At 43.0% G+C, this 115,343-nt stretch carries 66 protein-coding genes and 3 tRNA genes (2 of these 69 only partly in view); 61 read left to right on the top strand and 8 right to left on the bottom strand.

Going from position 1 to position 115,343, the window contains the following annotated elements:
• A protein-coding gene (locus IM797_RS04755) for a hypothetical protein (RefSeq protein WP_194125929.1) crosses the window boundary here: on the bottom strand, positions 1–172 show its 5' portion. The gene continues 677 nt to the left of window position 1, outside the view; 172 of the gene's 849 nt are visible here — the first part of the coding sequence; the start codon lies at positions 170–172; the stop codon falls past the left edge of the window.
• A 125-nt stretch (positions 173–297) separates the two neighbouring features.
• Here IM797_RS04755 and IM797_RS04750 point away from each other — a divergent pair, with 125 nt between their 5' ends.
• The 14 genes from IM797_RS04750 to IM797_RS04685 all read left to right on the top strand — a co-directional run bounded on the left by IM797_RS04750 (position 298) and on the right by IM797_RS04685 (position 19,703).
• Entirely contained in the window at positions 298–861 is a 564-nt protein-coding gene (locus IM797_RS04750) for an RNA polymerase sigma factor (RefSeq protein WP_194125928.1), read from the top strand.
• A gap of 43 nt (positions 862–904) precedes the next feature.
• Positions 905–1,927, top strand: a complete 1,023-nt coding sequence (locus tag IM797_RS04745; protein ID WP_194125927.1) for a FecR family protein — start codon at positions 905–907, stop codon at positions 1,925–1,927.
• Positions 1,928–2,031: 104 nt separating this feature from the next.
• Positions 2,032–5,475: a SusC/RagA family TonB-linked outer membrane protein gene (locus IM797_RS04740; RefSeq protein WP_194125926.1), complete on the top strand. Its 3,444-nt coding sequence runs from the start codon at positions 2,032–2,034 to the stop codon at positions 5,473–5,475.
• A gap of 24 nt (positions 5,476–5,499) precedes the next feature.
• Complete coding sequence (locus tag IM797_RS04735; RefSeq protein ID WP_194125925.1) at positions 5,500–6,885, top strand: RagB/SusD family nutrient uptake outer membrane protein; 1,386 nt, start codon at positions 5,500–5,502, stop codon at positions 6,883–6,885.
• Positions 6,886–6,889: 4 nt separating this feature from the next.
• Positions 6,890–7,996 (top strand): TlpA disulfide reductase family protein, encoded by a 1,107-nt coding sequence (locus tag IM797_RS04730; protein WP_194125924.1) that lies wholly within the window; start codon positions 6,890–6,892, stop codon positions 7,994–7,996.
• 152 nt (positions 7,997–8,148) lie between these two features.
• On the top strand, positions 8,149–8,634 hold the full coding sequence (locus tag IM797_RS04725; protein WP_194125923.1) for a hypothetical protein: 486 nt from the start codon (positions 8,149–8,151) through the stop codon (positions 8,632–8,634).
• Between the two features lie 175 nt (positions 8,635–8,809).
• On the top strand, positions 8,810–9,445 hold the full coding sequence (locus IM797_RS04720) for an RNA polymerase sigma factor (protein ID WP_194125922.1): 636 nt from the start codon (positions 8,810–8,812) through the stop codon (positions 9,443–9,445).
• 37 nt (positions 9,446–9,482) lie between these two features.
• A complete protein-coding gene (locus IM797_RS04715; RefSeq protein WP_194125921.1) occupies positions 9,483–10,457 on the top strand; it encodes a FecR family protein in 975 nt (324 codons plus the stop codon).
• A 173-nt stretch (positions 10,458–10,630) separates the two neighbouring features.
• The gene (locus tag IM797_RS04710; RefSeq protein WP_228098712.1) at positions 10,631–13,765 is read left to right on the top strand and encodes a TonB-dependent receptor domain-containing protein; all 3,135 of its coding nucleotides are present in this window, start codon (positions 10,631–10,633) and stop codon (positions 13,763–13,765) included.
• A gap of 11 nt (positions 13,766–13,776) precedes the next feature.
• A complete protein-coding gene (locus IM797_RS04705; RefSeq protein WP_194125919.1) occupies positions 13,777–15,207 on the top strand; it encodes a tetratricopeptide repeat protein in 1,431 nt (476 codons plus the stop codon).
• Positions 15,208–15,227: 20 nt separating this feature from the next.
• Positions 15,228–16,577 carry an alkaline phosphatase family protein gene (locus tag IM797_RS04700; protein WP_194125918.1) on the top strand — a complete coding sequence of 450 codons (1,350 nt, stop codon included), beginning with the start codon at positions 15,228–15,230 and terminating at the stop codon, positions 16,575–16,577.
• A 138-nt stretch (positions 16,578–16,715) separates the two neighbouring features.
• Positions 16,716–17,237 carry a hypothetical protein gene (locus IM797_RS04695; protein WP_194125917.1) on the top strand — a complete coding sequence of 174 codons (522 nt, stop codon included), beginning with the start codon at positions 16,716–16,718 and terminating at the stop codon, positions 17,235–17,237.
• Positions 17,234–18,691, top strand: coding sequence for an ankyrin repeat domain-containing protein (locus IM797_RS04690; protein ID WP_194125916.1), 1,458 nt, complete (start codon positions 17,234–17,236; stop codon positions 18,689–18,691). The genes IM797_RS04695 and IM797_RS04690 overlap by 4 nt, the downstream gene beginning before the upstream one ends.
• Before the next feature lie 40 nt (positions 18,692–18,731).
• Complete coding sequence (locus tag IM797_RS04685; RefSeq protein WP_194125915.1) at positions 18,732–19,703, top strand: ankyrin repeat domain-containing protein; 972 nt, start codon at positions 18,732–18,734, stop codon at positions 19,701–19,703.
• Positions 19,704–19,715: 12 nt separating this feature from the next.
• On the opposite strand, the gene map is transcribed toward IM797_RS04685, so the two are convergent.
• Positions 19,716–20,474, bottom strand: coding sequence for a type I methionyl aminopeptidase (map, locus tag IM797_RS04680; RefSeq protein ID WP_194125914.1), 759 nt, complete (start codon positions 20,472–20,474; stop codon positions 19,716–19,718).
• Positions 20,475–20,729: 255 nt separating this feature from the next.
• Here map and IM797_RS04675 point away from each other — a divergent pair, with 255 nt between their 5' ends.
• The 13 genes from IM797_RS04675 to IM797_RS04615 all read left to right on the top strand — a co-directional run bounded on the left by IM797_RS04675 (position 20,730) and on the right by IM797_RS04615 (position 46,882).
• A complete protein-coding gene (locus tag IM797_RS04675; protein WP_194125913.1) occupies positions 20,730–22,811 on the top strand; it encodes an alpha-galactosidase in 2,082 nt (693 codons plus the stop codon).
• Positions 22,812–22,821: 10 nt separating this feature from the next.
• Positions 22,822–24,816, top strand: a complete 1,995-nt coding sequence (locus tag IM797_RS04670) for a glycoside hydrolase family 97 protein (RefSeq protein ID WP_194125912.1) — start codon at positions 22,822–22,824, stop codon at positions 24,814–24,816.
• 13 nt (positions 24,817–24,829) lie between these two features.
• Complete coding sequence (locus IM797_RS04665; RefSeq protein WP_194125911.1) at positions 24,830–26,620, top strand: glycoside hydrolase family 2 protein; 1,791 nt, start codon at positions 24,830–24,832, stop codon at positions 26,618–26,620.
• A gap of 7 nt (positions 26,621–26,627) precedes the next feature.
• Positions 26,628–27,809, top strand: coding sequence for a glycoside hydrolase family 88 protein (locus IM797_RS04660; protein WP_194125910.1), 1,182 nt, complete (start codon positions 26,628–26,630; stop codon positions 27,807–27,809).
• Positions 27,810–27,843: 34 nt separating this feature from the next.
• The gene (locus IM797_RS04655) at positions 27,844–30,573 is read left to right on the top strand and encodes a sugar-binding domain-containing protein (protein WP_228098711.1); all 2,730 of its coding nucleotides are present in this window, start codon (positions 27,844–27,846) and stop codon (positions 30,571–30,573) included.
• A 9-nt stretch (positions 30,574–30,582) separates the two neighbouring features.
• A complete protein-coding gene (locus IM797_RS04650; protein ID WP_228098710.1) occupies positions 30,583–31,377 on the top strand; it encodes a hypothetical protein in 795 nt (264 codons plus the stop codon).
• A 9-nt stretch (positions 31,378–31,386) separates the two neighbouring features.
• Positions 31,387–33,594, top strand: coding sequence for a glycoside hydrolase family 3 N-terminal domain-containing protein (locus IM797_RS04645; protein WP_194125909.1), 2,208 nt, complete (start codon positions 31,387–31,389; stop codon positions 33,592–33,594).
• Positions 33,595–33,920: 326 nt separating this feature from the next.
• Entirely contained in the window at positions 33,921–36,914 is a 2,994-nt protein-coding gene (locus IM797_RS04640; RefSeq protein WP_194125908.1) for a TonB-dependent receptor, read from the top strand.
• Positions 36,915–36,931: 17 nt separating this feature from the next.
• Positions 36,932–38,581: a RagB/SusD family nutrient uptake outer membrane protein gene (locus IM797_RS04635; RefSeq protein WP_194125907.1), complete on the top strand. Its 1,650-nt coding sequence runs from the start codon at positions 36,932–36,934 to the stop codon at positions 38,579–38,581.
• A gap of 71 nt (positions 38,582–38,652) precedes the next feature.
• Positions 38,653–39,873 carry a SusE domain-containing protein gene (locus IM797_RS04630; protein ID WP_194125906.1) on the top strand — a complete coding sequence of 407 codons (1,221 nt, stop codon included), beginning with the start codon at positions 38,653–38,655 and terminating at the stop codon, positions 39,871–39,873.
• A 26-nt stretch (positions 39,874–39,899) separates the two neighbouring features.
• A complete protein-coding gene (locus IM797_RS04625; protein WP_194125905.1) occupies positions 39,900–41,462 on the top strand; it encodes a DUF4832 domain-containing protein in 1,563 nt (520 codons plus the stop codon).
• Between the two features lie 9 nt (positions 41,463–41,471).
• Positions 41,472–42,692 carry a S9 family peptidase gene (locus IM797_RS04620; RefSeq protein ID WP_194125904.1) on the top strand — a complete coding sequence of 407 codons (1,221 nt, stop codon included), beginning with the start codon at positions 41,472–41,474 and terminating at the stop codon, positions 42,690–42,692.
• Positions 42,693–42,916: 224 nt separating this feature from the next.
• Positions 42,917–46,882, top strand: a complete 3,966-nt coding sequence (locus tag IM797_RS04615) for a hybrid sensor histidine kinase/response regulator transcription factor (RefSeq protein ID WP_194125903.1) — start codon at positions 42,917–42,919, stop codon at positions 46,880–46,882.
• 33 nt (positions 46,883–46,915) lie between these two features.
• Here IM797_RS04615 and IM797_RS04610 read toward each other — a convergent pair whose 3' ends face one another.
• Positions 46,916–48,694: a hypothetical protein gene (locus IM797_RS04610; protein ID WP_194125902.1), complete on the bottom strand. Its 1,779-nt coding sequence runs from the start codon at positions 48,692–48,694 to the stop codon at positions 46,916–46,918.
• 130 nt (positions 48,695–48,824) lie between these two features.
• Here IM797_RS04610 and IM797_RS04605 point away from each other — a divergent pair, with 130 nt between their 5' ends.
• The 27 genes from IM797_RS04605 (at position 48,825) to IM797_RS04475 (ending at position 99,798) form a co-directional block, all read left to right on the top strand.
• Entirely contained in the window at positions 48,825–49,256 is a 432-nt protein-coding gene (locus tag IM797_RS04605; RefSeq protein ID WP_194125901.1) for a secondary thiamine-phosphate synthase enzyme YjbQ, read from the top strand.
• Between the two features lie 87 nt (positions 49,257–49,343).
• Positions 49,344–49,937: an RNA polymerase sigma-70 factor gene (locus tag IM797_RS04600; protein ID WP_194125900.1), complete on the top strand. Its 594-nt coding sequence runs from the start codon at positions 49,344–49,346 to the stop codon at positions 49,935–49,937.
• Positions 49,938–50,057: 120 nt separating this feature from the next.
• The gene (locus IM797_RS04595) at positions 50,058–51,194 is read left to right on the top strand and encodes a FecR family protein (protein ID WP_194125899.1); all 1,137 of its coding nucleotides are present in this window, start codon (positions 50,058–50,060) and stop codon (positions 51,192–51,194) included.
• A 253-nt stretch (positions 51,195–51,447) separates the two neighbouring features.
• Positions 51,448–54,768 (top strand): SusC/RagA family TonB-linked outer membrane protein, encoded by a 3,321-nt coding sequence (locus IM797_RS04590; RefSeq protein WP_194125898.1) that lies wholly within the window; start codon positions 51,448–51,450, stop codon positions 54,766–54,768.
• Between the two features lie 11 nt (positions 54,769–54,779).
• Positions 54,780–56,252: a RagB/SusD family nutrient uptake outer membrane protein gene (locus IM797_RS04585; protein ID WP_194125897.1), complete on the top strand. Its 1,473-nt coding sequence runs from the start codon at positions 54,780–54,782 to the stop codon at positions 56,250–56,252.
• A 20-nt stretch (positions 56,253–56,272) separates the two neighbouring features.
• Entirely contained in the window at positions 56,273–57,031 is a 759-nt protein-coding gene (locus IM797_RS04580) for a DUF4397 domain-containing protein (protein ID WP_194125896.1), read from the top strand.
• A gap of 123 nt (positions 57,032–57,154) precedes the next feature.
• The gene (locus IM797_RS04575; protein WP_194125895.1) at positions 57,155–58,078 is read left to right on the top strand and encodes an ABC transporter ATP-binding protein; all 924 of its coding nucleotides are present in this window, start codon (positions 57,155–57,157) and stop codon (positions 58,076–58,078) included.
• Positions 58,079–58,090: 12 nt separating this feature from the next.
• Entirely contained in the window at positions 58,091–60,400 is a 2,310-nt protein-coding gene (locus IM797_RS04570) for a Gldg family protein (protein ID WP_194125894.1), read from the top strand.
• A complete protein-coding gene (locus IM797_RS28315; protein ID WP_228098709.1) occupies positions 60,400–63,054 on the top strand; it encodes a hypothetical protein in 2,655 nt (884 codons plus the stop codon). The genes IM797_RS04570 and IM797_RS28315 overlap by 1 nt, the downstream gene beginning before the upstream one ends.
• Positions 63,044–65,821, top strand: a complete 2,778-nt coding sequence (locus IM797_RS04560; protein WP_194125893.1) for a pitrilysin family protein — start codon at positions 63,044–63,046, stop codon at positions 65,819–65,821. The genes IM797_RS28315 and IM797_RS04560 overlap by 11 nt, the downstream gene beginning before the upstream one ends.
• 11 nt (positions 65,822–65,832) lie before the next feature.
• Complete coding sequence (locus IM797_RS04555; RefSeq protein WP_194125892.1) at positions 65,833–68,124, top strand: Gldg family protein; 2,292 nt, start codon at positions 65,833–65,835, stop codon at positions 68,122–68,124.
• Between the two features lie 296 nt (positions 68,125–68,420).
• On the top strand, positions 68,421–69,623 hold the full coding sequence (locus tag IM797_RS28585) for an exosporium glycoprotein BclB-related protein (RefSeq protein ID WP_194125891.1): 1,203 nt from the start codon (positions 68,421–68,423) through the stop codon (positions 69,621–69,623).
• Between the two features lie 31 nt (positions 69,624–69,654).
• Complete coding sequence (locus IM797_RS04545) at positions 69,655–78,471, top strand: Ig-like domain-containing protein (protein WP_194125890.1); 8,817 nt, start codon at positions 69,655–69,657, stop codon at positions 78,469–78,471.
• Between the two features lie 2 nt (positions 78,472–78,473).
• The gene (locus tag IM797_RS04540) at positions 78,474–79,364 is read left to right on the top strand and encodes a type IX secretion system membrane protein PorP/SprF (RefSeq protein ID WP_194125889.1); all 891 of its coding nucleotides are present in this window, start codon (positions 78,474–78,476) and stop codon (positions 79,362–79,364) included.
• 349 nt (positions 79,365–79,713) lie between these two features.
• A tRNA-Pro gene (locus tag IM797_RS04535) sits at positions 79,714–79,790 on the top strand.
• Between the two features lie 51 nt (positions 79,791–79,841).
• Positions 79,842–79,915: transfer RNA gene (locus tag IM797_RS04530), tRNA-Pro, on the top strand.
• A gap of 243 nt (positions 79,916–80,158) precedes the next feature.
• Positions 80,159–80,767 carry an RNA polymerase sigma factor gene (locus tag IM797_RS04525; RefSeq protein ID WP_228098708.1) on the top strand — a complete coding sequence of 203 codons (609 nt, stop codon included), beginning with the start codon at positions 80,159–80,161 and terminating at the stop codon, positions 80,765–80,767.
• Between the two features lie 107 nt (positions 80,768–80,874).
• A complete protein-coding gene (locus IM797_RS04520; RefSeq protein ID WP_194125888.1) occupies positions 80,875–82,050 on the top strand; it encodes a FecR family protein in 1,176 nt (391 codons plus the stop codon).
• A 403-nt stretch (positions 82,051–82,453) separates the two neighbouring features.
• A complete protein-coding gene (locus IM797_RS04515; RefSeq protein ID WP_194125887.1) occupies positions 82,454–85,828 on the top strand; it encodes a SusC/RagA family TonB-linked outer membrane protein in 3,375 nt (1,124 codons plus the stop codon).
• Positions 85,829–85,838: 10 nt separating this feature from the next.
• Complete coding sequence (locus tag IM797_RS04510; RefSeq protein WP_194125886.1) at positions 85,839–87,305, top strand: RagB/SusD family nutrient uptake outer membrane protein; 1,467 nt, start codon at positions 85,839–85,841, stop codon at positions 87,303–87,305.
• Positions 87,306–87,345: 40 nt separating this feature from the next.
• Positions 87,346–88,098, top strand: coding sequence for a DUF4397 domain-containing protein (locus tag IM797_RS04505; protein WP_194125885.1), 753 nt, complete (start codon positions 87,346–87,348; stop codon positions 88,096–88,098).
• A 53-nt stretch (positions 88,099–88,151) separates the two neighbouring features.
• On the top strand, positions 88,152–89,075 hold the full coding sequence (locus IM797_RS04500; RefSeq protein ID WP_194125884.1) for an ABC transporter ATP-binding protein: 924 nt from the start codon (positions 88,152–88,154) through the stop codon (positions 89,073–89,075).
• A 9-nt stretch (positions 89,076–89,084) separates the two neighbouring features.
• On the top strand, positions 89,085–91,388 hold the full coding sequence (locus IM797_RS04495) for a Gldg family protein (RefSeq protein WP_194125883.1): 2,304 nt from the start codon (positions 89,085–89,087) through the stop codon (positions 91,386–91,388).
• A 1-nt stretch (position 91,389) separates the two neighbouring features.
• Entirely contained in the window at positions 91,390–94,059 is a 2,670-nt protein-coding gene (locus IM797_RS28305; RefSeq protein WP_228098707.1) for a hypothetical protein, read from the top strand.
• A 1-nt stretch (position 94,060) separates the two neighbouring features.
• The gene (locus IM797_RS04485) at positions 94,061–96,850 is read left to right on the top strand and encodes a pitrilysin family protein (protein WP_194125882.1); all 2,790 of its coding nucleotides are present in this window, start codon (positions 94,061–94,063) and stop codon (positions 96,848–96,850) included.
• A 4-nt stretch (positions 96,851–96,854) separates the two neighbouring features.
• Positions 96,855–99,143, top strand: coding sequence for a Gldg family protein (locus IM797_RS04480; protein WP_194125881.1), 2,289 nt, complete (start codon positions 96,855–96,857; stop codon positions 99,141–99,143).
• 581 nt (positions 99,144–99,724) lie between these two features.
• A tRNA-Pro gene (locus IM797_RS04475) sits at positions 99,725–99,798 on the top strand.
• A gap of 144 nt (positions 99,799–99,942) precedes the next feature.
• Here IM797_RS04475 and IM797_RS04470 read toward each other — a convergent pair.
• Both IM797_RS04470 and IM797_RS04465 read right to left on the bottom strand, forming a co-directional pair.
• A complete protein-coding gene (locus IM797_RS04470; protein WP_194125880.1) occupies positions 99,943–100,611 on the bottom strand; it encodes a hypothetical protein in 669 nt (222 codons plus the stop codon).
• Between the two features lie 486 nt (positions 100,612–101,097).
• Positions 101,098–101,535 carry an HIT family protein gene (locus IM797_RS04465; RefSeq protein ID WP_194125879.1) on the bottom strand — a complete coding sequence of 146 codons (438 nt, stop codon included), beginning with the start codon at positions 101,533–101,535 and terminating at the stop codon, positions 101,098–101,100.
• Between the two features lie 240 nt (positions 101,536–101,775).
• Here IM797_RS04465 and IM797_RS04460 point away from each other — a divergent pair, with 240 nt between their 5' ends.
• Positions 101,776–102,351 carry a Crp/Fnr family transcriptional regulator gene (locus IM797_RS04460; protein WP_194125878.1) on the top strand — a complete coding sequence of 192 codons (576 nt, stop codon included), beginning with the start codon at positions 101,776–101,778 and terminating at the stop codon, positions 102,349–102,351.
• Positions 102,352–102,405: 54 nt separating this feature from the next.
• Positions 102,406–103,176, top strand: coding sequence for a hypothetical protein (locus tag IM797_RS04455; RefSeq protein ID WP_194125877.1), 771 nt, complete (start codon positions 102,406–102,408; stop codon positions 103,174–103,176).
• Position 103,177: 1 nt separating this feature from the next.
• Here IM797_RS04455 and IM797_RS04450 read toward each other — a convergent pair whose 3' ends face one another.
• The 3 genes from IM797_RS04450 to IM797_RS04440 all read right to left on the bottom strand — a co-directional run bounded on the left by IM797_RS04450 (position 103,178) and on the right by IM797_RS04440 (position 105,799).
• Entirely contained in the window at positions 103,178–103,975 is a 798-nt protein-coding gene (locus IM797_RS04450; RefSeq protein WP_194125876.1) for a DUF4846 domain-containing protein, read from the bottom strand.
• Between the two features lie 32 nt (positions 103,976–104,007).
• Positions 104,008–104,898 (bottom strand): AraC family transcriptional regulator, encoded by an 891-nt coding sequence (locus IM797_RS04445; protein WP_194125875.1) that lies wholly within the window; start codon positions 104,896–104,898, stop codon positions 104,008–104,010.
• Between the two features lie 82 nt (positions 104,899–104,980).
• Entirely contained in the window at positions 104,981–105,799 is an 819-nt protein-coding gene (locus tag IM797_RS04440) for an SDR family NAD(P)-dependent oxidoreductase (RefSeq protein WP_194125874.1), read from the bottom strand.
• 256 nt (positions 105,800–106,055) lie between these two features.
• Here IM797_RS04440 and IM797_RS04435 point away from each other — a divergent pair, with 256 nt between their 5' ends.
• From IM797_RS04435 to IM797_RS04415, 5 genes are all read left to right on the top strand, one after another.
• A complete protein-coding gene (locus IM797_RS04435) occupies positions 106,056–108,428 on the top strand; it encodes an ABC transporter permease (protein WP_194125873.1) in 2,373 nt (790 codons plus the stop codon).
• A 418-nt stretch (positions 108,429–108,846) separates the two neighbouring features.
• Entirely contained in the window at positions 108,847–109,416 is a 570-nt protein-coding gene (locus IM797_RS04430; protein WP_228098706.1) for an RNA polymerase sigma-70 factor, read from the top strand.
• Positions 109,417–109,524: 108 nt separating this feature from the next.
• Entirely contained in the window at positions 109,525–110,631 is a 1,107-nt protein-coding gene (locus IM797_RS04425) for a FecR family protein (RefSeq protein WP_194125872.1), read from the top strand.
• A gap of 293 nt (positions 110,632–110,924) precedes the next feature.
• Entirely contained in the window at positions 110,925–114,458 is a 3,534-nt protein-coding gene (locus tag IM797_RS04420) for a SusC/RagA family TonB-linked outer membrane protein (protein ID WP_194125871.1), read from the top strand.
• Between the two features lie 10 nt (positions 114,459–114,468).
• Positions 114,469–115,343, top strand: partial view of a RagB/SusD family nutrient uptake outer membrane protein gene (locus tag IM797_RS04415; protein ID WP_194125870.1) — the 5' portion only. The gene runs 496 nt beyond the window's last position; only the first 875 of its 1,371 coding nucleotides appear in the window; its start codon is at positions 114,469–114,471; the stop codon falls past the right edge of the window.

Here is a 115,343-nt window from a genome sequence, read left to right as displayed (position 1 = left end):
TTTCTCCCGAATAAACAAAAGTCACATCGCTGTCGGTAACTTTAATGACCTTTCCTTTCATTTCTTCGCCATTACTTTTTTGAATGATGTCCTGCTTTGAGGCATTTCCACTTTGAGCCATGACGTTAAAGGAAATCAGGCCCAGGATGAATAGGGTATAGATCTTTTTCATAGTTGATGATTAAATACTTAAATATAGGGAGTTCTTAGGATATCTCCGCATTTTTATATAAATCAGGAACGGATTAAAATGAATATTTATATTTGCATCATTCTTATCCGTTAATTTATGGGCAAATGAACATAAGCCATACAGATGCTGAACTTTGGAGATCATTTTGTGCGGGTAACGAACAATCGTTTGTCGATCTATACGAGCGATACTACAATACTTTTTTTGTCTGGGGTTGTAAATGGCTAGGCGGGGAACATGATTTTGTGAAAGATCAGCTCCATGATTTTTTTATCTACATCTGGGAACGGCGGGATAAGCTTGCGCTTGATGTCAATGTCAAAGCCTATTTGTTAACGTCTTTCCGCAGGCAACTTGTTTATCAATGGAAAAAATATAAAAAAATTGAATCGACTTCTGAATTTGCCGATTTTGCAGAAACAGATGATTCTGAACTCTTACAAGCCGAACTCATTACCGAGCAGTTTTCCAAACTTGAAAAAGCCTTAACCTTACTCAGCCCTGCGCAAAGAGAAGTGGTAGAGCTGCGTTTTTTGCAAAATAAGTCTTTACAGGAAATTGCCCATTTAAAAAACACCACCATTCGTACCACATATAATTTGCTCCATCGGGGAATGACTAAGCTCCGTTCGGAAATAAATGAAAAAAAGTTTCTTTGGCTGTGGTAAATTCAGTTGGGTTTGTTCTCTGTATTAAAAAGAGCAGACCACTATGGAGTTTACATCAAGTGACGATTTCATCAATAACGAATCTTTTGTCAATTATTGTCTTGAGATAAATCAGCAGGACGTTGATTTCTGGAAGGATTATGCGATCAAAAATCCAGATAAATTAACGGTGATGCAGGAAGCCGAAGGCCTGATTAAGGACCTGCATTTGTTACTACTCGCAGAACAGTTGAAGCCGGGCGCGGTTACGGCTTTGAAAAACCATTTAAGAAAAAACAGGAAAAAACGTACACTATCTTTGTGGAAATATGTGGCTGCAACTGCAGCGGTATTGTTCGTTTTCGCATCGATAACTTTTTTATATTACCAAGTTCAAAATCCACCATCCAGGCCGGAACTGGCCCGTTTTGCTACACATGAATACAGGTATGAAGCAGGAGCAACTGAAAGGAAAGCGATTAATTTGTGGGATGGTAGTTTTGTGATTCTGGAGAAGGGTGCAAAATTAGTGATCGACTCCACTTTCGGCCAGCTGGATCGGAAAATGTACCTGTCCGGTACAGCCTATTTTAAGGTAGCTAAAGATAAGCTCCATCCTTTTAAAGTTTATACTGGTAAATATGTAACCACGGCAGTAGGTACAGCATTTAAACTGGAAGCAAACAATACGCTGAAAAAACTAAAGGTAGAACTGGAAGAAGGCAAGGTTACCGTGGAGAAAAAAAACGGCAACTCATGGAGCCTGATTGCGACTTTAAATCCTAAAGAACGCATCAGTCTGGAGGATAACCAACACTTACCAACGCATCAAAAGTTTTCGGACAAAGACTTCAGCAGATGGAAAATCCAGGAGGTAATTTTCCAGGATGCACCGATGAAAGAGGTGCTTTTGCAGTTAGAGATTTATTACAATGTGAAAATTACCACTGAAGACGGCGCTGTAGCGAAAGAGACCTTTAATGGGAAATTCAGACAGGATTCTTTACAATCTGTGATGGAGATGGTCTGCTTCTCTTTAAATAAACAATTCAAATTTATCGACTCCAACCATATTATTATTTACTAAACAACCAACATTTTATGAACCTAACTAGATTAAAATGGATCACACAAATTCAAACACCTTTAAGTAGGATTCTACTGATGTGCTGTTTGTTTATGGTGTTTTTCATGAACACATTTGCACAGGAAAAAAAACAGATTCTGTTTAACCAGGAATCTGTAACTATAGCTTTTTCAAAACTGGAAAAAGCTTTTAATATCCGTTTTTATTACTCTTCCGAAATTGTCGATAAAAAGGAATTGATCAGCATGCCTTCAAAGCTGCGCGCTTTAAATGAAATTTTAGCTTACCTGACAAGCAATTATGAATTTGTCTTTAAATCTAACGGCAATATGATTGCGGTAAGTAAAAAGGAAAAGGAGCTGCCGGCTGGCAATACAACGCCTAAAGGATCTGCTGAGGTGCGGGGCCGGGCCGGTTTGCTTGAAGCTGGCGCGGTGGTTTACGTAGAAGGAATCACGATTCACGAGCAGGGATCAAATAATTCAGCCATCACAGATAGTAAAGGTAACTTTAGAATCAATACGAGTTCTGCAAACCCAAAATTATTGGTTAGTTACATTGGTTATCAGACCAGCGAAATTGAGGTTGCCGGTAACGCTTTGCTGAATGTCAATTTAAAGGAGGATGAGAACACTTTAAAAGAAGTTACGGTGGTTTCTAATGGTTATCAGACATTGGCCAAAAAGAATACGACCGGTAGTTATTCTACCATTTCAACAGCCGATATTGAGCGTAGAAGCAGCCAGACATTGGATCGCATTTTAGAAGGAGCAGTTCCGGGACTATCGGTTTACAATGGCTTCAGATCAGTTAATGGCGTTCGGACCCAGATCGGGTCAGACTTTCAGGTGAGGGGAGGAAGTGCGATTCAGAGTGAGCGGAATACACCTTTAATAATTGTAGATGGTTTTCCGGTTAATCAGTTGCCAGATAACTTTAATGACGTAGAGAAAATCGATGTCCTGAAGGATGCTTCTGCCTCAGCAATCTGGGGCGCAAGAGCTGCTAACGGCGTGTTTGTGATCACCACCAAAAGAGGAAAGCAAGGTGCGTTAAAGATTGATTTTTCTGCTAATCTTTACCTGACGCAAAAAAATGATTTTAGTAAACTCAAACGCGCGGGGTCGGCAGATATGATTGCGGTAGACAATGAGATCTATCAGAAGGGATATTTTAATGGATCCTTTTTTCAAGGTACATTAGGTGGTTTTTCTCCATCATTTGATTACATCATACAAAAAGAGCAAGGCTTAATTTCTGCTGCAGACCTAAGCAGAAAACAAGATTCGCTGTCGGGTTTATCCAATCTTCAGCAAAACAAAGAACTTTTAATGCGTACTGGCATACGCCAGAACTATTACCTGTCACTGGCAGGTGGAGCGAACAAATACCGTTTCATGTTTTCAGGGTCCTACGACAATGACAGGGCAAATTATATTGGAACTGAAGCACGTTCTATGCAAATGAACATGCGGAATGATTACGAGATTACACCATGGTTACACGCAGTAGCGGATTTGAATGCATCATTTATCAATCAGGATATCGGCGTAGATTTAAGATCACAACTATATGGCCTTGCACCATATCAGATGCAGCTAGATGCGGATGGGAATTATGTGTACAACTATAATGCTTTCAATAAAAACACCAATGCAACATTGATGGCGAAAGGCTATTATAACAATGGTAGAAACTTATTACAAGACGCCAGACTTGCAGATAACGAGAATAGCATTTTCGGTTTAAGGACTAAACTTGGGTTGGAGGCCACATTGGCTAAGGGTTTAACTTTTAATACCTATTTTTTGTATGACAAGATGAAAACTTCCGGTCGCAATCTGGTCAATGAAAACTCCTATACAGCCCGTTCATTGCTAAATCAATACGCCAGTTTGGACGGAAGTGGAAAAGCCGTATTTAACCTTCCGAAAGGAAATTATCTGGATTTATCTGAGACAACAAATGACAACACTTCACTGCGGTCGCAGTTTAATTACAGCAATTTATTTGGCAGCAGGCATTTTGTGAATTTTAGTGGAGGTGCAGAGGTTAAACAATATTTAACAAATGGGCTTACCAACCGCAAATACAATTATATTGATGACCTGCAATCCTGGTCGCCCATCAACCAGATTGTACTTTTAAATGGTGTAATTGGTCAGAGTGGCTCAAATACGATTTATGATGCGAGCGCATATGATAAATTCAGTTATAGCAACAGAAGAGAACTCTCTTATTATGCTACAGGTACCTATACTTATAATGATAAATATACTTTAACGGGAAGTTTACGTTTTGATGAATCCAATTTATTTGGTGTAGACCCGAAATACAGGCGTACGCCATTATGGTCAGTTGGTGCTTCATGGGACATTTCGCAGGAAAAGTTTTTCCATGTTGATTTTATCAATTTGTTAAAGCTGAGGGCTACTGTAGGTTTAACTGGAAATTACGACCCTTCAACCACGCCATTGCTGGTTGCAACCAGGGCTTTTCAGTCAGCAACCAATGATTACCGGGCCAGGATTGATGTCAACAATCCTTATAATCCAAAGTTGAGATGGGAGCGGACAAAAAGCTATAATCTGGGGACTGACATCGCCTTTTTGAAAAACAGGTTCCAGCTGAGTGTAGATTTATACAAAAAATATGGCTATGATTTATTAGGTACGCAATTACTTGATCCAACCATCGGGTTTACATCAACAAAGTTAAATGGTGCAAAGATGACCAATACCGGATTGGAAATTGCCTTAACCGGAAGGGTTTTACAAGTTGGGGATTTCTCCTGGACAAGTACATTCAATTTTGCGTATAATACCAATAAGATCACCGAAAATAAAATTGCCGAAAGCAGTCCTGTGATCGGACGTGTTACCGGAACAGTACCCTATTACGTAGAAGGCTATACGCGTGAAGCATTGTGGAGTTATAAATGGGCCGGACTGAGTAATATTGGCGATCCGCAGGTTTATGACGGTAATGGGAATAAAGTGTTGGTGCCTGTTGTAGGCTCGCTGGAATATAGTGGTTCTTACAGGCCTAAATATACAGGCGGATTTACCAATGTATTTAATTACAAAGGTGTTTTCGCGAGCGCGGTTCTCATCTATAATTTTGGTGGTGTTTTCCGACGTGAAATGCCATCCATGAATGGTTATAACTGGAGTCCTGTGATTAACTACCAGGTTGCTGACAGGTGGAAAAGTCCAGGTGATGAGGCGCGTACGGATATTGCAGCTTTCCAATCTTCTCCAAACTTATTGTATGATGGCCGTGATCGCGCAGCGATGTATTCCAATAACAGCGTAGAAAGCAGCAGTTTCATACGCCTGAGGGAAGTTCAGGTTGGATATAAAATCCCTGGCTCGGCATTAAAGAAAACTCCAATCAAGAATTTATCTGTTTCTGCCCAAATGAACAACATTGCCATCTGGACAAAGAATAAATATGGCATAGATCCTGAAGCTGTTGATCCACAAACCGGGGCGTATTACTTGCCTCTGGCCAAAGTGACAACGATTAGCCTGCGCGCAGGTTTTTAACTGATAAAATTAAATGATATTCCCATGAAATTGAAACTGATTATAATCGCGGCCCTTATCCTGACTGGTTTTGGTTCCTGCAAAAAATACCTGGACGCGACTCCGATAAAAGGAAAGATCGTTCCAAAAACTCTTGCCGATTTTGAAGAGTTTATGAACGACATCATACTTAGCCAATCGGGTTATGTTTATCCGGAATTCATGACTGATGACATGCTGAACAGCAGGGTCACTGCGGCTACTGCTAGCCGTGAATCCAGGGCATACACCTGGCAAAAAGAGCTGTTGTTGTCTACAGACGACGACAGTGAATGGAACGCGCCTTACAATTACATTTATATCTGTAACCTGGTGCTTGATAACCTGCAAAGTGCAACCCAGGGAACCGACGAAGATCGAAGCCGATTAAGAGGTGAGTGTTTAACACAAAGAGCTTATTATCTGTTTACATTGGCTAATTTGTATGGAAAAGATTATGTAGCTGCAACTGCAGCAACTGATTTGTCTGTACCCATTATGCTTCGTGCGGATTTAGAAGCCAAGGCCAAAAGGGCAACGGTACAGGAGGTTTACGATCAGGTGATTAACGATTTGCAAACTGCCATTTCGATCGCAGGTTTTCCTGATGCAGGTAAGAACTATATTCATCCTGGTAAATTGGCATCCATGGCATTGCTGGCCAGGGTTTACCTTTTTAAGGGTGACTATGTAAATGCGCAAAAATATGCTAACGATGTCCTGGTTAAAAAAAGTACTTTGTTTGACTGGAATTTATTGAGCTTTAGTAACCCGCTAAAGCCGACAGCTGCTACCATCTCAAATTACCCTTTGCCTCAAAATAATATAGAAAATGTTTATTGCAAAACAGCTGCAAATCCCAGTGTGCTTAGCCGTTTTATGGCCAGTTCGGATTTGTTAAATGTTTTAGATGCCAAAGATCTGCGATATGTGTTTAATTTCACACGTTTAACCTCGACAGGAGCGGCAAGTACCAGTGTTAATCCCGACTTTTTGGGTAACACCCCAAATTTTAGTATCGGAGTACCTGAAATGATGTTGATTAAAGCAGAATGTCTGGCCAGGGCAAATGATAAAGACGGAGCCGTTGCAATCCTAAATACATTGCGAACAAAACGATTCAAACCTGCAGACTATGTTGCTTTAACAGCCTCTTCTGCCGATGATGCGTTGGCTAAAGTATTAGCAGAGCGTAGAAGGGAATTACTTTATAAAGGAATAAGATGGTTTGATCTGAAAAGATTAAACCGTGATGACCGTTTTAAGAAAACGATTAGCCGTGAAGTTGCCGGGCAGACTTATACGCTGGAGCCTAACAGCGACAGGTATTTGCTGCAAATCGCTCCGAAAATTATCGACGTCAATCCATTAATCCTTCAGAATCCAAGGTAGCAATATGAATTATTATTTAAAAAGAACAGTGCTTGTGATGATCATCATCACAAGTGCCATATGTCATATTTCGGCTGTGAAAGCACAATCAGTGAAAATGAACATTGAGTTTAGTTCGGCATTGCATCCGGCAGGAACCAAATTGAAGCTGTATAGGGAATGGCCTAAAAGGGTCCTTTTAGACACTGGAAGTTTGAATAATGAACGTAAATGCGTGTTGCACCTTACAGATTCTCTACCAGCTGTTTTTACCCTGGAAGCCAGAAAACCATTTTTCAATCAAACCATCATATTGGAGAAGGGTGTTTGTTCCATCGCATTAAAAGCCGATTCGCAGGTAGTTGTTCAGGGTGGTGTTTTGCAAAACAAATTAGAACAATACTTGAAAGTGATGAGTCCTTTGGAAAAGGAATGGGCCGCGACAGGTAGCAAATATACAAAAGCAAAAAATCTGGATGAAAAGCTAATCGCAGAACGAGAAAATAAGGAGATCGCGGAAAAGGTTCAGTCAGCCAGAATGGCCTTTATCAAAAATAACATAACCAATTCGCTAAGCCAGTGGATTACCTACCGGAATATCAATCTGTGGCAGCAAAAAGATTTGAAAACACTGAGTGCCTGGTTTCTCGCCACAAAATCAACCAACCATGTGTCTAAGGAAATTGAGCGCAAACTTCTGGTATACGAACGTCGTTCCTTGCTTGGGAAAAAAGCCCCATCATTTATTTTACCTTCCATTAAGGGAGACTCCATCTCACTTGATCAGTTGTTGAAAAACAACAAATACGTTTTAATTGATTTTTGGGCATCCTGGTGTACACCATGCCGGGCAACCAATAGAAATATTGCACCATTATATGCCGATTTAAAAAGTAAGGGTATAGCCGTGGTTTCGATTTCTGTGGATGAAAATAAAGAACTATGGAAAAAAGCTGTGGCATCTGACCAGATTCCATGGCTGCAATTGATTTCAGCATCTATGCAATCTAAAGCAGTTTTAGATTATCAGGTACAAACATTACCCTCAACCTTCCTGATTGATCAAAATGGGTTAGTTGTAAAACAAGGTGTTGAAGTTGAAGAACTAAAGAAAATGCTTTTAAATAATTGATTTCTAAAGTATAGTGCAATGAAAATGAGCGTGTCCGTTTCATTTAATCGGGTGATAACGGATGCGCTCTGAAACCTAATGCTGACAAAAATAAAATTTCCTAAGCGTGGTTTTGGAACGTATATTGTTCAACAAAAAGGTCAATAGATGTGATGAATACAATCGTGAAATTTTCTCTATCCATTATAAACCAGGTCAAGCTGAGGAGGCTGATTCTAGGGTTATCTGCAAGTCAGTTATCTTTATTACTGGAGCACGCTGAGGCTTATGTAAGTCATGTTGAAAGTACACTTTCTCAGGGTCAATATCCGCCGCATGAATATCCAAAACTTGCGGAGGCATTAAAATGTACGGTTCATGACCTACTTCCCAGGGATGACATGGAGCAACAAAGCCCGGGAGAATTGGTAGATAAGGTGGTCTTGAGCCTAAGTAACCAGGTTGATCTTAAAAAAGTAATTGATGGGCTGATCGCTTATGGCTTTTTTGATCGTCCAAAAACTATGGATGATGTAGTTGAGCATCTTTTTATAAAGAAAAAGGAGCAGGTAGAATTGCTGTTTGAGGTTCTGGAGGGCGTTGTTAAGGAGGGCAGTCTGAAGCGCCGTTTGTTAGATTATTACAGGGATATTGTGTAGGGCTACACTACTTGCCTGTTTGATACGACATCTTCTTTAAAATTCGGGAAATATCAGAACCCTAATGAAGATGCATAAAAGCATAGATCATACATGCCTGGCCTTGATTGTGCATTACTTCGCATAGAAACTTAATATGTAGTTTATAGTGCAGCCGTAATTTTGCATCGGGGTTATGAAAAAACTAGCTGATAACGATTTATTGGAACTTGTCAAAAAAGACAACCATATCGCATTTGCTGAATTGGTGAACAGATATTGGGAAGGTCTGTATAGGCACGTTTGTAAGAAAATTAGAAATAGGGAAGAGGCACAGGATATCATCCAGGATATTTTTTTAGGATTATGGAAAAACAGACTTACCGTAACTTGTGATGCACAAAATAGCCTCTCTTCTTATGTCTATAAGTCGGCAAAATATGCTTCGATTAACTATTTCAGTCGCCCGGGAATTACCATCACCGGCGCGCATCTTCTGGAACAGGTACTTTCTTTTCCTTCTGCACAAAAAACGGATGATGATGTTTTGTACAAGGAACTGAATCATGTGGTGGATGCGGAATTAAATGGGCTTCCCGATCGCTTGCTGTTGCCTTATAAATTGAGTCGTGATCAGCACATGAGTATCAAAGAGATTGCAGCCAGTCTTTCTGTTTCAGAGCAGACCGTGAAAAATAACATCTCGGCCGTGCTTTACAGGATCAGGTTTCGATTAGGGAAATACAATTCTGACACAACCATCTTATTTATCATAGCAGCGATTACCTATGTCAAACAACCATTAATTGATGTTTTAGTAACACTAAATTAAAGTACTAGAGCCCCCTTGCTGTGATAAGTAGTGTAGGATGTCAATAGATAAAAAAGAAGCGGAACTTAAGAAATTCCTTAAAATGTATGTAAATCATCAGACCAGTTTGTCTGAATCGGAGGCGATAGATTACTGGTACGATGCCCTGGATCTGGAAGAAACGAATTCCGGGCTGGAACCGATTACAGATTCCCAGCTTGAGCATCACATAAAGGAATACCTGTTTAAGCATATTGGAAAAAAAAGGCCGCAGCGGAAATACCTGAGTTATGCCGCAGCCTGTTTGATTTTATTGACTACGGCACTGGTATGGTCTTCTAACCAAATGCCAAAGGCCACAATGAAAGCACATGAAATGCGCATTGCTGCGGGCATCGGAGCGCGCAAAGAGATTACTTTAACCGACGGTTCTGTCGTGATGCTAAATGCCGGTAGTCAGCTTTTGATTGCTGCCGACTTTGGAGAAAAAGATAGAAAGGTATCATTAAGCGGTGAAGCCTACTTTAAAATAGCAAAAGATAAAACCAGGCCTTTTTTGGTGCAGTCCGGATTACTTAGGACAAGTGTTTTGGGCACTTCCTTTAACATCAACGCTTACCCGGAAAGGGATAGGATTAAAGTCGCAGTACTTACAGGTAGGGTAATGGTGAGCCAGCTTGAGGGAAAACAGTTCAGACCAATTGCCAAAAACATGACGGTGAATAAAACAGTAAGCTTTTATAAAAGTACAGGGAAATATGAAATCAATACGGAAGATGCTTTGGCCATTACATCCTGGAAGGATGCTAAGTTATTCATCGATAACGCTTCGATAAAGGATATCTCAGAACAATTAAAAAGACATTACAATTTGAAAGTGAATGACTTGAGCAAATCGAATGCTGTTGATCGGTATACCATTCGTTTCAATCATGAATCGATAAACAGCGTGCTCCGGATTTTAACCAGACTAACAGACCGACAGTTTATTTATCAGTACAATCAGATCACCATTAAAAATAAAAACATGTAAAAAACACGCATAAAAAAAACCGGAAATGCGACAACATTTCCGGTCTTAAACGAAGTGCTGAAGCAGCACAGCCGTATTTCCAATGAATTTCGTAAAACATCAAAAACATATCAAATATGCAAAAAATTTACCCGGGTTGCAAATACCCGCTATGGTCCTTAATTAATCTAAAAATGAAGTTAACGATAGCCCTTCTCTTTTTTTCTAATGTGCTCATCTATGCCGGCCCAATATCAGGACAGTCTATGCATGAGGTAAAGATCAACCTGTTTGCCCGGGAAATGCCAGTTAAGGAAGTCATTGGCATGATTGAAAAGCAAAGTAATTTTGTGATCGGCTACAAAAATATGGAAGCCATGCAAAGCAGGAAAATTACCATTAATGCGAAGGAAAAATCCATTGCTGCAATCTTAAATGAGATCATGGCTCCGGCAAGTATTGAGGTGCAACAAATCAGTGATAAGTACATCATCATCAACCCCGTCAAAAATCTGATACCCACTGTGGTTTCGGGTATCATCAAAGATAAAAGAACCGGAGAGACCATTCCTGGTGTGAGCATCAGGGTAAAAGGTACAGTGATTGGTACACAAACTGATATTGATGGTTCTTACAGCCTTTCTGTTAAAGAAGATAGAGCTAGTTTCACACTTGTGGTTTCCTATATTGGTTATAAATCCCAGGAGTTTAGTATTGAACGTTCCAATACTTCGATCAGACAAAATGTACAACTGGAGGAAGATCGTCTCGGCCTGGATGAAGTTGTGGTGACTGGCCAGGGTATTGATGTGAGTAAGCGCCGTTTGTCTACCAACGTGGTCAGCATTAGTGGTGCAGATATAGAGAAAACACCTGGTAGTCGTATTGATCAGTTGCTGCAGTCTAAGCTGCCTAATGCGCAGATCAGGTTAACCGGCGGACAAGCGGGTTCTACCTCAATCATTCGTGCACGTGGGGTGGTTTCGGCATTTATGAACTCGACCCCCGTGGTGTATGTAGATGGTGTACGTATGGACAACCTCAATACACCCGCTACCCTGGGTGGCGGCTCTGCTTCAGGAGCGGGCGTAAGCGCTTTGGCGGATATCCCGATGGATAATATTGAAAAAATTGAGTACATCAATGGCGGGGCAGCCACAACTTTATACGGTTCGGATGCTGCCAATGGTGTCATCCAGATCATCACAAAAAAGGGTGGTTCTGAACGTACAGCCATTACGTTAAACGTGGAAGTCGGACCTGAAGCCTCAACAAATGATTTTTTACATTTCAAGAGAACAAAAGATATGCTTTTCGAAAGGGGAACTTTCCAGAAATACAATGTCGGCATCAATGGTAGTAAAGGTGGACTTGGCTATAGCTTTACCGGTGGTTACATGAACAGCTCTGGTGTGCAGATCATGAAACAAAATGCCAATGAGCGGATCGACATGCGCTCTGGGTTTAGAGCCAATATTGGCGATCAGGTCACTTACGAAAGCAGTTTTACGTTCGTGAACAACAGTTTCAAAAGAAGCAGAAATGGTAATCAAGGTGGCTACACAGGTCTTTGGTTTCTGGAAAGTGGCGCTTCTAAAAATAGCGGACCAGTCAAAAATCCTTTAATCGATGACCTGAACGACGAAGACTATCAGAAGTTGAAAGATTATGTAAGAGAAGCAGAACGCTTACAGGACAACGAGATCGTGGTCAACCGTTTTCAGACCTCTCAGACCTTCAATTACCGTCCGATGGAAAGCCTGGTCATCAAAGCAGTAGGCGGGATTGATTACCGCACCACCAGAAATAAAGTGATTACAACCAACCAGTACATCACACATACTACCGGCAATATCAGTACTGCGGGTGGAAGCATCAGCAATGCGGATAGAAAATACTGGGGCCTAACGATGGAATTGAATGGTCAGCACAAAGCTGAATTGGGGAATTTCTCTTTCATCACAACTTTCGGTGGGCAACTTTTTCGCAATGAGGACCGTCAGGTAGCTTACAATGGTACCAATGTAAGAGATGGTATGCGAGACATCAGTAAGGTTGGCGCAACAACTTCTAATGAGGTGCTGACTGAAGTTGTCAATTACGGACTTTATATTCAGGAGAATTTGGGTTTTAAAAACAAGTTCTTTATTGACCTTGGTTTAAGGGGTGATGGAAACACGGCTTTCGGAAAGGAAGTAGGCGTGCAGTACTACCCTAAAGCTGGTTTCGCTTACATTCCTACTGCCGAGCCTGGTTTTAAGGATGCACTTCCCTTCATTTCATCAGCGAAGCTGAGAGGCAGTTATGGTTTGGCCGGAAATTTCCCTCCTCCGTTCAGAAATGAGAGACTGATAGATTTTGCAAGTTACCTGGGGGCATTGGGTGCTTCTTTTGGTACACCTAAAGTGGATTTAAAACCAGAGAAAACGGCTACGCTGGAGCTTGGTCTGGACCTCGGTTTATTACAGGACCGACTGATATTGACTGCAGGAATTTACCATAGCATCACCAAAGATGCCTTGTTCACGGTGCCTGCCACACCTTCTACAGGTGAGATTGCTACCATCAGAAATGTGGGTAAAATACTAAACAGAGGTGTAGAGCTAAGCATGAACGCTACCCCTATAAAGACCAAAGACCTCTCTCTGTCTATAAATGTATCGGCAAATACCGCTTATAACAAGGTCTTGAGTGCCATGGGGAGCGCACCCTTTAACCTGAACGGTTTTAGTGAGCGTACCATCCAGACGGTAGTTCAGGAAGGCTATCCTGTAGGATTTATTCGTGCTGGTACCGGTACGTTTGGTGCAGATGGCGTGATGGATTCTACTACACCATTGCAATTTTTAGGTAGTACCATTCCCGATCTATACGGTAGTATGGGCCTTAACCTGCAATTTAAAGATTTCAATCTCTTTGCCAATGCCGATTATCAATCGGGTGCGTATGCGAGCAACTGGGATAAACAGTTTCGATTTAATTATGCTGCGGGTAATGAAGGAATCCCTCAGGGTGAAATCGATAAAAATGGAAGAACCAACTGGCTCAATTTTACCAATATGTTTGTAGAGAAAACAGATTTTATCAAAGTGCGGACCATCGGTGCCAGCTATCTTTTTCGCGGTCCTAAATTGGGTAAAACGATCAAAAACCTAACGCTGGGTTTCAGTATCACCAATCCGCTAAACTTTGCTTCTTCTGCTTTCGATCCGGAGAATACCACCAGTGGCAGTGCACAAGGACAAGGTAGAGCAACTACAGGTGGGGTCTCTTATGCAACTTATTCTGCTCCACGTCAATTTTTAGGTTCTGTTAAAGTTAATTTCTAATGTTCATTAAGATGAAAAAATATATGTTTTATCCCGCATTGGTCATGGTGCTGATGCTGGGCAGTTGCGAGTTGGTAGAAGTTGAAAATCCAAATGTTAAGGAAGACCGCTTCATCGGTTCAGGAAACTCAGCCGTTGAATGGACAGATGGCATGCGTCGCCAAATGAGCTTAATGGTGGCCTCAAATACCGAATTTACAGAGCTGGTATCTGACAATTATTTCAACAACTACACGGCAAGCAGCAAGGTATTTGACATTCCTCAAATCAATTTCTTTGATCAGGATGTCGCCAATATCCAGGCTGGGATTCACCGTACCATGGAGATGTGTGATTATGGACTAACCAAAGTATTGCCTGCTGATGCTGGATCTAAACCCATACAGCGCGCTGAACTGCTGATGTATAAGGCTTATGCACACCTGCTGGCTGCGGAGCTTTTTGTGGGAATGCCTGCAACAGCCTTGGGCGAAGTACTTTCACCGGAAGCACACTTCAACGCAGCGATAGCCCTGTTAAATGATGCACAGCCTTTATTTACAGAAAGCAATGACCGGCTGGTTTGTGCACTGCTGCGCGCACGTGCTTATTATGGGTTGGGAAATGCAACTCAGGCCCGTACTGAGGCAAATACGGCCATACAGAATCCGCTTTTACTCAGACAAGTATTGTATGGTACAACGAATGGGCCCGGTAACGGTTTCCAGGCGAATATCTTTACCACAAGTGGTGCCAACCCTTTTGCACCGCTACCGAGACTCGATTTTCTGGATCCTAAATACTTTAATACCAATCCCACTGCAGCGCTGGACCAAAAGCCCATCGCAATCGCGAAAGCGGAAGAGGCTTACCTGATCATCGCTGAGGCTATGGTCTCTTCAAATGATTTGAGCGGTGCCAGGACTACCTTGAAAAATATGCTGACGGAGTGTGTTTCTAAAAGGGCAACCACCAGTCTGAGCGATAAAGCGGAGACCCGAAATGGAGGTAATAAGGTGTATCCTGTAACTGCTATGAAAGTGAAATTTGATGCTGCATCCGCGGAGAAAGATGGGTATATATTGAACAGGCAGACTGGCAATATCACGGCATACCAGGTTTCCGGCACTAAAGTCACAGCTGCAGAAATCGATGCTGCAAATACACAGGACGGTCTTTTATACCTGGTATACCTGCTGAGACAAGAAATTTTTATGGCCGAGGGTCGCCGTATGACTGATCTCGGTATCCGGTTCCCGGTATCAGAACGTGAACAACTGGGCAATAAGAATGTGACTGGTGCACATACCCAGGCCATCATTCCGTCGTTCATTCCCAGAAATCGTGAAATGGATGATTTTGAAATCAATACCGCTTCAGGCGTAGTAACCATGAAGCATGACATGAATAAAATACTTGTTCAAAACAAAACCGCCCCTGAGGTGGTGCCTTTTATCAAATAACAATTTTAAAAAATTAGCAAATGAAAACTATTCAATCTATAAAACATCTGGTTGTACTTGCCATTTTATGCCTTCCAACCATTTTATTTTCCCAGTCTTCGAAACATGTAATCCTGATCAGTATTGACGGCTTTAGGCCGGACTTCTATTTAGATAAAAGCTGGCCAACGCCTAATTTACAGCAGTTGATGCGTGAGGGGGCTTATGCCAAAGGTGTGCGCTGTATTTTTCCAAGTGTAACCTATCCTTCGCATACTACGCTGATTACCGGAGCATTTCCTGCCAAACATGGCATTACCTACAACACCATGCCCAATGATAAAGGTGTGTATGAATGGACTACGGACAGTAAAAAAATAAAAGCCGAAACACTATGGCAGGCAGTTAAAAAAGCAGGAAAAAAATCTGCTTCCATTTCCTGGCCGATTTCTGTCGGTGCAGCAATAGATTATAACCTTCCCGAAATCTGGTCGGCTACCAATATGTCAGATCGCAAAAGTGCCATCGCTGAATTTGCTACACCTAAGGGCTTGTTTGAGGAGATGGAGACCTATGCGATAGGTAAGGCAGAAATTAACGATTTGAACCTGGAATACCTGACCATGGACGAGAACAATAGCCGAATGGCAGCCTATATCATTCGTAAATATAAACCTGAATTTCTAAGTATCCACATTGTTGGGGTAGATGGTGCACAGCATAAAGAAGGACGTTCGGGACCAGGTGTCCTGAAAGCGCTGGCCTCTGCCGATCATGCCGTGTCCAACATTCTTGATGCACTTGTTAAAGCAGGTATCGAAGACAGTACTACTGTAATCGTTACTGGCGACCATGGTTTTGTTGATCTTGATCGGGTACTTTCACCTAACGTGTGGTTAAAAGAAATAGGAATTGACAGTAAAGTAGGTAAGGAAGAACCTGTGGCTAAATTTCAAGCTGCCGGAGGAGCGGCATTTTTTCATCTTAAAGATCCGAAAGATGTAAAGACCTTAGCGAACGTTCGTAAAAAACTGAATGAAATTCCGGAAGCATACAAAAAGCTTTTCAGGATTGTTGAGCGGGCAGAATTGGATAAAATCGGGGCCGATCCACATGCAAGTTTTGCTTTGGCTCCGGTTAAAGGCGTCTATATCCAGGATAAAGATTCCGGCGATATTTTAGGTCCAAAAAAAGGTGGTGCCCACGGGTACTTCCCTGATATTCCTGAAATTCAAACTGGTTTTATCATTAGCGGTGCAGGTGTGCGCAAAGGAGTGGCTTTAGATGTCATTGGTTTGGAAGATGTAGCACCTACTGCTGCGAGATTTTTAGGTGTAAAACTCAATGCTGCTGATGGAAAGGCGGTCACTGCATTTATGAAGGATAAATAGCATTTTTTTAATCACAATTGAATGGGTTAATCTCATTCAATTGTGATTTATTTTTCCAATAAAAAAACAATATGGACGTTAGAAATGTATTTTACCTGGTAATTACCAACCAAATTAAACCAGGATTTATACATAGCAATGCTCATAAACGATAAAACAGTACCAGCACTTCATCCCGATCAATTGTTCGCCGATGGGTTAGTTTACCTCAATACGGCGCAATGGGCACTGGCTTATGCTGCTTTTACGCAGCTCCGTAACGATAAAAAGAATCAATCTCCTTCCTTATTATACAATATGGCCCTTTGTCATGTATTTGCCAAAGAACATCAGAAAGCCATCGCCGTATTGGAGGAAGCACTAATGCTCCTCGCTGCACCTTCCTGGTCATCGCAGTCGGCCGGCCATTTGCCAGAGCCCTTATTGACACAGGAGTATCAAAGTAATCATCATTACCTGGCACTAAACGAAACAGCAGTTGCATTGCATTCGACAATTGTAAAATTGCGCATCCGCAGATTGTTGGTCGACCTGCATCTGGAACTTCAAAACTGGCAGGAAGTGCTGCGGTTATCATCATTACCTGGAATGGAAAAATGCAAGAATGTAATTGAAGCATGTACAATTGCTAAGACTAAGATAAATACCTCAACAGAATGATAAATTTATTTGACATAGAACGCGCTTATTTGCAGGGCGAAGAACTTCCGGAGATCAACGGTATGTACAATGAAGTGGCAGAAGATGCTAACGAAGAGCAGCAGCTGGAAATTTGGAAACAAGTATGTGGTTTTGCCAATGTAGCGATGCTTGATCAGCTCATTGCTAAAGGCTGGGTAGCGGCAAGGGTAGAAGATCGGTATGGAAACACATTGCTACACCTTATGGCACAGGCTCCAAACGCGCGAAACTATGTGATACCTGAACAAAGGGTTTATGAAACCACGAAGCAATTGCTGGCCGCCAAGGTTAGCCCCTTAAGAAAAAACAATGAGGGGGATACCGCCTTGATGCTGGGCGCAAGGGCAGGGTACTCCGAAATGCTTCAGGCCTATCAGGAAATTGGGGCAAAAATAGATTTTACCGATAGAAATGGAAACACTCTGTTGCATATTGCAGCACAATATGCTTCAGAGGAACGCTTAAGTCAGTTTATTACTTTTGCTTTGTTGGCCATGGAATTTGGAGCAGATCCTTATCAAAAGAACAATATCGGAGAAACAGCCATTGATGTGGCCATTCGTTACAAATCGAAAGCAATCGGCGCGTTGTTGAATGGCGCGGATTTATCTGACGAAAACACTGGCCAGCTCTATCTTCAGGCAGGCGGTATGGATGTTTTTCAGGCCTGTATCTATGGCGATGCCGGAGCTTTAAAGGCATTGATCCAGCTTGGGGAAAACCTAAATGAAGCCTATGACAAAGCTGGAGATAATCACCATGGAATGACCGCGCTGGCAATTACCATGGTGAAACATGATTTCGATTGTACCGATTTACTCCTTAAAAATGGAGCCGATCCAATGCTGCGCGACAGTAAGTCCTGGCATCCTTTCAGATATCTTTTTACGCCCAGCTCCAGTGTAAACACTGGCTTTGGAGATTTTGAACGTAAAACTTTTGAACGAATCCTGAAGTCATATCTGGAAGCAGGTTTTGACATCAATTCACTTTTGGATGATGATGAAAATACGCTGTTGACGCTGGCAGCTAAACATGCTGACAGGTTGCCGCTATACAATGGCAATACCATTGCAACCGTCCTTATAGCTGAAGCTATTTATGCAAATGCAGATGTAAACAAAACGAACCGCGAAGGGATTTCGCCACTGATGTATTTGGGCTTGGGGGATGCCTCAAGGGCAGAGAAAAACTTTTTAACGCTGCTGGAACAAGGTGCTTCTACGGAGCTCCGTGATAAAAATGGAAAAACGGCATTGATGTATGCGGTGAACAACTCGGATCGATCGGTTGCTAAAACCTATTGTGAATTACTGGCGGAATTTGGAAAGCCATTGCTGGATGCAAAAGACAACGCAGAAAAATCTGCGCTGGATTATGCCGTAGCACAGAATAATGAACCTTTGGTCGCCTGGATCCTGGAAAAACAATAAGCTTACAGGCCATTCAATTACAAATTAAAACATACTTACTATGGAAAATATTTTTTTAAACGCATGTAAAAACAACCAGAAAGGAATTGTTCAGACCTTTATGAAGCGGGGCGGCATCAACCTCGATAAACGGGATGCCATGGGCAATACGGCTTTGTTTTACGCTTGCCAGAAGGGTGCAAGAGATGTGGTTAAAATTCTGGTTGAAGGTGGCGCTGATGTCAATCTGGCAAACAATCAAAGCATGACGCCTTTACATATGGTCTCGCAAAGTGGCAATAAAGAAATTGTGGCCGTTTTGCTGGATAGCGGAGCTGACATCAATGTAACGGATAAAGAAGGGAAAACCCCTTTGATTTATTCCATAAAAGATGGAAGAACAGAGTTTACCAAATTCCTGCTTGCTAAAGGAGCAGACAAAAGCATCAAGGATAATGAAGGATACAGTGCGCTGGATTATGCAACCAGCAGGGGATTGCGGGATACCATCGCCTTTTTGGCTGGCGATACGACAGAAAAAGACAGCCAGGGAAATACACCACTCCATCAGGCTGTATGGAACAATGAGGCTGAAGTGGTTAAAGAACTGTTAAAAATAGCCTCAATTGACCTCAACGGACACAATGACCAGGGAGATACGGCTCTGGTATTGGCTTGTATACAAAACAACCTCAGGGTGGCCGGGATTTTACTTGATGCCGGTGCTGATATGCTGCTGAGACGTTTAGACGGCAATACCGCTTTGCATTACAGTAGCGGCAGGGGCAACAAAGAAATCGTTAAATTGCTCCTGGAAAAGGGAATGGACATCAACAGTAAAAACAACGAAGGTGAAACGCCACTCATTGTTGCTGCCATTTGCGGCTTTAATGACGTGACAGCCCTGCTTATTGAACGCGGTGCTAACCTTGACGAAAAAGACAATAACGAATATTCAGCACTACATTATGCTTCAGTAAAAGGCTATAATGAAATTGTTGAACAATTGCTTATGGGCGGAGCTACTTCTTAATGCTTTGTGGTTCTAAATACCGTTTGCCTTTGTCAAAATGATTGGCTTACCGGAAGTGATCAATATGGTATGTTCATGCTGGGCTACAAATCCGCCTTGATTGCCTGTGAATGCCCAGCCATCTTTGGCCGTTCTAATGGAAGTCGACTGTGTGGAGATGAAGGTTTCAATGGCAACAACGGAATCCTTTCGGAACCGCCTTTTGTCGTAACGGTCAAAGTAATTTACAATGGCATCCGGTTCTTCATGTAAACTTCGGCCAACACCGTGACCAGCTAAATCGCGGATCACGGTGTATCCGGCTTTTTTTGCTTTGTTTTCTATCAATTTTCCAATGTCAGAAATTTTGATGCCACCGCTAATCTGGGAAATGGCTTCCAGTAGTATTTCTTTTGAGGTGTCGATCAGGGGTTGCAGACCCTGTAGGTCTTCTCCGACAATAAAGGAACAGCCATTGTCAGACCAAAAGCCATCCAGTTCTGCAGATACATCAATGTTGATGATGTCGCCGTTTTTCAGAATGACCTGATCTGAAGGAATGCCATGTGCAAATTCATTATTGACACTGATGCAGCTGTAACCAGGAAAAGCATAAGTTTCGAATGGCGCAGATTTTGCCCCAAGCTTTTCCAGTAACTCCCTTCCGTATTCGTCGATGTCTTTGGTCGTGCAACCTATCTGTGCATACTCAGTCATTTTTTTCAGCGTAAGGGCTACGGCCTCACTTACGCGGCTGATGCCCTGTAACTCTTCTTCGGTTTTGATCACCATAACACTATATCATTCAGTTTGACGCAAAACTAGGCCCATTTAAACTATTCTCATAGTAAATATTAGACATTGCCTTGTGTTCCAGTGAATAAGAGCGCATTTGTGTGCCCGGTATGCTGATGCACTGGGCAACCCTGCACAACACAAACCTGCTCTCCTGTACAAAAATGAACCATTTCCGTACAAAAATGAACCCTCCTAAAGGGATCTGGTATTTAGTTTTGTAAAACACCAGATATAATAGCCGAACCAGATATGAGCAGCAATCCAGTGACTAATTTAAAATCAGTACTTTTATTTATCCTGTCCGTAAACCTATTCCCCACTGCGTACGCCCAGGATCAGTACTATAGTCACCTGGCTAAAGATACTTTAACCATTGGCAACAGTCTGATTGAGCGTAAATTTATATGGAACAAAGGTAATCTGATTACGCATAGTCTGACCGATAAATCGTCTGGGCAATCCTGGATCAATAAAAATAAAGCTCCGGATTTCCTGATCTCCAAAAGTATATCCGATGCTTCAAACGCGGTTTACCATAGTAGAGAAGTCGCGGAAACATCCATCCAGCCGGTACATTGGGAAACAACAGTCACCTACACCTTGGGGCCGCTTGAGGTTCAAAGGGTATTTCGTATTTTTAAGCATAGTCCGGCTATTGCATGTGATACTTACCTGAAAGGACGGCTTAGCGATGTCGTTACAGAGCGTGCCGGTAATCTGGCCGATCGAAAGAATATAGAATTTACGGAAGACATGAATTCCGGGCAAGCCATACCAGTTTTAGACCAGGTTAAACTGGAAGGATTCCATTGGCAATGCAAAACAGTAGAATTTTTTGACGTAACCGATTGGAACAACAACCTGGTGGCCGAAAAACGGTTTATTCCCTATCGGAAAAATGGGCATCGCGGGAATTTGCTTTTTGCGCATAACCAGGAGAAAGAAGCTGGTTTCTTCTTTTTGAAAGAAGCACCAGGTTCTAGTGTACAATTGGCCTATAGCGGCCAGGATTTTACCACAGAGTTTGGACATTTTGCCGTAAACGGGCTGGGACTTCGTCCGGCTGACATCAATGAAAAAGAATGGCGTAAAGCTTACACTTGTGTAGTTGGTGTATATACAGGAACCGAACTGGATCAGTTGAAAGCCTTGCGCAGCTACCAGAAAAATATCCGTAAATCACTTCCCGGGCGTGATGAAATGGTGATGATGAATACCTGGGGCGACCGGAGTCAGGATTCAAAAATAAATGAAAAGTTTACGCTGCTGGAGTTAGAAAATGCTGCAAAGTTGGGCATCACCCATTTCCAGATAGATGACGGATGGCAACTTGGGAAAAGTCCCAATTCGGCTCTGGCAAAAGGTTCCTTTAAAAACATCTGGGACAACCCGGACTATTGGAAACCCGATCCGATTAAATATCCAAATGGGCTTTATCCCATCATAAAGCGTGGTAAAGAACTTGGTATTGAAATTTGCCTTTGGTTTAACCCCAGCGTACAGCATGATTATGCGGATTGGGAAAAAGATGCTTTAGCCATAGTTAAACTGTATGAAACCTATGGCATTCGGACTTTCAAGATTGATGGCCTGGCCATTCCCAATAAAGCCTCAGAAACCAATCTCATCAAACTGTTCAACCGGGTATTGGTACTGACAAAAAATGAGGTTGTTTTCAATCTGGATGCAACAGCCGGCCGTCGAGGTGGCTACCATATGCTTACCGAATACGGTAACATTTTTCTGGAAAACAGGTATACCGACTGGCAGAATTATTATCCCCATTGGACATTACGCAATCTATGGCAATTGTCTAAATATGTTCCGGCTGAAAAGCTTCAGGTAGAATTTTTAAATAAATGGAGAAATGTAGATAAGTATGGCAATGACTTGTTTGCGCCCGCTAATTACTCTTTTGAGTACCTTTTTGCAAGTACCATGGCCGGACAGCCCCTGGCCTGGTTTGAAGCCAGTGCACTACCAGCAGAGGCCATGAAGGTTAAAGGACTGATAGCAGCCTATAAAAAGGTTCAGCATGACTTTCACTCAGGTATCATTTTACCGATAGGCGAGGAGCCCTCGGGCAAATCCTGGAGCGGCTTCCAATCCCTGAAAGGCCAGGAAGGATATTTTATTTTTTTCAGGGCTTATCATCCGGATAAGATCGGTGTCCTGGAAACCTGGTTACCGGAGCACACCAAGGTCAAATGTACACCTGTACTGGGAAGTGCTAAAGCCATGATCCAGACTACCGGATATAAAGGCACTTTAAAAATTGAACTGCCCCAAACCAGGGACTTTGCCATGTATAAATATGAAATCCTCAAATAAATACCAAATCATGAAACGATACACTTTGCTTCTGTTTTTCCTGTTGCTTATTCAGACATCCGCATTTGCACAACAACCTTATCAGCTCAGTTCGCCGGACGGGAAGTTGCAGGTGAACGTGCTTATTGGCGATAGCATTACTTACAGCGTATCACATGAGGGAAGTCCGGTGCTTAGTCCTTCGGCCATTTGCATGCAGCTCGGGGACGGTAAAAATTTCGGGATCCGATCTAAAGTTAAACAGGCTAGGCTGCAATCGGTAAATCAGGAAATAGCGGCACACTTTTATAAAAGAAGCCGGATCAAAGATGAATACAAAGAGCTGACATTAGAATTTAGCTCGGATTTCAGATTGGTTTTCCGGGCCTACAATGAGGGACTTGCTTACCGCTTCATTTCAACCGGAAAAAAAGATTTTGTAGTCAAGGATGAACTGGCGACATTCCATTTTCCGAAAGATTATGATGCGTATATTCCTTATGTAAAGTCTAAAGCTAAAGACCTGGACGGTCAATATTTCAATTCTTTTGAAAATACCTATACGTATACGCCACTCAGTAAAATGAACAAGGACCAGCTGGCTTTTTCACCACTTGTTGTCGCCCTGGAGGGCGGAAAAAAGGTGTGTCTGGCCGAAGCAGATCTGGAAAGTTATCCCGGCATGTACCTCATTAATGCTACTGGAATGGCTACGCTGCAATCCAATTTTGCGCCGCGTCCGGCTTCAACCGAACAGGGCGGCCACAATCGGCTGCAGCAATTGGTTACTAAAAGAATGCCCTATATCGCAAAGGCGAAAGCTGGGATGAAATTTCCCTGGCGCATCGTGATTGTAACTGCGTCAGACAAAGCGCTTGCTGATAACGACATGGTTTACAAGCTTGCTGCACCTTCAAAGCTGCAGGACCTTTCCTGGATAAAACCGGGTAAAGTGGCCTGGGAATGGTGGAACAATTGGGGACTTTCCCATGTAGATTTTACGGCCGGTGTAAACAATGAAACCTATATGGCTTACATCGATTTTGCAGCCAAAAACGGTATTGAATATGTGATTTTGGATGAAGGCTGGGCTGTTAACCTCAAAGCAGATTTGTTCCAGGTGGTTCCGGAGATCGATTTAAAGAAACTGATTGCCTATGGCAAATCTAAAAAGGTAGACCTGATTCTTTGGGCTGGATATTACGCTTTTGAGCGCGATATGGAGGAGGTTTGCAGGCACTATGCTGCAATGGGGATTAAAGGTTTTAAAATAGATTTTATGGACAGGGACGATCAGGTTATGGTTGATTTCCATTACCGTGCTGCGGAAACTGCTGCGAGGCATAAAATGCTTGTTGATTTTCATGGGACTTATAAACCGACAGGTTTAAACCGGACTTACCCGAATGTGATCAATTATGAGGCTGTAAATGGTCTGGAACAAATGAAATGGACAGGGCCGGAAATGGATATGGTAACCTACGATGTGACTATGCCTTTTATCCGCATGGTGGCAGGGCCTGTAGACTATACCCAGGGCGCAATGCGAAATGCCACAAAGCGCACACACCGAGGGATCAATGACGAACCCATGAGTCAGGGCACGCGTTGCAGGCAGCTGGCTGAGTATGTGATCTTTGAATCTCCATTGAATATGCTTTGTGACAGCCCGGTCAATTATGAGAAAGAACAGGAGTGTACCGACTTCATTACTGCCATCCCCACAGTCTGGGACAATACAGTAGCATTGAATGGTGAGATTGGAAAATACATTACCATAGCCCGGCAAAAAGGAGATACCTGGTACCTGGGGGCTTTAACCAATTGGGATGCGCGAAAACTGGAACTGGATCTTTCTTTCCTTAATGCGGGTAATTATATCGCCGAAATATACAAAGACGGTTCCAATGCCAATAAAATCGCCTCCGACTATCAAAAAGAAACCATTGACATTCCGGCAAATAAAAAATTGACGATCGCTATGGCCCAGGGGGGCGGCTTCGCCATGAAAATTTTAAAAAAATAATAACCTGTCTCATATGATTTTAACCAAAGCCTTTTTTACTTCACTGATACTGTTTAGCTTGTTTGGCGCGCAGGTATTTGCACAAGATGTGCTGACAAATGTGTATGGACGAAACATACAATCCTTAAATGGTAAATGGGATGCCATTATTGACCAATATGATCAGGGCCGAAAAAACAAAATATTCCTCAATAAAAAGCCGGAGGGCAAAACTGATTTTTACGAATATTCCTTTTCGAATGGACTGCGCTTAAATGTACCTTCGGATTGGAACAGCCAATTGCCGGAATTGAAATATTATGAAGGAACCATATGGTATGCACGCCATTTTGATGTACCAAAAGAAAGTGGGAAACGATTGTTCCTGTATTTTGCTGCTGTAAGTTACCGCTGTAAAATATATTTAAATGGTCAGGAAATTGGCCAGCATGAAGGTGGTTTTACACCTTTTCAAATAGAAGTAACTGATGTTGTGAAACAGGCCGGGAATTTTCTTGCCCTGGAAGTGAACAATACGCGCACAGCAGATGCCATACCGGCCAAGTCGTTTGACTGGTGGAATTATGGGGGGATTACCCGCGATGTGATGCTCGTATCTACACCTAAAACCTTTATTAAGGATTATTTTATACAGTTGGAAAAGCACAAGGCCGATCAGATCAACGTTCAGGTAAAACTGTCGGACCCGCTTGTGAATGCTGAAATCCTGGTTGAAATTCCGGAGTTGAAGATCAGACAGAAATTACTTACAGATCAAAATGGCCAAGCCAGAATGTCGATTAAAAACATTAAAAACTTGCAACGCTGGTCGCCGGATTTACCTAAGCGCTACCAGGTTGTGCTTGCGGCTAAAGAAGATCGCGTGACTGAACTTATCGGCTTCCGTAACCTGGCAGTTAAAGGTACTGCGGTTTATCTGAATGACAAGCCCATATTTCTGAAGTCAGTGAGTTTTCATGAGGAGATACCCCAACGGAAAGGCCGTGCATTTTCAGAACCTGATGCCGTAATGCTTTTATCTGAAGCCAAAGCTTTAGGTTGTAACATGATCCGGCTGGCCCATTATCCACAAAATGAACATACCGTACGCATGGCTGAGCAAATGGGCTTCCTGCTTTGGGAAGAGATCCCGATCTGGCAAGGTATTGATTTTGAAAACACGGATACGCGGTTAAAGGCAGGTGCTATGATGAAAGAAATGGTGATGCGCGATAAAAATCGTTGCGCCTTAACTTTCTGGGGAATGGCCAATGAAACACAGCCTTCCGGGCCCAGGAACGAATTCCTGAAATACCTGATCAAATGCTGTAAGGACATCGACAGTACCCGGTTAATTACCGCGGCTTTCGACCTGGTTAAGTTTGATCGCAACAGACAGCTGTTTGTAATGGATGACCCATTTATCAATGAATTGGATGTGGTGGCCGTTAATAAATATCTGGGTTGGTATCATCCCTGGCCGGTTAGTCCGGACAAAGCCATATGGGATGTGGCTAAGGGTAAACCCCTGATCGTTTCAGAGTTTGGTGCTGAAGCTTTATATGGCAAAACCGGGGATGCCGACGTAGCAAGCTCCTGGAGCGAAGATTATCAGGCCGGTTTGTATCGCGATAACATCGAAATGTTTAAGCACATCCCTAATCTGGCTGGCGTTTCTCCCTGGGTATTGTTCGACTTCCGCTCACCGTTCCGTTTTCATCCGACTAACCAGGATGGCTGGAACAGAAAAGGACTTGTTTCTGATCAGGGATATAGAAAGAAAGCCTGGTACATCATGAGAGCCTATTTTCAAAACATTAAATAAAGACAAGATGAGACGATATTTTTCATTCCTATTTTTTACCATTTTGCTCAGCACAGGTCAGGTCAAAGCCCAGCCACTCCGGGCAGTTGTAGATCATGCGCTTGAATTTGCCACACAGCAAAGCCTGCTGATGGCAAAAAAGTACGAAGATCAGCCAGGCAGACTACCCAGGTCATTTGAACAGGGCAAAGATACTTCTTCTGATTCCAGGTGGTGGTGCAGTGGCTTTTTTCCTGGCTCACTATGGTATATTTTCGAAAATAGCCAAAATCAGGAAGTACTAAAGTATGCGAAAATGTATACCGACAGGGTGGAACGGGAAAAGTATACCACCGATAACCATGATGTGGGTTTTATGCTGTATTGTAGTTTTGGCAATGGCTTACGGCTGACGGGAGCGGAGCATTATAAGGAAGTGCTGCTGACTGGCGCCAGGTCGCTAGCTACGCGCTATGACCCAAAAGTTGGACTCATACGCTCCTGGGACCATAACAAAGAAGTCTGGCAATATCCGGTTATCATTGACAACATCATGAACCTGGAACTGCTGTTGTGGGCGGCATCTTATTCCAAAGACGAAAGTTTTAGTAAAATCGCCAGGTCACATGCCGATAAAACGATGAAATATCATTTTCGTCCCGATTACAGCTCCTACCATGTCGTTTCATACGACCGGCAAACCGGGGTTCCACATCGTAAGCAGACCCACCAGGGATATGCCGACGATTCTTCATGGAGTCGTGGTCAGGCCTGGGGACTTTACGGCTACACTTATCTCTACAGGGAAACAAAGGATAAACGTTACCTGGACCAGGCCCGGCACATTGCAGATTATCTGATCAACCATCCGAAAATGCCTGCAGATTTTATTCCTTACTGGGATTACAATACACCGGATATACCGAATACACCGCGTGATGCATCTGCAGCATGTATCATGGCTTCGGCTTTAGTTGAACTTAGCGATTTTGTTGATGCGAAGTCAAAAGAGAAGTATATGCAGGTTCTGGATCGGCAGATCCGGACCCTGGCATCTGATGCCTATACCGCAAAATTGGGAGAAAACGGAGATTTCATTCTCAAGCACAGCACAGGGGCATATCCCTTTAAATCGGAGGTTGATGCACCCCTTACTTATGCAGACTACTATTACCTGGAGGCCCTCAGCAGGTTAAAGAAAAAATTATAAGCATTTCATTTCAGCACACAAAAAAACATAAAACATGAATAACATCAAACATTGCTATACTTTTCTATTGGCCATGTTGGTACTGATGCCCTTTCTTTCGGCAAGATCACAGACCCATGAAATAGATCTATCGGGTCAGTGGGGTTTTCAAACCGACGTCATGGATTTCAGGCGGGGCTCGCTCTCGCCAAGATACAACCATAAACTGCAGGAAACGATCCAGTTGCCCGGCATTACCGACGATTATCAGATCGGTTATAAGGTTCCTTACAGATACATAGACCGCCTTACCCGTAAATACGAGTATATGGGGCCGGCCTGGTATCAGCGTGACATAGAAATTCCTGCAGCATGGAAGGGGAAACAGATCTTTATTTATTTTGAGCGCACACATTGGCTAAGTTCCATTTATGTAGATACCAAGGAAGTCAGCAAAATTGATTACATCAGTGTTCCCCATAACCATGATCTCAGCGCTTTTGTAAAACCGGGAAAAACGCATCGGATCACAGTATGCATAGACAACCGCTTTCAGTACAATACCCATAAATGGGACCATGCCCATACCGAGTTTACCCAAATTAACTGGAACGGCATTTTAGGCGAAATGAAGCTGGTCGCCGTTGATCCGGTTTATATTGAAGATCTGCAGGTGTATCCCAACATCAATGAGAAATCCATCCGGGTGAAAATGGAAATCATCAACCGGACCGGAAAACAGATATCCGGAGATGCCGGTTTCAAGGTGGCAGGCAAAAATTACAACCTCAGCAAGGTGCTGCGGGTTAGCGGTAAAGATTCTGTGATCCACTTTGAAGGTACCATACCACTCGGAAAGCAAATCAAGTTGTGGGATGAATTTAATCCCAATGTGTACGATATCACCTGTCAGCTGAATACGAGTACGGATCAGGCTAAATATCAGCATGAAAAATCGGTGAGCTTCGGAATGCGTGAAGTGAAACAAGGTAAAAACCATGTGATGATCAACAATCGTCCGGTGCATTTAAGGGGGAATGTAGAGAATGCCGTATTCCCTAAAACGGGACACGCCCCTGTTGATGATGCGGAATGGGAACGGATCATGTTGCTGATGAAAGCTTATGGATTGAATCACCTGCGTTTTCATTCCTGGTGCCCACCTGATGCAGCCTTCAGGATGGCAGATAGATATGGGATTTATTTTGAAGTGGAGATGCCAATGTGGGGGAGGGATGCGGAGCCAGATGAAGCACGGTACAATTTCTTTAGACGTGAAATGAGCGCCATACTCAAAGCTTATGGCAATCATCCTTCATTTGTACTGTATTGTAATGGAAATGAAATTACGGGCAATTTTGATTTTATTGAACAGCTGACTGCCAGTGGTAGGGCAATGGACGAAAGACATCTTTTTTGCGGTTCCACAGCCCGTACCCGCGTAAAATCGGACCAGTTTTATGTATCCCAGCAAACCAATAAAGGACCGGTTAAGGTGTATGAAGGTTTACCATATACCAATTGGGATGTCAGTAAACAATCTGATGTGGATGTTCCGGTGATTTCACATGAGTCGGGCCAACGCGCCATTTACCCAAATTTTGAAGAGATTAAGAAATACAGTAAAAGTCCTGTAGAACCACGAAATTTTGAGGTGTTCCGTGAACAGCTGGAAAAGAACGGCATGCTGGACCAGGCCAATGATTTTTTCTGGGCTTCGGGCGCGCTGACTGTAGTAGAATACAAGGCGGTGATTGAGGCTTTGTTACGCTCCTCCAAATCTGCCGGTTTTCAGTTGTTGTCTTTGAATGACTTCCCCGGACAAGGATATGCATCTGTAGGGATTTTAGATCCTTTCTGGGATTCGAAAGGCTTGGTTACTCCGGCAAAATGGCGGGAATTCTGCGCACCTACGGTGGCTTTACTGCGGTACGAAAAAAGCGCTTATTTTAACGATGAGACCTTCTCTGCAGATGCAGAATTGTATAATTTCAGCGCCTCGGGCTTAAAGAATGCCAAAATAAAATGGTGGCTGAGCGATGCATCCGGTAAAGTTTTGAAAAGGGGCAACCTGCCAGCACAGTCGCTGGGTACCGGTGACGTTTTTCCTTTGGGCAAATTCTCCTTCGATTTAAAAGGCCATCATCAAGCTGAAAAGCTGAGTGTCCATGTAGCTGTAAATGATAGCATTCAAAACAGCTGGAACATCTGGGTGTATCCGAGAAACCAGCAAATCATGGAATCCACAAATGAGGTTTGGTACACGAGGGTATATGATGAGCAGACGAAACAAAAGCTTGCTGCAGGTGCCAGGGTTGTATTTTGCCCGATACCTGATCAGGTAAAAGGCCGCAAATCTATATTTCATAACCATTTCTGGAATCCAATCATGTTTGCATGGCCACCGATGACCATCGGATGCCTGATCCATGACAAAGAACCGGTATTCAACAACTTTGTGACTGCCAACCATACCGATTGGCAGTGGTGGGATATCCTCAATTATGCAAAAGTAATTGAACTGAAAGATGCGCCTGGAGATTTACGGCCTTTTATACAAGTCATAGATGCGAACGACAACAATGAGAAGCTGGGCATAGGCTTCGAGGCGAAGGTGGGGAAAGGGAAACTGTTGGTGCTGGCTGTAGATACGCAGAAAGATATCGATAAACGACCTGCCACCAGGCAATTGTTGAAAAGCATAGATGCTTATGTAAAGGGCAATCAGTTTGATCCGAAAATTGAAGTGGATCCGGACTTTATCAATTCTTTTATAAACAGATAAACGCTTAAGATGCTGAAACAATTTTTTAAAAATATATTAAAGATCAGTTGGTTGATCACAGCTTTGGTTAGCCTTTCAGGCTTTGTTCTGGCTCAGGAAATTGTTTTGGACAAGCAGGCCGACCTGGAACAGGTATACCTGAAAAGTAACGAATCTGTAGGGCTGTTACCGATGAATGACCTGGATATGGAGTTTGGATATGTACTTTACGAATCAGAAATCCAGGTAGATCAGGCCAACAGTGTGCTGGAGTTGGAGCACGTGCGGGACTATGCGGTAGTTTTTGTGGATGAGCAGTTACAGGGTACGCTAACAGATGGCAGGAAGAAAGTCTCGCTGAAGGTCACACCTGGAAAATACAAGCTAAAGCTTTATGTAGAAAACATCGGACGGATTACCTATGGCCCGGAAATTTTAGACAATTCCAGGGGCTTGTTTGGCAGCGTTTCCTTAAATGCGGGGGAAATTGAAAACTGGACGATCACACCGCTCCACATTAAGGGGCTTGATGTTGCCGGTCTGAAGTTCAATGCGCGGAGGGAAAGCTCAGTTCCGGGCTTTCTGCATGGAAATTTCCATATCGACCATCCGAAAGATGGTTACCTCGATATTTCGGGATGGGGAATGGGTGAGGTATGGATTAATGGAAAATATATCGGTGCATTCTGGGAGGAAGAGAAACAACAGTCCATCCAGGTTTCTGCAGATCTGCTTCAAAAAGGGCAGAACGAAATCACTGTTTTTGAACTGAAAAATTCGGGACAAAAAACGATGAAAATAACGGATCAACCAGTGTTTAAATAATCAGAATAAATGAAAACAACAATAACCAGCCTGCTCGCGCTGGTATTCCTGACTAAGGGCTTATTGGCACAGCCTAAAAAACAAGGTTTCTTATACCAGGATGCCGGTAAACCAATTGAAGAACGCATCAGCGATTTGCTGGGCCGGATGACGCTGGAAGAAAAGGTCATGCAATTGAACCAATACACTTTGGGCAGAAATGACAATGCCAATAATATGGCCGATCCTGTGAATGATATTCCGGCGGAGATTGGGTCTTTGATTTATTTTAGCAGCAATCCCGACTTGCGTAACCGTGTGCAGCATAAAGCGATGGAAAAAAGCCGGTTGGGCATACCCATCCTGTTTGGATATGATGTGATACACGGTTTCCGCACCATTTACCCCATATCACTCGCGCAGGCTTGCTCCTGGAACCCTGAATTGGTGCGTCAGGCTACTGCTGTGGCCGCGCAGGAGTCTAGAATGTCGGGTGTAGACTGGACTTTTTCGCCCATGATCGATGTGGCACGCGATGGACGCTGGGGGCGCGTTGCTGAAGGATATGGCGAAGATCCATACACGAACGCTGTATTTGCTGTAGCCTCTGTAAAGGGATATCAGGGAGATAATTTAGCCAGTCCGACAAACGTAGCCGCTTGCCTTAAACATTATGTCGGTTATGGTGCATCAGAAGGCGGACGTGATTACGTTTATACAGAAATTTCAAATCAAACGCTTTGGGATACCTATATGCTTCCTTACGAAGAAGGTGTAAAAGCCGGAGCTGCAACCTTGATGAGTTCTTTTAACGACATCAGTGGTACCCCGAGTTCTGCCAATGAATACCTGTTACGCGATATTTTAAAAAAACGTTGGCAGCACGATGGTTTTGTGGTTTCAGATTGGGGTGCTATCGTACAGCTTACGGCTCAGGGCGTGGCCAAAGACAGGAAAGAGGCAACATTAAAATCATTTAATGCCGGTGTGGAAATGGATATGATGAACCAGTGTTATGATCGCCACCTGGCTGATCTGGTTAAGGAGGGTAAGGTGAAGGCAGATTTGCTTGACGATGCCGTGAAACGGGTACTTCGCGTGAAATTTCGTCTGGGTCTCTTTGAACGGCCTTTTACACCGGTAAGTACAGAAAAGGAACGATTTCTTTTACCTAAAAGCCTGAAAATCGCAACGCGCCTGGCAGAAGAATCTATTGTGTTGCTTAAGAATGAGCGTAAAACGCTGCCTTTGTCTGCTGCCTTAAAAAAAATCGCTGTGATCGGACCGATGTCGAATAGCAAATGGAATTTACTGGGCTCCTGGAGGGCTCAGGGGAATGCAGACGATGCAACTACCGTATATGAAGGTCTGAAACGCGAACTTGAAGGCAAAACCCAGGTGGTCCAGGCCCCAGGTTGCGATTTTGATGGAAATGATCAATCGGGTTTCGCAGAAGCCGTAAATATGGCTGCTGGCGCCGATGCGATTGTTGTTTGTTTAGGAGAGAAAAGTCAGTGGAGCGGAGAAAACGCTTCCCGGTCCACCATAGCCTTGCCACAGCTGCAGGAAGAACTGCTGTTTGCACTTAAAAAGACAGGAAAACCGCTTATTCTTGTCCTTTCAAGTGGCCGTCCTTTGGAATTGAACCGCTTAGAGCCCCTGTGCGATGCGATTGTGACGATGTGGCAGCCGGGAACACCGGGTGGAAGTCCAATAGCTGCTGTAATTTCCGGCAAGGTAAACCCCTCAGGAAAACTGGCGATGACTTTTCCTTATGCTACTGGTCAGATTCCAATTTATTACAACCACCGGCAGAGCGCCAGACCTCATCAGGGCAAATATCAGGACATCCAGGCTAAGCCGTTATACGATTTTGGTTACGGCTTGAGTTATACCACTTTTGAATACGGCGACTTGAAAGCTTCGGCCCGGAAAGTTAAATCCGATGGAACTTTAACCCTTGAAGTGGCAGTGAAAAATACGGGTGATGCAGATGGTCTAGAAACCGTTCACTGGTATCTATCGGATCCGGTAAGCAGTATTTCCCGCCCGCTGAAAGCACTTAAGTATTTTCAGAAGCAATTGGTGAAAAAAGGCGAGACCCGGATTTTCAGTTTCCAGGTCAATGTGAAAAAAGACTTTGGATTTGTTGACGGAAAAGGTGAAAAGTTTATTGAAGCAGGCGACTATGAAGTGATGGTGAAAGACAAAAAAATAAAAATAGAGGTTACACCATAAAATAGACAGATAACCATGAAAATATGCCTGTTTGTACAAAAGCAAACCATTTCCGTACAAAAACGAACCCTCCTAAGCAGGGTTTGTATTTAGTTTTGTGCATACCAAAATATAAAACCGAACCAAATATGAAAATGTAATCATTGCAGTCATTCAACTTTTGTCGTGTCTTGATAAAAGTCTGCCAATCACAAGAAATGATGTTTAACGATCAAATAGCAATGCCTATAGGAAAAATCAGACCAATAGAATTACCTTCATTTCTGATATGAAAATGGAGACAAAAAATGTAAAATATTTTAAATACTAACCATATATAAATCTAAATGATAAAAGAAATACACATCAAGCTAAAAGGCTGCATTTTGGTTTTTGCCCTGCTCTTGCTATCGGCAGCCCATAGCTATGCACAACAGGATCTTATTAAAATTAAGGGGAAGGTTACTGATGAAAATGGATTGGGGCTGATTGGGGTTTCCGTTCGTGTAAAAGCCAGCAATACCGGAACCACTACGGATAAAGATGGGAACTATGCTTTACAGGCTGCTTCATCTGCTATAGTTGTTTTTTCATATGTGGGCTTTGATAGCCAGGAAGTTAAAGTGAACCCTTCCGGCACCATGAACATTACCCTATCTGGGGATAAACTGCTGGACCAGGTGGTGGTAGTGGGTTACGGTACGGCAAAGAAAAAGGATCTAACCGGAGGATTGGCCATAGTAGGTAAAGAACAGTTGAGCATGGTTTCTACACCCAATTTGATGGACCGTTTAGTAGGGCAGGTTGCTGGTTTCAGCATCACTACAGGCAACGCAGCACCCGGTGCTGCCCAAACTTTGTTGATTCGTGGAGAAAATTCCATATCTGCCAATAACTCGCCGCTGATCATTTTAGACGGAATTCCGTACAGTGGTTCACTGGCAGACATTGATCCCAACAACGTTGAAAATCTAAGTATTTTGAAAGATGCTTCTGCAGTAGCAATTTATGGATCACGCGCCTCTAATGGAGTAATCCTGATACAAACAAAACGAGGTGCACTGGGTAAGGCTCAGGTTACGTATCGCGGACAGTTGGGCGTCGCTGAGCCGATGCAGCAAATCGACGTCATGGGCCCCAATGAATACATTCGTTTTCAGCAGGACATTGGCAGATTAAGGCAAGGATATACCGGCGCTTTATTAGATCCGGTAGCCGGAGACATCATTAGCGTTACGGAACGCGGAAATTATGTGAATGGGATTACCAACGACTGGCAAGATTATATTTTTAGGAAAGCCCTTACCATGGATCACCAGTTGAGCATTTCAGGAGGGACGGAAAACACCAAATACATGGCTTCCCTTGCGGCGCTGGATCAGGATGGTGTGGTGTACAATTCGCGTTTGTCACGTTTGAACATGACGACCAATATTGATCAGACTTTTAACAAGTGGTTAACTATTGGTGTTGGTTTGCAGTATACGCAAAGAAGCGATGGCGGGATTACACCAAATATAGAACACGCCATTAAACAAAGCCCTTATGGCAGTTATAAGGATGCGTCCGGTAAATATGTTCCGGAACCTATGGAGTATTCTCTGATTGCCAATCCGATGCGTAATGTCAACGCCATTCAGGACAGAATTAACCGCAACTTTTTCCTGTCCGGTTATGCCGATATCCTATTGCCTGTTAAAGGCTTGTCTGTACGGTCTAATTTCGGATACAATTATAGAAACGGTTTTACCGGAACCTATTATGGACGCAATACTTTCGATGGCAGAGAGCAGGCTGGTCTGGTAGGTGGTAGTGCTTCTATCAGCAACTCAAACTACAACGATTATACCTGGGAAAACCTGTTGAAATACGAACGTACATTTGGTGATCACCGCTTAGATGCCACAGGTTTATTCAGTATGCAGCGCACTAAAAGTGTAAATTCCTCGCAAAGCGGACAGGGTTTTGTAACGGATGATACCCAATATTTCATGATGAATACTGCAGCACGTAACATTGTGAACGACTCCGGATTATCGGAAACTGCCTTGCTTTCTTATATGGGTAGACTGAACTACAGCTACAAGGGAAAATATATGGTTACCTTAACCGGACGGTCTGATGGTGCTTCGGTTTTTGGCATCAACAATAAATATGCATTTTTCCCAGTCGCAGCCCTGGCCTGGCACATTGGCGAAGAACGCTTTTTAAAAGATAACGCGAAATGGATAGACATGTTGAAATTAAGGCTTTCTTATGGTGCCAACGGTAACCAGGCCATCACGCCATACAGAACCTTAGACCGTTTATATTCCAATGTAAAATACGTTTGGGGAGATGACGGTGTTGCGGTAAATACGGCTTACCTGGCTGGTGATGGTATTGGTAACCCCAACCTGAAATGGGAAACCACCTATTCCACCAACATCGGTTTGGATTTTCAGCTTTTTAAAAACCGACTTAGTGGAACCATCGACGCCTATAATTCCAGGACAAAAGACTTGCTGATGACGCGTACGGTTCCCATCATGAACGGGTACAGCAGAATTTGGGACAATATTGGAGAAACACAAAACAGGGGTATCGAGGTTACTTTAAATACACTTAACCTGGATGGCAAAGATTTCAAATGGAACTCTACTGCCGTATTTTCACTGAACCGCGATAAGATTGTGGAGCTGAGGGGTGATGGATTGGACGACATCAGCAACAACTGGTTTATAGGAAAACCATTGCGGGTATTTTTCGATTACAACATGATTGGTGTATGGCAAAATGGAGAACAGATCACCATTCAGGGTGCTGTTCCTGGTGGAGCAAAACTGATGGATTTAGATGGAAACGGAATGATCGATGCTAAAGACAGGATGGTGATTGGTTCTAAAAATCCACGTTACACGGCTTCTTTTGCCAATAGACTAAGCTATAAGAATTTTTATGCATCGGCATTGGTAACTGGTGTATTTGGGGTATGGCGAGATGATCACATGGCCAATATGGGCGCATGGACCTTCGGGATCACCAATTACGTCCATGGCGCCAATTACTGGACGCCGGAAAATCCAAATGCGACCATCGTTTCTCCGGGCTATCTCAATCCTGTAGGGCATGGCTATTACAAAGAAGTGAATTATGTACAGGTTAAAAATATAACTTTCGGATACCGGGTTCCACAAAATATAGCCAAAAAGGTAGGCCTGAGTGGTATAGATGTCAATGCAAGTGTAAACAACCTGCATACTTTTTCTAACATCAGGCAAGTGCTGAATTACGACAATACCTGGATGGCTTCTTTTCCAACTGCACGTTCCTATATGTTCGGTCTAAACGTCAATTTCTAATTTAATACAACAAGAAAATGAAGAATATTATAACCACAAGTATTGCGCTGATCCTGTTGATCTCCTTAGGCGGCTGTAAGAAGTTTTTGGAAGAAGAATTGAAAACAGAGTTGGCACCAACCAATACTTATACCAGTACTTACGGATTTGAAGTAGGAAGTGCCGGACTTTACGCACTGACGCGTTCAGAATACAATACCTATGGCGAAGGCGGAGCCTATATCCACAATGGTGCCGCTCCCTATGAAGCCTTACAGGCAGCCACGGATATTGCAGATGTGATCAACAGTGACGCCTCTTTAATGGCCTTTGCTAACCTTACCCTTACGCCTGCAGAAAGGTTTGTCGGCACCTACTGGAACTGGGCTTACAGTGTCATTTCCTCAGCCAATCTGATGCTGGTTTATTCAGAGAAAAATACCAATTGGGATTCACCGACAGATAAAGAACGTTTCCAGGCAGAAGCCCGTTTCTTCCGTGCCTATGCCTACCGTACACTGGTTTATTTGTATGGAGATGTGCCTTATGTAGAAACGATATTATACGATTTTAAACTTAATTTTACCCGTACGCCTAAAGCAGAGGTCATTGCCCACATGGTGGATGATTTGAAATTTGCTGCAGCGCATTTGCCAACAAATCCGGATCAGTCTGGATTTAAGCAAGGTAAGGTGACCAAATGGGCAGCAAGTCATTTGTTAAGCGAAATTTATTTATTGCAAGGCGATTATCCGGCAGCAGAACAAGCTGCACTGGCGGTGATCAACAGCGGATATTACAGTTTAATGAAAACCAGGTTTGGGGTAAATAAAGACAAACCAGGTGATGTTTTCAGCGATTTATTTTTGGAGAACAATCAAAACAGATCGGCAAGTGGCAATAAGGAAAGTATCTGGGTACTGCAATTTCAGTTCAATGTAGTAGGTGGAGGAACCAACTCCGACGATTGGACACGCAGGGCCTGGATTCCCAACTATGCTTCGATCAGTGGATTTGTTTTAGCGGATACTTTAGGTGGTCGCGGTATTGCACAATTGGTGCCTATGAAATGGTGGACAGGGACAACACGTACCAATGCCACAGGAAATGTGGCCGGTATTTTTACTGCTACTGATATCCGGAATTCAAATTATAACATCAAACGTGACTGGTATTATAACAATGCAAGCGATGCTGCGTTGTATGGAAAAAAAGCTCCAATTACAGAACAGACCTGGTTTACGACCAAGACTTTGTTTCCTGCCATTACCAAGTTCTTTTACGGGCGTGCTGAAAACTTAAGTTTAACAGGTAGCTATAAAGATCGTATGAAGTTCCGTTTGGCCGAGACTTACCTGCTTTTAGCAGAGGCTTATCTGGGGCAGGGCAATCCACAAAAAGCAGCTGATGCCGTAAACGAAGTCCGTAGACGGGCCGGTGCCGGCGATGTAAGCGCAGCTCAAATGGATATGGATTTCCTGCTGGATGAACGGATCAGGGAGCTGGTAGGTGAAGAGAGCAGACGGTTTACGCTGGTACGTACCAAGAAACTGGTAGATCGTGTCAAGTTATACAACAATGCCATTAAAGATAAAGTGAACGACAACCACATTTTGTGGCCAATTCCTCAGTCCATCAGAGATGCGAACAGAGATGCACCATTCCCTCAAAATCCAGGTTACAACTAATCGCAGGATGACATCTGTCTCATTAATAATCATGAATTAAAATAGCATAATGATTTTGGTTTAATAACATCATGAAAAGAACAAACTATTTATATAAAACCTTATTGTCTCTGAGCTTTTTGCTTTGTGTTTCGGCCTGCAAAAAGGAGATTAAAGACATCCCAAAAGTTCAGGAGAAAATGGAGCTTAAGGTTTCGTCGGCGAACATCGCTTTAGACGAGAATAACCCGGCTAAAGACATCCTCACATTTAACTGGGCACCGGCCCGGGCACAATCTGACGATCATATGGTTTCGTACACCACCAAACTGGATGTAGTTGGCAATAACTTTGGATCATCAACCGCAATCATGACCTATGAGGATGATGGTGTATTCAGCAAAAGCTTTACATCAGAGCAATTGCAAAACTGGGCGAACCAAAAATGGGGTATCCCGGCCAATAAGGCCTTTACACTGGAGTTTCGCATAGTGGCCGAATGGGCAGGCGGTGCTACTTTTGAAGCACCGGAGGTCCGCACCATCCGGGTAACTGTACAGCCGATCAAAACAGTTGTTTTTGAGGCCGATAAGGTCTTTGTTGACGGCACTGCCGTACCTGGGCCGAACGGGATTGAAATGCCCAAAACATTGGAAAATTTAAACCAATATGCCTTTGTGCTTGACCTGGAACCTGGTGAACTGCAGATTCCGGTTGAATTTAACGGTAAGAAAAATTACATCGCGGCAGCTGATGCCAATACCTTGCTTAAAGATGGTACAGCCGTTGATGTTAAAATGCGGGAAACACCTTTTTCCTGGAAAATAGAGACCGCCGGAAAATACAGGGTGGTCGTCAATATGCAAAAAGCAACCGCCACCATTTATTCGGCTGCGCAGGACCTGACACCAAAAAGTGTGGTCTGGACCAATAATGGCCTGGTTACCACAACTGAAGTTACAGATTTGTGGTTACACGGCGTAATTAACGGTTATGGCGCACCGGTTAAAATGAACTGTACGGTGAGTTTAGCCGATCCACAAGTACTGGTATACACCGGGGCCAGGGTAGGTAAAACTAAATTTATACTTTTTGGAGGGCCGATTACCAACAAAGATCTTGCTTATGCCTTTAGTTGTCCGCTTACCGCTACAGGTGCACTGCAGGAACTGACCCTGGTACTCGGTAAAGTAGCAGAGCTATCGGGGGGTACGACAAGTGCACAGCGCAACTCGTACTATACAATTCCGGCAGGGACCAATGTGCTGGTGTTGGATTTGCGCAATATGACTATACTGGCTGAAAAACGGTAACAATAGAAAAAATAAATGATATTCTAATGAAAAGATTTAAATATAGAATCATGATTTCACGAGTGTTGACTGCATTATTATGTGTCCTGCTTTTTGCCTGTAAAAAAAGTGCTGGCGACGATGCGAAAAAAGCGCAGGGCACCCTGGTTAAACCGAATTACAATAGAAGTTCCACCTTTCGAAACCCATTAAACGGATGGGTGATGTATGGCTCTGGTTCTGGCATTGAATCGTATTGGGATACGGAATATTATGTGCCAGATTTGGGGAAAAAAGTAAAAGCTATAGATTATGCTTCAGCTTGTTACATTCGAACCAACTGGGCAACATTTAACCCTTCCAATGGCGTATATGCCTGGAGGGACCCAGGATCTGCCCTTTATAAAATGATCAAGGGAGCTGAGAGCCGGGGCTTGCCCATTGCTTTTCGTATTGTGGTAGACGGACGCGATCAGGGCTTGAATACCCCGCAGTTTGTGTTCGATGCCGGAGCGAAATACTTTGTGGAGAATGCTTCGTTCCCGAACAGGAGAACGCCTTATCCACAAGATCCGGTTTTCAGGCAGTATTATGCTAAATTTATCGAAGAGCTTGCGAAAGATTTTAATGATCCAAAGAAAGCCGCATTTATTGATGCCTATGGCCTGGGTAAATGGGGAGAGGCACACAACGTAATTTATTTTGATCCGAATGCATCTTCCGGCCAGAATGTGGAGCAAGCCAAAGAAGAGGTGATGGATTGGATCTCTGATCTGTACGTGAAAACATTTACCAATGTACCTTTAATCATCAACTACCACCGGGTGATTGGAGATCCTGTAAGCTGGGGTTCTGCAAATCCCAATTCAGATCGGTTGTTAACTAAATTGATCAATAAGGGATATAGCCTCAGACAGGATGCTTTTGGAATGACCGATTACTACCAAACCTGGGAAAAGAATTTTGCTAAGGCCTGGAATTTTAAGCGCCCAATTCTGATGGAGGGTGGTTGGATCACCAGTGGTACACACCGCTATTGGACCGATCCGAGTGGTAAATACAGAGAGGGGCATCCCGAGGATGTCAGGAAAGGTGAATTCGATTCCTCATTGGAAGCTGCTGTAAATACGATGGATTTTCGCATGGGTGATATCGAAAGCTGGTTTACCAAATCCTTTTCATTGGTGCAACGTTTTGTATCCGAAGGTGGATACCGTTTATATCCCGATCAGGTCTATCTGCCGGAGAAAATCAGTGGTGGTGCTGAGACGACCATTACACACCGCTGGAGAAATATGGGCTGGGGATATTTTCCCAACAATATCCCGCAATGGAATTACAAATATAAGGTTGCTTTTGCCTTACTGGACGCGTCAAATCAGGTGAAGAAAGTTTTTGTAGATAACGATAGTGAACCTTCCGGCTGGTTAAAAAATACGCCGGTAGCTTATGAATTCAAAACCAAAGTAGACTTACCGGCCGGAACTTATACATGGGCGGTAGCAATTGTAGATACCAAAAAAGAAAACCAACCAGGAATCAAGCTTGCTGTGAATGGTGATGTCACGGCCGAAGGTTGGCTGAAACTTCTTAATCTGCAGGTGCAATAACAATTGGCTATGATCAACCGGGGTAAAATGTTCATCGTGCTTGTATGGTTTATGGTGGTTAACCAGGCTCATGCCCAAAAAACGGACGTGTTTATGGGTGAAGTGGTCAACTATGATGAAGCAAAGGTACCCCGGTATCAGCTGCCGGATTTGCTGCGGACAACTACCGGACAGAAAGTTAAAAATACAGCGCTTTGGGAAAAAAAGCGAAGACCTGAAATTGTTGCTTTATTTAAAACACATGTTTACGGCCAAAGACCTGAAGGATTTGACAGCATCAAATTTAACCTGATCAGTAAAATACCCGATGCAATGGATGGACGTGCTTGCCTGAAAGAAGTAAACATCAGCATCTGGAACAAAGGGAAACACATAGACATCCCGATTGTACTATTTATACCAAACAGGCGCGACGGGCCCGCGCCTGTTTTTTTACTGATCAATAACCGCAGTAAAAAAAATACCGATCCCAGCCGCAGCCTGAAAAGCACATTCTGGCCCGCAGAGCTGATGATTGAAAAGGGATATGCCATTGCTGCGTTCCATGTGGCAGATGCAGCACCCGACAAAAAAGACGCTTATCAACACGGTGTAATCGACCAGCTTTATCCAGAACAGCTGGATCGCGAAGATGGCATGAAAGCGATTGGTGCCTGGGCCTGGGCGGCCAGCAGGGTTATGGACTATTTTGAAACCGATAAAGATCTTGATGCCCGTAAAGTTGCCTTGGTTGGCCATTCCCGTGGTGGTAAAACATCCTTATGGGCTGGTGCACTTGATCAGCGTTTTGCCATGGTATTCAGTAGCTGTTCCGGGAGCACAGGGGCAGCTCTGGCCCGCCGCCAGTATGGTGAGACGGTCAGTCTGATCAATAAACAGTTTGGCTACTGGTTTGCTGATCGTTATAAAACATATAGCGGTCAGGTTGACAAACTTCCTGTTGATCAGCATATGCTGATTGCCCTGATGGCTCCAAGGCCGGTATATACCACAAATGCTGTGGAAGACCGTTGGGCAGATCCCCTTGGTTCGTACCTTTCGTTGTGGAATGCACGTGCGGTGTACAGTCTGTATGACAGAAAAACGATGCTGACACCAGAACCACCTCCCCTCAATTCCCCAATCATCAACTCCTTTATCGGCTATCATTTCCGTACAGGCATCCACGATCTGAATGTTTACGATTGGGAGAACTTTGTCCGATTTGCAGATTATCATTACAGGCTTTAAATGGGTATTCGTCCTTTTCATTACAAATGTGCCGGCAGCTGAGCCAGTTGCAGATAAAATTATAGAAAACGAATAATTATAGTAAATTCAAAAAGCTAAGCTTTGTACCTTCTTCGATTCAGTTTATGGGAATACGCAAATTCATTTTTTTGTTCTTTTGCTTTTGTAGTTTGCTCTTTAAGAGTGCTTTTGCTATAGATATATCCCGGTATCGCTTTCACCTCATGCCCGAAACTTCCTATTATGGAGGCATACAAAGTATCACTAAAGATAGCTTAGGCCGAATCTGGTACACCGGTCCCGATGCTGTTTTTATGTATGATGGAAATAAATTCTATCAATTGAATGATTTGGTCTCTGCCAGTAATCCCAAGGTGAAATGGGCGTTCGGAACCTTAATTACTGATAAAAAAGGCAGGTTGTTCCTGGCCACAAACCACGGTCTGCTCAAATTCAATTACGCACATTTTGCTTTCGATTTAATCTTACCGGGGAAAATCCGGTCGATCTCTTTGCATGACAGCGGTAAATTGTATATGCTATCTGAAGATCGTGTGTTGTCCTACGATCCGAAAAACCGGACTTCAGGCAGTTTTCCCTTACCTGAACATAAGTATTTTAGTCATCTCATTATTTTGAAGGGTAATATCTTCGTTTCCCAGGAAGGTCTGCTGTACAAAGTAGCGCCCGGGAAAGGCAGTTTTGTATTGTTTGCAAATTTCGGTACCACTGCGGCAAACCTGGTCAATGACGGACTTGAGTACCATGGTGCTTACTATTTTCTTACCCAGCGCGGTGGGATTTACGTGACTGATACTCAGGGTATGATCCAGAAACATGTTCCGGTTGCGGTTGCAGGAAGTCAGCCCATTATGTCTAAAAAACTATTTCGTGACCAGGCTGGAATGATATGGGTAGCAACACAAGTTGGTCTTTTTCTTTATGACCCGTTTAAAGATCAGCATAGCTTATTGAAAATGAATTTAAACGATGCCTTCTCGTTACCCAACAATTCCATCTGGACCATATACCAGGATCCGGATCAGGGGGCCTGGATTGGAACTTATGGGGGAAAGATAGCTTATTGCTCTTTGTACGATGCCTATGTGCGTTATTTTAACCCCAGTCCCGGCGGACTTAACCATCCGGTTGTCAGTTGCTTTCAGGAAGATGACCGCGGCAATATCTGGATTGGAACCGAAGGTGGCGGACTCAATTACTGGAATAGGGAAAACGATACCTTCCAGCATTTCATGAAATCCAATAAGAATTCACTTAACTCCAATATGATCAAACGCCTGCGTTTTGATTCGGAGCGGAAAAATTTGCTGATTTCTACATTCAATGGAGGCATCTCATCTTATGACCTGAACCAAAAAACATTCAGCGATCTGAATTTTCTTTCTCCAATCAGTAAGCAACCTTTAACGGTCTATGATTTTGTGCGCGATAAGGAAGGTACCTGGTGGATGACGGAGCCTGATAAAAACTTTTTTTATAGAAGAAACAATCTTGGTGCGACTGAGCAGGTCAGGGTTGTGGACTTAAATGGCAAGCAATTAGATTTAGAAGTAGAGGCGCTATATCTCGATCAGCAAAGTAACCTTAGGCTGATTACCCATCAGGGATTATTTATTGTGGATCGTAAGACGCTGAGGGTCCTGAAACATTATTTCATCAAGGACAGTCCATATTCCGTTAACCAATTGTGTTGTTATCATGAGACTTCAAATGGGGATTTATGGCTGGGAACTTTGGGAAGGGGAATCAATGTTTTAAAGAAAGATGGCAGTTACCTGAATTTTAACCATCAAAATGGTTTTCTGCCAAAAATGGTGTTCGGTATCCTGGAAGATGAGGTATCCAAAAATGTCTGGCTGAGTACAAGTGAAGGACTTTATTATTACGATCAAAAACTGCAGAAGTTTCATAAAGCCAGATTTTACAAGGAGAATAGCTGTGGATCTTTTTACATCAGGTCAGCTTATAAAACAAAAAAAGGAGAGCTGATTTTTGGCGGTACCAATGGCTTTATACTTTTTGACCCTGGATATCTGAACAAAAACCCACAAAAACCGCGTGTATTTTTTACTGGATTTTTGATCAACAACACCCGTGTTACGGCCAGTACCGCGGGCTCTCCTTTGTTGAAAGACATCTCCATGTTATCCGATCAAAAGCACGATCAAATTGAGCTTTCCAGTCGGCAGTCTAATATTGAGATCAGGTTTTCATCGAATAGTTATTTGTCGGCGGATAAGAACCAATTTGCGTATCGCATGCTGGGACTTGGCGACAAATGGTTGCGGATCAATTCCAATCAGCGGTCGGTACATTTCTTTAACCTTCCGAGTGGGGATTATACTTTTGAAATCAAGGCTTCCAATAACGACGGACTTTGGGCTGATGAAATATCACGGCTTTATATACATGTAGATCCTCCATTTTTTCTTTCCTGGTGGGCTTATCTGACTTATTGCCTGATCGGATTGGGCTTGTTGTTTTTCATCATGCGATACTACACCAGTAAAAAAGTGTTTAAAGAAAGACTGGCGCTTCAAGCATTAAAAGAACAAAATATGAGGGATTTGAACCAGGCCAGAACAGATTTCTTTACCAATATCTCGCACGATTTAAAAACACCGCTTACACTGGTGTTGGAACCGCTTAAACAATTGCGTGAAACCCTGGTTCCCGGTGATCAGACTGTTGGTTACATGCAGCTTATCGAAAAAAATGTGTCGCGGATACAGCGGACAATCAGCCAGTTGCTTCGCTTCAGGGAAATAGAGAGCCAGAAGGTGACTTTAAATCCGCAGACAGGTGATTTAATCAGCTTTGTCCGCGATTTGTTTGGGCTGTTTGAATTGTATGCCAACAAGAAAGAAATTGAAACCAATATTACGGCGCACAAAGACCAATTGTCCGTAGCTTTTGATTATGATATCATTGAGAAAATCCTGACCAACTTATTCTCCAACGCTTTGAAATATACCAACAGTAAGGGCTATGTGGGGGTGAGAATTTACGAATCTACGGATGAGGAAAAAGCGCGGTTATCTGACAGGCCGGACCTGCAGCAAAATACATACATTTCCATAGAAGTATTGAATACTGGCGCTGGATTTTCGGAACAACAAATTGCTTCTCTTTTCACCTCTTTTAATCGCCTGTCTGCTTTCCGGCCAACTTTCGAAGAAAGTTCCGGACTTGGCCTTGCCATTGTGAAGGAATTGGTAGAGGTCATCGATGGAAAAATCTGGATGGTCAATAAAACAAACAAAATTTCCTTTACGGTGATGCTGCCTTTTAAAAAGGAAGCCAGTGCAGGGGACATGCAGTGGAATGTTTATGATTATACCATTTCGGAAATTGATGACATCATGCTGGAGTCGGTCGAACCAGATGCGGCCATTAAGAATGCACGGAAAGCAAATAGCCTTTTACTTGTAGAAGACGATCCGGCTATGCGGAGTTATTTAGAAAGGAGATTGTCGGAAAAATACAATGTGTATACCGCAAGTGACGGGCTGGAAGGCATCATCAAGGCGGAGAAGATCTATCCGCAATTGGTCATTACAGATCTGATGATGCCCAATAGCAATGGATTTGAAGTCTGCAAGCGCTTACGTGAGAATTTTAAAACCAGTCATATCCCGATTGTGATGATTTCCGGGATGGGGGACGATCATCAAAATAAGATTAAGGCGCTTGAATTCGGTGCCACTGTGTTTATTGATAAACCATTTGAAGTGGAGTACCTGTTGCAACAGATTGATACCATTTTAAAGAACCGGCAGGAATTGAGAGAGATGTACAGTAAACGCCTGGTAGTTGATCCAGCAAAGGTTACCATCACCTCCATGGATGAAGAGCTTTTGATCAAGGCCATGAAGTTCATTGAGTTGAATATGGCAAATCCCAATTATTCGGTTGAGGATTTTGTTTCTGATATGAATACCGGGAGAACCATTCTATATCAGAAAATTCACGATATCGTAGGCATGTCGATCAAAGAATTCATTTTAAATATCAGGTTAAAAAGAAGTGCGGATTTACTGGAGCATTCCGATTTAACTGTAGCAGAGGTGGCTTATCAAACTGGCTTTAACAATGCAAAATACTTCAGTGTATGTTTCAAAAAACAGTTTGAACTGAGTCCCTCAGAATTTAAACGGAGGTTTACGTAAAATTTTATCCTGGTTAGATCAGCTGATGCGGATCTATAAATACGCATCAGCTACTTTTAGTGAAAATAAACTGAATGTTTTAATCCCGGGAAGTGGATTGAGTTTTAAAATACCCTCTTTTTTAAAGGATTTGTTTTTATTTTCTTCCTCGTTGTAATTCTTGTACTCATGGATATATTTCCCGGTGCTCAGGTTGTAATCAATGGTTGAAGTATAGGACGCATCCCCATCTGTTCGGCTGGCACCTATCAAATAAAACCCTCCGTTTTGATAGCGGTATTTATGGGTACAGCCACCACGAAGGAATTCGTTATCGACGATTAAAATACCCTTACTGATTTCCACTCCCGTAAAAAAAACATTGTTCATGCTTTCGTCAGCTACTACGCCTTTGCTTTCTACTGCAAGGCGGTAATCGCCATTCGGCTGGCCAAAAAGAATACGCAGTGTGCGCTCTGTATTTTGTGCGTTTTTCAGCAATTTTTCGGGTTGGTAAACAATCACCATATCGGTCAGCCCGTCTTTATTGAGGTCGCCGCTTGCGGAGGTATCCAACACTTGCCTTTTGGGTATAAAATCCCGCCAGCGGGAAGTTGAAAGGCCCTGGTCATTTGATTTAGGTACCGGATTACGTTCCTGATTTTGTTTTGCCTGAAGATAGGCATTGTACTGTGCTGTTACAGGTGCTTTATTTTGCTGTAGCAATTGTAAGGCTGCGGTATAATGTGTTGGCCCGATTGAATTTTTTAAGCTGGCTTCGCCGGGTTGATAATAGCTGAAAGTACGTTTAATCGTGCTACCTGATCCATCTTTAAACAAAGATTTGCAACTGGTCCAATTGTTCCTGTTGTCGTAAGTATACGTATAGTTGATTACATAGGGAGCCGGATTTTTCGCATCCGCATCTACTTCTGTTCTTTTCAGCAGATCTCCTTTAGCATTGTACTGATAAGTTGTCCTTTGCATGAAACCTGATGGCATTTTTTGGTAATAACCATAAGTATCACTCAGTAACCTGCCTTGCGGATCATAGGTATAACGATGTCCGAAATCTGATATGTCCTTCGCATTGTAAATGTATCGCTCCTCAATTTTTTTATCGTTTTTGTACCAGTACCAATATCCTTTTCCTGCATCATAAGCATCTGCAGCCTGGTAACTGTAGGTGACTTTGTTTTTTGGATTTCCTTTTTCGACCAGTTCGAAAAATAATTTATGCTCGTAATTTTTAGGGGCATAGCCAAAGCTTTTTTCGTCCCAGGCCCTGGATAGGTTTTTGTCCCAATCAAAGGGTACAAATCCATTCGGAATGGTAAATGACGACAAATCTATGGACTGTGTGGTTTTGCGGTTGTAGATTTCGTTCCTGCTGAACATCTTTTCTTCCGTTACTTTTGGCGCATGGTCATAAATGTAGAAGTATTGCCAGCTACCATTACTGAACTCACCACTCAACAATTTCTTTCCTGCGGCATTGTAGGCCTGAACATTAAAACTTTGTTCTTTTCCATCAGCTTTGTTGAAGGACTTTTGCAAGGCAGCGATTTGAGTTTTTGCATTTGTATAATAAAATTCGCTGCTGGTATTGTAGGGCGAAATTTCTTTAATTTTTCGTCCCTGTTTATCGTATTCAAAAATTGTGATCAGTTCTTTAGGCGCTTTGCCATGGTCCGTTTTGATTAAACGCATTGTTTTTACCGGACCGTTAAAGCGATATTCGGGTTCTGAAATTTGTGCAGTGGCCGAATGATGCATACAGAGCATAACTAAAGTCGCAATCAACAGGTAATGGTGCTTTTTAAACTTGATCATTTTGTAACAGGGGTTCTTGTCCAGGATTTCATCTAAACAAAACGAATGCCGTAATGTGCATGCAGCGGAATTGAGGCCATGAAAACAATTAAAATGCTTTTTTGTATTAGATTTGTTAGTATTGTATCCCATGAAAATTTTTCAAGAATTATTGACACTCCGCGCCAGGAAAAGAGGATTTCATTTAATTACAGCAGAGATCATTGCTGCAATGCCAGAAATCAGCAGGTTAAAAACAGGTATTTGTCAGGTATTTATTCAGCATACCTCTGCCTCATTGACGATTAACGAAAATGCCGATCCGACTGTGCGTAAAGATTTTGAAATGTTTTTTAACAAAGCTATCCCGGAAAATGACCCGGATTATGCGCACGATTACGAATGTTCAGACGATATGCCGGCGCATTTAAAATCCTCAGTTTTGGGCTGTTCGGTGTCAATCCCAATTCGTCATGGACAATTTGCCCTGGGTACATGGCAGGGGATTTATCTTTGTGAGCACCGGAATTACGGAGGGGAACGAAGGCTCGTGATTACGGCCTGGGGTGAAGATGGGCTGTGATTGTAAATAATATTTATGTAGGTTTGTTCTGCAAGGGGTACTTAATTTTACTGCTTCATAAATAACTGGAGCTTTCAATAACGGTTAATGAAAACGTATGCTGATTTTACTGATGCTGAACTGATCGTGCTTTTAAAGGAGCGGGATCATACTGCGTTTACTGAAATTTACAACCGGTATTCAGTTTTGATGTTTTATAAGGTCAACCAAATGCTCAGAGACGAAGAAGTCTCCAAAGATCTGGTGCAGGACCTTTTTGTTGGCCTTTGGGATAAGTCTGCATTGATCCAGGAAAACAACAATTTATCTGGTTATCTGTATGTCGGTGCCAGAAACAGTGTATTGAAATTTATCCAGCGCAGTAAACTGAAAAATGATTATGTATCCTCTCTGGCCGCTTATGCCTCAGAAGTGAGTATGGAAACCATTCAAGACATTGATGAAAGGGAACTGCGGGGCATTGTACAAAGGGAAATTGACAACCTGCCCGCTAAAATGAAACTGATTTTTGAAATGAGCCGTAAAGAAAACCTTTCTCATGCCGAAATCGCAGGTCGACTGGGCTTATCGGATCAAACCGTCAAAAAGCAAGTCAATAATGCCTTGAAAATATTGCGGACTAAACTATCTGTATACGCACCTCTCGGCTTGGTCATTCTGGAACTTTCCAAAAGAAATTAAAAATAAATCAGTTGACAGTCAGGTGTTTGTGATAATTTTGGTTTTTTATTCATTTTCATCTACGCCTTAAACACATTTCATGGCTATTACTTATAAATCAGGGTAAACTGAGGATGCGTAATGAATAAGGAACAGGCAATAGCATTGATTGATAAGTATAACGAAGGTAAAGCATCGGTAGAAGAGGTACGCCTTGTCGAGAACTGGTTTGCTCAGCAATCAGAAATTACACAGCAAATACCTCAGGACTTAGATTACCTGAACATCAAACAAGAGATGTGGTTAAAGATTGATCCGCAGATTAATCATCTGGTGAAGCTGAACCCCAACAAAAGAAAGCTTGGCTTTGGTATCGCTGCAGCTGCGGCCGTATTGCTCATCGCTATGACTGCGGTGTTCTTTTATGTAAGCCAAAAAGATAATGTTGCTGTTTCCCTGGCTAAAAACGACGTCAATCCTGGTAAAAATAAAGCCTTGCTTACCCTGGCCGATGGGCGGAAGATCAGTTTAACTGATGCCATGAATGGCGAGGTGGCCAAACAGGCAGGCGTACTGATCAGCAAGAATGAAAAGGGACAATTGATCTATCAGGCAACCGGCGGTGTAGCGGGTAACGGACAAAATGAATTCAATACCATTGAAGCTCCTAAAGGTGGACAGTGGCAGGTCATCTTACCGGATGGTTCGAAGGTTTTTTTAAATGCTTTATCGAGTTTAAAATACCCGGTTAGTTTTTCTAAAAGAGAAAGAAGGGTAGAATTAAATGGAGAAGCGTATTTTGAGATTAGCCACAATAAAAATCTTCCTTTTAGGGTAATTGCCAAAGGACAGACCGTGGAAGTGCTGGGCACGCATTTTAACATCATGGCTTATCCGGATGAAGCGGTCATTAAAACAACCTTATTTACGGGAAGTGTGCGGGTGGCCAGTGCCAGTGAGTCAATGATTCTGAAACCTGGTGAACAGTCCCAGTTATCAGGGGATAAATTGAAAGTGGTACCGGATGTAGATCTGGAAGATGTCATGGCCTGGAAGAATGGCTATTTTAAATTTGATGAAAACTTAGCCGACGTGATGGCTAAAGTTTCCCGTTGGTATGACGTAGAGGTAAACTACCAGCTACAGCCAGACCCGGTATTTAAATACAAAGGTGAAATATCACGGAACAAGAACCTCTCTGAAATTCTAAATATGCTCGAATACACAGGTAACGTACATTTTAAAATTGAAGGAAGGAGGGTGATCGTAACGAAATAGAAATATGAAGCTGCGTATCCTGGAAAAAGGAAGCCAGAAGTGCTGGAAACACTCCTGGCCGATGCCGGAATATGTCAATAAAAATTTGAGGTCCTATCAACTAAACCAGACAAACAAACTTAGGGAATATTGTGCGTTAAAGCAATATTACGGTTTTCATCGACCGCTAAGACTTTGTCGCAAACATGATGAAATGTGTAAAAACTATACTAAACAATTCATACCCAACAGGTATGTGAAAAAACTATTGCTAATGATACGATTAACCACCGTTATTTTAATAGCTACTTTTATGCAGGTAAGCGCCAGCAGTTTTGGCCAGCGCATCACCTTAAATGCTAAGAATGTTCCTTTAGAAAAGGTATTGAAAGACATCCGCATGCAAAGCGGTTATGACTTTCTCTTTAGCGAGGCTTTGATTAATTCCAGCAAGCCCATTTCTATTGCAGTTAAAAATGCTTCGATAGAAGAAGTGCTGGAAAAGTGCTTTGACGATCAGCCGATTGTTTACAAGGTTGAAAATAAAACAGTTTTGCTAAGGGCAAAAACCCCATCCATTCTGGATAAAGTGGTGGCAGCCTTTGCAGGCATCGATATCTATGGGGTAGTTGTTGACATACAAAATAATCCTTTAGCTGGCGCAACGGTAAGCATTAAAGATGGAAAGCGAAGCACAACCACCGGTGGCGGTGGGCAATTTAGCTTGAAAGGCGTTCCGGAAGATGCGATTTTGCAGATCTCATTCATGGGCTATGTCACCAAAGAAGTGAAGGCCAATAGCAACCTGTTGGGGATCAAGCTGGAATTGAGTACTTCGAAACTGGATGAAGTTCAGGTGATGGCCTATGGAAAAATAAGCCGCCGCTTATCCACCGGAAACATTGCTACCGTTACCGCGAAGGAATTGGAGCAGCAACCTGTTCAAAATCCTTTACTGGCTTTACAGGGCAGGGTTGCAGGTATGATAGTAACGCCCACAAATGGTTACGCCAGCAGTCCCGTTAAAGTAGAAATCAGAGGCCGAAAAACCATCAGTGGAGATTTCGTATCTGATCCTTTATACATTGTAGATGGCGTTCCGATAAATAATTTAGAAGTGGGACCCTATGTGAACTATGATTCTGGTCCAAGGGGGGTGATTCAAAATGGTGCACTGATCACTGGAGGACAAAGTCCGCTTTATAACATGAATAGCAGAGATATTGAAAGTATCGAGGTACTTAAGGATGGAGATGCTACTGCCATTTATGGTTCAAGGGCAGCCAATGGCGTGATTTTGATCACCACAAAAAAAGGCAAGCCGGGAGAGACAAAATTTAACACCTCGCTGGAACAAGGATTTAGTGTGCTTACGCAACATTATGATATGCTCAATACCCAGCAATACCTGGAAATAAGGAGAGAAGCATTTAAAAATGACAACATCGTTCCCAATGAAGTAAATGCACCAGATCTGGTGAATTTTGATCCAAATAAGTATACCGACTGGCAAAAGAAAATTTGGGGAAATATTGGCAGACAAACCGCTGCTTTCATGTCTTTGTCAGGTGGAGATGCACTCACGCAATTTCGTGTCAGTGGTAATTACAACAGACAAACGGAAATTTTGACCACAAAGGGGAGCAATCAACGCGCTGGTTTGTCTTTAAATTTAGGCCATGCTACTCAAAATAGGAAATTTAGAATAGATGTAAACATGATGTATGGCTATTCTTCAGTCAACACGACTTCTTCGCCAGGCTTGAGTACTTTACCGCCCAATGCACCAGATATTTATGATGCGGTAGGAAACCTTAATTTCGAGCAATGGAGGGGAGCACCTGGGTCGAATCTGATTTTTCCTTTTAGTGATCTGGAAGTTCCGTACACCTCCAATACATTTGATCTGAAAAGTAGTTTAAATCTACGCTATCAAGTGTTGAAGAATCTGTCTATAGCTACCAATATTGGATACAACAGTATTGCCAATAAGAATAAGGGATTTGTACCAATACGTTCGCAAGATCCCATATCTAACCCTGAAGGAAGCAACTTTTTCGGTACCAATGACAATTACAATTTGACGGTTGAGCCGCAAATAGATTATAAGGTTAATATCGGTGAGGGAAGTCTGACCGCATTGCTTGGTGGTAATCTTCAGCAAAATTCAACAAGTGGTACCGCAACATCGGGAATTGGTTATAAGGACGACGATTTACTGGAGTCAATTACGCTGGCGCCATTTAGTGTAACTACTTCCAATTTAGGTTATTATAAGTATGCTGCGGTGTTTGCACGACTCAATTACAATTGGAAAGATAAATATATCATTAACCTGAATGGGCGTAGAGATGGTTCTTCCCGTTTTGGTTCCGGCAATCAATTTGGTAATTTCGGCTCTATAGGTGCAGCCTGGATTCTATCTAAGGAGGATTGGATTAGAAATGCTTTGCCAGAGTTTATTAGCTTTGTAAAGCTTCGGGGAAGCTACGGATTAACGGGTAGTGATGCAGTTGGTGATTATCAATACCTTACCAGGTGGTCAAAAAAACCTAATTTAAGTGATCCTTTGCCTGATTATGATGGCTCCGGGGCTTTAATCAGTACACAGGCTGTAAATCCAAATTATCAATGGCAGGTAAATAAGAAACTGGAAGCAGCGCTTAGCCTTGGCTTTTTAGAAGACCGGATTAACTTTGAATTGGCCTTTTATCGTGATCGTTGTGGCAACCAGCTCACCAAATATCCTACACCCATTTTTACCGGGTTTAAAGAGGTTACCGCCAACTGGCCTGCAACTTTAGAGAATAGTGGCTGGGAACTTACCATGAATGCTTCCCTGGTTCATACCGACAATTTTAGCTGGAACATGACTTTAAATGGTTCCATTAATTCAAATAAGCTGATAGATTATCCGGATCTGATGCGTTCACCTTATGCCACGAAATATAAAATAGGTAAATCGATTAATACGCAATATGTATTGCACTATCTGGGCGTTGACCCACTTTCTGGCCGATATACTTTTGAAGATTACGACAAAGACGGTATGTTAGGCTCGAGCTCTTCTGTTCCATCAGGGACTGGTGGGGATGACCGCTACGTAGCATTGGATCTGGCGCCCAAATTTAGCGGCGGATTTGGTAATACATTTACCTATAGGAATTTCAGTTTGACTTGTTTTTTTGATTTTAGAAAACAATATTTTACAGACCCGGATTATAATGTACTGTCTCCAATAGGCAGCCAGTTTAACCAGTCTGTTGCTATTCTTGGTAATTATTGGAAAGCCCCTGGCGATCATGCAAAATATGCAAAGCCAACAACGCTGCAAGATTTGAACAACAACTATTACACGGTTTCAGACGAAGCTTATAAACTTGCGACTTATGCCAGGCTTAACAATTTATCTTTGTCTTATTCCTTTAATCAGAAGCTTGCCAGAAAGCTTGGTGCATCTTCATTAAAAGCCAATATGAATGCACAAAATGTATTTGTGCTGACCAATCAAAAAGGAATAAACCCAGACATACAACAGTTTGGTTCACTTCCAATGGCAAAGATTTTCTTATTTGGTCTATCCTTAACTTTTTAACCGCTATACAGATGATCACGAAAAGAAATTTAAATATATATGTGTGTGTCGCAGGTTTAATCCTCACGGTATGCAGTTCCTGCAAAAAGCTAATTGCTATTCCTGAACCTGTTGATACGCAAACGACAAACAAGGTATTTGCAACTGATATGCAGGCCAATTCGGCAATGGTAGGTGTTTATTCAGTATTGATCAATGACGTTTCCGGAAATTCTACCGGATACAGTGGTTTTGCAACGGGTTTAAGTACAATACTTGGTAGCTTATCTTCTGATGAATTGTCAATCGATTTGTTTGCAGGTACGAGTTTTAATCCCTACAATACCAATAAAATATTGGTGAATAACACTTATACACCTACCTTATGGAGTTCTGCTTACCAAAGTATTTATGGTTCAAATGCAGTTATTGAAGGTATCGAAGCTTCCACTTCTCCTAAATTGAATACAGCTACAAAGATTCAGCTTACCGCAGAGGCGAAATTTATGCGTGCCTTTAGTTACCTGTATCTGGTCAACTTTTTTGGCGATGTTCCTTTGGTATTGACCATTGATTTTAACCAAACGGCTAACATGACCAGAACGCCGGCCCAGGAAGTTAAAGCCCAGATCATTAAGGATCTGTTGGATGCCAAAGCTGGCCTGCCTGCAGATTTTTCTGGTTCGAAAACCAACGAACGCATTCGACCAAATAAATGGGCCGCTGCAGCCTTGCTTGCCAGAGCATACTTATACAATGGCGATTATGCCAATGCATTGGCGCAAGCTAACGAAGTCATTGGTCAAAGCCAGCTATTTCAATTGAATGACGATTTAAATCATGTTTTTTTAAAGAACAACAACGAGGCAATCTGGCAATTACAGCAAAGTAATGTGGCTTCTATCCGTGGAAATGCTACTCCTGAAGGCTATTCTTTTTCTGTTTACCGTTCAACAACAGATAGCAAATACTATGGTTTCGTAATTTCCGATGTTTTGGAGCAGACATTTGAAGCTGGTGACCAAAGAAAAGAAGATTGGTTGTTTCCACTGCTTAAGGATGGAAAGACCATTTACTACCTCAATAAATATAAAATTGGGCTTAGCAATTCTTCAGTTAATGCACCCATTACCGAATATGCGACCGTAATGAGATTGGCAGAACAATACCTCATCAGAGCGGAAGCAAGGGTATTGGCTGGCAATCAGCTGGAATTGGCGATCGGAGATTTGAATGTACTTCGTCATCGGGCTGGATTGGGTGATTTGCCCTTAACTTTATCGCACGATCAAGTCCTTGCTGCAATTGCGAAGGAACGGAGAACAGAGTTCTTTGGGGAGTGGGGGCACCGTTGGTTTGACTTGATCAGAACTGGTAAAGCGCATGATGTATTGTCTGCCATGCCGGGTAAACAGCCGTGGTGGGGGGATTACCAGTTTCTTTATCCAATTCCGCCAGATGAGATTATGACAGACCATAAGTTGATACAGAACCCAGGCTATTAACCATTTAATTTAACAACAACATGAGAAGATTTAATTTAGTTAACTGGCTGTTGGGTATCGTAATTTCTGGTGCTTTTGTTTCCTGTAAAAAAGAAGCATCACCGCCATTAGTTTCTTCGCTTACCTTAGTCAATACCGTTGCTGGCAGTGAGCCTCTGATTACCGATTTTTCCGAGGATGGGAATTTGATCAATTACGCTGGTGCATTAAGAGTTCCGTATGGCAGTTACAATGATGCATTTCTTCTGCCTGTAGCAAAAGAACTGCAACCTTTAAGGCTTTTTCAATATCCTGACACCACGTCTGGCAGCAAGCCCTTGTTTGATTTAAAGCTTCAATTGGGTAAAGGGACTATCAATACCTTGTTCCTTACAGGAACAGTGGCCCATCCTGAATATTTGATCTCTACAGCAATACCACCATTGCATCAAGCGGCGGATAGTACGTTTGGAGTTCGGTTTATCAATCTGTCTTATCAAAGCAGACCTGTTGATGTTTATGTAACAACAGGAACTGGAGAAAAAGCGGCAGATGGACTGGCTTATAAATCCATTACAGATTATAAGCGTTTTAAAGCTGTTGCTGCTTCAGGAAATTACACGTTTGAATTTCGCGACCAGCAAACGCAAAATGTTTTGGCTACTTATGTATTTGATGAAGTGGGTAAAGCCAGTGGTAATCTATGGCTTTTCAGGAATTTTACCCTCGCATTTACCGGTTTGCCAGGCGTTACGCAAGGTGATCAAAAACAAGATGCATTACTGGTGCTGAACTACTAATAAATAAGATTGTACTAAACTTTTTGAGGTGTTTCGTTATCCCGGCCTGGCCGGGATAACTGACGCTTTAGCTACAGCTACGTGCAATCGCGATTAAATAAACTTATACAATTCAAAAAAAATATGGAACCAATCGTTCGTATTGTCGGACTATCGCATCGTTATAGCACCAGTTGGGCTATACGTGACATCAATATAGAAATTCCTAAAATCGGAATTTTAGGCTTGCTAGGCTCTAATGGCGCTGGTAAATCCACAACCATGAACATTCTCTGTGGCGTGTTAACACCAACCTCAGGGGAGGTCATTATTAATGGAATTAACCTGGCTAAGCAGCCGGAACTTGCTAAGCAGGAGATTGGTTTTTTACCGCAAACCCCACCCTTGTATATGGATTTAACGGTAGATGAATACCTGGTTCATACCGCAATTCTCCGCTCAGTGGAAAGCGCAAAGGTAAAATCAGCGGTGGAAGAAGTGAAAGAGCGTTGCGGCCTCACCCATATCAGTAAAAGATTAATTAAAAACTTATCAGGTGGGTATAAACAACGGGTTGGAATTGCACAGGCCATTATTCACCACCCGAAACTCGTGGTGTTTGATGAACCGACCAATGGTCTTGATCCGAACCAGATTATTGAAGTACGCTCCCTGATCAAAGACATTGCAACGGATCGCGCTGTCATCCTTTCTACGCATATCCTAACCGAAGTACAATACCTATGCAAGGATATTGTGATGATTGAAAGTGGAAGGATTGTTTTTGCAGATACCATGGAGGCTTTTGACAATTACATTGCACCGCACAGTATGGTGGCGATCATGGAAAATGCACCTCCAGCTGAGACTTTACTGGCCATTGAAGGCATTATAAGGATTGAAATGCTTACTGAGAAGCAATTGCGGATCTATTTTAATGGTGACCGCAACATTTCTGAAATTGTGGTGCTGGAAAGTGCAAAACAAGGCTGGCGCTTACGTGAGCTCAATATGGAAAAGAATTCGTTAGATGAAACTTTTGCGCAACTGTCCAGAATCTCCAACTAAAGAAATACACAAATGAAGAAAATAATACAAATAGCTAAACTGGAACTCAGTCTGCTGTTTTATTCTCCGATTGCCTGGCTCCTCATTATGGTATTGCTGGTCCAGATGGCGCATGCCCTGATACCAGGTGTAGCTGAATTACAGCACATGCAGCAATTTATTCCTGACTTTGGTTTTTTAACAGATCGGTTGTTTACTTCCAGCATGTCATCTCCGCTTGTTGCTCAGGGAATCTTTTATACCATTCTGGCAAGCTTATATTTGTACACACCGCTGATGACCATGGGAATCATCAGTAGGGAAACAAGTAGTGGGACCATCAAATTATTATATTCATCGCCGGTAAAGCTGAGCCAGATTGTTTATGGGAAGTTTATCGCCATGTTGGTTTATAACCTGGTGATTGTAGTCGTAATGAGCCTGTTTTTTATCCTTGGGGCACTGTGCGTAGATCATTTTGATTATCCGCATGTGCTGGTTGCCATGCTGGCCTCTTTTTTATTGCTAAGTACTTATGCCGCCATTGGTATTTTTATGTCGAGCCTGACGACGTACCAGGTGGTGGCAGCAATCTGCACTTTTGCAGTATTGGCCTTTATGAACTACATCGGGAGTTTTGGACAGGGACTTGACTTTGTGCGTGACCTGACCAATAGCCTTTCCATGCCAAGCCGTGCAGAACGCATGGTGATGGGCTTGCTGACTACCCGTGAGGTGTTTTACTACATCGTAATTTCAGGTATTTTTCTTTCATTGACGATTGCGAAACTTGAATTGGCAAGAACATCCAGATCATTTTTTCGCCAGTCTTACCGGTATATTGGAATTGTAGTTCTGGGATTGGCCTTAGCTTATATCAGTTCGCGCCAGGCTTTAATTGCCTATTATGATGCCACCGATACCAAAGTCAATACCATTGTTAAACCTACCCAGGAAATACTCCAAAAAATGGGCGATGGGCCTCTGGAAATGACAGCCTATATCAATGGTCTGAATTATAGTTATGCGGAAGGTTCGCCTGTAAAACGTTTAAAGGCCATTAGTGTCTGGGAGCCCTACTTGCGCTTTAAATCGGATATCAACCTGCATTGGGTTTATTATTATGATAGTTTCGATCCGCAGTTATATGCTGCGAATCCGGGGAAAAGTCTGAAGACAATATTTAAAGCATACGCAAAATCACAAGATATCGATACCTCTGGCTTTTTAGGTCCAGAAGCCATCCGTAAACAGATCGACCTGCGGGAAGAAGGTGGACGCCTGGTGATCCAGTTGAAATATAAAAATAAAACTACCTTCCTGCGCACTTTCGATGACGGAGATTTTTGGCCGAAGGAGGCCGAAATTGCTGCGGCGCTAAAGCGCTTGATTGTGACCCCACCTAAAATTGTTTTTTCAACAGATGGTTACCAACGTAGTGTGGACAAGATTGGCGATAGAGATTATAAGTTGTTTTTCAACAATAAATTGTCAAGGAATTCACTGATCAATTCTGGATTTGATATGGACAGTATCGCCATTGAAAAGGGGCAGATTCCTGATGGCATCGCTGCATTGGTCATAGGCGATCCAAAAGTGGCTTTTAGTTCCTTTGCCTTAGCCAAGCTCCGGAAATATGTTCGGGATGGTGGGAACCTGATGATCGCCACGGAACCAGGGAAACAAGATGTAGCCAATCCCTTACTCGATTCATTGGGTGTCCGATTGCTAACCGGTACGCTTGTTCAACGCAGCAGGGATTATTCTTATGGCCTGGTTACCCCAACATTGGCTAAAGGGGCAGTATTAATGACCCCGGCATTGAAGAAGTCATTTGACGACAAAGCAGTGGTATCCATGCCTGGTGCTGCCGCTTTAACTTTTGACAGCGCTGCGGCGTTTCATGTTGAACCACTCTTAATGACTGATGCCAGAACGAGCTGGATTAAAAAAGGAGCCTTTGTGCTGGATTCAGCAGCTTTGATCTTTGATGCGAAAAATGGTGACCAGCAGGGCGCTTTCCCTGCAGCATTGGTGCTGACCAGGAAATTAAATCATAAAGAACAACGGATTGTCGTATCTGGAGATGCCGATTTCTTTAGCAATAAGGAACTGGGCCGGAGCAATATCGAAACCATCAATGGCTCATTGGTTTTTAGCATTTTCAAGTGGTTCTCGAATGAACAATTTCCCGTAGACATGACTCGTCCAGAACCTAAAGACAGCAGCCTGAAATTGAGTAAAGCCGGGGTTAACATATTAGAAATATTGTATTATGGGGCGATTCCAGGTGCCATCCTATTGCTAGGAACGGTGCTGTTGGTCCGTCGAAAACGTAAATAATGATGAGCTTTATAACCGATAAACAAACGATCGATGATTTGAACATCTTCTCTAAATCGGGAAGTGATTCGATCTACCATATTTTTAACAAAACCTTCACGCAGGGCGGTGCGGCCCTGCTGGAGGAGCTGTTCCGAAACCCGCTTGCCGATGAGCGGGCGATCAACGACCGGGTGGCTATATTACGGTATTTCCTGGAAAGCAATACTGCTTTCCCTTTGCAGGGGAATCGTTTTGAAGAGGCGGAACGCTATTTAAGTAATACCGATCCGCGCAGCCGCTTATCAAACCAGGGCTTTAGCATGGCAGATTTCAATGCGGCCGCACAAAGTGTAACGGCGCTGATGGAGATTTTGCAGGGGCTTAAAAAGTTTATGCAGGAGATTCAGCCTAAAGTTGCCGGCAACCCGTATGCCCTGGAGCTGGAAAAAGTATTGGCTTTATTGAATGCAAAAGAATTAGAAATCCTTTTTACCGACCATGGTAAGGGCAAAATATCTTCCGGGAAGATTGTCGAGTATGACAATATTTTACGGTTCCAGCAGCGGGGACTGCTGGAAAAAATATTACAACATATCTATCACCTGGACGTATACATTTCCATCGCCGGGGTAGCCCGGGAGCGGGGTTACAGTTTTGCAAAGGCGCTGGAAAGAAACGCCAACCGTTTAGAATTGCAGGGCGCTTTTCATCCCTTGCTACATAAACCGGTGGCCAATTCCCTGACCATGACCCCCGATAGTAATATTGTGTTCCTGACCGGTGCCAATATGGGTGGTAAATCGACTTTCATGAAGTCGCTGAGCATTGCCATGTACCTGGCACACCTGGGGTTTCCGATTGCGGCAAAAAGTATGGAATTCTCCGTATGTGATGGGATGTACACCACCATCAATTTACCAGATAACCTGGCCATGGGAGCCAGTCATTTCTATGCCGAGGTATTGCGGGTAAAAAAAGTAGCACAGGCACTCGGTGCAGGCAAGAACTTATTTGTAGTCTTTGATGAGCTGTTCAGGGGGACCAATGTGAAGGATGCTTATGAAGGTACGATAGCCATCATGGAAGCCTTTGCCAGCAAACCGCACTCACTTTTTGTGATCTCCACCCACATCATGGAAGCTGGAGCTGTGCTGCAAAAGAAATGTAAAAACATGATTTTCCGTTACCTGCCTACGCGCATGGAAAACGGCAAACCGATTTATACTTATACGCTGACTGAAGGGATTACCGATGACCGGCATGGTATGATCATCATCAATAACGAGGGGGTTGTTGAGCTGATCAAAGATAAAAAGCAAACGAGAAAGCAGCATCCGGAATTTCTGGCAGACAGACAGACCATCGAAGATCTGAACCTGCAAGGGAAGTTTAAACAACAATCCATTTATAGTCTTTTCAACCACCTGCAAACCCGTGGTGGGGAAAAGGTACTGGAAGGAATGTTCGCCAGGCCATTGAATACCCCGGATGAAATCAATAAACGGAGTGCGATCTTTGCCTTCTTTCAACAGCACCGGGTGATCTTCCCGGTGATTCGTTCGCAGGTTGAATCTATGGAAGATTACCTTTCCGGCGGAGCAGGTGCAGCCTTGCCAAGGGTAGCCTGGGGCATTTTTACTAAGAAGTTCAAACAGGTGCTTTTTCATGATGCCCAGTTGCTGCAATTGCAGGCCGGTCAGTCGGTTACCATTGAGGTGCTACAGGCTTTTAGAGATTTCTTTCAGGAATTGACCGCAAAAGCAGGTGTTTCTGAGTATCAAAAGGAACTAGATGCTGCGTCGAAAGTATTACAGGATTCCAGACTTCAGGATTTATTGAATGCACCTGAGGGCCAACTTTCGCTGACACAACTGATCAAGAACGACTATATAATCCGCCATGCGATGATCAATCAAATGGAAGCATTGTTGAAACTGATCTATGAGCTGGACGTATTTGTGAGTGTAGCTGCGGTAGCAGCTGAGCAGGATTTTGTTTATGCCAGGGCTTTGCCAGCTGATCAAATGCTGCTGGATCTGGAAGGTTTCCGTCACCCGGGATTAAGAAAAGGCGTAAGCAATAACCTGCATCTGACTAAAGAACGGAACATGTTGTTCCTGACAGGGGCCAATATGGCGGGTAAATCGACCTTCATGAAATCGATGGGTATTGCGGTTTACCTGGCACACATGGGCTTCCCAATCGCAGCAAAACGTATGGTATTCTCGGTTAAAGATGGTTTGTTCTCTTCGATTAACGTATCGGATAACCTGGATATGGGTTACAGTCATTTTTACGCCGAAGTATTGCGTACCAAAACGGTAGCCCAGGCGGTGAGTGAATCACAGGATTTGTACGTTTTGTTTGATGAACTTTTTAAAGGTACCAATGTGAAAGATGCTTACGATGCAACCCTTGCGGTCACTAAAGCTTTCTCAGAAAACAGGAACAGTTTCTTTGTAGTCTCTACCCACATTATCGAAGTGGGTGAAGCACTGGGTGAAATATCAGATAATGTACAGTTCTCTTATCTACCTACGGTGATGAAAGATGGGGTGCCAACTTATCCGTATACGCTGACTAGTGGAATTACGACCGACAGGCAGGGGATGATCATTATTGAGAATGAAAAGATTGTAGATATTATTAAAGCGGGACAATATGCTAACTAAATATAAATGCTTGGGACTTTTGTCCATTGCTGCGCTTTGCTTGCCTTTGGCCTGCAAAACGCAAATGGATAAACAGCCCTTGTTACTTGATCCGGAAGTACGAACAGGGAAACTGGCCAATGGTTTTACCTATTACATCCGTAAAAATAAAACGCCGGAAAAACGGGTAACGATGTACCTGGCCATCAAAGCGGGCTCTATTCTGGAAACTGATCAGCAAAGGGGGGTAGCTCATTTTGTAGAGCACATGAGTTTCAATGGAACCAAACATTTTCCCAAAAAGGAACTCTCCAACTATTTGGAAAAAGCGGGTGTACGATTCGGGGCAGATCTCAATGCCAATACCGGCCTGGATGAAACTGTGTATCAACTGCCATTGCCTTCCGATCAGCCTGAACTGTTGGCAAATGGTTTACAGATCATGCGCGACTGGGCACAGGATGCCGATATGAATGCGGAAGATGTAGAAAGGGAGCGTCATGTCATTCTGGAAGAAAAGCGTTACCATCAGGGGCTATCCCAGCGTTATCAGGAGCAGGCCATTCCTTTTTACACCAATAAATCACGCTTCGGGTCCCGTTTACCTATCGGTACAGAAGAAGTACTGTTAAAAGTGACCCCTGAAGAAATTCGTAGTTTTTACAAAGACTGGTATCGGCCAAATTTGGAAGCCATACTCGTGGTCGGAGATATTGACGTAGATCAAATGGAGCGCGACATTAAAACTAAGTTTTCTGACCTCAAAAATCCTGAAAAAGAAAAGGTACGGACAGTTTACCACAGTACACTAAGTGGTAAAAATCAATACCTGCAATATATCGATCCGGAGTTAGGTGGCGTATCTCTGGAAATATTGATGAAAGAGCCGGCCGATACTGTAATTACAAATGTAGATTATCGGAAAAGCCTCCTGAAAAATCTATTCGGGCAAATGGTGAGTGCACGGTTCAGAGGTTTGCCACTGGCTGGATTCACAGCGTTAACAGGTGGTTTAAGTGCTTTCTCGGTGAATGTAACCACCAAGCCTGCTGAAACGGAGCAGGGACTGAAAAGTATCTGGCTGGAGCTACGGCGGATGCAGGAGCAGGGCTTTACGCAAGCCGAACTGGAACGGGTAAAAAAAGTACAGCAGCAAAAAATGGCAGATGCCTTAAAGGAAAAGGACAAAACAGCTTCAGAAACTTTGATCAGACCTTATTTACAACATTTTTTAACTGGAAGCGCGGCGCCTGGCATCGCCGAAGAATATAAACTGAATACTGAACTGCTTTCAGATATCAAGCTGGATGAGATCAATGCCTTAATGGATTCCTACCTGAAAAGTAAGAACCGGGACATTATTGCAAAATCCTCAGCGCACAACAAAACTTTTCTGCCAGACGAGGCTACCATTCAAGGCTGGATTGAAAGTGTTTATACACAGCCGCTGCCACCCTTTGTAGATGATGTACAGGATCTTCCAATGCTTAAAAATGAACCAGTACCAGGTAAAATCACCAATGTGGAAGATGTCAAAGTACTGGGCCTGCAAAAAATTACCTTGAGTAACGGGCTGACTGTTTTGCTGAAGAAAACAAATTTTCAGAATGATCAAATCGTATTTAAGGGACTTGCTGAGGGGGGCGCATCTTTGTCTTCTGATGCAGATTATGAAAGCGCCATAAATGCAGCAAATCTCATTTCTGCTGCAGGGGCAGGTAATTATAACGCACAGCAGCTGGGTAAATTGCTGGGTGGTAAAAAAGTACAGGTAAGTCCTTTTATTCTGGATAACTACCAGGGCTTTAATGGCAATACAACGCCTGAAGATTTACCTGTAACGCTGGAACTGCTGCATGCTTATTTTACAGAGCCACGTAAAGATGAAGATTCTTTCGTTACGCTCGTTGAAAGATCTAAAGAGCAGCTGACGACCAGTGGAAATAACAGGTTTACTGTATTTATGGATACTGCAAACCTGGTGTTGGGGAATAACCATGTACGTAAACGGGCTCAGAGCATGGATAGGCTAAATGCAATTAAACTGGACAGGGCATTCCAGATCTACAAAGATCGATTTGCAGATGCCTCCGGTTTTACTTTTATGTTTGTAGGTAATCTGGATCTGGACAAGATCAAACCTTTGCTGGAGAAATACCTGGGTTCTTTACCTGGCAAGGGCTTGAGGGAAACGATTCGCGATCTTGGTATCAATATTCCACCAGGCCGGATTTCTAAAACGATTTATAAGGGTGATGAACAGAAATCAAGTGTCATTCTGGCTTATTCTGGTCCTTTTGATTACAATTTTGAACATACCATTCAGATGAATGCGATTGCTGATGTGCTGAAGATTACGCTGACGGAGCGGCTTCGTGACCAGGAAGGAGGGACGTATGTTCCAAATGCCCAGGTGACACTTTCCAAGTATCCAAAAAGCCGGTTTAGCCTGGTGCTTACGTTTGACTGTGCACCGCAAAACGTAGAAAAACTGATCAGATCTGCACAAGACGAACTGGATAAAATTAGAACGAAAGGACCGTCTGCTGAAAATCTGCAGAAATTCAAGGCAGCACGTCAGGTGGGCTTGCAAACGGGATCAACAAATAATGTGTTCTGGCTGGATTATCTGGTTTCACAAGTGATGAACAAAGAACCTTTAACGCAGTTTTTCGACTATAATACCGCACTGAATGGCCTTACTGTAAAATCGGTTCAGCAGGCTGCCTCAACTTTTATTCAGGATAAGAATTATGTCAGGCTGGTATTGATGCCGGAAAAAAAATAACCTTATATTATATGAAGAAAATCATACAAATAGCCAGGCTGGAACTCAGCCTGCTATTTTATTCCCCAATTGCCTGGTTACTCCTCCTCGTGCTTTTTGTACAGATGAGTCTTGGCTTTACAGCTGCTTTACCCAATATACAACGTGCTTCGGCTTTGTCTTTTTTAACCTCATACTTATTCACTGATCCAAATCAGGTTGGAATATTGAGTCGAATCTTAAACGATCTGTATTTGTATATCCCGTTAATCACGATGGGAATTATCAGTCGCGAGACCAGTAGCGGAAGCATCAAGCTACTTTATTCTTCACCGGTAAAACTAACAGAAGTGGTATATGGTAAATTTGCGGCCATGCTGGCTTATAATCTGGTGATTATAGGCGTAATCAGTCTCTTTGTAATCACTGGAGCCTGGTTTATTCCACATTTTGACTATCCTCATATCCTGGTTGCATTGTTTGCCGCTTTTTTGCTTTTAAATGCCTATGCTGCGATTGGCATTTTTGTGTCCAGTTTAACCACCTACCAGGCGGTAGCCGCAATTAGCACTTTTGTGGTGCTGGCCTTTATGAATTACATTGGAACGGTAGGACAGGGCATTGATTTTGTACGTGATCTGACACATAGCCTTTCTATGCCGAGTCGGGCAGAGCGTATGATCGCCGGATTGCTGAATACCCGTGATGTCATTTATTACCTCGTCATTTCAGGAATGTTTCTTGCCTTTACCATGACCAAACTGGAAATGGAAAGACGCGCTAAGTCGGCAATCCAGCAGGCCAGCCGATATACGCTGATTGCCCTGGTCGGCTTAAGTATCGCCTATATTACTTCCCGTCAGCCCATGATCGCTTATTATGACGCTACCGAAACCAAGGTAAACACATTGACCAAAGCCAGTCAGGACTTGTTGAAAAAAATGGGCGACGGACCTATTGAGGTGACCGAATACATCAACGGTATGGAAGATTCTTACAATAAGGCGAAACCAAATCAGCGTATCGAGGATATTGCGCGTTGGGAACCATACCTCCGTTTCAAACCAAATATCAACCTGAAGTGGGTTTATTACTACGATAGTATTCCGGGCCTGACCGAACAGCTGATCAAGGGCAAGTCAACCTTTAACAATTTTGTATTGTTCATGACGAATATTCAGAAACTGGAACTACGCAACTTTTTAAGCCCCGAGGAGATTCATAAACAGATCAACCTGCAGGTTGAGGGGGCACGTGTGGTGATGCAGTTAAAATACCAGGGTAAAAATACATTTTTGCGTACTTTTCCAGCACCAGATAACGAATTCTGGCCAAAAGAAGCTGAAACTGGTGCAGCCATGAAGCGCATGATCATGAATCCACCTAGAATTGTTTTTGCAACAGACGGCTATCAGCGTAGCATGGATAAAGTTGGGGATAGAGATTATAAATCTTTACTCAATACTAAAACGCTACGAGGTTCATTGATCAATCAGGGATTTGATGTGGACAGTGTATCCCTGGAAAATGCAGAGATTCCGACAGGTATTTCAGCATTGATTATTGCCGATCCAAGGAAAGCTTTTAGCCCGGTTGCGCTTTCTAAATTACGTAAGTATTTGGCAGAAGGTGGTAATGCCTTAATTGCCGGCGAACCTGGAAAACAAACTGTTATCAACCCTTTATTGGATTCCCTGGGAGTTAAAATGCTGGATGGAACACTTGTTCAACGCAGTAAGGATTACTCATACGGATTGGTTGCGCCAGTACTTGCTGCAGGGGCGGTAGCTATGGCTCCAGGTTTGCAGCCATTTTATGCTGCACGCTGGCCGGTGTCTATGCCAGATGCAGCTGCCTTGAGCTATGATGAGAAAGGGGCATTTGATATTCATCCGTTGCTTATAACCGATGGACAGACCAGTTGGTTAAAGAAGGGAAAGTTTACGCTGGACTCAGCCGCGCTTACGTTGGACCCTCGAAATGGCGATGAGCAAGGTGCATTTCCTACCGCATTGATGTTGACGCGTCCTGTGAAAAATAAGGAACAACGAATTATCGTTTCTGGTGATGCTGACTTTTTTAGTAATGCAGAACTGACAAGAAACAATATGCAGACCTTAAATTCCGGATTTGCGCTAAGCATATTTCGTTGGTTCTCTTATGGGGAGTTTCCGATCGATGCGAGTCGTCCTGCTCCAAAAGACAACATCAGTACTTTGACAAAAACCAGTGTGAAAACGCTGCAAATACTCTTTTATGGTGTCATTCCTGGCGCGCTCTTTCTACTCGGCCTAATCATACTGATCCGTAGAAAACGTAAATAATACGCCGCGTAAAAAAGTATTTAATACGTTTGTTCATTTGTCCGGAAAAAGAGCCTGCAATTACTTGCAGGCTCTTTTTCGTTCAGTTTGTTCAGTTTATTTGTTTTTTTGTTTGACAACTATTTTTTTCTTCATTTTTACACATATAAATTAACATACGCAGCAAAAATAATATTCAGTTCCGCACTGAATTACCGATAACGTTCAAGTCAGGTGCCTTTTTATCCCCGGTTCTTTTAGCAAATTAATAACAACAATATATTTTTTACTCTCTACTGTTAACTAAATTAACGAATATGAAAAAATTAATTACGCTAATGGCTTTATGCCTCCTTGTGTTGAACGTTTTTGCACAAACTCCTCAAAAAATCAATTATCAGTCGGTGATCCGCAATGCAGGCGGACAACCCCTGCCGAACCAGGCGGTGGGCTTACGACTTACTGTGCAACAGGGTGTGGCAGGGGCTGCGATTTATACAGAAACGCAATCGGCTACTACGAATGCATACGGATTGGTTAACTTGCAAATTGGTACAGGAACTGTAGTGACGGGTACATTTGTCAATATTCCATGGTCTACCGGCAACAAATTTCTTAAAATTGAAGCAGATATTACGGGAGGTACTGCATACGCAACCGTTGGTACTGTAGAACTTGTTAGCGTTCCATATGCGCTTAATGCACAAACCAGTAGCGATAACCATTGGAATCTTTCAGGTACAAATATCCTGAACAACAATACGGGAAGTGTTGGTATTGGTACCGGGACCGGTACTTTTCCTGCTGCGGATGCGGTGCTGGATATCTCCTCCAGCTCTAAAGGCGTTCTGATTCCAAGAGTGACTTCAGCGGCAGCAATAACTTCGCCGAGTGACGGGTTATTGGTATACCAGACCAACGCACCCAAAGGTTTCTATTATTCGAAAACAGGAGCTTGGGTAAGATTAACTGATGCCAATGATGCATCTGGCAGCTCTAATGGTGGTGCGATTATACCTTTTGCTTCTGGTTTACCTGTAGTGCTAACTACAATTGTGGGTGGGCTTGCCGGAACAACAAGTCTGGTAGGTTTTGGAAGCAGCGCTACGGGCGTTAGTTTAATTGGGGGAACTATTGATTTGACTGGGGCAGCGGGTACGCTCTTAAACTTTGCCTTTTCTGTGCCAAGAAGTGGTACGATAAAAAGCATGTCTGCTTTTTTTAGCAACACGGCAGCCTTAAGCCTTGTAGGTAGTACGGTGACCATTACTGCTCAGCTTTATTCCAGCACTACGCCAAATAATACTTTTACAGCTGTACCGGGTGCCTCTGTTACTTTAGCTCCGCAATTGTCGGGGCTGATTAGTCTTGGAACTATATCTAATGGCTTAACTACAGGTTTGAACATCCCGGTAACCGCTCAGACACGCTATTTACTGGTGTTTTCTGCCAGTGCGACGGGACTCACTCTCATCAATACTGTAGCTGGTTATGCCAGCGCAGGCTTAAGCATTGAGTAAATAAGTACAGCTGATCATTAAACTTATCATCATGAGATACCTCAAAACAATCATATTGTTATGGGTCGCGATTTTGGCTGGCTTAACGGCAAACGCTCAAAGTGCGAATAGCCATACCATAAGTGCCAGTGGTGGCTCCCTGGCACTGCCCGGTGGGAATACCATGGGCTTTACTATTGGCGAGCCCGTAATATCAACCATAGGTTCCAACCCTGTTTTTACCCAGGGATTGCACCAGACCTTATTGTCCTTTAATGTAACCGATGTCAGCTCTCCCAATACTGTTCTTCTGTATAAAGCAGGAGGGGTGATTGTGGTTACTGTAACCTTTAACCAACCTGTACTGGTAACGGGTGTTCCTGAACTTGCCTTAAATAGTGGCGGAAAAGCCTTTTATACTTCTGGTTCAGGAACTGCCACCCTAAGCTTCACGTACACGGTAGCTGCGGGAGAAAACGCTGCAGATCTGGATTATGCTGCGGTAGGATCGCTCACCCTGGCGGGTGGAACCATTCAGAATTCACTGGGTGCAAATGCACCACTAACACTTCCGGCACCTGGAAGTCCAGGTTCCCTGGGAGCAAATCAAGGTTTTGTGATCGATACAACAGCACCCATTGCACCCGCAATACCGGTGTTGGCCACGGCAAGTGACAGTGGTGTCCCTACGGATCAAATCACCAATGTCACCCTTCCTACCTTTACAGGCACTGCCGAAGCAGGTTCAACGGTTACGCTGTATGATACCGATGGCACGACTGTACTTGGAACAGGAGTAGCTACAGGTGGCAACTGGTCTATTACTTCGACAGTTACACTTACAGAAGGCCTACATACCATCACTGCAAAAGCGACAGACCCGGCAGGAAATACCGGGGTAGCTTCTACCGGACTGGCGATTACCATTGATACGACTTCACCAACGCTCGCGATTACCAGCAGTGTTTCACAATTGAAAGCTGGCGAAACGGCAACCATTACCTTTACCTTTTCTGAAGATCCGGGTACTACATTTACCTGGGATGGAACTACAGGCGACGTGGTGATAACTGGTGGAACGCTAGGTGCCCTTTCAGGTTCAGGTCTGACCCGCACAGCAACCTTCACACCTACAGCTGCTACCAATGCTGGCACCGCAAGTATTACTGTGGCAGCAAACACCTATACGGATCTGGCTGGCAATAACGGCGGTGCAGGTACTACGCCAACATTGACCTTCGATACTTCAGCTCCAAATGCGCCCGCTACACCAGTTTTGGCTACAGCGAGCGATAGCGGAACCTTAAATTCTGATGGCGTTACCAATGTAACCACACCTGTATTTACCGGAACTGCCGAAGCAGGTTCAACAGTTACTTTATACGATACCGATGGTACCACCGTTCTCGGAACAGGAGTGGCTACAGGTGGCAACTGGTCTATTACCTCGACAGTCACACTTACTGAAGGTGCACATACCATCACTGCAAAGGCCAAAGATGTGGCCGGCAATGAGAGTGTTGCTTCTGCCGTATTGGCGATCACCATTGATACCACTTCACCAACGCTTGCGATTACCAGCAATGTTTCACAATTGAAAGCCGGTGAAACGGCAACCATCACCTTTACCTTCTCTGAAGATCCGGGTACCACATTTAGCTGGAACGGAACTACAGGCGACGTGGTGGTAACCGGTGGAACGCTAGGTGCCATTTCAGGTTCAGGCCTGACCCGCACAGCCACCTTTACGCCGACAGCTGCTACCAATGCCGGTACTGCAAGCATTACTGTGGCAGCAAGTACATACACAGATCTGGCTGGCAATAACGGCGGTGCAGGCACTACGCCGACCCTAAACTTTGATACCTCTGCGCCAAATGCGCCTGCTACACCAGTTCTGGCTACAGCCAGCGATAGCGGAACGCAAAATTCTGATGGCGTTACCAATGTAACCACACCTGCATTTACCGGAACTGCAGAAGCAGGTTCAACAGTTACTTTATACGATACCGATGGTACCACCGTGCTTGGAACAGGCCTGGCTACAGGTGGAAACTGGTCTATCACCTCGACAGTTACACTTACAGAAGGTGCACATACCATCACGGCAAAAGCCAAAGATTTGGCCGGTAATGAGAGTGTGGCTTCTGCCGGACTGGCGATCACCATTGATACGACTTCACCAACACTTGCGATTACCAGCAGTGTTTCACAATTGAAAGCCGGTGAAACGGCAAGCATTACCTTTACCTTCTCTGAAGACCCGGGTGCTACATTTACCTGGAACGGGACTACAGGCGATGTGGTGGTTACCGGTGGAACGCTAGGTGCCCTTTCAGGCTCAGGCCTGACCCGCACAGCAACCTTTACACCAACAGCCAGTACCAATGCCGGTACTGCAAGCATTACTGTGGCAGCGGCCACTTACACAGATGTGGCTGGTAACAATGGAGGTGCGGGCACTACGCCGACCCTAAACTTTGATACCTCTGCGCCAAATGCACCCGCTACGCCAGTTCTGGCTGCAGCCAGCGATAATGGCTTTTCGAATGCAGATCAAATCACCAATGTGACCTTACCTGTATTTACCGGAACTGCCGAAGCAGGTTCAACAGTTACCTTATACGATACCGATGGTACCACCGTGCTTGGAACAGGCGTGGCTACGGGCGGCAACTGGTCTATTACCTCTACAGTTACACTTGCCGAAGGAGCGCATACCATCACAGCAAAAGCCAAAGATGTGGCCGGTAATGAGAGTGTGGCTTCCACAGGATTGGCGATCACGATTGATACCACTTCACCAACCCTGGCAATCACCAGTAATGTTTCACAATTGAAAGCCGGTGAAACGGCAACCATTACCTTTACCTTCTCTGAAGATCCGGGTACCACATTTAGCTGGAACGGAACTACAGGCGACGTGGTAGTAACCGGTGGAACGCTAGGTGCCATTTCAGGTTCAGGCCTGACCCGCACAGCCACCTTTACGCCGACAACCGGTACCAATGCCGGTACTGCAAGCATTACAGTGGCAGCAAGTACCTACACAGATCTGGCTGGCAATAACGGCGGTGCAGGTACTACGCCGACCCTGAACTTTGATACTTCTGCGCCAAATGCGCCATCTACACCAGTTCTGGCTACAGCGAGTGACAGCGGAACGCTAAATTCTGATGGCGTTACCAATGTAACCACACCTGTATTTACCGGAACTGCCGAAGCAGGTTCAACAGTTACCTTATACGATACCGATGGCACCACCGTTCTTGGAACAGGCCTGGCTACAGGTGGCAACTGGTCTATTACCTCGACAGTTACACTTACTGAAGGGGCACATACCATCACTGCAAAAGCAACAGATCTGGCAGGAAATAACGGTGCAGTTTCTACCGGACTGTCAATCACCATTGATACGACTTCACCAACACTTGCGATTACCAGCAGTGTTTCACAATTGAAAGCTGGTGAAACGGCAACCATCACCTTTACCTTTTCTGAAGATCCGGGTACCACATTTACCTGGAACGGAACTACGGGCGACGTGGTGGTAACCGGTGGAACGCTAGGTGCCATTTCAGGTTCAGGCCTGACCCGCACGGCCACCTTTACGCCGACAGCTTCTACCAATGGTGGCACTGTAAGCATTACGGTTGCAGCGGCCACTTATACGGACCTGGCAGGAAATAACGGCGGTGCAGGAACTACACCGGTACTGACTTTTGATACCGCCAATCCGAATGCACCATCTACACCAGTTCTGGCGACAGCAAGTGATAGCGGAACTTCAAATTCAGATGGAATTACTAAAGTAACTACCCCAGTAATTACAGGAACTGCAGAAGCAGGTTCAACGGTTACCTTATACGATACCGATGGTACTACTGTGCTTGGAACGGGTGTAGCTACGGGTGGAAACTGGTCTATCACCACAACGCTGTTGACACCAGGTGCACATTCATTCACGGCAACCGCGACAGATCCAGCAGGCAATGTGAGCGTAGCTTCTACGCCTTTGAATATTACCATAGACACCAGCTTACCTGTGTTGAACAGTATTGTGCTGGCAGATCCAAACCCTTCCAATGCAACAACAGTTCACTACACACTGACTTTCTCTGAACAGGTGGCCCAGGTAGACGCAACTGATTTCAGTCTGGTCAGTACTTCAACAGCAGCCGGCACCATATCTGGGGTCAGCACCACGGATAATATCGTGTATACGGTGACTGTGAACAGCATAACAGGTGACGGAACACTGGTGCTTAATTTAAATGCCAGCGGAACGGGTATTACTGATGTTGCAGGTAATGCAATAAATGGTGGTTTCACAACAGGTCCTGCTTATACTTTTGACCATACCGGGCCAACGTTGAGCGCTGTTAACATTTTGTCAGATAATGCTTTGCCTACTTATGCCAAGGTTGGAAATACAGCTACGCTGACCTTTACTGCGAGTGAGAGCATCCAGACACCGGTAGTCACCATTGCCGGGCATGCCGTAACCCCAACCGCTGCAGGTAACAACTGGACAGCAACATATACCTTTATTTCTTCAGATACAGAAGGGCTTGTTGCTTACAACATCAGCTTTAGCGATTTGACGGGCAATGCAGGAACTCCTGTGACTACCGGTACAGGTTCGGTAACTTTTGACAAAACGCCGCCAAGTCTGACTGCAGTGGAAATCAACTCAGACAATGCTTTACCTATGCTGGCAAAAGTAGGCGACAAAGCGATACTTACTTTTACTTCGAGCGAAAGCGTTCAGACACCGGTAGTCACTATTGCCGGGCATACTGTAATACCAACAGCTTCAGGAAACAACTGGACTGCAACCTACACTTTTACGGCTTCAGATACGGAAGGTCCTGTTGCTTATAACATCAATTTTAGCGACCTGGCAGGGAATCCTGGAGTTATGGTGACAACCGGTGCTGGTTCTGTTACCTTTGATAAAACAGCTCCAACTCTAACAGCGGTAAATATTGTTTCTAATAATGCCATACCTACGTTAGCCAAAACAGGTAATACCGCTACGCTGACATTTACCGCAAGCAAGGTGTTACAGACACCAGTGGTGACCATCGCTGGTCATACCGTTGTACCAACGGCTGTAGGAAACAACTGGACCGCCTCGTATACTTTTACTTCATCTGATCCCGACGGTCTGGTTGCCTATAACATCAGTTTCAGTGACCAGGTTGGTAATGCAGGAACATCAGTTTCTACAGGTACAGGTTCTGTAACCCTGGACAATAGCATACCAATCTTAACTGCGGTGAACATTGTTTCTGACAATGCAGTACCGACCCTGGCGAAAGTTGGCAATACAGCCACATTGACCTTCACTTCCAGCGAAAGTTTACAAACGCCTGTGGTAAGCATAGCGGGACATGTGGTAAGCCCAACAGCTGCTGGTAACAACTGGACAGCAAGCTATACCTTTGTAACTGGTGACACTGAAGGACTGGTAGCTTATAACATTGCTTTTACCGATCTGGTTGGCAATGCAGGAACTCCTGTTACAACTGGTACAGGTTCAGTAACGTTTGACAAAACTGCACCGGTTTTAAGTGCAGTAACCATTGTTTCTGACAATGCAACGCCCACATTAGCCAAAGCAGGAAATAAAGCGATATTGACTTTTACTTCCAGCGAAAGTTTACAAACGCCTGTGGTGAGCATTGCCGGACATGCTGTGACGCCAACCGCTACAGGTAACAACTGGACAGCTAGTTACACCTTTACTTCAGCTGATGCCGGAGGTTTGGTCGCTTATCAAATCGCTTTCAGTGATCTTGCCGGAAATGCAGGTACGCCTGTCACTACCGGTACAGGTTCCGTAACTTTAGATCAAACCTTGCCAACCTTAGCAGGCGTAAATATTGTGTCCAATAATGCCATACCTACTTTAGCTAAAACCGGCAATACTGCTACGCTGACCTTTACCGCCAGCGAGGCCTTGCAAACTCCGGTAGTAACGATTGCAGGGCATGTCGTAACGGCAACTGCAGCAGGTAACAACTGGACTGCAAATTATACTTTTACCTCATCGGATCCGAATGGTCTGGTAGCTTACAACATCGTTTTCAGCGATCAGGCCGGAAATGCGGGTACACCGGTTTCTACAGGTACAGGTTCAGTAACCCTGGATAATGCTGCGCCAACTTTGGCATCGGTTAATATCGTTTCCAACAACGCAGTGCCTACACTGGCTACAACTGGCAATACGGTTACTTTGACATTTGCCTCTAGCGAAGCTTTGCAAACACCAGTGGTAACCATAGCAGGTCATGCAGTGATGCCAACGGCTGTAGGTAACAACTGGACAGCGACCTATACTTTCGTCGCAGCCGATACCGAGGGCCCGGTGACTTACAATATAGCCTTTAGTGACCTGACTGGAAATGCCGGTACGCCAGTTACTACAGGTACAGGTTCTGTTACTTTTGACAAGACGCCACCGGCTGTACCGTTAGGTTTAGCTGCGGCTTCGGGGAATACGCAAAATGTGCTGAGCTGGACTGCCAATACAGAAACGGACCTGGCAAAATACCGCATTTTTTATGGTACAAGTCCTGCACCTACCACTTTACTGGCAGATGTAGCAGCAGGTACAACCACTTATACCCAAACTGGTTTAACCAATGGTACGCTGTATTATTACCGGATCCTGGCCATCGACAATGCTGGTAACCTGAGTGCGTCAAGTTCGGATGTTTCGGCTACGCCTAAGGCAAATCAAACCATTACCTTTAATGCCATTACAGCTAAAACTTATGGCGATGCTGCATTTGCGCTGGGTAGTGTGAACTCTTCGGCAGGTTTGCCAATAACGTATGTTGCTGCCGATCCGACTATCGTATCGGTTACTGGTAATATAGCTACCATATTGAAAGCCGGAACAACGGCCATCACGGCAAGTCAGCCTGGAAATGCCAGCTTCAATGCGGCAGCCAATGTGCAACAAAGCCTGGTGGTGAATACCGCAAGTCTGACCATTGTAAACAACAGCCGCGCTAAGGTTTATGGCGATGTGTTGAGCAATACAGATTTTACTGGAACAATCAATGGCCTGCAAAATGCTGATAACATTACCGTAAGCAGAAATAGCACAGGAGCCGGAGCTTCCGCAACTGCGGGTACCTATCCAATTGTGGCTACGCTTGCAGATCCTGATGGTAAACTGGCCAATTACACGGTAAGTAATCCAAATGGTACATTGACGATAACCCAAAAAGCCTTAACCATCACGGCTTCGGCAAGGACTAAAACTTATGGCGATGCAGTGGTTTTCGCGGGCACAGAGTTTAGCACAACGGGACTGATCAATGGCAATACCGTTACTGGTGTTACTTTAACCAGTACAGGTGCCGCTTCGACAGCTACAGTTGCCGGTGGACCTTATCCAATTGTGGCTACTGCTGCAACTGGTACAGGGTTGACCAATTATACCATCGCTTACGTCAATGGTAGTTTAACTGTAAACAGGAAAGCGTTAACCATTGTAGCAGACGATAAAACTAAATTCCTGGGCACTGTGAACCCGGCACTGACTGCAAGTTATAACGGTCTGGTCAATGGTGAAAGCAATACAGTACTCTCAACCCAACCTGTATTGTCTACTACAGCAACTACCGCTAGCCCGGTAGGTACATATGACATCCTGGTCAGCGGAGCAGCAGCAGCCAATTATACCATTACCTTCCAGAAAGGTACATTGACCATTAAAAATGATGTGCCAACCAATATCAGCCTGGCGGCAGTTACTTTATTGGAAAATGCCCCTGCAGGTAGCAATGTAGGTACACTGAGCAGTACTTCTGATGATCCTGCTGCTACCTTTACGTATACGCTTGTTTCAGGTACAGGTGCTACAGACAATGCTTCTTTTGCCATCAGTGGTAACAAGATCAATACCGTAGCGACCCTGGATTATGAAACCAAAGCGGTTTACAGCATCAGGGTTCGGTCTACTACAGCAAACAATTCTTTCCTGGAAAAGGTACTGACCATTAACCTGACCGATGTAAATGAAGTGCCTACGCTTGCAGCTATTGCTAACCAAACCATTTGCTATACCAGAACTTCGCAAAGTGTGGCGTTAACAGGTATCAGTGCCGGGCCGGAAACCGGACAAACAACCAGTTTGTCGGTGAGCAGCAGTAATGCCGGTTTGTTTGACGCATTAACAGTGTCTGGCAGCGGTGCAGCAGGGACATTGAACTACCAGGTTAAATCTGGTGCTTCGGGAACCGCTACTGTAACGGTAACAGTGAAGGACAATGGCGGTACTGCAAATGGGGGTGTAGACAGCTATAGCCGCACATTTGTGATTACTGTCAACGCATTGCCTGCATTGAGCATCAACAGCGACAAGGGAACGCAAATCAGCAAAGGCGAGATTGTGTTTTTAAATGCTACCGGAGCTGCATCTTATGCCTGGAGTTCGGATAACAGTGTGATTGGTGGATTAAGTTCTGCAACGTTGCAGGTTAGGCCACGGCAAACCACTACGTATACGGTTACCGGAACCAATGCCAGTGGATGTACAGTAACGCAAACCTTTACCATTACGGTGCTGGACGATCTGGCCAAGATTAAAGCAACCAATATTCTGACGCCAAATGGTGACGGGTATAATGACAAATGGATCATCGACAATATTGATTTTTATCCGAACAATGAAGTGAAAGTGTTTGATAAAGCCGGGCGGCTGTTGTATGGCAAAAAAGGCTATGACAACAGTTGGGATGGTACTGTGAACGGTAGTCCACTGGCAGAAAACACCTATTATTACATCATTGATTTTGGTGCCGGCAGACAAGTCTTTAGAGGTTTTATCACTGTTGTTAGAGAAAAGTAGTTATGAAAACAAGATATCAAATAGGCTTACTGATTGTTTTAGCGGCATTGTGCAGCAAGTCAGTAAACGCGCAGCTCAATCCGCTGTCGTCTCAATACTATACCAACCAATATTTAATTAACCCGGCCTTTGCAGGTGATGCTCAGGGCCTGAAGGTGAATGGCGCTTACCGGAAACTCTGGAGTAATGTACCCGGATCGCCTTTGACACAGAACGTGACCGTAGATTATGGCTTCGGTCGGGTTGGTTTAGGTTTAACTGTTAACAATGAAAGTGCGGGTCTGCAAAGGCAGACCCGTGTAGTAGGTAGTTATGCTTATCATTTACCTTTGAGCGGGGATGGGCAGCATCTGAATTTCGGGGTATCGGTTGGTTTTATGAGCCAGCGCCTGGAGAATGCGGATATTTATGGTAATCCAAGTGATCCGATGGTGGGGCAGTATAACGACCGTAAGACTTACCTGGACGGTGATTTCGGAATATCCTATACGTCTGATCACCTGAACATTCAGGCTTCGGTTCCGAACTTGAAAAGTGTACTGAAAAAAGATGTCATCAAACTGGCCGATGTCGCCACGTTTTATACCGCGATAAGCTATCGGCTTGCACTTAGCGAAGGTGCTAACGGAGTTGATGCTGAACCTAAATTTGTGTTTAGGGGAGTCAAAGGATTTGATAACATCTGGGACGCAGGCGCACAGGTAAGCCTTGTCGATAAGCAGGCATTTTTACTGGGCATGTACCACAGTAGCAAAAACGCAACCTTTGGTTTAGGAATGGACTACAAGCACCGGTACCTGATCAGCGGGACGTATACCACGCAAACTTCTGCCCTGAGTAATTATACGAATGGCAGTTTTGAGCTAAATCTACGGCTGAGTCTGGGCAAGTGATTTGAGTCCCTGCATGAAAGCCCCTGAAGAAATTCGGGGGCTTTACTTTGCAATTTGCTTCCGGAATTTTGATGGATTTCATTTACCTGGATTTTAATGAATTTTTTGTGGTTGTATAAGCGGTTGATTTAGTGATAGAAAGCCGTTTTTTTATGCTTGTGGATAGTTTTTTTCTTAAAAAAATGCAATATTTAATTTGTAGCAAAGTGTTTTTTTCTATCTTTGCGGCCGTAGTAATTGACACTGCAGCACGGTAAATTTATTTGAATAATATTAGTAGGATATATCATTTAAAAATTGTTACTTTGCAATCCCTTCGAAAAAGGGAATAAAAAAGGAGATACCAGTTCGGGGTGTAGCGTAGCCCGGTATCGCGCCTGCTTTGGGAGCAGGAGGTCGTAGGTTCGAATCCTGCCACCCCGACCAAATTACTTGGAAAAGTAGTTTAATATTGACCAGTAAAAACAGATACCAGTTCGGGGTGTAGCGTAGCCCGGTATCGCGCCTGCTTTGGGAGCAGGAGGTCGTAGGTTCGAATCCTGCCACCCCGACAAACGAGGTTCAGACCGAGTTATAACCCTCTAAATACTTCCTATTTAGAGGGTTTTTTGTTTTATTTCATATCAATCGAGGGCATAGGATCAAGCGGAATTCGGATCAATCCTAAATGTTGTGGAGCAGTAATGTTTGTGTTGGATTGCATAAGTTTTTGACCTCGATCTAATCGATTTGGGAAATATTTCATATTATTGGAGGCGGTTATATATTTTAGGACCATTATTCATATTTCTTTGATGACTTTAAAAGTAGAGGGGCAAGATGATCATTATTGGCTGGAGGAATTCCGAAAGGGGAATGAAAAGGCGCTGGCTCATTTTTATCAGTTGCATGGTAAGGGGCTTACTTTTTTCAGCAGTCGTCTGTTGCAGGATGTGGATGAGGCCAGGGATGTAGTTTCAGATTGTATTGTGAGACTTTGGAGTAAACATGCTGATTTTTCGGATCCGCAGAGTATTAAGGCTTTTTTGTACATCTCCTGCCGCAATGCTTGTTTGAATCATTTGGCGCATTTGAAGGTGAAGTCTGCTGCGCAAGAGACTTTGCTTAGGGAACTCGAGCGGGGGGAAGAGACAATTCTTCTGGATATCATTAAGTCGGAGATGCTGCATATTCTGGACCGTGAGATTGAGGCGTTGCCGGATACTTTGAAAGAGGTGTTTAAACGGATTTATATTGAGGGTAAAAAGACCGATGAAATTGCAGTGGAATTGGGGCTTTCGGTTAAAACAGTCCGTAATTATAAGGCCAATGCGGTTGAGTACTTGAAGACGGCGATGTTAAAGCGTGGGATTTCTGGTGCGGCCTATCTGGCGTTTTTGATGATGATTAACGCAAAGCCTTAAGATATGAATCAATCAATTTCTAAGACTTTTGGGCTTTAATTTTTGTGCCGCAAAAATAATTCAAATATTTTCGGGCGTTTTCTAATGTCTCCCTGTTTCTATATTATATGCCAGAAACTGAATTCCATATTGCTGAATTGATGACCGGATATCTTAGAGGGTCTTTGGATGCCGTTGCTCAGGCGGAACTGGAGGCCTGGGTTAATGCTTCTGATCGCAATAAAGCTTTCTTCGAAGCTTGCCAGGATGAGGGTTTACTACGTGAAGATTTCATTCACTACCATACTACTGATTTAGGGCTCACATGGGCAATGGTCATGCGTAAGATACATGCTAAATCTGTTACGACTGTACCGGTTCGGGTGCGGAAGATGGCTTTTGTCCACTATGTCAGCACTGCAGCGGTTCTCCTGGTAACTTTAAGTATTGGACTGTATTTTTTTATTGCTTCCCGTCAATTGGAGCGGAGTCAGGAACTTGCTTTTAGCAGGGTTAAGCCGGGTGGTAATAAAGCGTACTTGGTGTTGTCGGATGGAAAAAAAATTGCCTTGAATGATGTAACTACCGGTCGTTTAGCTATGGAAGCCGGGGTGGAGATCCGTAAGAATTCAGAAGGTAAACTGATTTATGTAGTAAAGGATAAGTCGGGTGTTGCTGATCAGTTTAATACCGTGGAGACACCAAGAGGCGGACAGTATGAGCTGATTTTACTTGATGGTACTAAGGTCTGGTTGAATGCTTCTTCTAAATTGGTTTATCCGGTTTCCTTTTCTGGTACTGGCGCCAGGAGAGTGGAGCTGACTGGTGAAGCATATTTTGAAGTAGCGAAAGATAAGACACATCCTTTTAAAGTGATCAGCGCGGGGCAGGAAGTGGAAGTTCTGGGTACTCATTTTGATATCAATAGTTATGCCGATGAGCCTGTGGTTCGGACTACATTATTGGAAGGTTCGGTTCGGGTGAATGGGAATACGGTGTTAAAACCTGGTGAGCAGTCTGTGCTATCGGATGGAAAGCTAAATGTGCGTTCGGTGAATACCGATCATGTGATGGATTGGAAGAACGGGGAGTTTGTGTTTGATAACGAATCTTTACCAAGTATACTGCGAAAGGTATCCAGATGGTATAATGTAGAGGTGGAATTTGTAAATCCTGACTTGAGAGCGATCACGTTTACGGGGTCTGTATCCAGGTTTGAGACTGTATCTGGTGTCCTTAAGGCACTACAACGAACCAGTAAAGTGCATTTTGTGATTGAGGGGAATGTCATCAAAGTGAAGTAAGTGTTTAATTTTTATAGAATCATCAATGAGGTTCAACCAACCTCTTAACCGCGAAGCTCTCATGAGCAATGAAATGAGAGTTAGCAAATAATTAATAGATCAACTAACCAATAAAAAGGTTTGTTCCTGACTTAATCAACAGGAGTAACCTTTTTAAAACCTAAACAAAATGAACAGAATCAGGGCAAAGGCGAGTTAATACTGCAGGATGGTTTTGAGGAGAAAAAGCCATGAAAGTGTTGAAGCACTTCCACGGCCATGAGTATCTGAGTTAACCCTTAAAAACTAATTGCGACATCGGTTTTATGTATTAACCCAAATCTTATTCGAAAGTATGAAATTATATGCTTTTAACCTAGGCGTGCCACGTTTTTGGTGGCTGCCGCCCAAATTTGTATTAATTATGAAGATGATCATAATTATCATGACGACCTTTTTACTGCAGCTGAGTGCTTCTGGCCTGGCTCAGCGGATAACTTATGTAAAACAGGGAACTACCTTAGATCAGGTATTTCAAGAAATCAAAAAACAGACTGGCTTTAAGGTATTATATTCTAACCAGATGGTGAATGGATCTTTAAGGGTCAATGCAGACTTTAAGAATTTGGATGTAAAGATGGTGATGGATGTGTTGTTGAAAGACCAGCCTTTAAGTTATGAAATTGAGGATAAACTGATTATGATCCGGGAGCGGAATAAAGGTGTTCTGGACCGAGTGGCTGCTATTTTTGCTGAGGATATGGAGCTGAATGGCCAGGTGGTTAACAAGAAAACCAATGAACCGCTAAGCGGGGTATCCATTAAGATCAGGAACAAGAGAGTGGGGACGGGGACGAATAATAAAGGTGAGTTTAAACTCTCGAAACTGGATCGGAATGCGGTTATTACCTTCAGCTTTGTGGGTTTTGATTCGGTGCAGGTCAGACTCAGTGAAATTCAGGAAATGGAGAACGGAGAGAGTTTTTCCACTAAAGGTGTTAACATCAGGAAAATCGCCGGGAGTTATTTTCTTACTGTAGCACTGGAACCTTCAGTATCTTATCTGGATGAAACCATTGTTCAGGGTTATGGTAAAACAGACCGGAGGATGGCAACAGGTAATATTTCTAAAGTTACTGCAGAAGATATAGAGAAACAGCCGGTGATGAACCCCTTATTGGCTTTACAAGGAAGGGTACCAGGTATGGTGGTTTCGCCGACCAGTGGTTATGCCAGTGGCGTAGTCAAAGTGGAAATTCGCGGACGTAGTACCATCAATTCTAAATTTACTTCTGATCCATTATACATCATTGACGGTGTACCTTTAACCTATTTGGAAATTGGTGGATTTTCTAGTTACGAAGGAGGGTCTACTGGTGTCATACAGAACGGTATTCCCAGTGTGACAGGCGGGCAAAGTCCGCTGTATAACATCAACCCGGGAGACATTGAGAGCATTGAGGTGTTAAAAGATGCAGATGCTACGGCAATTTATGGCTCACGTGGTGCCAATGGCGTAATTTTGATCACAACAAAAAAAGGAAAAATAGGAGCTACATCCGTTACAGCAAATGTTTCTCAGGGAGTCAGTAAAGTAAGCCGTTATTGGGACATGCTTAACACACAGCAATACCTGCAAATGAGGAGAGAAGCCTTTAAAAATGATGGTATTGTACCTACTGCCCTTAATGCACCAGATTTGACGGTTTGGGACACGACCAGGTATACCAATTGGCAAAAGGAATTGTGGGGAGGCACAGGGCAAATGACTAATGCGTCGATTGGCATGTCAGGAGGAACTGAAAATACGCAGTTTCGTATCAGTGGAAATTATACCCGTCAAACGGAAATCCTGACTACAACCGGAGCGAACAAACAGGCTGGATTAAAATTTGGCCTGACGAATTATTCTTTAAACCGGAAATTTAAAACAGATTTAGGCATTAACTATACTTATACAGATGTCAATAGTGTTGCTACGCCTAGTGCCGTTTTGTTGCCGCCCAATGCACCTCCTATTTACAACAGTGATGGCGGACTGAATTACCAGGAATGGAATGACGCAGGGCTTCCCTTTTCTTATCCGTTCGGCGGATTAAAAAGCATACAAAATTCGGAGACTTATCTCACTATGGTCAATCTAAACCTGGCATACGAACTGCTTAGGGGGGTTGAAGTCAGCACCAGTTTGGGCTTTAACAACAGCCAGAATGCGCTCGGCTCGGTTTCAACTATTGCCTCACAAAACCCCGTATTTGATCCGGTAGGGAGTGCAAGCAATGCTGTCAATAACAATCGAAACTGGATTGTGGAGCCACAAGTCAATTACAAAACAGAAATTGGAAAAGGCAAATTTACGGCATTGCTTGGGGCTACATTACAATCTACTGTTTCTAATTCCAACTATATTTTTGGTTACGGTTATACGGATGACAATTTGTTAGGTGCTATCGGACTTGCCCCCATCACTCAGATTAAAGATAAATCCGGGAAATACAAATATGCAGCCCTGTTTGGCCGCCTTAACTACAGCTGGGAGGATAAATATATTGTGAACATCAGTGGTAGGCGGGATGGCTCATCCCGTTTTGGCCCGGGAAAACAATATGGTAATTTCGGAGCCGTAGGTGTAGCATGGATTGTATCACAGGAAGCCTGGATCAAAAGCATACTTCCTGCTTTTGTGAGTTTTGTAAAATTAAGAGGAAGTTATGGAATTACAGGAAGTGATGGTGTTGGTGATTACCAATACCTTACCCAGTGGTCTAGTGCAATAGAGGGCTCAGCCATACTTTCTTACAACGGTGTCACGCCATTGGTCAGTTTACATGCGGTAAATCCAGATTACCGCTGGCAAGTGAATAAAAAACTGGAAGGAGGGCTGAGCCTTAGTTTTTTAAATGATAAAATTAATTTTGAAGCTGCCTATTACCGCAATAGCTGTAACAATCAACTCACAGACTACGATACACCCATCTTTAGTGGATTTCCCTCAGTTACAGCCAACTGGCCCGCTAATATTCAAAATAGCGGTTGGGAATTTAGTCTAAGTGCTAAACTGATCACCAGGAAAGATTTTAGCTGGTCTCTAAATATGAGTGGTTCAGTCAATAAAAATATTTTAGTGGATTATCCTGATATTGAACATTCTCCCTATGCACTTCAATATTTTATAGGTAAGCCGCTTAATGCTAAGTATTTGCTGCATTATACGGGTATCAATCCGCTGAATGGCCAATATTCCTATGAAGATTACAATCACGATGGAACTATAACTGGAACTGGTGATCAAAAACCAGGTACGGGATCAGATGATCGGTATATTACCATCAATATGGATCCTAAATTTTCTGGAGGCTTAGGGAATAACTTCAAGTACAAAAATTGGGGACTCAGTATGTTTTTTGAATATCGGAACCAAATGGGACTGAACAGCTCTTATGGTAGTATTGTTGGTTCCATGAGCAATATTCCTTTAGAGATTTATAATAACCATTGGTCGCAACCAGGCCAACAGGCTAAATACGCGCTTTTTACCACTCGTTATTTGGCCAGCAATTCAAATATTGGGAATTCTGATCTGGCCTATACTGATGCTTCTTATCTGCGATTGAATAATGTCTCCTTAGATTATACTTTACCAGAAAAGCTACTGAAGAATAAGCGAATTAATATTTATATACGTGCACAAAATGTATGGACCTGGACCAGGTATGAAGGTTTGGATCCCACTACGCAAAGCTTTGGTACCATTCCGACAGCTAAAGTATTTGTTGCAGGTTTTTCACTGACACTTTAAATATTCGACTATGTGTAATCTATATTTTTATACCACGAGGAGTTTGCTGCTGCTATCAGTCCTCTTCCTATTTTCCTGTAATAAGCTGGTAGAAATCCCGGAGCCAAAAGATACCTTAACTACAGTTAAAGTATTTACCAACGATGCTCAGGCGCAAAGTGCCATGGCGGGTGTATTGTCTGCGATGATCAACGGCTTAGATAAGGCTAATGCGAAATTGGGAGCTAATGGTTTTAGCAATGGACAAGTTACCATATTTAATGCCAGTTCTGCGGATGAAATAACCTTCTTTGGTATAGGTGAAGACCCTTATGGTTCCAATTCCCTGACTGCGGGTGTCCAGGATGGCATATGGGCATCTGCTTATCAGGCAATTTATGGTGCCAATGCGATCATAGAAGGAATAGCTGCTTCAACATCGCCGGACTTACGCACAAAAACAAGAGTAGAACTTGCAGCAGAAGCCAAATTTATCCGTGCATTTAGTTACTTCTATTTAATCAATAATTATGGCGATGTTCCATTATCTCTCACTATTGATTTTAATCAAACCGTAAATCTACCCAGGGCGGCTGTTGCAGTTGTTTATCAGCAAATTATCAATGACCTGCTCGACGCAATCAAGGGCTTACCTGCAGATTATGCTACTGCCGCAGGGGAGCGTATCCGGGTCAATAAATGGGGGGCTAAAGCGATGCTGGCCAGGGTTTACCTCTTTACAGGCAACAATACTGAGGCCGTTAATGCGGCTACAGAGGTTATTGGGCAAACGGCACTTTACCAGTTGGAAACGACCGATTTGAATCGAGTGTTTTTAAAAAACAGCTTGGAGGCCATCTGGCAGTTACAGCAAAATAGTGCAACCCCAGATCTTGGAACTGCAACACGGGAAGGGTATAATTCCTTACCAAATGCTACTTCAGGAGTTAATTCCGGGCTTTCAACCAATTTGCTGAACGCTTTTGAACCTGGAGATTTGCGAAGATCTGCCTGGGTAAATCGTGTTGAATTTCCTAAAGGTAGCGGCACCTACTATATGTATGCCTCTAAATATAAAACAGGTGCTGATAACCGCGTAATTGGGACTAAGCCCCAGGTTGAGCCAACTGAGTATTACATGGTGCTGCGGCTTGCCGAACAATACTTGATTCGTGCTGAAGCTGCGGCAATTGGCGGACAAACAGGATCAGCCATTGATGATCTCAATGTGATCAGAAGACGTGCAGGCTTAGGAGAACTGTCTAAAACACTAACTAAAGAACAGGTGCTTGCAGCGGTTGCTAAAGAAAGACAGACAGAGCTTTTTATGGAATGGGGACACCGTTGGATGGACCTGAAAAGGACAGGTAAAGCTGAGGAAGTGCTTTCAGCTATTCCGCAAAAGCAACCCTGGAAAGGAAGTTACCAATTACTGTATCCCATTCCTATTGAGGAGATTCGGAAAGATCATTTCCTGACCCAAAACCCAAATTATTAATAACAACTACATCATTAGCAATTTGAATGTTATGAAAAAAATGAGCTTACTCTTTATATCGGCCTGTTTATGTTTATCCGTAGCTGTTTCTTGTAAAAAGGAATTGAGTCCGGAAAATGTGACTTCCCTAACGATCATCAATGCCTTACCGGGCAACCGGTTTATGCTAGCTGATTTAAGCGGAAAATCAACGGACGAATCCATTACTGGAGGATTAGCGCTGTATTACGGCGTATATGATCCGAATACCCGTTTATCTGTTACTGCTGGAGAACAGCCAATGGCATTTTATAAATCTCCTGTTTTAACAGGAGATAAGCCCTTGTATCAGCTTAGCCTGAATCCAAAAGGTGGGGAAATTACCACCTTGTTTTTAACCGGGACTCAAAGCCATCCAGAACACTTTGTGGTTAATGACAAGCCACCTTTTTATTCGGTGAAAGATAGCCTGGTTGGTTTGAGATTGATCAACTTATCAGCTGGAAGTGGCCCTTTACAGGTGAAAATTTCGGGTCAGGGTTTGAACACGGTGGTCATGAGCAATAATCTAGCTTATAAAAGCTTTACTACATATCTTCCGGTAGCTGCTACTTCAAAGGTAGGTGATTTGCTGGTTGAATTTTTTGACCAGGCCACAGGTGATCTTGTGGCCAGTTATCCTTTGCCCGGTGTGGGAGCTGTTCTTACGGATAATCCCTGGCGGTACCACAATTATACACTTGCCTTAATAGGACTCCCAAATGCTGCTGGCACTGCTGATGCCCAGGGGGTATTGAAGATCTATGATTTTTAACAAATAAGGCTTTACAGACTTTCTTCTCGAATACACCATTTAAACCAATAAATATGGAACCAATCGTTCGTATTAGCGGGCTGTCGCACCGTTATAGTACCAGCTGGGCTATACGCGACATTAATTTAGAGATTCCACGCAGTGGAATTCTAGGATTGCTGGGCTCTAATGGAGCTGGTAAATCAACTACCATGAACATTCTTTGCGGGGTACTGACACCAACTACCGGAGAGGTGGTCATCAATGGTATTAACCTGGCCAAACAACCTGAACTGGCCAAACAGGAAATTGGCTTTTTACCACAAACCCCACCGCTATATATGGACTTAACGGTGGATGAATATCTGGTACACACAGCAATTCTGCGTTCTGTAGAAAAAAGCCAGCTGAAAAAAGCGCTGGAAGAAGTGAAAGCGCGTTGCGGATTGACGCACATCAACAAAAGATTAATCAAGAACTTATCCGGCGGATACAAACAAAGGGTAGGGATTGCACAAGCCATCATTCACCACCCCAAACTGGTGGTGTTTGATGAGCCGACCAATGGCCTTGATCCAAACCAGATCCTGGAAGTGCGTGCATTGATCAAGGACATCGCTACAGAACGTGCCGTGATCCTTTCTACCCATATCCTGACCGAAGTGCAGTACCTGTGCCGGGATATTGTGATGATTGAAAGTGGCAGAATTGTCTTTGCAGACACCATGGAAGCTTTCGACAATTATATTGCTCCGCATAGCATGCTGGTGATCATGGAAAATGCGCCTCCCGCCGAGGCCTTGATGGCCATTGAAGGCATTGTAAGGATAGAAATGCTGACGGAGAAACAGTTGCGGATTTACTTTAATGGCGACCGGAATATTGCTGAAAAGGTGGTGCTGGAAAGTGCAAAACAAGGCTGGCGCTTGCGTGAGCTGAATATGGAGAAGAACTCTTTAGATGAAACTTTCGCTCAATTGTCCAGGATCTCTAATTAAAAAGTACTGATGAAAAAAATAATACAGATAGCCAGGCTGGAACTCAGCCTGCTATTTTATTCTCCGATTGCCTGGTTACTCATCATGGTCTTCTTTGTGCAAATGATACTTACTTTTATTCCTAATTTGCGCAGTCTGTTGCACTTGCAGGAACTTGGTTTTGGCATTTCCTTCGTTACCGATCGTTTATTTACGACCACAGCTGTGGGGCCCGGGGGTATTTATGCCTTAATTCTTAAAAGCCTGTTTTTATATACTCCCCTGGTGACCATGGGCATCATCAGCAGGGAAACCAGTAGCGGAACGATTAAATTATTGTATTCTTCACCGGTAAAGCTGACTGAAATCGTTCTTGGAAAGTTTCTTTCTATGATGATGTACAACCTGGTGATTATAGGTATAATGGGACTTTTTCTTGTATTTGGTACCTTATATATTGAACATGTGGATTATCCACATCCACTGGTAGCTCTGTTGGGCTGTTATCTGTTACTTTGTGCCTACGCTGCAGCCGGCATTTTCATGTCCAGCTTAACCACTTACCAGGTGGTAGCCGGGATCAGTACTTTCATGGTGCTTACTTTTTTAACCTATATCGGTGGTTATGGGCAACGGATAGACTTTGTGCGTGACCTGACCCATAGTCTGGATATCGGAAGGCGTACGGAAGTGATGGTGGCAGGTTTGCTGACCAGTCGTGATGTCATTTATTACCTCGTCATTTCTGGAATTTTCCTGGCTTTTACCATAGCCAGGCTTGAACTGGCCAGAACTTCGAGGCCATTTTTATACCAGGCTAGCCGTTATGTGTGGATTGTGGCTATTGGGCTTGCTGTGGCCTATACCAGTTCGCGACTACCCTTGATTGCTTATTACGATGCCACAGCTACTGATGTAAACACCATCGTTAAACCTGTTCAGAAGCTCTTAAAGGACATGGGTGATGAACCGCTTGAAATGACCGAGTACATCAATGCGATGGACGCTACCTATAGTTACGGGGATCCACTTTTTCGTTTAGGTTCTATAGCGCGTTGGGAACCTTACCTGCGCTTTAAATCAAACATCAAACTGAAATGGGTGTATTATTACGACAACATCCCCGGCGCTGAGTATCACGCAAGTAATTCTGGGAAAAGTTTGAAAACACTGTTTAAAGAAAGGGCAAAAAGTTTAGACCTGGATACTGCCGATTTCATCGGGCCTGAGCAGATCCGGAAATTGGTGGATTTGCGCGGGGAAAATGGACGTTTGATCATACAATTGAAATACAAGGATAGAACTACTTTTCTGCGAACTTTCTCTGATGGGGCATTCTGGCCTGGGGCACCAGAAATTGCCGCAGGACTGAAGCGCTTGTTGGTTAGGCCACCTAAAATTGTGTTTGCGATGGATGGTTATCAGCGCAGTGTAGATAAAGTTGGTGACCGCGACTATAAAATGCTGCTGAATACAAAAATCAATCGTACTTCTTTAATCAACCAGGGCTTTGATATCGATAGCGTTGCTATAGAAAATGAAGAGATCCCTCAGGGAATTGCTGTACTTGTCATTGGCGACCCGAGGGTAGCCTTTAGTGCAACGGCACTCGCTAAAATCAGAAAGTATGTTGCGGATGGTGGAAACCTGATGGTCAACGGAGAACCGGGTAAACAAACTGTGATAAATCCATTACTGGAAGATTTGGGTGTTCAAATGTTAGCTGGTACACTTGTACAGCGCAGCAGGGACTTTTCTTATGGTCTGGTTACGCCAAGGCTGACTAAAGATGCCGTGCAGATGAGCGCTGCATTAGCAGAGCCTTACGCAGAAAAGGGTGTGGTATCGATGTCTGGTGTTGCAGCTTTAAGCAATGGGGGGAAGGCTGGTTTTAAAACAGAGCCGCTATTGATGACCGATGCAAAAACAAGCTGGATTAAAAAAGGATCTTTTGTACTGGATTCGGCAGCATTGGTTTTTGAGGCCAAAAATGGCGACCAGCATGGCACTTTTCCTGGAGCATTGATGCTGACCCGCAAAATTAACAACAAAGACCAACGGATCCTGGTATCTGGCGATGCTGATTTCCTTAGCAATAAAGAACTGGGCCGGAATAACATTAAAACGGTTAACGGATCTTTTGCAATCTCTGTTTTCAGTTGGTTTTCCAACAATGAGTTTCCGGTAGATGTAAGCCGGCCTGAGGGAAAAGATAACACGATAAAGCTGAGTAAGGTAGGATTTAAAACTGTCCGGGTATTGTATTGTGGGGTGATTCCAGTGGCCATCGTCCTGCTGGGCATGGTGCTATTGATTCGTAGAAAACGTAAATAAGATGAGCTTTATAACCGATAAACAAACGATCGATGACTTGAATATCTTCTCCAAATCTGGGAGCGATTCGATCTACTATATTTTCAACAAAACCTTCACGCAGGGCGGTGCGGCCCTGCTGGAGGAGCTGTTCCGCAATCCGCTTGCAGAGCACCAGGCCATCAATGACCGGGTGGCCGTGCTGCGGTATTTTCTGGAAAGTAAAACCGCTTTCCCCTTGCAGGGCAACCGCTTTGAAGAAGCTGAACGTTATTTAAGCAATACCGACCCGCGCAGCAGGTTGTCTAACCAGGGCTTTAGCATGGCTGATTTCAATGCCGCTGCCCAAAGTGTAACTGCACTGATGGAGATTTTGCAGGGATTGAAAAAGTTTATGCAGGAGATCCAGGCTAAAGTAACTGGAAATCCTTATGGCCTGGAAGTAGAAAAAGTTCTGGCCTTGTTGAATGCCAAAGAACTGGAGCTCTTGTTTACCGATCATGGCAAGGGCAAGATCTCTTCCGGGAAGATTGTCGAGTACGACAATATTTTACGGTTCCAGCAGCGGGGACTGCTGGAAAAAATATTACAGCACATCTATCAGTTGGATGTTTATATTTCCATTGCCGGTGTTGCCCTGGAAAAAGGTTATAGCTTTGCTACAGCTTTAAAACGTGATGCCAACCGTTTGGAGCTGCAAGGTGTTTACCATCCTTTGCTGAATAAACCGGTTGCCAACTCTTTAACCATGACCCCGGACAGCAATATTGTGTTCCTGACGGGCGCCAATATGGGTGGTAAATCCACTTTCATGAAATCGCTGAGCATCGCCATGTACCTGGCACACCTGGGGTTCCCGATCGCCGCAAAAAGTATGGAATTCTCGGTTTGCGATGGCATGTACACCACGATCAATTTACCGGATAACCTGGCCATGGGTGCCAGTCATTTTTATGCCGAGGTACTCCGTGTAAAAAAGGTAGCCGTAGAACTTGGAGCGGGTAAAAACCTGTTTGTGGTTTTTGATGAACTATTCAGAGGTACGAACGTAAAGGATGCCTACGAAGGTACGATTGCCATTATGGAAGCTTTTGCCAGCAAGCCGCATTCGTTGTTTGTGATCTCTACCCACATCATGGAAGCGGGAGAAGTACTGCAAAAGAAATGTAAAAACATGATTTTCCGTTACCTGCCTACACGTATGGAAAACGGCAAACCTGTCTATACTTATACCCTGACTGAAGGGATTACCGACGATCGGCATGGGATGATCATCATCAATAACGAAGGCGTGATTGAGCTGATCCAGGATAAAAAGCAAGCCAAACAACCACATGCTGATTTCCTGGCCGATAAACAGACCATTGAAGATTTAAACCTGCAAGGCAAGTTCAAACAGCAATCTATTTACAGTTTGTTCAACCATTTGCAGACCCGGGGTGGGGAAAAGATGCTGGAAGGCATGTTTGCCAGGCCCTTGAAAACACCAGGACAGATCAACCAGCGGAGTGCCACATTTGCATTTTTCCAGCAGCACCGGGTAATTTTCCCGGTGATCCGTTCACAAGTAGAATCGATGGAAGATTACCTTGCTGGAGGCGCAGGGGCAGCCTTGCCAAGAGTAGCCTGGGGCATTTTCACCAGGAAGTTTAAACAGGTACTTTTTCACAATGCTGAACTGCTGCAGCTACAGGCTGGTCAGTCGGTAACGATAGAAGTATTACAGGCTTTCCGTGATTTCTTTAAAGAACTTAAAAACAAGCAAGGTGTTGAAGTTTATCAGAAAGAGCTGGATACGGCATTAAAAGTATTGCAGGATTCCAGGTTGCAAAGCCTGCTGGACGCGCCTGAAGGACAGTTTTCTTTGATGCAATTGATCAAAAATGATTATGTGGTCCGCCACGCGATGATCGGCCAGATGGAAAGCCTGTTGAAACTGATCTATGAACTGGACGTATTTGTTGGGGTAGCTGCAGTAGCTGCTGAGCAGGATTTTATTTATGCGAAGGCGCTACCGGCCGAACAGATGGTGTTGGATCTGGAAGGTTTCCGCCATCCGGGATTGAGAAAAGGGGTGAGCAATAACCTACAGCTGACTAAAGATACAAACATGCTGTTTTTGACAGGAGCGAATATGGCGGGTAAATCGACCTTTATGAAATCCATGGGGATTGCGGTTTACCTGGCACACATGGGCTTCCCGGTAGCAGCAAAACGCATGGAGTTTTCGGTTAAAGACGGTTTGTTCTCTTCAATCAACGTATCGGATAACCTGGATATGGGCTATAGCCATTTTTACGCGGAAGTACTGCGCACCAAGACGGTGGCACAGGCCGTCAATGCCTCGCAGGATTTGTATGTGTTGTTTGATGAGCTGTTTAAAGGAACGAATGTGAAGGATGCTTATGATGCAACCTTAGCGGTAACCAAGGCTTTCTCGGAAAACCCGAACAGTTTCTTTGTGGTCTCTACCCACATCATTGAAGTAGGGGAAGCCCTGGGTAAAATCTCGGATAACGTACAATTCTCTTTCCTGCCAACGGTGATGAAAGATGGGGTACCTACTTATCCGTATACACTGGCCAACGGTATCACCACAGATAGACAGGGCATGATCATCATCGAGAATGAAAAGATTGTGGAGATCATTCAAGCAAATGGTCCGGTAAAACCTAACCTCATTTACAATTGACATGACATTTAAATATAGAATTTTAAGTTTTTTTTTAGTTGCGGCGTTCTGCATCCCTTTGGCCTGTAAAACACAGCTGGATTCCCAGGCATTGTTGCTGGATCCGGCTGTGAGAACAGGGAAATTACCGAATGGCTTTACCTATTACATCCGTAAAAACAAAACACCAGAAAAACGGGTGATGATGTACCTGGCGGTTAAAGCCGGTTCTATCCTGGAAACCGATCAGCAAAGGGGGGTAGCCCATTTTATGGAGCACATGAGTTTCAACGGAACCAAACATTTCCCCAAAAAGGAACTGTCCAATTACCTGGAGAAAGCCGGAGTGCGTTTTGGTGCAGACATCAATGCGAATACCACGCCAGATGAAACGGTGTATCAATTGCCTTTGCCTTCAGATAATCCAGAGTTACTGGCTAGTGGCTTACAGATTATGCGGGATTGGGCGCAGGATGCGAATATCGAAGCTGAAGATGTGGAAAGGGAACGTCATGTGATCCTTGAAGAGAAACGTGTACGCCAGGGCATGGCACAGCGTTATGAAGAACAGAGTATCCCAATCTATACCAATGGATCCCGTTATGGGAGTCGTTTGCCGATTGGAACAGAAGAGGTGCTGTTGAATGTGACACCGGAAGTGATCCGTAGTTTTTATAAAGATTGGTATCGACCCGATTTACAGGCTTTAATCGTTGTCGGGGATATTGATGTTGATCAAATGGAAAAAGACATCAAAGCGAAGTTTTCCGATCTGAAAAATCCAGAAAAGGAGAAAGAGCGCCCAGTATACCGTGCGAAATTAACCGGTAAAAACCAGTATATGCAGTTTGTAGATCCGGAATGGGGAGGAGTCTCCATCGAAATTATGATGAAGCAACAGCAAACCATTATGGCTACTACGGCTGATTACCGGAAAAATCTACTGAGAAATCTATTGGCCCAAATGCTGAATGCCAGATTTAGGCAAATTCCCTTTGCTACCCTTAGTTCATTGACTGGTGGGCTCGATGCTTTCTCTATAAATGTGACCACCAAACCAGCAGAAACCCAACCATCGCTGCAAAGCGTTTGGCTGGAACTGAGGCGAATGCAGGAGCAGGGCTTTTTGCAAACCGAACTGGACCGGGTAAAAAAAAGTTATCAGCAAGGCATGGCCGATGCCCTGAAAGAAAAAGACAAAACGGCTTCAGAAATCCTGATCAAACCGTACCTGCAGCATTTTCTGACCGGTAATGTCAGTCCTGGTATAGCGAAAGAAAATGAACTGGTCAGTCAGTTCCTTCCAGATATAACGCTAACTGAAATCAATGACCTGCTGAAATCTTATTTCAAGGATACTGATCGTGACATCATTGTGAAATCTGCCCCGGAAAATAAGGCTTTTCTACCAGACGAGGCCAGTGTGCTGAGCTGGATAGCCGCAGTTTATGTGCAACCTTTAGATCCATTTGTAGATGAGGCGCAGGATCTCCCTTTGTTGAAGCAATCATTAAGCCCGGGCAAGATCACTACTGTTGAAAATTTTGAAAAGGTCGGTGTACAACAGGTCACCTTGAGTAATGGCCTAAAGGTTTTCCTGAAGAAAACAAACTTCCAGAACGACCAGATTATCTTTAAGGGATTTGCGGAAGGAGGAGCTTCTTTATATCCGGATGCAGATTACCAAAATGCCATCAATGCCGCTAAAATCATCACGAATTCGGGAGCTGGTAACTATGGGTCCGAGCAATTGGGTAAATTGTTAACCGGCAAACAGGTACAGGTTAGCCCATTTATTGGCGACACTTATCAGGGATTTAATGGGGCTACAACCCAAGAAGATTTGTCAACCACACTTGAACTCCTCAACGCTTATTTTACAGAACCCCGCAAGGATGAAAATGCGTTCAATACCTTAATGAGCAGGTCTAAATCAGATTTGATCAATAAAACAAACAGCCCCAATGAGGTATTTGTGGATACAGTAAATCTGGTCTTAGGAAACTACCACGCCCGTAAAAAGCCTCAAACGATCCAGAGCCTGAACGCGATCCGTCTGGACCGGGCATATGAAATCTACAGGGAACGTTTTTCGGATGCTTCAGGTTTCAGTTTCTTTTTTGTAGGCAACCTGGATCTGGAAAAGGTAAAACCTTTACTGGAGAAATACCTGGGCTCCTTACCCGCCACAGGTAAAAAAGAAGCGATCCTCGATCTGGGTATGAACGTTCCTCCAGGCCGGATTTCAAAAACCATTTATAAAGGTACGGCACAGAAATCAAGGGTCATTCTAACGTATTCAGGCAATTTCGATTTCAATTATGAAAACACCCTTCAGATGAACGCCATTGCCGACGCCCTGAAAATCAACATAACCAAGAGGCTTCGGGATCAGGAAGGGGGGACTTACACGCCAGATGTTCAGATGAGCCTGAGTAAGTATCCGAAGAGCCGATTTGCACTGGTTATTTCTTTTGATTGCGGACCTGAGCATGTAGAACCGCTTATTGCTTCCGCACAGGATGAACTGAACAAACTGAGGCGCAATGGTCCTTCTGTTGAAAACCTGGAGAAATTTAAAGCCTCCAGCAGGATACAATTGCAAACCGCGTTAACCAATAATCAGTTCTGGCTGGATTACCTGGCCGCTCAGGTGATGAATAGGGAGCCCCTGGTCCAGCTTTTGGATCATGACAATGCAATTAAAAAGGTAACCACTGCATCCGTTCAGCACGCAGCAGTAACCTATATCCAGGACAACAACTATGTAAGGCTGGTATTGATGCCGGAAAAAACTAACCCTAGATTTTAAAAACATGAAGAAAATCATACAGATAGCCAGGCTGGAGCTCAGCCTGCTATTTTATTCACCCATTGCCTGGTTGTTACTCATTGCAATGTTTGTGCAATTGAGCATGGCTGCTATGCCGGTGCTGCCATCTCTGGCAGGTATACCCGGGCTCAGTTTTTTAACGAGCACCCTATTTACGAAGCCAGGTCAGGGAGTTTTAGCAGGAATATTAAAAACTATCTACCTGTACATCCCACTGATTACCATGGGTATCATCAGCAGGGAAACCAGCAGCGGAAGCATTAAATTGCTTTATTCCTCACCGGTAAAGTTAAGCCAGGTGATTTATGGGAAATTTGCAGCCATGCTGATCTATAACCTGATGATCATTGGCTTATTGGTTTTGTTTGTACTCCTTGGCGCTTTATATATTCCTCATTTTGATTATCCCCACATTTTGGTGGCTTTACTGGCAATTTTCCTGCTGATGAGCGCTTATGCTGCCATCGGGATTTTTGTTTCCAGTTTAACGACTTACCAGGCAGTGGCCGCCATCAGTACCTTTGTGATGCTGGCGGTTATGAATTATATTGGAACAATAGGGCAAGACCTTGATTTTATCCGTGACCTGACGCATAGTCTTTCTATGCCAAGTCGTACGGAACGCATGCTGGAAGGTTTATTGAATACCAGGGACGTGATTTATTATGTGCTGATCACGGGGATGTTCCTGACTTTTACCATTACCAAATTAGCATTGGAAAGACAATCCAAAACGGTAACACAACAAGCTTTTCGATATATAGCTATTCTATTGTTGTGTTTAACCATTGCCTATCTCAGTTCCCGGCAGCCGATGATTGCCTATTACGATGCCACGGCAACCAAGACGAATACCATTACCAAAAGTTCCCAGAAGATTCTTAAGGATATGGGCGAAGATCCGGTAGAAGTAACTGCATATATCAATGGACTGGATGATTCTTATACTAGAGTGGCACCAGCTGAGCGCATTGCAAATATTGCCCGTTGGGAACCCTATTTGCGTTTTAAACCCAATATTAACCTCAAATGGGTGTACTATTATGACTCTGTTCCAGGAATCACACCTTTTTTGATTGAGCAGAAAATGAGTTTCAAAAAATATGTGAACATGGCCTCAAATATCATGGGTATTGATATTTTGGATTTTATGAATCCACAGGAGATCAAAAAGCAAATCGATTTACGTGGCGAGAGTGCCCGTTTGGTGATGCAGTTGAAGTATAAAGGGAAAACGACCTTTTTAAGGACCTTTCCGTCTCCCGATGCAGAATTCTGGCCGGGAGAGGCAGAAATTGCAGCTGCTTTGAAACGCCTGACTGTCACTGTGCCTAAAGTGGTCTTTGCAACGGATGGTTATCAGCGTAGCATGGACAAGCTGGGTGACCGGGATTATAAAGTGCTTTTCAACAACAAATATTCAAGAAGTTCGCTCATTAACCAGGGATTTGATGTGGACAGCGTTTCTTTAGAACATGGGGAGATTCCAAAGGGTATTTCGGCTCTGGTCATTGCCGATCCCAGGGTGGAATATACGGCTGCAGCCAAAGCAAAGTTACAAAAATACATCGCTGAAGGCGGAAATTTAATGATTGCCGGAGAGCCAGGTAAGCAAAATGTGATCAATCCTTTATTGGATTCGCTGGGTGTTCAAATGTTAAAGGGAACGATTCTTCAACGCAGCAGAGATTATTCTTATGACCTGGTTACTCCGAATTTTGCAGCCGGTGCAGTAGCCATGGATCAAAGCTTGCAAGCCTTTTATCAATATGCCGGGGTCGTATCTATGCCAGGTGTAGCTGCCTTAGACTATGTTAAAAACAAATCTTTCGATGTACATCCACTGTTGATGAGCAATGCCCAGACCAGTTGGATCAAAAAAGGTAAGTTTGTACTGGATTCGGCAGCATTGACATTTGAACCAATGAATGGCGACCAGCAGGGGAGCTTTCCAACAGCATTGATGCTGACGAGAAAAGTAAATCATAAAGAACAACGAATCGTTGTCAGTTCTGATGCTGACTTTTTTAGCAATGCAGAACTAAATAGAAACAATTTGCAAGCCTACAATACCACCTTAATCCTGAGTGTTTTTCGCTGGTTTTCCTACGGGGAATTTCCGGTAGAGGTGAGTCGGCCAGCGTCTAGAGACAACAGTTTAACGATGACTAAAACGAATGCGGAAACGATTCAGATCTTGTATTATTTTGTCATTCCCGGAGCGCTCTTCCTGATTGGTTTAATTTTGCTAATCCGTAGAAAACGTAAATAACCATGAACCATCTATTAGAATCCATTAGCTGAGCCTTTCTCCTTACCATTGGCCGTTATTTCATAATCGCAGGTATCTTTTTTTTAGTTTTTTACCTGCTTATCCCCAAAAGTCTGCTGCGAAATAAAATTCAAAGCAGGCTTGCGGGCAAGGCCGATTTTCTTAGGGATATCTTTCTCCCTCGACTTCCTATTCCTTCCATTTTCTGGAAGCTATAGCAGAGGGGGCGGTGATCATTCTGCTGGTTTTTACGATGTCCTTGCATCCTCTAACCATCGGCTTATTTGTATTTTCTTCTTTTATAATCCACTTTTGGAAGTAACTAGCTAACAAAAACTTCCAGCCGATAAAATATTGAATTGAAAAACAACTTGTTAGATAAAAACTGAATTAATTATTTTAATAGTATCTAAATTAACGTACATTTGTGCCAGTCAAAAAAATCGAATATTAATAAATTATTATATCGAGGCTAACTTTTTAAGATCATGCAAGAAATGGTTCGAAAATTGTTCTGCCAGGACGACATCAATTACTTGGAAAAGTAGTTTAATATTGACCAGTAAAAACAGATACCAGTTCGGGGTGTAGCGTAGCCCGGTATCGCGCCTGCTTTGGGAGCAGGAGGTCGTAGGTTCGAATCCTGCCACCCCGACACAACCAAAAAAGCCTTTAGATCGCAAGATTTAAAGGCTTTTTTGTTTTTTGAGTTCAATGCTTTAAATCTCATTACGAACATAATCATTACCTTATCTTAATAATTCTTATTGTTATGACAGGCTAATTCTCTATGGATTTATTAACTAGTTTTTACTGTTACATCAAGGATGTCGTCATAAGTCGCATACCAACAATTATGACCAAACAGACTAAACGAATATAGAGCTATGTCTTTGTCATTTATTAAAACCGTAGGGACTTTATGAGGATAAATGGCATTAAAGGCAAGTGTCTTAATCAGGAAGTGAACATTATTTACCACAAGGGATTGATCATTCTCATTATACTCGTCAGGTATGTATTCTATTTTTTTGATTTCAAAATTATTCTCCGAAATACTGATAAATGCTCTATAGACAACTTCCCCTGTCCAGCTTCTGGTAAAATAAATAATGTCGTCCCAGCCGTAAATATCCCATTTATCCTCCATACATTTTGCTTTATAAGCAGCGCCTTCGATTTTTGAACCATTATGTGGATAGATAAGGCTAATATTAATAGTTTTACTTTCAGGTATTTCAGTATTAGTCAATTCTTTTCCAATGCTATGCCTTTGCTTATTGAACAATTCAGCCACATATTTATCTTTAGTGAAAGCAAGAATATGTTGTGTAAAACTTCTAATATCAAGAATCCGCTTATTAAACGGATTATGTTCATTTATCTCATGCCAAGTAAATTCATATTTTGGGTGGTCGTTTTGGAACGTTTCCGGTTCTTTTAATTTCTTTTTAAATAATCTAAACATAAGAGGACTCTAACTAAGCCAATATAATTTAAATATTTTATATTCAATCAAAAGCAAAAGGTATTACTGTCGAGAGCTCTTTAGTGTATTGGATATTATCTCCAGTCTCTTTACAACAATAGGGATTTCCAAGTTAAAAAGCTCGTTGGCGTCTCAGTTCATGCAATTGTTTATGAAAACTTACTTCTTCCATATGTAGATTGACTGTATGCTTTTACGAGTTTAAAAGTATCCTTTAAGCTTTAATAAAAAAAATCCCACGAAATTGTCCAAAAAAAAACAAACCAATAAAATCTTGTTGCTTGTTGGTCGGTTTAGCTGCATACTTACGGCGGCTAAATCCTTCGGTTCAGCTGGCACACTGAAAGGGATATAACAGGTACATAACAGGAATGTAACAGGGGTTCGATAGGACTTATAGGCCTGTTTTACTCCTGGAATACTCCTCTTATATACTTGTTATAGCACCAGTTCAGCAGAAGGATGCTATGCTTCAAAATCAAGCACCCCCTTAATTTTTTCAACAACTTCGGCATATTCTGCGTCAGAAAGTGCTACTTTTTGCGGGTTCATTTCAAAAACTCCACCAAAGCCATAGCCATCTTTATACTTAGGGACAATATGCATATGTAGATGAGAAATGGTGTCGGCATATGCACCATAATTAATCTTATCCGGATTAAATGCCGTAGCAATAGCTTTCGCTACTTTGGCAACATCTTTCATAAATGCATTGCGTTGCTCGTCACTCAATTCATGAAACTCAACCCCGTGGTCTTTGTAAACCACGTTACACCGGCCAGGATGTGATTGTTCTTTGAACAAAAACAGCTGGGAAACTTCTAAATCTCCAATTTTAATCATTAAACGGTGTAGTGTTTCATTGTTTTGGCAATACAGGCATTCTGAAATCGGCGTAGGCATAGTTTGGTTTTAGGTAATTTGATTCAAATTTTAGCTGAAGGCAAATTTAGAAATACTAAGCAGAGTTAATGTAAAAAGTAAAATTAATTCATCACGCTCCAAACTTAGCAGCCATAGGGTGCCGTCTGCGTCAAATGCTATGGTTATTATGTTGTTATTCATTTTACTTTTTGTAATTTTCTGGCGGCAAAATTCAGTATTTACAATAAATTAGTAAAGGACATTTGTCCTGAGTAAACTATGTTACGAACCAATCAATCCTTTTTAAGCTATTTAGAACAGCTTTACAAAGCACAGCCGCACAAAGAAGATATCGTACTGAAATCATTTTCAAAAGGTGAAAGACTATTTGTACAGCATGAAACAACGTCCAAAATTATGCTGATCAAAAGCGGGCTAACCAAATGCTTTTTTACAGAGGACGATGATAATGAATATATTCTTGAATTTCTGGGCGAAGGTGAAATTATAGGCGAAATTGAATTGATCCGTAAAATCCCTTGCTTATGTAATGTAGAAGCGATGACAAATGTAACCGTATACGCCATTGCCATACCGTATTTTACGGATTTGCTTAAAAATGACATCGGTTTAAACAATTTGTTGCTGGATGTTTATGCTGAACGCATTGTCAATACTTCGAGCCGTGCTTCTTACCAGCAATTGTACACAACAGAATATAGTTTAGCGAAGCTGATGGAGTTGCAGAAAAAACATGGAATTGAAATTTCAAAAGAGGAAATGGCGGCATATCTAGGCATTACAATCAGGAGCCTGAACAGCGCATTAAAAAATCAAAATTCATCGACTTCGTAAACAAAAGTATTACTTTCCTGCTTATACTGCTGTACATTAACCCAAACAAGCAAGATGATCAATATAAAACATACCCTGAAAATTTTATGCATACCTTTATTGTTGCTCATCCATGCCTGCCAGTCTTCCTTATCAGAAGGTAAAGTAGATGATTTATCGCTAATAGGTGCAAGGATTGAGGTCACTCAGAATCTAACCGACCAAAAAGATAATGGAGTAAGCATCCACCTGTTCGACAAAGATGGCCGGACCATTGCCAACAGAGCCATCAAAATAAAGGTGAACAACATCGATCTGGATTTTTATCAAAGACAGGAATTGTATTATACCACGACCACGAATTACATCACCAGTAATATGCCGGTTGCTAAACTGTATAACTTTGAAATCGTTTTAACCAATGGAAAGACTTATTTTTTGGGTAAAGTAACCCCTTTGGCAGAAGTTAATGACAATGATATTATCTATGATAAAACCGGAAAATTTGATCAGGATTTTCTCATTTCCTGGAAAAACTTAAAGGAGATCAACGAACTTTACATTAGTAAGGGTGTCAAGTTGAAGACTTCAACGGAGCTGGAGCAAAATTACAGTGGCGACTCAGTTATTACCAGGCAAATTAAGCCCTATGGGAGCTATATCGTGCCTAAGTCAAAGTATATCGATTCAATATCGATCATCAGCGATCTGAATTTCAAATTTAACGCTTTAAAGTCGGGTCGTGTAAATCCCGATCTGGTCAAAGACAGCCAGATTACCATTTCCGGCACTATTGAGAAGAGCGTAGATTTTGACGAGGAGAGCCAGGAAAAAAAAGGCCGGTAATTTATGGCCAGCGATATAGTGAATTGCCCGCAAATACCCATTCTGGTGTAACCAGTTCGTTTGTAAACTTATCGCTGTACCAGGGATCTCTGGATTTTGGGTTTTTGAGGATATGGATGCTCTGGGCGGGCATATAGCTTTGGGCCAAAAGAAAACGCTTTTCTCCGGCGGCGTTGACTGCTAAATCCATCACAAGCACAGCATGCCCTGGAGAACCACCTTTTAAAAAGACATCACCTGCGCGAAGCTCAGCTATATTGGCTACCGGCGTCAACTCTCTGCTTAGTGACAAGGTGCCGGCAAAAGTGAAAACGGTCTGCAAATAATCATCAAAAGCACTCCGGCTTTCAGAAACACTTGTTGATTTTACTTTGATCAACCTGTCTTTTTTCAGTACAAAACGATAGCCTTTCCGCCAGGAGGCATAATCCATTACTGTCCCATCTGTGGCCGTAAAAGCAATTTTCTCATATTGTTTTTTTGAATATCTCCACTCTGCATAAAGACGCATTACCGCATCCGCGCATTGTTGTAAATCCCTTTTCCCAATGCTGATGTCCAGTACGGCATACTGTGCCTGCTGGTTCTGTTTCTTTGCGCCATTATAGAGGTATACGGTCTTGTCTTTCTTAAGATGAATGTGCCTTAACCAATCGGCGAACGAACCAGGTTCTGCCTTAATACGCTTAAAATTAGCTGGAACTGGGATGTTACCGCTTTGCTGTGCAAAAACTGGTGCAAGCAAGAAACTGAGCATGCTGAAGAGGAATAGGGCACTTACAATCGGTCTGTTTTTCATGGCTTTTGATACTTGTTTTATAGTGGTACAGCTCAATTGGGGATCTGTTTTTTAAAGGCATTCGGACTAAGTCCAACTTCTTTTTTAAACAGTCGTGAAAAATACGATAAATTTTCAAACCCCAGCGCATAAGCAATTTCAGAGATATTTTGATTGTCGCCCATCAATCTGTTTTTTGCTTCGGATATGAGGTAGATGTGGATGTGTTCCAGTGCGGTTTTTCCACTCTCTAACTTTAACATACTGCTGAGATATCCGGGGGATATATTTAGCTTTTCGGCCATATAATTTACAGAGGGTAAGCCTTTGATGCCCAGAAGTCCGCCGGCTACATATCGGTCCAGTTCTTCATTGAACTTCGTAACGGTTTTTGCTGAAATGTCTGAGCGATTGATGAATTGTCTTTTATAAAAGCGCTGGGCATATTTGAGCAAGGTATCTATATTTGCCAAAATAATCTCACGGCTATATTCATCCTGGTTGTTGAAATATTCATTCTCTATTTTCTCATACAATTCCCACATTGTCTTTTCTTCTTTCGGCGAAAGATGCAGCGCCTCATTGGTTTCGTAATCGAAATAATGATATTTTTTAATTTCATTGTGCAATAAATGGCCATTTAAAAAATCTTCATGGATAAAAATTAAGAAACCATCTTCGTCCAGTTCCAGATTTTTCATTTCTATGATCTGTTGTGGCTTAAAAAATAACATAGAGCCACATTCATGATCGTATTTTGTACGGCCATATTTGATGATCCCGGATTTTAATTTTTTCAGTCCGATCAAATAAAAATCACTGGTAAATTCCCTGTCACCAATGGAACAGGTCTTGTTACATTGGTAAATACTGAACAATGGATTTTCAGGAGCAGGAAATCCGTTGTCCCGATGTAAATCACTTAGAATTTTATAATGTTTCATGAGCAACAAATAAAATAAACCACAATCTACAAAAATAGTCGGGTAGATTGTGGTTTATGGTTGAAAATTAACGATCATTTAGTTAGTGTCCATGCGCTGCAACTGCAACATCTTTCCAGTCTTCAAATTCTGCCAATCGCGCAGCATAAACTTCTTTTAGTACCGGATAAGCCACTTTGCCCAACAGAAAGTGCAAGGGCGGGTTTTCGCTGTCGATCAACTTAAGTACCGCAGGAGTTGTGGTCTCCGGATTGCCCCAGCTATCTGGTGTTGCGCCTTTAAAAAATGCGTCCCTAACCGGAGCATAAGCTTCATTAGGTTCAGTTTGAAATGCTGATGCACCAGACCAGTCGGTCGAGAAACCATTAGGCTCAATTAAGCTTACTTTAATGCCAAAACCTTTAACCTCAGCGGCAAGGGTTTCTGTTAAGCCGTTAACAGCATATTTTGAGGCATTGTAAATGCCAAGAATGGGCAGACTCACCAGGCCAAGGAAACTCGATACCTGAATGATATGTCCGTTGCCTTGTGCCCGCATCACAGGTAGAATTGCTTGCGTAACCCAAAGTAAGCCGAAAAAGTTAGTTTCCATTTGCGCACGTGCCTGCTCCTCTGTTGTTTCTTCAATTGCGCCAAATAAGCCAAAGCCAGCGTTATTAATCAACACATCAATACGCCCAAAATGATTGTTTACTTTTTCTACGGCCTCAAAAACAGCGCTTCTGTCATTTACGTTCAATTGAACAGGAAGTACCGCAGTTCCGAATTCAGCAACCAGGTCGTTCAGATCGTCTATATTTCTTGCAGTCGCAGCAACTTTATCGCCACGTTTTAAAAGGGCTGTTGCCCATAATTTACCAAAGCCACGAGAGGCACCGGTGATTAAAATTATTTTAGACATTGCTTTAATTTTTAAATTGTTTTTTAATACAGGACAAATTTATGCTGTTATTTAAAGCAGGATTTATACAAAACAGGGAAGAAATAGCACATATCCAAGTTTATCCTTGTACAGTTTCGATCAGTTACGTTCGATAATGAACAGGTAAATTCGCTAAGCCCGGAAAATAGTGCCTTTGTAGCGCTTAGGATTGAATGTATACATTTGGCATGTAGATTGGCCATGCCGTCGAAAACATATCCGATTAAATTATCATATGCTTAAAAACTACATCAAGCTGGGCATTCGTAACCTGAGAAAACACAAGTTATCCTCATTTATCAATATTTCTGGACTGGCCCTGGCTGTAGGCTGTTGCCTAATGGTCTTTGAATATGCGCATTGGGCAATGCATCAGGATGCTTTTAATAGCAAAATAGACCGGCTGTTTGTCGTCGAAAGAATGAATGATAAAAATGCTGAACAGCAATATTATGGCGATAGTCCTGCTCCAATGGGCCAAGCATTGAAAAATGACTTTCCGCAGGTTAAAAATGTTGCAAGGTTAAATTATACAGGGGTCGTGATCAAACAAAAAGACAATGTGTTTAGCGACAAAGTGACTTTTGTTGATGATGATTTCTATAAAATGTTTGATTATTCGATAAAGTGGGGCGACAAGAAAAATTTCACTGATCAGGACGGGATTGTGCTGACTTCCGAATTGTCAGAAAAACTGTTTGGCCATAACAATGCAGTTGGAAATTCATTGGCTATCATTTTTACTGTGAATGGCAAAAGTGTATCCACAAATTTTATCGTGAAGGGTATTTTTGACCGATATCCATCCAATGCCTCCTTCGGTTTTTCTGCACTTGTGCCACGTTCCAGAATGGCTTCTTTAGGTATAACGAAAACGGCCGATTGGAAAGAAAAGAGTAACATCACGTTCATTGAAATTGCCGGAGAATCGGCCTTGTCATCCATTAAAGCTCAGGATAAAAAATATGTGGATTTGTACAATATAGTACATCCGGATGATCAGATTTCTGCTTTTCACTATCAACCGCTGAGAACGATGAACTTCCATTCCTATAAAGTAGCGGGAAGCTATTTCAATACCATGGAGCCTATTGGCCTGATCATGCTCATTGTGATTGCCATTTCGATCTTATTAATGGTGTATTTCAATTATATCAATATCGTGGTGGCTTCTGCTTCTAGCAGGTTAAAAGAAATTAGTGTCAGAAAAGTAATGGGTAGTAGCAGAAATCAGATCATTTTTCAATTTATTGTCGAAAACCTGATCATTTGTATCCTTGCCGTTTTCCTTGGCTTGCTGTTGGCCGAGGTATTCTTTTTTCCCTGGTTTAGCTCGATAGCAGGATTCGATTTAGGCACTCGGTTTTTTCTGAATTTTAGAACCTGGTTGGCCGCACTACTATTGATCCTGGTTTCGGCTTTAAGTGCTGCGGTATATCCATCATTTTATATTTCTTCATTAAACACCATCAGCATGATGAAGGGAAATGCTAAAATGGGCAGCAAAAACCACTTCAGGAAGATTTTATTAGGTATTCAATTTTTTCTAACCTTCATTTCAATTGCTACGGCTATTGCATTTATGCAGGAAACGAAACAGATTAAACATAAATCCTGGGGATATCAGCCTGAAAAAAATGTCGTTGTAAACCTGGATCAAACTGCAGCCTACGGTGTTTTTAGCACAGCATTGCAGCAGCAGCAAGGAATTGCATCGGTTACCGGATCAGTTCAGCCCCTTGGTAATTACAGTAAAGAAATTCAGGTTAAAAATGAAGGTAAAACATCGCGTGTTAAAAGCATCAGTGTATTGCCTGGTTTTATTGGACAGCTGGGAATGAAGTTGATGGAAGGTCGCGACTTTGGTGAAAAACGGTTGTCTGACCAAACAGATGCGGTCATTGTAAATCTGGCTTTTTTAAAAATGATGAACTGGACAACTGCTATCGGGAAACGCGTTCAATATCTTGATCATCAGTATATGGTTGTCGGATTGCTCGATGATTTTCATTATGAGAGCTTTGAGTATGCAGTTGCACCCATAGTTTTGATGAAGGCAAAACCGGAAGAAGTGAAGTTTGTTTACATTAAAAAATCATCAGGCTTATTTTCTAATACACATCAGGGAATCAAAAACATCTGGCAGCAGTTATATCCAAATCTTCCATTTGATTTTTATGATCAGGACCAGGTATTTAATGGATATTTCAGAGGTTTCTCGACAATTTCAGAGGTACTGACTGTCACTTCCCTGTTGATGACGCTGATTTCCATTTCAGGTGTTTTTGGCTTAGCACTGATTATTTTAGGAAAAAGAATGAAGGAAATCAGCGTTCGAAAAGTTTTGGGTGCTGATCTCGTTCATATTGTATATTTGATTTACAAAGAATTTCTCTTTGCCTTGTTGTTCGCTATCGGACTCGGGATACCACTTTCTTTCTTCCTGACGCGTACCATGTTCAACCAGTTGTCTTCAGCGTCAGAGTTTTCGTTGCTGCCCATCGTATGGTCTGTAATTGCTTTGGTATTTACTACTTTAATCAGTGTGTCCTGGCACATTACCAAAGCTAGTCAGGCCAGTATTTCTAAATATTTGAAAGAGGAGTAAGGTTTTTAATTCATGACCTGGTTTTCAAAATCAACAATCGTTACTCCCTTTTGGGGGACATTTTTTAGTGGTCTAATAGGCAGCTTCCAGCAGGCATATAAATACTGTTTATATGGTGCTGCTTTTGAATAACTATGGAATTAGTTTTGTCGAACGAGAGTCGGACAAGAGTCGGACAAAACAGCCCATATATTCGACTTGGTTAATAGATCAGAAAAACGAAGGTATGACGTCTGAAAAACTGCTTAAAAATTCCTGAAACCGGTGGCTGAATAATGGTGATGGATCTTAAATCTACGCTAAATTTGTTGGTTTTCAAAAATAAGGTTATTGTAATAAATGCAAGTAGTCCGGTTTCTTTTAAGAATAAATTCATAACATTGTAATACAGTGTTAACGATCGTAGGGATAAATTCACATGGCTGCTTATACCAAAATTACGGATATTGAATTGTTAGCGATGCTGATTGAAGGAGATGTTGAGGCTTTCAATGAGATCTACAATCGTTACGCCAGTGTGATGTTTGGTTCTGCTTATAATATTCTGAGAGATAAACATACCTGTATGGATCTGGTGCAGGAAGTTTTCGAGTGGTTTTGGGCACATCGGGACAAATTGGTGGTTACCAATTGCAAGGCTTATCTCATTACAGCTGTGAAATTCAAAACAAGTAATTACATCCGCAACAACAAGGTACCCAGAAAATTCTTTGATGAATTGTCTGACCTGGAAATTACAGGAGATAATGAAGAAGCTTTGTTAGAAGTAAAACAACTGATGGATTTTATCAGGAATTGCTCAGAAACCTTACCCTCGCGTTGCCGGGAAATATTTCAGTTGAGCAGGTACGAGCAATTGAGTCATAAAGAAATAGCCCTCCGACTTGGGGTGTCAGAAAAAACAGTGGAGAATCAAATGACCATTGCCCTGAAGAAATTAAAGAAAGATCTGGCAAATGGCCAGTTTTATGTCTTCTTTTTGTTGTAGTTTCAAGCTATTTGGCGTTTTGTTAAATTAATTTAAAATTTTCTTTAAATCTTTTGGGGGGTGGTTCAATTTATTGTGCCTTACAGTTTAGAACCATGTGGTATCAATATGAATAGGGAAGAATACATCGAGATTGCAGGTAAATTGGCAGACGGATTGGCGACTGAACATGAAGTTAGACAATTTAATGCCTACTATAACCAATATCAGTCTGTTTATCCAGAGTGGGATCGGGTAATGGCATCAGAGAAAAAAGCAATACTGGATACCATGCACCAAAGGATCAACAAGACCATCAACGAGAAAAATGGTGGAAGACGGATCCGTTTAACCCGTTGGATGAGCGCTATAGCAGCTGTTTTGGCGATTGTTGTATTTGGTATATATTTCTTCAGCCAGAACAGTCAGCAATCAATTTACAAAAATGACCTGGCACCCGGCCGGAATAAAGCGGTGTTAACTTTGGCCAATGGCAAGAAAATCAATTTAAGTGATGCCAAATCGGGTATTGTGATCAAAGCATCGCAATTGACCTACACTGATGGAGCTGCAATAGTAGCCATTGCAGGAAAAAAAGCAGAAATAACTACAATCAGCACCCCGAGGGGTGGACAATACAATATAGAATTACCTGATGGTACAACTGTAGCCTTAAATGCAGCCAGTACATTGAAGTTTCCTGCAACATTTTCGGGCGCCAACAATAGGTTGGTTGAATTGTCGGGCGAAGGTTACTTCGAAGTTGCTAAAGATAAAAAACATCCCTTTATTGTTAAAAGCGCAGGGCAGGAGGTTGAAGTGCTGGGTACACATTTTAACCTCAATGCTTATGCAGATGAACGCGCTGTAGCCACAACTTTAGTAGAAGGTTCGGTCAAAGTAAGTTCAGGTAGTCATGTTCAGGTGATCAAACCCGGTGAACAGGCATTAAGTAATGGTTCCGGGATTCGGGTTAATCCTGTGAACATTGAGAACGTTACAGATTGGAAAGAAGGCGCTTTTTCCCTGAATCACCTGGATTTTAAATCGGCCATGCGGAAAATTTCCAGGTGGTACGACGTGGATGTGATTTACGAAGGTGCATTTCCGGACGACATGGAATCCGGGGGCTGGATTTCCAGAAGTAACCCATTGTCGGCGGTCTTGAAATTAATCGAATCCTCTGGCCAGGTCCATTTTAGATTGGAAGGAAAGAAATTATATGTATCAAAGTAATTTGATAAACTGATATACACGGATTAACGTATGTAATTAACGAATGTTTCACAATTTAAAGGGAGAATATGAGGAGATATTTACGACAGAAAAGCTAGGGTAAAAAACAAACCAGAAGTGCGACTAACACTCCTGGTTCTGTTAAGTAAACAATCAAAAAATCAACTGTAAAACCGCAGGTGCCTACCGTGGAAAGTAAGGGCATACTGCTTAACCTAACAAAACAAATGTATAAAAATTATACTAGGAAACCCGGTATAACAAGGTTGTTATGCCATAAAATACTGCTAATTATGCGATTAACCACCGTTATATTGATAGCATCCCTATTGCAGGTCAGTGCCGCTACGTTTGGCCAGAGCATAACTATTGCAAAGAAAAATATATCACTTGAAACTGTGTTGATGGAAATTCACAAGCAGAGTGGATATGATTTTTATTACGATGGTAAAACTATTCCTGAAAGTTACCTCCTGGATATTTCTGTAAACAAGGTCACTGTAAATGACGCTTTAAAAAGTGCTTTGGCAGGACTAGGCCTGGTTTATAAGATTGAGGGAAAAATGGTGACCATTAAAAAGGAAGCTACACCTTCCTTTTTGGAAAGAGTAGCTGCCAAATTTGCGGCCATAAATGTCTCAGGTGTCGTGGTAGACGAGGAAGGTATTCCTTTGGCTGGTGCTACAGTCATTGTAAAAGGCACCAACAAATCTACCCAAACCAGTACTACCGGAAATTTTATGCTGACAGGTGTGCAGGAGAAAGCAATCATCAGTATCAGCTATATCGGATTTGCAGTGAAGGAAGTTAAGGCTGCTGAACAGCTTGGGCGTATTACCATGACTGCATCCACAAGCGATTTAGGTGAAGTTTCTGTATTTTCTACTGGTTACGAGACCATATCTAAAGAGCGGGCTACAGGATCCGTTACGGTCATTACAGCAAAAATGCTGGAAGAAACACCGACTATAAGTCTGATAGACAGGTTGGAAGGTCGGGTGCCCGGGGTTCGTTTTGATAATAAATCCAATACGATCCAGATCAGAAGTTCTAACAATTATTCCAACAATACAGCGCCTTTGATTGTCGTTGATGGTTTTCCCCTGATTGCGAAAGGTGATGCCCAGACTTTGAACAACATGACAAACTCGCCTGCAAGTGCCAACTCTTTGTTGAGCAATTTTAATCCTGCGGATATTGAGCAGATCACATTTTTGAAAGATGCTGCGGCAACTTCTATATGGGGGGCAAGAGGGGCCAATGGGGTAATTGTCATCACCACCAAGAAAGGTAAAAAAGGAGCGCCTTCTATTGCCTTAAATTATACTTTTGGTGTTTCTCAGCCCCAGTCTTTATCCAAATTAAACTGGATGAACAGCGCACAATATGTTGATCTGGAGCAGGAAATGGTAACTAAGGGCTTCCTGGTCGATCCAAAGTTGACAACAGGTTCTAATGCGCTTTACGTGAGAAATAACAGTGAAGCCACAGAGTGGATGTACCGGGTAAGCAGGGGTACAGCTACAGCGGCCGAAAGAGATGCGGCTTTGGGGCTCATTTCTGCAAGGAACAACCAGGCCCAGATTGAAGACCTTTTGTTTCAGAATGCCATTACGCAACAGTATAACTTAAGTGTTTCGGGCGGTTCCGAAAATACATCTTATTACATCTCGGGAAACTACAATTCAGACCGGCCGGTTTATAAAAGTAATCAGGCCAGCAATGCTTTTTTGAATGCAGCAACAACCAGCGAGTTTTTCAATAATAGAGTAACACTTCGTACAGGATTAAATTACCAGTATGCTAAATCAGTGTATAATGGTGCGGCTATAGATGCACTTTCCGTTTCCAACACTGCTTTAAGGCCTTATGATTTATTACTTGATGAAAACGGCAACACCATTAAAAGAAATTCGATTTTTGTCAATTCAATTGCTGATGACTTTGTTGCAAAAGGTTATCTCCCTTTTAGTTATAACGCAGTTGATGAACTGAATTATTCCAAGCCGGTTTCTAAAACCAATCAGGTTCGTTTTACTGCCGACCTGAATGGCAAAATCACGTCCTGGATGAATGTGGATTTATCGGCGATGTCGCAGCGCACATTTTCCAATATGGTTTCCATTAATGAAATTGATGGCTATACCTCCCGTATATTGGTCAATACAGGCACTTCTATAGGTACCAATGGGAAATTGGTTTACGGTGTACCTTTGGGCGGTACTTACAATACCACGGACGGAAATGCTTACGACAATACATTCAGGGGACAGCTGAATTTTAATCCTACCTGGGGCAGACACCAGCTGGTTGCACTTGCCGGTACAGAAATGCGGGAAACCTATAGCAAATCTTACGGTTCGACAAGATATGGTTATAATGGTGACACCAATACCTCCCAATCTACCAATGCCATAACCCCTTACACAACTTTATATGGCTATACTCAACCAATAGGAGATAACCTGGGCGCTATTAGTGAGAAAATCAGCCGTTATTTGTCTTATTATGCCAATGCTTCTTATACTTTCGACCAAAAGTATATTGTCAGCGGTAGTGTGCGCTTTGACGACTTTACCCTGCTTGGTGTAGACCGGAGCAAAAGGGCAATTCCATTGTGGTCTGCCGGTTTGAAGTGGAATGCAAAAAATGAACGTTTTCTGCAGGAAGTAAACTGGCTGAGCAATGTTAGTTTGCGGGCTACCCTGGGTACCGGCGGTAGTGTGCCATTGGCCGGCTCAAATATTACCGTAATTAACGTTTCTGGAACCGACAGCCGGACAGGTCAGCCGATTGCATCGATCAGCAATCCTGGCAATGACCAATTGGGCTGGGAAACTACAAAAACCCTGAACGGAGGATTGGATGCCTCATTGTTTAACGATAGGTTATCCTTCAACTTTGACATTTATAGCAAAAGAACCAAGGGAATTTTAACCTCACTTCCTTACAACGCCACTTATGGCTGGAGTACCCTGCAGTTCAATGCGGCAACGCTTTCTGGTCATGGTTATGAATTTGGCATCAACGGACAGATCATCAGGTCTAATAACTTCAAGTGGAGCACGGTTTTGAATTTTGGCTATGCAACGAGTAAAGTTTCTGACGTACGTTTTATCAACAACACATCCACTGTTGTGAATGGTGGGACAGCTGTAAAAGGACTTCCAATTGGCTATATGTATGTTTATCGCGCTGCGGGACTGGACAGTAAAGGGCAGACCCAGATATATGACCGGAACAACAACATCATCAGCAATACCACCAATTTAACGACTGCGTTTACCAAAGAGGATTTGAAATATGCAGGGGTAACCGTAGCACCATATTCAGGTGGGTTTTTTAACAATGTAAGTTATAAGGGCCTGATGCTTGGCATTCAGATCAGTTATTACCTGGGACATGTATTCCTGAAACCTGCGGTTTCGAATTACCCTACATTTGAAGGTTCGTATACCGGTGTGATCGGTCGCCAATTGGAACTGGCTTACAGATGGCGTCAGCCCGGTGATGAGGCCACAACGAATGTTCCGGGGCTAACAGGCGTAAATTTCAATAGCATCAACAGATATAGGTTCTCTGACGATCTGGTTAGAAAGGCTGACAATGTTCGCTTACAGCAAATCTCATTGGGATATACTGTTCCGCAGAAATACCTTCCAAAAGGCGTGTTCAAATCTCTTTCGGTAAGTGCCAATATGCGGAATATCGGATTGCTCTGGACAGCAAATAAAGAAGGACTTGATCCTCAGTACTTAAATAATACCAATTTTTCAAGCCTTTCTCCAACGCCTAGTTATGTGTTTGGCTTAAATGCATCATTTTAATTTAAAAGACATGAAGAACTATATTTATACTTTGCTGATTGTGCTGACAGTTGCCAGCAGTTGCAGAAAATATGTAGAGGTAGAACAAATTGGTGTGCGCGCACTGAAGTACACTTCGGATTACAGAAATTTAATGAATGATAATGGTGCACTGGAAAGTGGCTACGGGTATCCAATTCTTTCTGGAGATGATACTTATATCTATGACGCCACAAGACAGGCCAACATTAGTGACATTTATGCGGCTACTTATACCTGGCGTGAAAAATACCTGACCGAAGCCCAGGGAGATTCTGATTGGGAAAAGATGTATAAAGCCATTTATTCTTGTAATGAAGTGATCAAGGGCGTATTGTCGAGTCAAAAAGGCACGGAGACTGAAAAACAACAGATTTATGCCGAAGCCATTGTTCACCGTGCCTATTTTTATCTGACCCTGGTCAATATGTATGGAAAGCAATATGATGAAACAACGGCTGCTACAGATTTAGGCGTTCCTTTATTGCTTACGCCTGATTTATTTGTAAAACTAAACCGGGCTACTGTTAAATCAGTATATGATCAGGTGGTCAAAGATTTAAAGTATTCGGTTAGCCTGTTGCCTGCTTTGCCGGATTACAATGTCAGACCGGCAAAGGTTTCAGCTTATGCCTTACTGGCGAGAACCTATTTGAACCAGCGCAATTTTACGCAGGCTGCTTTATATAGTGACAGTGCACTGGCGATTCAAAGCGGCCTGATTGATCTGAAAGACTTTAGCACATCTACTACAGCTTTTCCAAAAAGGCTGAATGATCCTGAAATTATGCTTTCTAAAAACATTACCGGAAGTTTTACCGCTATCCCAATCAACAACGATGTGCTGGCCTTACTGGGGACAAATGA

Origin of the sequence: Pedobacter sp. MC2016-24 (assembly GCF_015223055.1) — a bacterium.
GTDB lineage: Bacteria > Bacteroidota > Bacteroidia > Sphingobacteriales > Sphingobacteriaceae > Pedobacter.
This window is presented reverse-complemented; position numbering and strand designations above follow the sequence as displayed.

Excerpts from the sequence above, each read along its gene's own strand:
- IM797_RS04750 (WP_194125928.1), top strand. The coding sequence starts at position 298 with ATGAACATAAGCCATACAGATGCTGAACTTTGGAGATCATTTTGTGCG.
- IM797_RS04745 (WP_194125927.1), top strand. The coding sequence starts at position 905 with ATGGAGTTTACATCAAGTGACGATTTCATCAATAACGAATCTTTTGTC.
- IM797_RS04740 (WP_194125926.1), top strand. The coding sequence starts at position 2,032 with ATGAACACATTTGCACAGGAAAAAAAACAGATTCTGTTTAACCAGGAA.
- IM797_RS04735 (WP_194125925.1), top strand. The coding sequence starts at position 5,500 with ATGAAATTGAAACTGATTATAATCGCGGCCCTTATCCTGACTGGTTTT.
- IM797_RS04730 (WP_194125924.1), top strand. The coding sequence starts at position 6,890 with ATGAATTATTATTTAAAAAGAACAGTGCTTGTGATGATCATCATCACA.
- IM797_RS04725 (WP_194125923.1), top strand. The coding sequence starts at position 8,149 with ATGAATACAATCGTGAAATTTTCTCTATCCATTATAAACCAGGTCAAG.
- IM797_RS04720 (WP_194125922.1), top strand. The coding sequence starts at position 8,810 with ATGAAAAAACTAGCTGATAACGATTTATTGGAACTTGTCAAAAAAGAC.
- IM797_RS04715 (WP_194125921.1), top strand. The coding sequence starts at position 9,483 with ATGTCAATAGATAAAAAAGAAGCGGAACTTAAGAAATTCCTTAAAATG.
- IM797_RS04710 (WP_228098712.1), top strand. The coding sequence starts at position 10,631 with ATGAAGTTAACGATAGCCCTTCTCTTTTTTTCTAATGTGCTCATCTAT.
- IM797_RS04705 (WP_194125919.1), top strand. The coding sequence starts at position 13,777 with ATGAAAAAATATATGTTTTATCCCGCATTGGTCATGGTGCTGATGCTG.
- IM797_RS04700 (WP_194125918.1), top strand. The coding sequence starts at position 15,228 with ATGAAAACTATTCAATCTATAAAACATCTGGTTGTACTTGCCATTTTA.
- IM797_RS04695 (WP_194125917.1), top strand. The coding sequence starts at position 16,716 with ATGCTCATAAACGATAAAACAGTACCAGCACTTCATCCCGATCAATTG.
- IM797_RS04690 (WP_194125916.1), top strand. The coding sequence starts at position 17,234 with ATGATAAATTTATTTGACATAGAACGCGCTTATTTGCAGGGCGAAGAA.
- IM797_RS04685 (WP_194125915.1), top strand. The coding sequence starts at position 18,732 with ATGGAAAATATTTTTTTAAACGCATGTAAAAACAACCAGAAAGGAATT.
- map (WP_194125914.1), bottom strand. The coding sequence starts at position 20,474 with ATGGTGATCAAAACCGAAGAAGAGTTACAGGGCATCAGCCGCGTAAGT.
- IM797_RS04675 (WP_194125913.1), top strand. The coding sequence starts at position 20,730 with ATGAGCAGCAATCCAGTGACTAATTTAAAATCAGTACTTTTATTTATC.
- IM797_RS04670 (WP_194125912.1), top strand. The coding sequence starts at position 22,822 with ATGAAACGATACACTTTGCTTCTGTTTTTCCTGTTGCTTATTCAGACA.
- IM797_RS04665 (WP_194125911.1), top strand. The coding sequence starts at position 24,830 with ATGATTTTAACCAAAGCCTTTTTTACTTCACTGATACTGTTTAGCTTG.
- IM797_RS04660 (WP_194125910.1), top strand. The coding sequence starts at position 26,628 with ATGAGACGATATTTTTCATTCCTATTTTTTACCATTTTGCTCAGCACA.
- IM797_RS04655 (WP_228098711.1), top strand. The coding sequence starts at position 27,844 with ATGAATAACATCAAACATTGCTATACTTTTCTATTGGCCATGTTGGTA.
- IM797_RS04650 (WP_228098710.1), top strand. The coding sequence starts at position 30,583 with ATGCTGAAACAATTTTTTAAAAATATATTAAAGATCAGTTGGTTGATC.
- IM797_RS04645 (WP_194125909.1), top strand. The coding sequence starts at position 31,387 with ATGAAAACAACAATAACCAGCCTGCTCGCGCTGGTATTCCTGACTAAG.
- IM797_RS04640 (WP_194125908.1), top strand. The coding sequence starts at position 33,921 with ATGATAAAAGAAATACACATCAAGCTAAAAGGCTGCATTTTGGTTTTT.
- IM797_RS04635 (WP_194125907.1), top strand. The coding sequence starts at position 36,932 with ATGAAGAATATTATAACCACAAGTATTGCGCTGATCCTGTTGATCTCC.
- IM797_RS04630 (WP_194125906.1), top strand. The coding sequence starts at position 38,653 with ATGAAAAGAACAAACTATTTATATAAAACCTTATTGTCTCTGAGCTTT.
- IM797_RS04625 (WP_194125905.1), top strand. The coding sequence starts at position 39,900 with ATGAAAAGATTTAAATATAGAATCATGATTTCACGAGTGTTGACTGCA.
- IM797_RS04620 (WP_194125904.1), top strand. The coding sequence starts at position 41,472 with ATGATCAACCGGGGTAAAATGTTCATCGTGCTTGTATGGTTTATGGTG.
- IM797_RS04615 (WP_194125903.1), top strand. The coding sequence starts at position 42,917 with ATGCCCGAAACTTCCTATTATGGAGGCATACAAAGTATCACTAAAGAT.
- IM797_RS04610 (WP_194125902.1), bottom strand. The coding sequence starts at position 48,694 with ATGATCAAGTTTAAAAAGCACCATTACCTGTTGATTGCGACTTTAGTT.
- IM797_RS04605 (WP_194125901.1), top strand. The coding sequence starts at position 48,825 with ATGAAAATTTTTCAAGAATTATTGACACTCCGCGCCAGGAAAAGAGGA.
- IM797_RS04600 (WP_194125900.1), top strand. The coding sequence starts at position 49,344 with ATGAAAACGTATGCTGATTTTACTGATGCTGAACTGATCGTGCTTTTA.
- IM797_RS04595 (WP_194125899.1), top strand. The coding sequence starts at position 50,058 with ATGAATAAGGAACAGGCAATAGCATTGATTGATAAGTATAACGAAGGT.
- IM797_RS04590 (WP_194125898.1), top strand. The coding sequence starts at position 51,448 with ATGATACGATTAACCACCGTTATTTTAATAGCTACTTTTATGCAGGTA.
- IM797_RS04585 (WP_194125897.1), top strand. The coding sequence starts at position 54,780 with ATGATCACGAAAAGAAATTTAAATATATATGTGTGTGTCGCAGGTTTA.
- IM797_RS04580 (WP_194125896.1), top strand. The coding sequence starts at position 56,273 with ATGAGAAGATTTAATTTAGTTAACTGGCTGTTGGGTATCGTAATTTCT.
- IM797_RS04575 (WP_194125895.1), top strand. The coding sequence starts at position 57,155 with ATGGAACCAATCGTTCGTATTGTCGGACTATCGCATCGTTATAGCACC.
- IM797_RS04570 (WP_194125894.1), top strand. The coding sequence starts at position 58,091 with ATGAAGAAAATAATACAAATAGCTAAACTGGAACTCAGTCTGCTGTTT.
- IM797_RS28315 (WP_228098709.1), top strand. The coding sequence starts at position 60,400 with ATGATGAGCTTTATAACCGATAAACAAACGATCGATGATTTGAACATC.
- IM797_RS04560 (WP_194125893.1), top strand. The coding sequence starts at position 63,044 with ATGCTAACTAAATATAAATGCTTGGGACTTTTGTCCATTGCTGCGCTT.
- IM797_RS04555 (WP_194125892.1), top strand. The coding sequence starts at position 65,833 with ATGAAGAAAATCATACAAATAGCCAGGCTGGAACTCAGCCTGCTATTT.
- IM797_RS28585 (WP_194125891.1), top strand. The coding sequence starts at position 68,421 with ATGAAAAAATTAATTACGCTAATGGCTTTATGCCTCCTTGTGTTGAAC.
- IM797_RS04545 (WP_194125890.1), top strand. The coding sequence starts at position 69,655 with ATGAGATACCTCAAAACAATCATATTGTTATGGGTCGCGATTTTGGCT.
- IM797_RS04540 (WP_194125889.1), top strand. The coding sequence starts at position 78,474 with ATGAAAACAAGATATCAAATAGGCTTACTGATTGTTTTAGCGGCATTG.
- IM797_RS04525 (WP_228098708.1), top strand. The coding sequence starts at position 80,159 with ATGACTTTAAAAGTAGAGGGGCAAGATGATCATTATTGGCTGGAGGAA.
- IM797_RS04520 (WP_194125888.1), top strand. The coding sequence starts at position 80,875 with ATGCCAGAAACTGAATTCCATATTGCTGAATTGATGACCGGATATCTT.
- IM797_RS04515 (WP_194125887.1), top strand. The coding sequence starts at position 82,454 with ATGAAGATGATCATAATTATCATGACGACCTTTTTACTGCAGCTGAGT.
- IM797_RS04510 (WP_194125886.1), top strand. The coding sequence starts at position 85,839 with ATGTGTAATCTATATTTTTATACCACGAGGAGTTTGCTGCTGCTATCA.
- IM797_RS04505 (WP_194125885.1), top strand. The coding sequence starts at position 87,346 with ATGAGCTTACTCTTTATATCGGCCTGTTTATGTTTATCCGTAGCTGTT.
- IM797_RS04500 (WP_194125884.1), top strand. The coding sequence starts at position 88,152 with ATGGAACCAATCGTTCGTATTAGCGGGCTGTCGCACCGTTATAGTACC.
- IM797_RS04495 (WP_194125883.1), top strand. The coding sequence starts at position 89,085 with ATGAAAAAAATAATACAGATAGCCAGGCTGGAACTCAGCCTGCTATTT.
- IM797_RS28305 (WP_228098707.1), top strand. The coding sequence starts at position 91,390 with ATGAGCTTTATAACCGATAAACAAACGATCGATGACTTGAATATCTTC.
- IM797_RS04485 (WP_194125882.1), top strand. The coding sequence starts at position 94,061 with ATGACATTTAAATATAGAATTTTAAGTTTTTTTTTAGTTGCGGCGTTC.
- IM797_RS04480 (WP_194125881.1), top strand. The coding sequence starts at position 96,855 with ATGAAGAAAATCATACAGATAGCCAGGCTGGAGCTCAGCCTGCTATTT.
- IM797_RS04470 (WP_194125880.1), bottom strand. The coding sequence starts at position 100,611 with ATGTTTAGATTATTTAAAAAGAAATTAAAAGAACCGGAAACGTTCCAA.
- IM797_RS04465 (WP_194125879.1), bottom strand. The coding sequence starts at position 101,535 with ATGCCTACGCCGATTTCAGAATGCCTGTATTGCCAAAACAATGAAACA.
- IM797_RS04460 (WP_194125878.1), top strand. The coding sequence starts at position 101,776 with ATGTTACGAACCAATCAATCCTTTTTAAGCTATTTAGAACAGCTTTAC.
- IM797_RS04455 (WP_194125877.1), top strand. The coding sequence starts at position 102,406 with ATGATCAATATAAAACATACCCTGAAAATTTTATGCATACCTTTATTG.
- IM797_RS04450 (WP_194125876.1), bottom strand. The coding sequence starts at position 103,975 with ATGAAAAACAGACCGATTGTAAGTGCCCTATTCCTCTTCAGCATGCTC.
- IM797_RS04445 (WP_194125875.1), bottom strand. The coding sequence starts at position 104,898 with ATGAAACATTATAAAATTCTAAGTGATTTACATCGGGACAACGGATTT.
- IM797_RS04440 (WP_194125874.1), bottom strand. The coding sequence starts at position 105,799 with ATGTCTAAAATAATTTTAATCACCGGTGCCTCTCGTGGCTTTGGTAAA.
- IM797_RS04435 (WP_194125873.1), top strand. The coding sequence starts at position 106,056 with ATGCTTAAAAACTACATCAAGCTGGGCATTCGTAACCTGAGAAAACAC.
- IM797_RS04430 (WP_228098706.1), top strand. The coding sequence starts at position 108,847 with ATGGCTGCTTATACCAAAATTACGGATATTGAATTGTTAGCGATGCTG.
- IM797_RS04425 (WP_194125872.1), top strand. The coding sequence starts at position 109,525 with ATGAATAGGGAAGAATACATCGAGATTGCAGGTAAATTGGCAGACGGA.
- IM797_RS04420 (WP_194125871.1), top strand. The coding sequence starts at position 110,925 with ATGCGATTAACCACCGTTATATTGATAGCATCCCTATTGCAGGTCAGT.